The following is a 112,238-nucleotide window of genomic DNA, read 5'->3' as shown; positions in this document are numbered from 1 at the left end:
GTTATTATAGCAAAAGACCTTTCAGAAAACACAAAAAGATATATATTAAATAAATTTAAAGGTGATATTTACCAGTACAAAACAAAAAAAGATTTAGGTAGGTTGTTTGGAAAAAACGAAGTAGGAGTTATAATTTTACCTAAAAACGAACTTAATCTAAAAATAAAAGAAATTTTTAAGAAGCTGCAGGAGGTTTTTTAATTGAAAGTAAAAGATTTAGCTATCCAGTTAAATATAGACCCTCAAGAACTAAAGAAAATTTTAAATGAGGAGTTTGGTTTAAACATAAAAAAGATAACTGATAAAGTAGATAAAGACGTTATTGACGTTATTAAAGACAGATTTACACAGAAAGAAGAAACCGTAGAGAAAAAAGAAAAAAAGGAAGGAGAAGGAATAAAAGCTTTTGACCTGTACCATAAATTAGGTATTACGTTATCAGAATTAGAGCAAAAACTTAGAGAGTTAGGTTATACAAAAGAAGTCTCTAATCTTTCTATAATTCCTTTTGAATTAGCTAAGAATGTAGAAGAAAAAGTGAAAGAAGAAAAAAGGAAAATAGAAGAAGAATTGAGAAGACAAGAAGAGGAAAAAAGAAGAAAATTAGAAGAACAAAAGAAACTTGAAGAAGAGAAAATTAAACAGCAGCCTGAAGTAGTAGAAGAAAAAGTTGAAGAAAAGCCAAAAGAGGAAATAAAAGAAAAAAAAGTAGAATCTCTCCCAAAACAGCCAGAAGTTATAGAAGGTGTAGTACCTGAGGAAGAGAGAAAAAAAGTTTATAGAAGAGAAGAGAAAAAACCTTTTGAGAAAAGAGAAAGGTTTGAAAAAAAGGAAAAATTTGAAAAGAGAGAGGAAAGAAAACCTTTTGAAAAAAGAGAAAGATTTGAGAAAAAAGAAGAGAAAAAGCCTTTTGAAAGGAAAGAAAAGTTTGAAAGAAAGGAAAAATTCGAAAGAAAAGACGAAAAGCAACCAGTAAAAGCACAAGAATTCGAAAGGAAAGAAGAAAAACCTTTAAGAAAACCTGAGGAAAGACCAACTTTAGCCTTTACTCCCGAATCTATAAAAGAAGAGAAAAAACCAGAGAAAAAAGAGACAAAAGAAGAAAGGATTGCTCGTATAGCTAAAGAAGAAAAGGAAGAGATGGAAGCTCTCAGAAAACTTATGGAAGGGCATCCTAAGAAGAAAAAACCTAAAAAAGAAGAAAAGAAAAGAGAAGTTGAAGAATCTAAAGAAGAAGAGATTAAAATCATTCAAATACCAGAAGTTATAACCGTAAGAGAGTTAGCAGACCTTTTAGATATACCCGTTAATCAGATACTCATGGACTTATTACAAAAGAAAATACTTGCAACCGTAAACCAGACTATAGACCCTAAAATTGCATTAGAAATAGCAGAAAAACACGGATTCTTAGCAGAGTTGAAAGTAGAAGGTGAAGAGCCTGAAGAAGAAATAAAAGAAGAGGTAGAGGTTAGAGAAGAAGAAATAGGACAGTTAGAAGAAAGACCACCAGTCGTAACTGTAATGGGACACGTTGACCATGGAAAAACAACGTTACTTGATACTATTAGAAAAACTGATGTAGCAGCAAGAGAACACGGTGGTATAACACAGCATATAGGTGCTTACAAAATAAAACTTCCAAATGGAAAAGAGATAACTTTCTTAGATACACCAGGACACGAAGCATTTACAACCTTAAGAGCGAGAGGTTCAAAAGTAGCAGATATAGCTGTACTTGTAGTAGCTGCAGATGATGGAGTAAAACCTCAAACTGTAGAAGCAATAAACCACGCTAAAAACGCAAAAGTTCCTATAATAGTAGCTGTAAACAAGATAGACAAACCCGGTGCAGATCCAATGAGAGTAAGGCAAGAACTAACCCAGTACGGACTTATACCAGAAGAGTGGGGTGGAGATACGATATTTGTAGATATCTCAGCAAAAACAGGTAAAAACGTTGAAGAGCTTCTTGAAATGATACTTTTAGTAGCAGAAATGCTTGAACTTAAAGCCAACCCTAATAAACTTGCTGTTGGAACAGTTATAGAATCAAAGTTAGATCCTAAAAAAGGACCAGTTGCTACAGTTTTAATAGAAGATGGAACCCTACACGTTGGAGATTACTTTGTAGCAGGATATACGTGGGGAAAAGTTAAAGCTTTATTCAATGAAAGAGGAGAAAGATTAAAAGAGGCAAAACCGGGAACACCTGTTGAGGTACTGGGTTTTGATGAGGTTCCCCAAGCTGGAGATAAATTTATAGCAAAAGCAACAGAAAGAGAGGCAAAACAGTTAGCGGAAGTAAGAAAACAAAGAAGAGAGGAAGAGTTATTAGCTAAGAAAACCAGAATTAGCCTTGAAAATTTAGGTGAGGCAAAAGAGATAAACATAATTATAAAAGCTGATGTTCAAGGTTCTTTAGAAGCTTTAAAGAAATCTATTGAAGATTTATCTGAAAAGTTTGAAGAAGTAAAGATAAATATAATCCATGCAGCTGTAGGTGGTATAACAGAAAGTGATGTTATGCTTGCAGCTGCTTCAAACGCTATCATCATAGGATTTAATGTAAGACCAGATGCAGCAGCAAGGAAAGCAGCAGAGCAAGAAAATGTAGACATAAGACTTTATAACATTATATACCAAGCTATTGAAGACCTTGAAAAAGCAATGAAAGGAATGTTAAAACCAACCTTTAGGGAAGTATTACTTGGAACAGCTGAAGTAAGGGCTACATTCAAGGCAAAGTCTATAGGTACAATAGCTGGATGTTATGTAACAGAAGGAGTTATAAGAAGAAACGCAAAAGCAAGGCTAGTAAGAAACGGAGTAGTTATATACGATGGAGAAATAGCCTCTCTAAAAAGATTCAAAGAAGATGTTAAAGAGGTTCAAAAAGGATTTGAGTGTGGCTTAACTTTAAAGGATTATAATGATATAAAAGTTGGTGATATTATAGAAGCCTATGAGATTGTTGAAGAAAAACCTGTATAAAGAAACTTTTAAAGTTGTTGAAATATTTAGAACAGTTGAAGGAGAAGGTAGATGGGTTGGCCTTCCCGTTGTTTTTATAAGACTTGAAGGATGTAATCTAAGATGTAGCTGGTGTGATACAACATACTCTTACGATGGAAAAACCTATACAGTAAAGACATTAGAAGAAATATTAAAAGAAGTTAGTACCTATAACCTCAAAAGGGTATGTATAACAGGTGGAGAGCCTTTCTTAACATCGAATTTAGATATTTTAGTAAAATCACTACTTGATGAGGATTACTACGTTTTTATTGAAACAAACGGAACTCTATGGAATGAAAGATTTAAAGATTTAAATTTAGATAGACTATACATTACCTGCTCTCCAAAACCACCATTTTACTTTGTAAACAAAGATTTAATCCCTTACATAAAAGAGCTAAAATTCGTTGTAGATGAAAACCTATCTTTAAACCACATAATAAAACCAGATTTTATAGATATAATAAAAAGTGATATAATCGTTTTACAACCTGAAAGTAATAAACCAGAAATGGTAAAAAAAGCTTTAAACTTACAAGACCAGCTACTACAACTTGGTATTGAAAGTAGAATCATCCCTCAATGTCACAAAGTTTTAGGACTTCCTTAATCTGCAAAATTACTTAGTATTTTAGCTAATTCTCTTTGTCTATCTCCAACATACTTTGCAATCTCATTCTGAACAATTGGTCTTGCTTGTGTAATTTTACACCCATACCTATAAGTATTATCTGGTCTTTCAATTTTGTATAAAGGTTTAAATATTATTGGGAAAGTCTTACTATTTACGTTTAATCTACCCTCATACTCTTTGTCTATCTCAAATGTAGCACTTTTAGGAAGTTTGAAACTAAATCCTTCTTCAGATATATCCCTTAAATTAACACACAACTCAGAATCTATTTCCAAATTTACAGGATGTTTAGCTGGACATTTGACTCTTACAAAATTTCTTTTTATCTTTGGTTCTATTGCAAAAGAAGGAAAGGACGTAATAAGTACTTCCCTGTTCCACATTAAAGCTTTTAAGACTAAAATATCATCATTTACTCTTGCATATAACTCCTTTTCCTGACTAATCATAACTTCTATTTTAGGATTTATTTCAAACTCAATCTGCTTTTTCAAAAAATTTATCTCAAATACATTTAGTATTACCTTTATAGGAACTTCTTCATAAAATATAAAAAACTCTCCCTTTTTCTTTTTTTCTAAATCTTCTAACAATCTATTTATTGTTCCTTCCATTAATGATTTACCTCAATTTGTTATAATAGTATTTTAACAAGAAAATCATGGATTTTAAAGATGGAAGAGATATTATCTTGTTTAGAGTTGTACTTTATAAAAGGTTTGGGAAATGTATCTATTAAAAAGTTAATTGAACATTACTCTACTGCAACTAGCGTTTTAAATGCAGACTTTAATGACTTAAAAGAAAACTTTGGAGAAAATATAGCAAAGTTAATAACAAACAGAGATACATCTTTAAAAGAAAAGGCTTTAAAAGAGTATGAAAAAGCAGAAAAATTAGGTGTAAAAATAGTTCCCCTCTCTTATCAAGATTACCCTTTTTTGTTAAAAAATATTCCGGACCCGCCACCAGTTATCTACATTAAAGGCATTTTCCCCATTCCAGAAAATACCGTTGCAGTAGTAGGCAGTAGAAAACATTCAAGCTACGGTGTTTATGTTGTAAACAGTATAGTTAGAGAACTTGCTAAATCAGGTGTAAATATAGTCTCCGGAATGGCTTTAGGGATAGACACTATAGCCCACAAAGTTGCATTGGAAGAGGGAAGTTTTACAACGGCAGTTTTAGGAAGTGGCATTGATGTAGTTTACCCTTTTGAGAACAGAAAACTTTACGATAAGATAACTGAAAATGGCTGTGTTATATCAGAGTTTCCAATTGGAACTAAACCTTCTTCTTACACATTTCCTCAAAGAAATAGGTCAATAGCAGGACTATCTTATGGTGTTTTTATTATTGAAGCTCCAGATAAATCTGGAAGTTTGATAACAGCAAACTATGGAAACGAATACGGAAGGCTTGTCTTTACAGTTCCTGCAAACATAAATCTATCTACAGCTAAGGGTAATAACTCTCTTATAAAAGAAGGAGCTATAGCTATAACAGAGTTTAAAGATTTAAAAGAGTTTTTACCATTTTTAAAATCCAGTGTAAACATTGACTATCTATCTGACCTAACAGAGCAGGAAAAAGAAGTTTTAATGTTTTTAGACAGTAAAAAGTACTACGATGAGATATTAGAAAAGTTTTCAAATAAGTATCCAGATATAGATTCTATACTGTTTAATCTGCAACTGAAAAATCTAATACAGTCAGATAGCATGTTTTACTACCGCGTTGTGTAAATGAGATACATTTTCACAAATCCAGAGTAATCTCCTTTCTCTGCTTTTGCAACATTCTTTAGAAAGATGGCAAACCTTGACTCGCTATTAGGATAAAGATAACCACTCCAAAGAACTTTTCCGTTTATTTTATTTAAAGTGTTTTCTTCCACCAATGCAACCATATAGTTATGACTTTGCCAGTACTGAACTATCTGACCTTCTGAGTAATCTCTTAAAACTTTTCTTTTGGCGTAAAAAGGCATATTATGGAAAAATCTATTTTGAATAATCAAAGGCACAGACCTATCAGGAACGTTGTAGTTTATAATCTCTCCAATCTCTTTGTAAGGTCTATATTTTTCTACCTTTACAAGTAGAGATACTGTCAAAATAAAAAATGTTATCATCGTAGATAAAAAAGGAATCAACTTGTAATCTCTATATCTTAAAAGAAAAATGAACGGAGATAAAATTATAAAGTAGTAAAAGTAGTCTAAATTAAATGTAGAGACCATATAACCATTTAAAACAGTAATAACAACAGTAGGAATAACAAAAGAAGCTCCCCATAAAACCTTTTTAAATCCAGAAGGATTATGATTAACAAGATAATATCCAACTAAAACAGACAAAGCAGGATGAGCTTGAATAAAGTAAGTAGGTATCTTTCCTTTTGCTACTGTAAACACTACAAACATTACAAAAATCCAGCTGAATATAAAAGAAAAATCCTTTAACAACCTTTTAAAACTATCTACAAAAGAGTAGTAAAACGCCAGAGAGTAAGGCAAAAATCCCCAAAGAATAACTATTAGATAAAAGAATAAATCACTAATCCTTGATTCTTCCCCAAAAGCCCTTTTTACTGTCTCTTCATTATAAACACTCCAGAATGTATCCCCAAACTTTAGACTCATATAAACAATCCAGCTAAGCCCTATAACCAAGGAAATAGGAACGCCTATATAGATTTTTATATCAATTAACTTCTTGAAAAACTCTTTTAAATTAAAATTACTTTCAATCAAAAGATAAAAACCCACGATACCACCTAAAACAAAAAAGTAAGGATACCCCTTAGTAAGAACAGTTAAACCAAGGGATACGTAAGAAAGGAAAATATACAAAAGGTTCTTTTTTTTATAACCTTTTAAAAATAAATACAAAGTAAGTGTAAAAAAGAAAAGAAGAGGGACTTCGGGAGATGCATATCTTGAGTTTATAACAAACTGAAAACTAAAAGCCATCACAAAGAAAGAAAAAATACCAACATACCTACCGTAAAGAAGCTCTCCTATCTTATAAGTTAAAAATAAAGACCCAACAGCCATCAAAACAATAGGAAGTCTTATGGCAAACTCGTTTAAACCAAATATTAAAGAAGATAAAGCTATAACCCAGTAAGTAAGGGGAGGTTTATTAAACCTTGGTTCATAGTTGTAGTAAATATCAAGAAAGTTTTTAGATTCAAACATCTCTCTTACAGCTTCAGCATAAAAACTCTCGTTAGGTATCCATACATCGTTATACCAAAAGTTCCAGAAAAATATAAATACTGTTATAAAAGCAAAAAGGTAAAACTTTAAATTTTCTCTACTATCCATCCTAAGAATCTAAAAGACTTTTATGGTAGAATTATTCTACCATGAAAAACATATACTTAGTAGGCTTTATGGGAAGTGGAAAGTCAACGGTAGGAAAATTACTAGCAGATAAAACTTCTAGAGATTTTGTTGACGTAGACAAACTTATAGAAGAAAGAGAAAAAATGAAAATTAAAGATATTTTTGAAAAAAAAGGAGAACTTTACTTTAGAGAACTAGAAAAAAAATACCTTCAAGAATTACTAAACACACAAAACCTTGTAGTATCAACAGGAGGAGGATTAGGAGCTGACGCTGAAAACATGAACCAAATGAAAAAAAACGGTATAGTTATATGGTTAGATTTGAATCTTAACACTATATTAGAAAGAATAAAAAATGATGAAAACAGACCTCTTTTAAACCAACCCCTAGATAAAATTAAAAAGCTCTTCGATGAAAGAAAAAAAGTGTACGGACTTGCAACCTACAGGATAAATGCAGAAAATAAAACACCCTTCCAGATAGTAGAAGAAATCTTAAACAAGATAAAAACAAAATGAAAATATACACAGGCATAGACATAGTAGAAAACAGTAGAATAGAAAAAGCTTACAGTAGATTCAAAGAAAAATTTTTAAAAAAAGTGTACACACAAAGAGAAATTGAGTACTGCCTGAAAAAAAATGATTTTATTCCCTGTTTAGCTGCAAGATTTGCTGCCAAAGAGGCAACCATAAAAGCTTACTATCAATTATCATGTAAAACCCTCCGGTATAAAGATATAGAAGTAGTAGGTAAAAAAGGAGCTCCTGCAGAAATTTTACTGCACAATGATATCTATCATACCAAAAACCTTAATATATCTATTTCAATCTCTCACGAAAAAAACTATTCTGTTGCAGTAGTTATCATCTATACTGCATAACTTTGTTTGCATCCATAATTTGTAAATACTAATTAAATAAACGATTAACAATTGGCATAAATCTTGCTTAAAACAACATTAATAATAGTGGGAGGTGGCAATATGCAGGTACAAACAGTAAATAAAAACGAAATAATAATAGAGTATCTACCAAAAATAAAGTATATTGTAAAAGCATTAAAACACGAAAATTTACCACCAATAGTTGATGAAGAAGATTTAATTCAAGTAGGGGTTTTAGGTCTATACGATGCTCTAGAAAAGTATGACCCATCAAAAGGTATAAAGTTATCAACATACGCAGAGATAAGAATCAGAGGATACATAATAGACCATTTAAGACAACTTGACTGGGTTCCAAGGTCTGTAAGGTCTAAAATAAAAAACCTTGAAAATAAAATAGCTCAACTTGAAGCTCAGCTTGGAAGACAGGCAAAAACAGAAGAAATAGCAAACTATCTTGGTATGACTGTAGAAGAGTATATGACTTACGCTGAAGTTTTAGCAAACAAAGTATTAATTTCCCTTGACTCAGACGTAAGTAAAGATGATGATGAAAGTTTGCATCTATGGGAAGTTATATCCTCTAACGATGATACACCAGATAAAGTAGTTGAAGAAAAACAGTTAAAAGAAATACTTTCTGATATAATATTAAATCATCTTGATGAAAGAGAGAGACTTTTGATAAGCTTATACTACTATGAAGAGTTAAATATGAAAGAAATAGCTGACATACTCGGTATAACCGAATCAAGGGTTTCACAGCTCCATACTAAGATAATGCTTAAACTTAAAAATTTAGTAATGAAATACTTAGAGTAAAGAATTATGAAAAAAGAACAACTTGAGATTTTAATTTTTGATACGGAAACATTTGTTTATTTCCAGCAAAAAAAGATAGACAAATTAATAAAAGAAAAAGATATTTTATCTGTTGATGAATCTTCTTTTATATTTAAAAATTTCTCAGAAAGTTTATATAAACTATCGGAACTTCTTTACAAAGCTGTGGAGATAGATAACTTATCTACAATAAAAAATATATACGATTTAACACTTCATACCCTTGGATGGATTATATTTACGCTACCATCTTTAGAAATACACACTCCTTTATTTCCAGAAAACTTTAAGATACACAATAAAGACATAGTAGACTTTTTAGCCCAAAGTATGATTGAGTTAGAAAACATTTCAGAAGATATAAAATCTTCAAAATACTACTCAGAAGACATTGCAAACAACCTTAAAGATGCGTCAATGTTTTTTGGATACTTATCAAAAGTATCACAAAAAGGAAGCCGATACAGTTAACGGCCTCCTCTGACTAGTGATAATCCTCCATCTACAATAATGGTTTGTCCTTGTATCCATCTTGCATCTGGAGTACACAGAAATCCAACAACTCCTGCTATATCTTCAGGTTGTCCCATTCTTCCAAGTGGTGTAAGTTTTATAGTTCCTTCTTTTACTTCTTCGTAGTTGGGAAACAGTTGAATAGCTTCTGTGTCTATAGGACCTCCAGATACACAGTTTACGTTTATACCCATAGGACCTACTTCTACAGCTAAATATCTAACTAAAGTTTCTAAAGCTGCCTTTGCAGAACCGTGTATAGCATAGTTTGGCATGTAGTCCCTTGTTCCTGTAGAAGAGATTGCAATTATTTTACCTTCTCTACCTTCCATCAATTTTACAGCTCTTTGAGAAGACCAGATAAAACCAAAAGTGGTTATGTTGTATATTCTTAAAGTTCCTTTTTCTTTTAATCTTAAAAACGGTGCAAATCCACCAACAACTTCTCTTCCTGAAGCTACTGCATTACTTACAAAAATATCTAAATATCCAAACTTCTCAGTTATCTCATCAAATACCCTATCAATATCTTCTTTTACCCCAAAATCCCCCTGTATTGCATACCCTTTTCTACCCATTGATTCTATCTCCTTTACAACTTCTTCTGCTTTTTCTTTACTTTTGTAGTAGTTTACTATTACATCACATCCCATAGAAGCAAGTTTTAAGGCTATAGCTCTCCCTATTCCTCTACTTGCTCCTGTAATAAATGCTAACTTCTCCTCTAAAACCATAAAATCCTCCTTTTATGATAAGTTTCTAAGTTTTTCTAAAACTTCGTAAGCCTTTTTAGAGTATATAGACTCCTTTGCCAGTTCTATACCTTCTTTAATACTACTAACTACACCTGCAACCTTTAAAGCAAATCCGCTGTTTAAAGCTACAAAATCAGTTTTAGGACTGTAGTCTTTCCCTGTTAGTATGTTAAGAGCTATCTCTTTATTTTCTATTATATCTCCACCTTTTAAATCTTCTATAGATACTCTTTTTAAACCAAAATCTTCTGGCTTTACTGTGTAAACTTTAATATCTTCTCCATCTACCTGAGCCACTAAAGTCTCTGCTGTTAGAGAGACCTCATCTAAACCTTCCAGTCCATGAACAACAAATGCTCTCTTTATTCCTAAATTTACCAAAACCTTTGCTATAGGCTCAACTAAATCTTTATCATACACTCCCATCAACTGGTAAGGTGCATCAGCTGGATTTGAAAGAGGACCTAAAATGTTAAAAATAGTTCTTACACCAATTTCCCTTCTCTGTCTTACAACATTTTTCATAGCAGGATGAAAAATAGGAGCAAACAAGAATCCAAGACCTACTTCATCTATACATCTTTCAACTTTTTCTGGAGGCATATCTATTTTAACGCCTAAACTTTCCATAAGGTCTGCACTACCACATTTGGAAGATACAGACCTGTTTCCGTGTTTTGCAACTTTTGCACCACTTGCCGCAACTACAAAAGCTGATATTGTTGAGACATTAAAAGTACCTATATTATCACCACCTGTTCCACAAGTATCTACCAACTTAGATTTATCTTTAACGTTTACTTTAATAGCTTTATCTCTCATTACAGTAGCAGCTGCAGATATCTCATTTACCGTTTCTCCTTTCATTTTAAGGCCAATAAGAACAGCTCCCAGTTGAGCGTCTGTAAGTTTTCTATCCATTATCTCTTGGAATAGGAATAAGACTTCTTCTTTAGATAGATTCTTCTTTTCCGTAATCTTTTTTATAAGTTCTTTTATCATATCTAAAATAACCTATAAGATTTTCTATGAATTGGAGTTATTCCGTACATTTTTATCTCTTGATAATGTTGCTTCGTAGGATAACCTTTATGTTTGTCAAAAGAAAAGTTAGGGTAAATTTTTGAGTAATCTTCCATAATTCTGTCTCTTGTTATTTTTGATAAGATACTTGCAGCTGCAACCGTATGAGATACTTCATCTGCTTTTGGTATAGATATACTGTCAAAATCAAGGTCAATATTTATAAAATCTAAAATTGCATAATCTGGTTTTATGTAAAGCTTTTCTATAGCTTTGTAAATACCTTCTTTTAATGCAGAAGAAATCCCTAAAGAGTCAATTTTTTCATTATCTACTACAACTATACTGTAATCTAAAGCGTTTTCAAGTATCTCGTTGTAAAGACTATCTCTTTCTTTGGGAGATAACTTTTTAGAATCTGCATATACAAAAGGTTTTTGGTTATATTTAAAAATAACAGCTGAAATAACAAGAGGACCAGCAATAGGCCCTCTTCCGGCTTCATCTATTCCTACTATGTATTTATAACCGTTTTTATAAATCTTTTTTTCAAGGCTATCCATTATTTTCTTTAGCAGCTTGAGATTCCTGAGATCTTTTCTTAATTTCCCACTCTTTAAGCTCTCTAATTCTTGCAGATTTACCTTTGAGATTTCTGATGTAGTAAAGTTTAGCTCTTCTGACAATACCTCTTTTAACTATTTCTATTTTTTGAATAGACGGACATGCTATAGGGAATATCCTTTCCATACCAACTCCGTAAGAAACTTTTCTAACTGTAAATGTTTTACCTAATCCACTTCCTCTAACTCTGATAACAAGCCCTTCGAAAATCTGTGTTCTTTCTTTTTCTCCTTCTTTTACTTTTAAATGTACTCTTACAGTATCTCCCGGCCTAAACTGTGGAATATCCTTAGGAAGATACCTTTCTTCAATCTCTCTTATTAATTGATGCATATCTTTCATCCTCCGGTTAAATTTTTGAAAGGAATATTATACCACAATACACTTAAGTTAAAAAGTTTTATACCTTCTTAAACAAAAAATATGGAAATTATCCTTTTGTTAATGCTATAATAAAACATCGTTTTATTTATTATTAGGAGGATAAAGATGCTTAGCTATGACGTTTTAATAGTGGGAGCAGGCGGTGCCGGATTAATGGCTGCCCTTGAAGCAAGTAAAGCTAAAGATGTAAAAGTTGCCGTTATCTCTAAAGTTTATCCTACAAGATCCCACACAGGAGCTGCTCAGGGTGGTATAAACGCAGCTCTCGCAAACGTAGACCCTTCAGATAATCCAGAAGTTCATACCTTTGATACTGTAAAAGGTAGTGACTACCTTGGTGACCAAGACGCTATAGAGTTTATGTGTTATGAGGCTCCAAAGAGAATATACGAGCTTGAGCATCTTGGAGTTCCATTTTCAAGACTACCTGACGGTAGAATAGCCCAAAGACCTTTTGGTGGAGCAGGATTCCCAAGGACTTGTTATGCAGCTGACAAAACAGGACACGTTATATTACATACATTATACGAACAATGTTTAAAAAACGACGTGGAATTTTTAAACGAATGGTTTGTTTTTGAGTTAATAATTGATAACAATGAAGCAAAAGGTGTTATCGCTATCGACATAAGAAGTGGAGAAGTTCACGCAATAAAAGCAAAAGCCATAATCTTTGCAACAGGTGGTTATGCAAGGGTTTACTGGGTTAGAAACACAAACGCAATAGGTTCAACAGGAGATGGAATGGCAATATGCTACAGAGCAGGAATTCCACTTAAAGATATGGAGTTTGTTCAATTCCACCCAACTGGTTTAAGGTCAACAGGAATACTTGTCACTGAAGGAGCAAGAGGTGAAGGTGGATACCTTATAAACAACAGAGGAGAAAGATTTATGGAAAGATACGCTCCTCAAAAGATGGAGCTCGCACCAAGGGACTTAGTTGCAAGGTCTATAGAAACGGAGATACTAGAAGGAAGAGGATGGGGAGAAGGTATGATGGCTTATGTCCATCTTGACCTTAGACACCTTGGAGCTGAAAAGATAAAATCAAGACTTCCTCAGATAAGACAACTTTGTATAGACTTTGAAGGTGTAGACCCAATTGAAGAGCCTATACCAGTAAGACCTACAGCCCACTACTCTATGGGTGGAATAGATGTTAGAGATTACAAAACAAGTATGACAGGGGTAAACGGTGTATTTGCAGTAGGTGAATGTGCTTGTGTATCGGTCCACGGAGCAAACAGATTAGGTGGAAACTCATTATTAGACTTAGTAGTATTTGGAAAACCAGCAGGAGCTGCTGCGGTTGAGTATGCGAGAAATAAACCTGATGATAACTTTAACTTAAAATCAGAAGAAGAAAGGGCAAGAAGAGAGATAGAAAATCTACTTAAAAAAGAAAGTAAAGAAAATATAAACGATATAAGAATTGAAATGGCTCAAACAATGTGGGATAAAGTAGGAATATTTAGAGAAGAAAAACCTATGCTCGAGGCAATAGAAAAAATTAAAGAGTTAAAAGAAAGGTACAAAAACCTTGCACCTGGAGATAGTGGTAAAATATTCAACACTGCACTTATAAATTACATTGAACTTGGATTTTTACTTGACCTTGCAGAAGCAATTGCTACAACAGCAGTTTTAAGAAAAGAAAGTAGAGGAGCTCACGCAAGAAGAGATTATCCAAACAGAGACGATGAAAACTTCTTAAAACACAGTTTGGCTTACTACACACCAGAAGGTCCTAAAGTAGAATACTGTGAAGTTAGAATAACGAAGTACCAACCACAAGAAAGAAAATACTAAAAACAAAAGGGGTGTTAAATGCACCCCTTTTTACAAAGATATACAAAAAATTTATTTTCAATAAAAGATAGTCTTACATTCTTCTGAGTGATAATTGAGAATTTTCTTTTTATACTCACATTTTCTATATTTATAGATTTAATAAAACCTTCACTTAAAGATTTTAAAGCAACAAGCTTTGACACAAAGGCTAAAAAATCTGTATTCTCTACTATATTAACGATGGCTTTAGAACTTGACACTTCCATAACTGTATTTAAATCTGTTCCGAGAGCTTCTTCAACCACATTCCTCGTTCCTGACCCTACTTCCCTTGACACAAATTTAAACTTTTTTAAATCATCTATTTTTAGAACTTCAGGTACATTGTTTTTTGCAGAAGCTATCAAAATAATCTCATCGATACAAAATGGTCTTATATCAAACTTATTTGACTCAATGTTATCTTCAACAAGACCTATATTAAAAACTTTAGATAAAACACCATCTGCCACTTCTTTTGAGTTTCCAACAAATAGGTTGACCTTTATATCTGGATTTTCTTTATAAAAATCCGACAAAATCTCTGGTAAATAGTATTCACCTATTGTAGAGCTTGCACCGATAAACAAAAATGATTTAGATAAAGAAAGCAATGAAGATATCTCGTTTTCAAGTTGAGTATAGTCATCTAATATTTTAGATGCATAACGATAAAGTATCTTTCCTTCTTCTGTAAGTTCAAGTTGATTCTTTTTTCTTTGAAAGAGGGTAACACCTAAATAGTTTTCAATCTTCTTTATTTGAAGTGTGACTGTAGGCTGAGATAAAAAAAGTATCTCAGCTGCTTTTGAAAAACTCTTTAAGTCAGCTACTGTTTTGAATATTTTAAGTTTATGGTAATCAAGAACTTCCATATTTTTCGGCTATCAATAATGAGTATTTTTCAACGTACTTAATAAATTCTAAGAGGTCTTGAATACTATTTATCTTGTCATTTTTTACACTTTCTATAACTTCTATAACTATTTTGTATATATCTAAAAACTTTATCTTACCTTGTAAGTAAAGGTTTACAGCAACTTCATCTGCCATTGTTAGAGCTGTTGGATACACACCTGCCTTCTTCCCACACTCTATAGCTACTTTTAAAAGTGGAAACTTCTTATAATCAGGAGTTAAAAAATTTAGACTTTTTAATTTTGTGAAATCTAAATAATTGTTATTTATATACTTTCTTTCAGGATAAAAGATGGCGTAAGATATAGGAATTCTCATATCAGGGTTAGACATGTTAGCTACAACAGTTCCGTCTATGTACTCTACCATACCGTGAATTATACTCTCAGGATGTATTACCACATCTATTTTTTCGTAAGGTATGTTAAAGAGGTAGTGAGCTTCTATAACTTCAAATCCTTTGTTTATCAATGTAGCACTATCTACAGATATCTTTTTTCCCATACTCCATCTTGGATGGTTAAGGGTTTGGTCTATAGTAACATTTTCAAGTTCTTTTAAAGGTAGATTTAAAAAAGGTCCACCTGAAGCTGTTAGTATTATTCTTCTTACATCATCTAATGGTTTTCTATCTATTATCTGGAATATGGCAGAATGTTCACTGTCTATCGGTATTATGTTTTTATACTTATCTTTTTCTAACTCTCCTAAACATATTATAGCTTCTTTGTTAGCCGTAGCAACCTTTTTATTACTTTCAAGTAGTATATAAGTAGGTTTTATTCCTTTCACTCCGGCTATGGCTATTATAAAAAGGTCTAAATCTAAATCTCTTAAAAAATCAAGACTATTTTCACCAACAAACACTTTTGTATTTTTAAAATTTAGGAGCTCTCCACTTTCAATGTACACATAACGTGGATTAAACTCTTTTATCTGGGATAAAAGTTTCTCAGATGGTTTTGAAGCTCCTAAGAGTTTTACTTTTATTTTATCTTTATTTTTTCTTACAATATCTAAAACCTGAGTACCTACGGAACCAGTAGAACCAAGCAGTCCAATTTCTATCAACTTTCACACTTCTCCTAAAGCTTTGACTATATATCCAAAAAACTCATTGTCATCTCTAGCACCAACAAACTCTACCTTATCGTTTATAACTATTTTTGGAACAGCCGATACATTATACTTCATAGCCAATTCAGGAAAAGAATAACAATCTATTATACTAACTTTGATATTTGGATTAACGACAGAAAAACTTACAGCTTTTAAAATGGCAGGATGACACCATCCACAAGAGTTTGTAGTAAAAACTTTAATATCTACAGGTTTATCTATCTCCTGAGCAAACTCTAAAATTCTACTTGATATATGATACTCATTATTTGCTACTATTTTTATGCTGTCTAAAAACGATTTAACTTCTCCACCTGAAACTTTTCCCAAAAATTTGATAGATATTTTATCTTTTTCAATTAAAAATATAGGTTTCTCACCTAAAAAAGTATCTTTTTGTAATTTTATAGAACTGTTTTCTTGAGAAATCTCTTTTAAAAATTTCTCAAAATCATCTTCTTCAAATGTATTGTACCTTATATTAACTTTTTCTTTTAAATTACTTAGCTCCTTTTTTAAATTTTCAAGCATTTTTTAACCTTATTTATTTATTTTTCTTTTTATTATTTTATCATTTTATATTTAGTTAAATAAATAATAAATAATAAGAATAATAGATGGCGAAAATTGTTGATAACTTTTACGAGAATATCTATATATCAGTAATTTAAAGTGTAAAATTGTCTGTTGATAACTTGTTGATAACTTTTTAATTATTTTTCAACGACTTAACTTAATATGTTTTTACAAGTATTTGAAATTTTATTAAAAATTTTTATAGGTTTTTTGTTGATAACTTGTTGATAACTTTAGAAATTAATTAGTATAACCGGCAGTTATTAACAAGTTGTCGACAGGTTATCAACAGGTTGTCAACAGGTTGTCGACAACTTATCAACAAGTTATGAACAGGTTATAAACATTCTATCAACAGGTTGTAAACAGTTTATTGACAGTGGAAGTTGTAATAGAGAATGCTTAAAGAGGAAAATCAGGGCAGTAAAACTGCCCTGATAGAGATTTAGAACATTCCGGGTGGTTTACCTTTTGATACTATTAGTCTTTCTACTGGTTGACCTTCTATTATGTGTTTTTGAATGATTTCTTCAACATCTGCAGGGGTTACATTGCCGTACCATATAGCATCCGGGTAAACAACGACGTTTGGACCGAACATACAAGGACCTAAACATCCAGTTGCAGTAACAGCCATCTTGTTAAAAAGTCCTTTTGTCATGAGAGCTTCTTGGAATTTCATAAAAATTTGATCTGAACCTTTATCACCACAAGAAGGCATTCCCGGTGGTTTTCTCTGCATACATACAAAAACGTGTCTAAACTCTGCCATCTTACAGCTCCTCCTAAAAAGATTTTTGATTATTTTAGATGTTTGTTTTTTAATAATAAATGATTTTTGTTAGAAATGATATATAATTTTCGTTTGTTAGTTTATCAAGGAGAAAAAACAGTGCCACAAGTTAGTGTAATTATTCCTGTCTACAACGGAGAAAAGTATATAAAAGAGTCTATAAACAGTGTTTTGAATCAAACATTTAAAGATTTAGAGATAGTTGTTGTAAACGATGCGTCTACAGACAGTACGGAAAAGGTTATTTTTGAAAATTTTAGAAATGAAATTAAGTCAAAGAAAATTATCTACTATAAAAATCCTAAAAATATGGAAAGGTCTTACAGTAGAAATAAAGGCTATAGTATATCTTCTGGAAAGTATATATTTTTTTTAGATTACGATGATGAATGGGATAAGGACTATATAAGTGAAAGTGTCAAATATTTAACCGATAACGACATAGTTTACAGCTTTCCACGAACATTTATAGATTCAAATGGAAATATCAAAAGGGTGTCATCTAAAAAACTTCCAGAAGATGTTGGAAAAATTATTTTTTCAGGGAACATTGGTTATCCTTCTGCATCAGGGTTTAATAGGAACAGCTTTTTAATGTACGATGAGAATTTAAGTTATAGAGAAGATTGGGAGTTGTTTGTAAGAAGTTTTCTATTGGGCTTTAAGATTAAAGTTTTGGATAACAACAAAGTAAAGATAAGAGAACATTCAGGTAGAACAAGTAAAAAAAACTTGGATATGCTTTTAAATACTGTTTTGATTTATAAAAAGTATAAAAATTTAATTCCTGACAAGTATATTAACTATATAAAGTTTCATCTTGGCGATATGTACTTAAGGTATGGAGATTTACCTAAAGGTTGGAAGTATATATTGCAAAGTTTTAAAGAAAAAGATTTATTAACATTTAAAAATATAATAACTCTTCTTAAAAGAGGCTTTAGAATAGACAAGTATTTATCTTATTACTCACTAAAACGGATGGTCTTGTAGGTGTATACTTCTAACAGTCCTGTTTTCCAAAAATCTGGTGGTAATCCTGCCTTTAAGCATAGATGGGATAAAAACAACTCTTTTTCTGGGATTTCTTCCCATACATCTGGTAAAAATGTAGCACTGTGATTTTTATACTTTATTATCACTCCATCTTCAAATGGTTTTAATTTTTCAAGTAAATCTTTCCAGTCTTTATAAATAAGTGGTTTTGGATATGTCAGCACAGATACCTTTATTTTAACGTTAGGAAGTTCCTCTAACGTTAAAGGTGGAAATCTTGGGTCTGATACTGCAGCTGATACCGCGTTATGTACCACATCTTCGTATAATGGTCTATATGGAATTATTGAACCTATACAACCTCTTAAATTTCCATACTTGGTTTCTATAGTTACAAAAGAAGCTCCTTTTCTTTTTAAATTATCAAATGGTATATCTCTTTCATCAATAGGCAAAATAGACCTATAGGTTAAATAATACTCTATAGATTTTCTCGCTAATTTAAGTAAAAATTTGCCTTCTTCTTCACTTATAAAAGATATAACTTCCATATCCAACGACACTACTATAATCTCCTCCTGTATCTCCAGATGTTTTATAATCTAACATCTTTGCTTTTAATCCATTTTCTTTTGCATACTTTATCATCGCTTCTATTCCTATTTTTCCACAAGCTTCACAGTTTTCAAGGTATGTTTCATTTAATCTTTCAACTGCTATATGACAGTTTTTATCAATCTCCCTTGCAATACTATCTGGATAGTAATGGCTCAAATCGGAGCTGATTATTACAACCGTATTTTCATCTTTAAAGAAATCTATGACTTTTTTAACGTAAATACTATCTATATCTCCATAGACAACAGGAATTATATCAAAGTTTTTCATAATTACCTGTAAAAAAGGTACTTGAACCTCTAAAGAGTGTTCCTTTTGATGGGGTAAAGTGTTTAAGGTGATAGGGAAATTTGGATAAGATTTAATAAAAGCTTCTATCTTTTCCTTTGCTACCTTTACGTTTCCAAGGGGTGTTTGCCAAAAGTCGTAGTATCCAAAAGAGATACCTTGTAAATAAACGTAATGAGAAGGTCCAATAAGTAAAAATGTGTAATGTTTATCTAAATCTAAATTTAAAAGTTGTTTATAAGAAACACCTGCAACTATACCACTGTACATATAGCCGGCATGGGGAGATATTAAACCTTCTGGTTTATAAGGGTAGAGGGGAGCTTTTTCAATATAACTCTTTACTGTGTAGTAAAGTCTTTCTTTATCTCCTGTATAAAATAGATTTGCAACAGCTGGTTTTCTTACTGTTAACATCTTTAAACCTTTTTATTTTATTTTTTCAGTAAATAAATATAGGCTTTACTCTGATTTTTTCCAGACAAATCTTAAAATACCGCTAAAAAGTAAAATTAAGACTAAAAGATAAACAAAGGATATAAAGGTATTTTTCTCTATAACTCTTATAAATAGGTAGTTTATGACCATGTAAAGTATAGAAATTGAGATAACTAAAGATAAAAGAGTTTCTTTAGATTTTGAGAAATTCAATCCAAGTAAAAAACCAATAAAACCTATAAAGATAAACGGAATTGGGAAAAATATTCTATCAATCAGTACAGAGTAAGCTTTTTGGTAATCTTTTTCTTTTGAAAAGAACACGTTGATAAGCTGAGATGTTTTGTAATCTTCAAGAGGAATCTCTTTTACATAAGAAGTATCTAAACTGAAGCTGTATTTTTCATACTTTATAACGCTGAATGACTTTTCTGAAGGAATGTGAATGTATCCATCTTTTAGCACAACTTTATCTTGGAAGAATATTCCTTCTTTTGCTGTTATTAGGTATTTATTTGATTTGTTATATATTATAATTTTGTGTAAGGTGCTATTTTCTTTACTTTCAGTGTAAACTGATATATTTTCATTTATTTTTGAGAAGTTTTTAGGCTGGATGCTTTCTAAAATGTAATTTTTTACTTTTAAAGTTAAAAACTTTGATCTTTCTTGATTTGCATAAGGTATAAGTGTGATTGATACTATTAGTGCTAAAGCTGTAAAAAGTGTAGTTGTTATAAAAACTGGTTTTAAAAGCTCTTTTTGAGATACTCCTAATGAGTATACAGCGTATATCTCATTATTTTCTCTTATACTTACTCCTACTAAGAGCCAAGCGATAAAAAATCCAAACAAAATTTGGTACTTTAGGAAAGATATATCTATCATAACAAGGAGCTGTAAAAAGTCTATTAAATTCATACTGTAGGCAAAGTTTGGAAGGTGAAGGAGCTGAGATGAAGTTATCACAATAGAAAAAAGTCCTATTAAGATTATAAACTTTTTAAAAAAGTTTTTTAGGATGTACCTGTGTAGTATTTTCATCTACAGGCTAAACCATCCTTCAGGAGGTGTTATGATTATCTTTTTGTTTTCAACATCAACGGTTTTTACAAACTGGTTTATAAAAGGTAAATACCTAATTTTATCGTCTTTACATTTTATAATTAGATAGACTTGTGGAAGTCTGTCATCGACTTTTTCAACTTTCCCAACTATTTTGTCTTTAAATACAATCTCACAACCTTCTATCTGGAATATGTAGTACTCATCTTTATTTAGCTTTGGCAGGTTCTCTTGGGGTATGTATATAAGTTTTTGGGATATCTCTTTTGCTTTTTCTGGGGTATCGTATCCTTTAAACTTTATAAGTTTTTTTACTCTGTCTATAAATTCTATCTCTAATGGAACTAACTTTTTTGTTTCTTCGTCTTCTACATAAACTATGTTTGGGAGTCTTATTTTTTCGTGAAAAAGCTCTAACTTTAGATTTCCTTTTACTCCATGAGTTGAATGTAATTTTCCTGCTACTACCATATCTTCCCTTTTCATCTTCCTACCTTAAACACTTTGGTAAATTCTTTAGTTTTTCTTTTACAGTTGCTTTTATATCTTCATTATTATAATCCAGTAGTGGTGTAAGTAGGCAAGATGCTTCTTTCCTTTTTTCTGCTTTTATTAAAATGTCAGCTGCTTTTAATCTTGCTTGGGCTGTTGTATTGTTTAGTTGGGGGTTTGTGTATATAGCGTTTAAGTATACGTTTAAAGCTTTATTTAAATCTTTCTTACTGTTGTATATCTCTCCAATTAGAAAGTAGCTTTCTGATGCAACTGTGTAGTTTTGAGACTTTATTGATACTTCTAAGTAGTTTAAAGCTTCGTCGTTTAATCCTTGTAGAAACTTTATCTTACCTATATAAAAAGATATTTCAGTAGACTTTTCTGGGTACTTGTCTAAAAGTTCTTTTAGGTAATTAAGGGCTTCGTTGTACCTTCCTGCTTGAATAAGGACTGTAGAAAGTTTAAATTTAACGTCATCGTTGTCTGATATACTTTGATAAATTTGTATTGCTTGGTCAAGGTTTGATTCTTTTTCGTATATCTGAGCTAAAAGTAGACTGCTTTTAAATCTTATATCTTGGTCTTGTGAGTTTATAATATTAAGTAGTATCTCTTTTGCTTTGTCGTTTTGACCTGATTTTTCATAAATTTCAGCAAGCTTATACTTGGCAAGTAGAGAGTCTTTATCGTTAGAATTTGACAGTTGCTGGTATATTTTAATGGCTTTTTCTATCTCTCCTTTTTCTTCGTAGATAGATGCAAGTTGAAGTTTTAATGTGTTTACAAGTGGATAATCTGGATATTTAGAGATGAAGTCTTCAATAATTTTATCCTTTTCTTGATTTTCTCCTTTTGTTTCAAGTAGAACTAAGTTGTAAGCTGCATCTACAGCTTCTTTTCTATCTTTATATTTTTCTATGAACTCTTTGTATATACTTCTTGCAAGGTCTTTTTCTCCCAAGTTATAGTAGCTGTCTGCTATTCTTAAAAGTGCTTTTTGGTTGTATACATCATCTTCTTTAAAGGTGTTTCTAAAGTTTTCAAACTCTTTTATAGCTTGCTGGAAATTTCCTTCTGAGAAGTAAAGGTATGCGTAAAGGTACATAGCTTTTTTTGCCAGTTCATCGTTGTACTGCTGTGCTATCTCTTTTAGTTTAGACCTTGCAGATTCTAAATCTCCTTGTTTTATATCTATGTAAGCTGACAGAAATAAAGATTTTCTGTCATTTCTTCCATTGATCAACTCTTTTGCTTTTTGAACGTCTCCGTAGTTAAATAAAGAGACTGCTTTCATATAAGGGTCTTTAAAGGATTTGTAGGCGTTTAGATAGTCTTTATTTTTAAAGAAGTACCATCCAAGGTAGTTGTATGCAAGGTCTTCATCTATGTCTTTAAGTAAAGAGACTATGTTTATATAGTTTTCTTCATCATCTGTTATGTAGTAAATTTCTGCTAGGTATGTTAAAGCTGTTTTTTTCCTTTCTAAATCCTTACTTTCTATAATATTAAATAAACATTCTTGGGCTTTTTTGTAGAGTTTTGCTGCATAAGCCGAAAGTCCACAGTAAAAATATGTTTCTTCATCATTTTTTTCTTTTGCTAAATCGTTGAATATGTTAAGGGCATACTCGTAATTTTTCATGTTGTAAAGTGCTACTGCCAATGCTAATCTTAAGTTATCTTTATTTCTATCTGTTAAGTTTAAAACTTTCTGTATGTGTATGAAAGTATCAAGCCAGTTGTTTGACGATGCATAGTTGTTTATAACCTTTAAATAAAGGTAGTAGCTTAGGTAAGTGTCTCTCGTCTCTAAAATTTGAGCGTAATCTTTTGATTTGCTTGTATCTACTAAATCAAGTCCAAAGTAGGCTAAGTTTGTTAGAATATCGTTAGAAAGGTTTTTACTTAAAAATTTTTCAAAGGTGTATTTTGTTTTTGTGTAATCTTTTAAAAAGTAGTAGTTAAAGCCATCTAAAATTGTGGAGATTTTTTGAAGATTTTTGTCTTCTCCTTTATAAGTATAGTCTAAAGAGTCTTTATACTTATCTACTAAGAATAGAGTATGTTTTAAAAAGTATTTACAGTAGCTAATACTTCCTACATCTAAATCATCACAGTTTATTTTTTGTGTGTTTTGTTGATTAGATTTTAGGGTTTGTACCACTATTTTATAAAATTTTACATCTTGGTCTTGGTTTATGCTGTCTAATACTTCTTTTGCTTTGTCTAAATTGTTGTTTATAATAAGTGTAATTGCGTAAGATAGGCAGTTTTCTTTAAGGGGGTTTAAAGTACAACTTTTTTCTAAATTTTCCATACTCTCTTGAAAATTTTTAAACTCAAAGTTTATATACCCAAGTAAGTAGTAAGCGTAAAATAGGTATTTGTGGTCTTTGTATTTTTCTACAAACTTTTTTAAGTTTTCTTGGGCAAATATAAAGTCTCCTCTTTGGAAGTAGTCTATACTGTCTGCAAGTAGGGCGTTAGAGGGTGGTATTCCTAAGTATGCTGTAGGTTTTTCTATAGTTAGGACTGGTAGTTTTACAGAGTAAGGTTTTTGTATTGGTAGATACTGTTTTATCTGTAAGATATCGTAAAGTGGTTGAAATTCTATCTTATTTGGTGGTGGTAATGGTTTTTTCTCTTCTAATATCTGGGACACTATCTCAATAGGGAATACTACTTCTGGAAGTTTTACCTGATTTGCAAATGAGTAATGTGATAAAAAGAGTAAAATTATTATACTAAACCACTTTTTCAACTTCTAAAACCTCTTTTGCTTTTTGTATATCTAATTTTATCTGATTTTTTAAGTCTTCTACAGATTCAAATTTTTTTTCTTCTCTTAGATACTCTATAAAGTAAACTTTTACGTAATCTTCTTCAGTTTTTAGGTCAACTTTATCTTCTATAAGATGAACTTCTATAAAGGTTTTTTTTCCGTCTAAGGTTGGTCTGTTTCCGTAATTTATAACTGCTTTGTATACTTTTTCATCTTTTTCTAAGTATCCTACGTAAACTCCTTTTTTTAAACATAGGTCATCATCAGGTTTAAGGTTTATAGTAGGAAATCCTATCTCTCTGCCTTTTCCATCTCCTTTAACAACCTTTTCTATTAAAAAGTATCTTCTCCCAAGAAGTTTTTCTACTTTTTTTAACTCTCCTTTTGATAAAAGTTCTCTTATCAAACTACTACTTATTCTACTACTGTTTGATTTTATATCTTCAATCGGAATAACTTTTATTCCAATGGAGCTTCCTACCTTCTTTGCGTACTGTATATCTCCCTCTTGTTTGAAACCAAACTTCCAGTCTTTTCCTACTATCAAGACTTTACATTTAAGGGCATTTTTTAAAAAATTTAAAAACTCAAATGCTGACTTTTGGTAAAAATCTTTATTAAACTCTACGATAAGTAAATAATCTATGTTTTCTTTTTTAAATAGGTATATTTTCGTTTCCAAGTTTACTATACTACATTTGTACTTTTTTGGATTTAGTATTTTTCTTGGATGGGGATGGAAAGTTATTACTAAAGATTTTAAATTTTCTTTTTTTGCTATATCTTTTACTTTTTTAATTATTTCTTTATGGCCTAAGTGTAAGCCGTCAAAGTTTCCTACAGTACAAACAGTGCTCTCTGTTATAGGAAGGTCTTTTAAGTGTAGGATTTTAGTCATTCTTCCTCTTTAAGGGTTATTTCAATGGCTTTTTTAATAACACTGTATCTAAATCCTCTGTTCTTAAGAAATTTTACCATATTCTCAAAAGTTTTTTCTTTTTTAAAGGATTTTTTTAAAAGATTTAAAGCTGACTTAAGTTCTTCTTCTTCAGAAAGGTCTATTTCTGTAATGCCTTTTCTGAAAAGGCTGTTTTTTAATTTTGCAAAACTTTTACCTTTGTTTATGTAAATCTCTTTGTATCTTTCTTTCAGTTTTTCATCGTTTAAAAGTCCTTGATTTTCTAAATGTTTTATAACTTCGTCTACTTTTTCCTCTTCGAAACCTTTCCTCAAAAGTTTGTTTCTTAGCTCTTCTTTAAAGTAGTCTCTTCTTGATAAAAGTTTGTAAGCATATTTTTTGACATTAGAATCCATAGGTTCCAAAATCTGTTTCTTCTTCTCCTGTTGTTATTCCTTTTATTTTTAATTCTACATCTGAAGGGTTTGTAGCGTAGAGTAATGCATCTTCATAAGATATTAAACCTTTTTCGTAAAGCTCAACAACTGCCTGATCAAAAGTTTGCATTCCGTACTGCTTTTTACCTTTTTCCATTAAGTCTTGAATCATAAACAGTTTATCTGGATTTTGTATAGCATCTGTTATTGCTCCTGTGTTTATTAGTATCTCAACAGCAGGCACTACCCCGTTTCCGTCTTTTCTTGGTATAAGTCTTTGGGATATGATGGCTTTTAGCACAGCAGCAAGGAGTATCCTAAGATGATTTTGTTCTTCTGCGGGAAACATGTTTATTATCCTGCTGATTGTGTCTTTTGCGTCTTGTGTATGAAGTGTTGATAAAACAAAGTGTCCAGTTTCAGCTGCCCTTAGTGCAGTTTGGATCGTTTCCAAATCCCTCATCTCACCAACCATTATAACATCAGGGTCTTCACGAAGTGCAGCTCTTAATCCTGTGTAAAAATCCTTTGTATCTAAATCAACTTCTCTTTGAACTATATAAGCTTTTTTATCTCTAAATATGTATTCTATGGGATCTTCGATAGTTATGATAGTTTCTTCAAAAATTTCGTTTCTATAATCAAGCATTGATGCAAGGGTTGTAGATTTACCTGAACCTGTTGGTCCTGTAACTAATACTAAACCTCTTGGCTCTTCTGCTATTTTTTTGATAACTTCTGGAAGCATTAAAGACTCAAGAGAAGGTATAACAGTTTTAAGTACTCTTAGGGCTATTGCATACGTACCCCTCTGCTTGTATATGTTAACTCTGAATCTACTTAACCCGTGTATTGAGTAAGATATATCAACCTCACCACTTTTGACAAGTTCTGCTTTTTTGTTTTCTGACTTTTCAAGGATTTTATTAACAAAACCAACCATATCTTGAGGTGTTATAGTATCAAATCCGGGAATATCTCTTAAAATAGTATTCACTCTCATTTTAGGTTTAGAACCTATCTTTAGATGTATGTCAGAAGCTCCTGATTTTACTGCTTCTGTTAAAACAGCATCAAGTTCCATTTAATAACCTCCCTTTTATGAGGTTTTCTATTTTTTGGGTAACATCTGGGTTTTGCTTTAAAAACTCTCTTGCTTTTTCTCTACCTTGTCCAAGTTTTATCTCTTCTTTTGTGTCTTCATCTTTGTAAGAGTACCAAGATCCACTTTTCTTTATAACACCAATCTCTTCTCCTAAGTCCAATATCTCCCCTTCTTTTGATATGCCTTCTCCGTATATAACGTCAAACTCAGCTTCTTTAAAAGGTGGTGCAAGTTTATTTTTTACAACTTTTACTTTAACTCTACTTCCTACCTTTTCTCCGTCTGTTTTTAAATCACTCTTTCTTACCTCCATTCTCATATCTGCAAAAAACTTTATAGCTCTACCACCTGTTGTTGTTTCTGGGTTTCCAAACATAACTCCTACTTTTTCTCTTATCTGGTTTATAAGAATTAAGGCGGTATTACTTTTATTAACTGCACCTTTCAACACTCTCATTGCCTTAGACATAAGTCTTGCATGAAGTCCTACGTTTGAGTCTTCTATATCTCCCTCTAACTCTGCCTTTGGAACTAAAGCTGCCACAGAGTCTATGACTATAACATCAATAGCATTACTTCTTACTAATGTCTCTGCTATCTCTATTGCTTGTTCTCCGTAATCTGGTTGGGAGATGATTAAGTCATCAAGATTTACACCGATTGCTTTTGCATACTTAGGGTCAAAGGCGTGTTCTGCATCTATGAAAACTGCTTTACCACCTTTTTTCTGAGCTTCTGCTATTATGTGTAAAGTTAACGTTGTTTTCCCTGATGATTCAGGACCGTATATCTCAATCACTCTACCTTTTGGTATTCCACCTATACCAGTTGCTATATCCAGTGATATAGACCCAGATGGTATTACCTCAACAGATTTTACACCTTCTGAAGATAGTGTCATTAAAGACCCTTTCCCGTACCTTTTCTCTATCTGTAAGATAGCACTTTCTAAAGCTTTCTTCTTTGCTTCTAAATCTTTTTCTTCAGTCATTTAAAAAACCTCCTTTTACTGTCCTACAACTCTTGGGACTATGAAAAATCCACCTTCTTTTTGTGGTGCGTTAGATAGAGCTTCTTCGTTTGATATGGACTGGTGAGGTTCATCTTCTCTGTAAATGCCTTCTTCTAAGTTTAGCTCGTAAAATGGTGGCACACCTTCCGTGTCAACTTCTTTTAACTTTTCTACAAATGATATAATGTCGTTAAACTGTTTAGAAAATAAATTCACCTCATTTTCGTTTAACTTCAACTTAGAAAGTTGTGCAACTTTTACAACTGTGTCTTTGTCTATCATGCATTCACCTCGTATATGATGATTATCATTTTAAATATATTCGCATTATAATATATTTTAATTACTTAATCTCGCATCCCCCTCCCTCCCCCTCCATACCTGGCTGGGAGCTATCCCAGCCCCTTTTTTATTTCTTAAATCTTTTTAACTTACTTGCTATAAACTTTAGAGCTTCTGCTGGTTTTTCTATCAAATCTTCCCTTCCATACTTTATTAAAACATTTTTTTGTTTTTCTGACAACTGATAATTTTTCAGTGCTTCTTTTTTTGCTTTATTTATCCATTTTGTTAGTAGTTTTTTGTCTGAAAGCTCTTTTTCTGTAAGGGGTAGCCCTGTTTTTTCTGATAGTGATTTGGCGTAAGTTATCTGTTTTTCTGATGGTTTTTTATCTGCGTGATCGTTTATAAACTCTTTTAACTTTTGTGGGTCATCTAATATAGCGTCTATATCTTTTCCATGTTTTTTTGCTAAATCTTTTGCGTAGTCTAACATCTTTTTAGATACTTTTGATCTTGTTGTTGAGACGGATTTTTGATGGAGATGCTTTACAAACTCTTTCCAATCTTTTTTATTTTCTTCTACCTTGTCTAAAAACTCTTCCATCTTTTTGGTAAAGTTGTAATCAATAACCCAGTTGTACTTTTGGTTTAGATAGTCAACAAGATGAAAAGCTAAATCTGTTGGTTTTAGACTTGATCCTTCTTTTACTACGTACCCTCTTTCTTTTATGGTTTTTATTATGGTTGCGTACGTTGAAGGTCTTCCTATTCCTAACTCTTCTAACTTTTTTACAAGGCTTCCTTCTGTGTACCTTGCGGGTGGTTTTGTAAACTTTTCTTCTAAGTTTATAGATTGTATGTTTATTAGCTGATTTTTTTCTATCTTAGGTAGTGATTGACTTTCTTCATCATCTTCTTCTAAGTCGTAAACGGCTTTGTATCCTTTGAATTTTAGTATGCTACCACTTGCTTTAAATGTGTGGTTCTTTATCTTTAACGTTATGTTTGTTCTTTCAAAAACGGCATCTTCCATCTGGCAAGCTACAGTTCTCTCGTAGATAAGTTTAAGGAGTTTAAAGTGGTCTTCAGACAGTCCTTTTTCTTTTACAAGTGCTTCTTGGTCTTTTAAAGGGACAAAGTTAGTTATCCTGATTGCTTCGTGGGCGTCTGCTTGTGTGTTTTTTGACTTATACACTCTTGGATTTTTTGGTAAATACTCTTTACCAAACTCTTTTTCTATCAGTTTTCTTATACCTGTTATTGCTTGGTCTGATAGTCTTGTGCTGTCTGTTCTATGGTAAGTAATAAGTCCACTTTCAAATAGGTCTTGTGCCAGCATCATAGTCTTTTCTGGTGGGAATCTGTAAACAGAGTTTGCGGATTGTTGCAAAGTAGAAGTGGTAAAAGGTGGTTTTGGACTTTGTTTTATTTGCTTTTTCTCTACTTTTTCTACAGCCGCAGTTTTTTCATCTTTTATATCTTGGTATATCTTTTCAGCTTCTTGTTTGTCTTCTATCTTTTGTTTTTCGTATAAGGCAGTAAACTTTATACCATCTTTTTCAAGTAAAGCAGTTAATACGTAGTATGGAGTGGGTTTAAAGTTAAGTATCTCCCTTTCCCTTTCAACTATGAGACGGACAGCCGGAGATTGGACTCTTCCTACACTAAATCTTCCTCCTATCTCTCTTGAGGCTATTGGGGACAGTGTATAACCTACTATCCTATCTCCTACTCTTCTGCCTAAAAATGCGTTGAAAAGTCCAAAGTTTGTCTTTTCAAAGTCTACAGCTTCTTTTATCTTTTCTACTATGTGGTCTTTTGTTATTTCATGGAACTCTGCTCTTTTTACTGTTTTTGCTTTTTTCTTTAGCTCTTCCCACATAAAGTAGCCTATAGCGTACCCTTCTCTGTCCGGGTCTGTTGCTATGTATACCTCTGCGTCTTGAGATAGTTTTTTTATCTCTGAGAGTATCTTTTTATGGTTAGATGACTTTATAACGAACTTTGGTTGGTAAGTTTGTAAATCTACTCCCATCTCGTCTTCTGGAAGGTCTTTAAAGTGTCCTACAGTTGCTTTTACTATAAAGTCTTTTCCTAAGTAATGGGATATCTCTTTTGCTTTTTTTGGGGACTCTACTATTAAAACTTTCTTCAATCTTAATCCTCTTTTATAGATTTTAGAGCTTCTTCTCTCTGTCTACAGGTTGCACACTCTCCACAAGGTGGGTTTGTTCCTTTGTAGCAGGAGTAAGTTTTTTCAAAAGGAACTCCTAACTTGTATCCTAACTTTGCTATATCTACCTTACTCATTCCTAAAAACGGGGTGTATATTTTAATTCTGTTTTTTTTGTTTGCAACCATTACAGAGCTTGCGTTTATAGCTGCCTCAGCTGCGGAAGCAAACTCTGCTCTACAGTCTGGATAGGGAGAGTCTAAAGAGTGTATTCCTATTCCTATGTTTTCTATCTCGTAAACGTCTGCGAAGGCAGCTGCGATGGATAGAAACGTTAGATTTCTCATCGGTACTGTTGTAATTGGTGGTTGGTCTGTGTAATCCTGTGAAGGAACTTCTAAACTTGGGTCTGTAAGTGCACTTTTGCCAAGTTGTTTTAAATGGGGCAGTTCAACTATAAAATGCTGTTTTACGTCAGCTATTTTGGCAAGTTCTTTTGCGTACTCTATCTCTATACTGTGTTTTTGTCCGTATATAAAAGAGATTGCGTAAACTTCTTCAAAGTTTTGTTTTGCAAGCCAAAGTAAAGTGGCACTATCCATACCACCTGACAGTAAAACTATTATATTTTTTTCCTTAATCATTTTTTTCTTTTGCCTTCCATTTAAGGTAGCTTTCTATAAATCCGTCTATATCACCATCCATAACAGCTTCTACATTTCCTACTTCGTATCCTGTTCTAAGGTCTTTTACCATCTGATAAGGCTGGAATACGTAAGACCTTATTTGGTTACCCCAAGTGATGTCTTTTTTCTCGCCTTCTAACTCTTTCTGTTTTTCTTTCTGTTTTTGTAGCTCAAGTTGATAAAGCTTTGCTTTTAGCATATTTAAAGCTTTTAGTTTATTTTGGAGTTGAGACCTTTCACTTTGACACGCTACTACTATACCTGTTGGTATATGGGTTATCCTTACAGCTGAATCTGTTTTGTTTACGTGCTGTCCTCCAGCTCCACTAGCTCTAAATGTGTCTATTCTAAGGTCTTCTTCATTTATCTCTACTTTAATTTCTTCGTCTATTTCTGGAATTACTGATACAGCTGCAAATGAAGTATGTCTTCTTTTATTTGCGTCAAAAGGAGATATCCTAACTAACCTGTGGACTCCTTGCTCACCTTTTAAATAACCGTAAGCAAACGGACCTTTTATTATTATCGTTGCACTTTTAATGCCTGCTACATCATCTGGTTGATAGTCTACTATCTCAACTTGAAAACCTTTACCTTCTGCCCATCTTAGATACATTCTCATAAGCATCTGAGTCCAATCACAAGCCTCTACACCTCCAGAGCCTGCTTGAAGGGTGAGTATTGCGTTTTTAGAGTCCATCTCGTCTGATAAAAGACTGCTTATCTCAAGTCTTTCTAACTCTTTTTCCAGATGATTTATCTCTTTTTCAACTTCAGTGTATAAACTTTCATCTTTTTCCATCTCAAGAAGTTGAATGTAATCTTGAAGGTCTTTAACTTTTTTATCTATTTTTAAGATTTCTTCTAACTTTTCTCCAAGGTAGTTTCTTTTTGATGATATCTCTTGGGCTTTTTTAGGGTCGTTCCAAAAATTAGGGTCTGCCATTTGACTGTCTAACACTTTTATCTCTTCCTGAAGTTTTTCAGGTTTTAAAATGTCTTTTAAATTGTTCCATTTTTCTATAATTTCTTCTTGTTTAGTCTTTATCTCTTCTAAAATCATCTTTCTCCAGTTTTATTTATTTTTATAAATAATAAATTTTAGCCTAACTTAAAAAATTTTCAAATAATCAGCTATCCTAATGATAGTCTCTTTTCTCGGCTTTCTGAAAGTATTTCTAAAATCTTTTTTTCGTCCTCTTCTTTTATCGCATCTTTTAGTTTTTCAAGGGAGTTTAAGAATACATCTATTGTGTGAAGGATATTTTCTTTGTTTTCTAAGAATATATCTTTCCAGATAGTTGGGGAACTGGCAGCGATTCTTGTAAAGTCTTTAAACCCTCCACCTGGGTATTTAAAAAGGTCTATACCTGTCTCTTTTGATAGAGTAATTAGACTATCTACAAGGGCAAAGGCTATAGCGTGGGGTAGGTGAGACACACTTGCAAATACAAAGTCGTGTAAGTGTGGGTCCATAACTTCTGTTTTTGAACCTATATCCTTCCATAACTTTTCTACTTTTTCTATTTTCTCTTTATCTTCTCCTAAAGGTGTTAGTATAAGTCTTGCATTTTTAAATAGGTCTGCTACTGCGTTTTCTATTCCCTCTTTCTCTGTTCCAGCTATTGGATGGACTCCTACAAAAACGTGAGGTTTTAAAATTTCATACAGTTTTACAACAAGGTCTCCTTTTACACTTCCAACATCACTTACCACTGTATCATCTTTCAAGAAAGGTTTTATTTTATTTGCTATGTCTGCAAAGGTTTTTACAGGTGTAGATAGAATCACTAAATCTATATCATTCCAAGGTACATTTTCTAATCTGTTAAAACCTTCATCAATTGCATTTAACTCTAACGCTTTCTTTATTCTACTTTCATTAAGGTCGTATCCGTATATTTTTCCTTTGTATCCTTCTTTTTTTAAAGAAAGGGCTAAAGACCCTCCTATCAGTCCAAGACCAATTATAAGAATACCTTTAAATCCTCCAAAGTCTCTTTCCATCTTTACCTCTACTTAACAAGTAAAACTGGGATAGGAGATTTTGATGTTATGTAGTTTGTAGTACTTCCAAGTATAAGTTCTCTAACGGGGCTTTCTCCGTACGCACCCATAATAACAAGGTCTAAGCTATCTTTGTTAGAATTTATAAACTCTTCTATCATCTCTTCTGGTTCTCCGTACTTATCTACAAACTCAAAGTTCACCTCTAAAAGATTTTTTAACCTACTTTCAAACTCTTGTTTCTTTTCAGAGTCTTTTACTTTATCTTCAAATACTGAGATAACTTTTACAGAGTTAACATTTAGATGTTTTGATAGATAGTTTACATATGCAGCTCCATGGACTGACTTTTCTCTGCCGTCAAAAGCAAATAAAATATTTTTAATCTCTTTAAAGTTATCAGCTGTAATCATAACAGGACAGTTAGACTTTCTTGCAACTGCCTCTGCAGTGGAGCCAAGTAGTAGAGGCATAAAACCTTGGTGCTGACCTTTTTTACCTACTATTATAATGTCTTCTGGGTCTGCCATATTTACAAGCTCGTTTACCACTATACCGTAAGCTTCAGCTATTGAACAGTCTCCACCTTTCTCTCTACACTCTACTGCGAACTCATCAAGTATAGCCTCTGCTTTTGCTTCTAAGACTTCTTTTATTTTTGGTAAAATGTCAGCATAGGTAGAAAATCCAAGTCCTCCAGATATGTCTGCTAAAAATGGTCCTTCAAGTAGTCTTATGTCTATAATGTGAACGCCTACAACAGGTCTTTTTAAGTTTTTTGATAAGTATATTCCATATTCTCCTGCAACTTTTGAACTTTTAGACCCATCTAACCCTACTAAAATTCTTCCTATCATGATTTTCCCTCTTTATTAATAAATTCTTTCCAAGATTTTATCACTTCCTGCAATGCATCTTCAATTTTTTGTTTCTCTGTTTCCCAAACCATTATACTTGACCTTGAAAGTGAAAACCTTATGCCAAAGTCAAGGGGATGGTTTTTAGATACTATTACGTCTGCCCGTGAGTTTTCAATTATTTTGCTTTTATTATCTGAAAGTTTTATAGGTGGATTTCTTACTATTTCAAAGTCTTTAGTTATGTCAAAAACAGTCATGTAAGTGGCTGTTTCAAAATCTTTAATGTTTCCTTCTTTGTCTGTTAAGAATGCAACTCTTAAACCTTCCTGTCTTGCAGGCTCGTAATGAATAATAACAGAGTCTATGTTAGGTATTTTTTCTTTTATCTGCTGGGCTATTTCGTCTACTATTCTGTGTGCCTCTCTAAGGGAGAGATTGTGCATAAGAAGCTCTATTTCTAAAAATTTATAACTTCCTGCCGACCTTCCTTTTATACTTTTTATGTCTACTATTGCAGGGTGCTTTAGAACTATGTTTTTTATTTTTTGTAGCTCTTCTTTTTCAAGGGTAAAGTCTAATAGAACTTTTATTGAGTCTTTCATAATCTCAAAACCGCTGTGGAATATAAATAAAGATACTACAGCAGCTGCGTATTTATCTATGTTGTACCCAAAGTAAACTCCAATTAAACCAATTAAAACAATCACAGAAGATAAAAAGTCTGCCCAGATATGTTCTGCATCTGCAATTAAGGTAGGTGAGTTTAACTTTTTTCCGGCTTGTTTTTCAAATCTTGAGTAAAAAAATGTCAAAATCATGGCAACAGCCATAACGATTATGGCATACTCGGGGTTAGAGACTTGTCTTTCTTCGTGATGGAAAAAGGCCTCTTTGATTATCTCATACCCAGCAAGGAATAGGAAAAGCGATATTATTAAAGCTGCGATGTTTTCTATTTTGTAAAGTCCGTAAGGAAAGTCTTCAGACTTTTTTGCTGATAGTTTTACACCGATAAATGAGATAACAGATGCAACTAAATCAGAGAAAGAGTGAATAGCCTCTGCTATAAGTCCTAAACTGTTTGTGATAAGTCCAAAGACTAACTTTAAAACGGATAAAAAAAGGTTAAGTAAGAGAGAACCAAGTATCCATCTCTCTTTTAGTTTTTGATTCATTACTTTTTACACTCTTTTATAAGGTTGTAAAACTCATCAAATATGTAAAATGAGTCGTGGGGACCAGGTGCAGCTTCTGGGTGGTGTTGTATTGAAAATACAGGGTAGTTTTTATGTCTCATTCCTTCAACGGTGCTATCGTTTAGGTTTATATGGGTTATCTCTACGTCGGCTGGCAATTTAGACTCATCTGTTGCGTAGTTGTGGTTTTGTGCTGTTATCTCTACTCTTCCTGTTTTTAGGTTTTTTACAGGATGATTTCCCCCATGATGCCCAAACTCTAACTTATAAGTCCTACTTCCAAAAGCCCAAGATAGAAGCTGATGTCCAAGACATATTCCAAATATAGGTTTTTCAGATGCTATTAACTTTTTTATCTGTTGTATCTGGTAAGTTAAAACAGCTGGGTCTCCGGGACCGTTAGATAAGAATATACCATCAGGGTTGATAGATAAGACTTCTTCAGCTGATGCATTGTATGGAAAACATACAAGCTCTAAGTTTCTATCTGCAAGGAGTCTTAATATATCTCTCTTTACTCCATAGTCTAAAACTGCAACTTTGTAATGAAACTCTGTCTGGTCTTGGTATCCATCTGGCCATTTCCAGCTCTTTTGAGTCCACTTATAGATTTGTGGCTTTGATACTTCAGCAACTAAGTTTAGCTCTGATATATCAGGGATACTCCTTGCCTTTCTTACAGCTTCTGCAGGAGATATATCTCCAACTCCTATATAACCTTTCATTACACCTTTTGTTCTTAAAATTCTAACAATTGCTCTCGTATCAACACCAAAAATTCCTAGGACATTATTTTTTTCTAAATACTCTTTTAAACTTTGGGTTGCCCTGTAGTTTGAATATAAGTTTGGAACGTCTTTAACAACAAAACCGTTTACCCAAACTCTGTCAGATTGGTCATCTTCCGGATTTATACCGTAATTTCCTATCTCTGCAGCTGTCATAACGACAATCTGTCCTTTGTAGGAAGGGTCTGTAAGGATTTCTTGGTAGCCAGTTATAGATGTGTTAAATATTACTTCTCCTCCAGTCTCTTTAACAGGAGAAGAAAATGACCATCCATAGAAAAAATGACCATCTTCTAAAGCAAGAATCACCTTTTCCATAAAAAACCTCAGAAAGTTATTATCATAAGATATTTTACCATTTTGGTGTTTACTGTGTCTTTAACTTTTTTAAAAAATTATTATAATACTTAACATACTCCGGCTGAGAAATTAAAAAAGCCCATATTCTCTTAAAAAACCTTTAAGGGCTGGGAGCTGTTATAATAACTCCCAAAACCCTTTAGAGGAGTAAAAAAATGAAGAAGCTGCCAATAGGAATATCAACTTTAGAATTTATAAGAAGAGACAATTACTACTATGTGGATAAAACTCCTTTTGTTAAAAAGCTTGTAGATAACGGTAAATACTACTTCCTAAGCAGACCAAGAAGATTTGGAAAGTCCCTATTTGTTGACACACTAAAACAGGCTTTCTTGGGAAATTTACATTTGTTTGAAGGGACATATTTAGAGAACAACTGGAACTGGGAGAAAAAATATCCTGTAATTCATTTAGATTTAAGTAAAACAGTTAACGATAATGTAGAAAACTTTAAAGGGTCTTTAGACTGTATTTTACAGGATATAGGGGAAGATTACTCCATAGCTTTAGAAAAGCCATACCCAAATCTAAAATTTGAAGAACTGATAAAAAAACTTTATAAAAAATACAACTTAGAAGTTGTAGTCCTTGTAGACGAGTACGATAAGCCGATACTTGATAATATAGAAAACATAGAAAAAGCTTTAGAAATAAGAGAAGTTTTAAGAGAGTTTTACAGTATTTTAAAAGCTTCTGACCAGTATTTAAAGTTTGTATTTTTAACAGGTGTATCACGATTTTCAAAAGTATCCATATTTAGCGGTTTAAATCAGCTTCAAGATATTACCCTTTCTCCCACCTTTGCAACTATATGCGGATATACTCAATCAGAGCTTGAAACAGTGTTTAAAGATAGATTAGAAGGAGTAAACTTAGAAGAACTAAAATACTGGTATAACGGCTATAATTGGCTTGGTGAAAAGGTTTACAATCCTTTTGATGTTTTATTGTTTTTAAGTGAGAAAATATTTAGACCTTACTGGTTTGAGACTGGAACTCCTACATTTTTGATGAAGCTTATTTTAAATAACAAAGTATTTTTACCAAAACTTGAAGAAATAAAAGCAAACGATGAGATACTTGCCAACCTTGATGTAGACTTTTTGAAGATTGAGAATTTACTCTTTCAAACAGGATATCTAACCATAAGAGAAACTAAAAAATTAGGATTAAGGACTATCTACATCCTCACTTATCCAAACTTTGAAGTAAAATCAAGTTTTAACAACTTTTTCCTATCAGATATACTTCCATCAGTATCAGACAAGGAAGATGCTCAAAACAGTATAGTAGAAGCTATAGAAGAGAACGATTTAGAAAAGATAAAAACAGCCCTACACAGCTTCTTTGCAAGTATACCAAACGATTGGTATAGGAAGAATGATTTAGACAGCTATGAGGGATTTTACGCATCTGTGGTATATGCACTATTTACCGGAAGTGGGTTAAACACAAAAGCAGAAGATACAACAAACATAGGAAAGATAGATTTAACAGTATTTTATCAAGATAGAGCTTACATCATAGAGTTTAAGGTAGTAGAGAAAGATAGTGAAGGAAAGGCTTTAAACCAGATAAAAGAGAAGAAGTATTATGAAAAGTATATAGGCAGCTGCAAAGAGATTTATTTAGTAGGGATAGAGTTTAGTAAAGAAAAGAGGAATATAGTTTATTTTGAGTATGAAAGGCTTTAAAATTTAAATTTTACAGAAGCTGAAACCCTTCTAAAGGTAGTTTTTAATTTAGGTTTGTTATGGAAAAAAGATCTATTGTAGAAAATCAACATAAATTATTTAAGTGATACTTAACATGAAAGAAATTAACACAAAATTTATTGAGTTAGCTATAAAAGAAGCTGAGAAAGCTCTAAAAAAGGGAGAAGTTCCGGTAGGAGCTGTTTTAGTAAAAGATGATAAGGTTGTATCCAAGGGTTATAACTTAAGAATCTCTAAAAAAAATGCTTTGTACCATGCTGAAATTGTTGCAATAGAAAGAGCCTGTAAAAAACTTAAAAGCTGGAGATTAGATGATACTGTTTTATATACGACCTTAGAGCCTTGTCTTATGTGTGCCGGTGCGATTATGCAAGCTCGTATTAAAAAGGTTGTATTTCTTGCAAAAGATGAAAAAGGTGGAGCTGTTTTAAGTAATTACACTGTATTTGATGATAAAAAACTACCTTTTAAAGTAGAGTATTCTTACATTCCAGACGAGAGAGCAGAAAAACTGTTAAAAGATTTTTTTAAAATATTAAGAGAAGCTAAACACCACGATAAAGTCTAAGAGCGAATAACTGTGGTAGATTGGCATTTAGTAGGTATAGAAAAACCAGGTTTTAAGTTCCAAATGTATTCAAATAACCTGATTTTTCCATCCACCCTGCAGAGAATTTTACTCCCTGCCTACTACTCCCTATCCGTAAGGACTCAGGAGATACTTTGTAAAACAAATCAATCAACTTAAGCTTTACAGGATTGCAAAGCTTTATAAAGAAAGTTTTAAGATTTTCGTAAAATCTAAGTCTCAGGAGCTTGGCTCCTACTCTAATAATATTTACTGCTCCCACTAAATCTGCGTGAAATACTTTATTTAAAACTTTATCTTTAAATATATCTCCATCCCTTTTTCCTTGACATACTTCTTTATTTTTTGTCTCTTTTACTTCAAATATATTAGCTAACGGTGATGTTTTAGATGTATAACTCTCATCAACCTCTATAACTTCCATCCCATACTCATAAGCTTTGTATTCTATTAACTTTATCAACCTTCTAAAAGGAATAGATACAAACTCTTGATTAGTTTTCTTTCCTAAGTCTATACCGTTTTTACTTTCAATTGCATTTTTTCCTATGTAGATGGTTTTATGTCCTGTTTCATGGAGTAAATCAACCAGTTTCCTTGCTATTTTGTGAAAGTTGTTATCAAGCCACCTCTTTCTGTGGGAAGATAGAGATTTCATCTTTAATTCTAATTCATAAATCTTCTTAGTAGCAACTTGGTTTTCAATAAAACCTCTCTTGACAGAGTTTTTTAAGTTGTTTATTTCAGCTCTAAGTTTTGACATTTCTTTGTTAAACCACTGATTGAAAGCTTTTATTTCTTTTCCTGATACTATAAAACTTTTTAACTCTACATTTTCACTTACAACAGATATCATTTCATCAAGTCCAATATCTATTCCTGCTTTATATTCTCCTACAGGATTTTTTAATTCTACTTCTTGCTCATAAACAGCATCTACATAAAGGTCATCTCCAAAGAGTTTTATTCTTAGTGAAGAAATTTTATAAGGGAAATCTTTAGGTAATTTAACTTTAAGATACTTATTGTTTTTGAGCCTGATTATTATTTTATCTCCTTCTTGCTTAAAGGTGTTAACATTTCCTTCTACAGAAAAGTTCATAAGATATTTAAGTTTTTTAGCTTTAGGTGGTCTTGGTATTTCTTTAAATTTTTCAGGATTGGTTTTAAAGCTTTCAAGAGATTTGAAAAAGTTTTTAAAGTCTTTTATAGTCTGACGGATGATGTATTGGATGTAGTGAGGATTATCTACTTTCTCTTTCTGATTTTTAAGTTTTATAAGTAGGTCTGCTAATTCAGGATTACTTTCTATATTTTTTAAGACCTTTTCAAACTCTTCTTTGTATTTACCTGTATAGTTTTTTGCAACAAGACCATAGAGAATAGATTGGTTTAGTAAATGTTCTTTATAAAGGGTATAATATTTTGTGATAAGGATTGTAAGTATGTTTCTAAAGTGAGCAAGGTCTAAAAGTAGAGTTCTTACTTTTCTTTTTCTTTCTTTTCCCCCTACTCTTATGGTAAGAACTCTTTTTATTTTTTCTTGTGGTTTCATACGATTAAAGTAATCATTTGACTGCATTTTGTCAAGAGTTGCTAAAAAATTTTAGTTATATCCTTTGCAGCTTTTTCTATATCATACTTCCAGGGATACAAGGCTCATCGTGGGTCAAGACCATTTCATCGTCTTCGTAATCTTTTTCTAAAGATCTCAAAAACTCTTTATGTTTATCTTCTAAAACTTCTGAGTTATAAAAAGCTGCTTTTAGTGTGTAAGGGTTATGCATATCTATAGGCTCAGCATTCGACACTAAAGTGTCATGATTGCCTCGTAAAGATAAATCACAGTTCTCTTTTACCCATTCTACAACTTCTACAGGATTTGCCCCATAACCTACAATATCTCCAAGACATATAATTTTATCTACACTTCTTTTTTTTAAATCTTTTTTTAAAGCTTCCACAGCGTATATATTACTGTGTAGATCTGATATAAAAACTATCCTCATATCCTTTAAACAACTCCCTTACTACTCTTCCAAGAATTCCGTTTACAAACTTTACGGATTTTTTAGATCCTGTATAACATTCTACTAAATCTAACGTATCTAATATTATTCGTTTTATCATAAAATTTTCTTCTCTTCCTTTTTCTTTTAACTTGAGAAAATCAGTTATAGCTATTTTCAATAATGCTTTCTCTATATATCCTAACCTTTCAAACCTCCATTTTTCCAGATGTGATTTTATCATTTCATCTACCTTATCTTTCTTTTCATTGAAGAAGGAAATTATCTCTTTAGCATAGTTTATAACTTCAGGACTTATTTCTTTTAAATTTGTATACTCTTTTAAAATATCTTCTAAAGGTTCACCTTTTTGGTCAAATGTGTAAAAAACTTTAAGTAGTAGTTCTCTTGCTTGTCTTTGTATGTTTTTTATACTTTGTTTCATCAATTTATCCTATCTGTTTTATTATGTTTACCATTTCTATAGCTGTTAGAGCTGCGTCAAAGCCTTTATTTCCCATTTTTGTTCCGGCTCTTTCTATTGCTTGCTCTATTGTGTCTGTTGTTAAAATGCCGTAAGATATAGGAACTTCTGTTTCTAAGGAAACTTGAGCTATTCCTTTTGTTACTTCATTTGCAACATAATCAAAATGAGGCGTAGACCCTCTTATTACAGCTCCAAGACATATAACAGCGTCGTATTTCCCAGATTTAGCTAACTTCTTTGCAATTAAAGGAATCTCAAAGGAACCCGGTACTCTTACAACATCTATATTTTCCTTGTTGCCACCGTGTCTTAGTATACAATCAATCGCACCCTCTAAGAGTCTCTCTGTAATAAAGCTGTTAAACCTTCCAAGTACAATACCAAACTTTAAACCTTCAGCTGCCAGATTCCCTTCTATTATTTTCATAGACTACCTCCATTAATCATCCCATTTGTTGTGCTTTTTCCACTCTTTTTCTTCGCGTTTTCTCTCTTTTTCTAACTCTTTAAAGAATTTTCTTTCCTCATTTCTTTCATGAACTTGCATTTTTCTTAACTGACCTGGGGGTATTGCAATTGGTGGTTCTCCTCTTAAGATTATCCAAGGACCTTCGTATCTTTCAGCTACGTACCAAACACCACCTCTATACCAGTACCATTTATTTTTGTATTTATAAACCTCAACTCTATCATCGTCTATTACATATACATCATATCTCGGTACGTAGATAACTCTTGGATTTACAACAATTTTATTGGGAGTATCTACTATAACAGCTGTACCACCAGGCCTTGCAACTACAACACAGGAGGTAGCTATAGACCCAAAAATTAATGCAAATAAAAATTTTTTCATTTTTCTATATCTCTTTGACAACTTTTTTGACCGTATCAACAATATATTCAACTTCATTTTCTGTTAAAGAAGCATGAATTGGAATTGCAAACAGCTCTCTACTACACTTTTCTCCAAAATCACAAGGTAAATGTTCTACGTTTCTTAGCTCATGTAATGTGTACTCATAGTAAACCCTTGCACCTATACCGTTTTCTATAAGTTTTTCTACTATTTTGTTTCTCTCTGGATGTCTTAAAGCGTATATGTGATAAACGTGTTTTCTATCTGGAAGTTCTTGTGGAAGTATTAAACCCGGTAAATCTTTAAACTCTTCATTATATACTTTAGCTATCTTTCTTCTTTTTTCGTTTGTCTCCTCTAACCTTTTTAACTGCCAGTATCCTATACCTGCTTGAAATTCTGTAATTCTTAGATTTAAGGCTGGATGGTCTCCAAACTCAATCCAGTTTGTAATCTTTTCATCAATGTAAGGAGAGCTTGTAAGGATAGCTCCACCTTCTCCCATTGCGACGTTTTTAGATGCGTAAAAGCTAAAAGCAGATAAATCTCCTAAACTTCCTGCTTTTTTACCTTTATACTCAGCTCCGTGTGCCTGTGCTGCATCTTCAAAAATTATTATATTTTTTTCTTGACATAAAGATTTTATTCTGTCCATGTCTGCAGTTTGACCAAACAGATGTACTGGTATGATTGCTTTTGGATTGTACTTTTTAATAGCATCTTCTAACTGGTTTACATCCATTGTATAACTTTCATCAACATCAATAACAACAGGCGTCCCACCTGCCATTATAACAGCATCTATAGTTGCCATAAAACTTAAAGATGGAACTATAACCACATCTTCTTTTTTACTTATGCCTATTGCCTTTAAACCTATGTAAAGTGCAGCTGTACCACTACAAACTGTATGACAAAATGCAACTCCTATGTAATCTTTAAAACTCTCTCTAAACTTTAAAGTCCATTTTCCTCTTGTAATCTGTCCACTTCTCATAATTTCTAAAACTGTTTCTTCCTCTTCTTTTCCAAAAAAAGGTTTAATAATCGGAATCATAACATCTCCTTTATATGTTAATTTTTTCTATCTCTTTTAAAATGTTTAAAGCTCTTAAGGAGCTTTCGTAAGATGGATTTTTTATAAATTTTTCTATCATCATCTTTAACTTATCAATGTTATCCTTCTCTACAACTTCTCCTGATGGGTAGATTATTTTGTCCTCTACAAAGTCTAACAAAGTTTCTTCACTACCTGATTTTAAATGCCAGCTTCTTTTTAAGAAAGGGTTAAGCCATGCAACTTGAAGGTTAAACTCTGTGTTATCTGAGTTTGCGTTTACGTAAACGTTATTTCCTTCTATACTAACTTTTTTTATGGAAAAGTTTCCAAAGAGATAGTTAAATATATAAAGGTCATGCCACGCAAGGTCAAAAAAAGGATTTATATATCCCTTTCCTAAGTTTAACCTATAACCTTCAACATTCTCGACTTTACCATTTATCTTTAAATTTCTAACGCTACTTGAGTTAAGCTCAATTTCTGACACAGCTAAGATAACGTTGTTTTTATATGCGAAATCTAAGATATCTTCAAAATCTCTTCTTGAAAGGGCAGGGGGTTTTTCTACCATTACGTTTATGTTTCTCTCGATAGCTTTTCTTGCTATAGGTATATGGGAGGTTGGAGAGGTTGCAACAAATAAAAAGTTTATATTCTCTTTTTCAAGAGCTTCTTCTAAATCTGTGTATTTTGGCACATCTTCTGGATACTTCTCAAACTGAGACTGGTTAGAGTCTATGAGAACATAGTCTAAATTTAACTCTCTAAACTTATTTACATATTTACTTCCCATATTTCCTATGCCAACTATTCCTACCTTCAAAACACACTCCAACGCTTTTTCCAAAAATTAAGCAAAAATTATACCAAAATAAACTTTTTAAAAATAAATTAAAATCTTATAGTATTTTTTTGAAAATTTGCAAAATTAAGAAATCAGCCCGTGCTTCTTTAGAACATCTTTTAACTTCTCTTCGTTTTTTGAGTTCATATAGTAAAGTGGAAGTCTTAACTCTCCACTGTCTATAAGTCCCATAAGGTATGCAGCTGTTTTTACAGGTATAGGGTTTGTTTCTATAAACAGGACTTTAAACAAGTCCCAATATTTGTTGTGAATTTTTAGAGCTTCGTCAAACTTGCCTTCTAAGGCCAGCTTACACATCTGAGATATCTCTTTTGGAATTATATTGTTTGCAACTGAGATAACTCCCTTTGCACCGACAGCCATCATAGGAAGGGTTAAAGCATCATCTCCAGATAGTATTAAAACCTCTTCGTTTGTAAGGGATATAGTTTCTGAAACTCTTGCAACGTTTCCAGTTGCTTCTTTTATCCCAATTACGTTAGGAAAATCAGAGTAAAGTCTTGCAAAAGTCTCTGGTAGCATATCAACACCTGTTCTTGATGGAATGTTGTAAAGGATAAGTGGTATGTTGGTTTCTTCTGCTATAGCTTTAAAGTGCTGGTATATCCCTTCCTGAGTAGGTTTATTGTAGTAAGGTACAACCTGTAAAGAAGCATCAGCTCCTACTTTTTCTGCAAACTTGGTAAGGAGTATAGCCTCATGGGTAGAGTTTGCTCCTGTTCCTGCTATTATAGGTATTCTCTTATGGGCATACTCAACAGCAAGCTCAATTAAAAGCTCATGTTCTTCATAGGTTAAAGTAGGAGACTCTCCCGTTGTTCCTGCTACAACGATTGCATCTGTTTGATTTTCTATATGAAACTCTATTAATTTTTTTAGAGATTTTCTGTCTAAGGAACCATCTTTAAATGGCGTTATAAGAGCAACAACAGAGCCGTAAAACATAACTGCCTCCGGTTTTAAAATGATAGAATAATTATAGATGTTTTTTAATAAACTTACAAGGTTGTATATCAAATGGAAGAGAAAGTTTTAGTAAAAAATTTAAAAGAGTTGGAAAGCTTTACACAAGATTTTTCAAAAAGATTAAAAGGAAACGAAGTTATCTTACTTGAAGGAGACTTAGGAGCTGGAAAGACAACTTTTACAAAGTATTTACTAAAAGCTTTAGGGGTTGAAGAGGAAGTAACATCTCCTACCTTTGGAATAATGAATCAGTATGAAGGGAAAAACTTTGATATATATCATCTGGATATGTATAGAATAAACAGCTTTGACATATCAGACTTTATTGGGAAAGGATTAGTTATCATTGAGTGGCCAAAGGAAAACATTGATTATAAAAATGTTTACAAGATAACCATAAACCAGTTAGAAGATGATAGTAGATTGTTTATAATAGAAGGGGGATAACCCCCTTCCAAAAATTATTCTAATATTTCTAAAACTGCTTTCTTATTGGCTTTTCTTGAAACAGCTGCCAGAATAGTTCTCATAGCTCTTGCTGTTCTACCTTGCTTTCCGATTACTTTTCCTAAGTCTTCTGGAGCTACTTTAAGCTCAACAACAGTTGTTTTTTCTCCCTCAATCTCTTTAACTTCAACTTTCTCAGGGTGGTCTACGATAGCTTTTGCCATCTGTTCTACAATTTCTGTAAGCTTGCTCATCACCATTCCTCCTTTCAAGTAGTTAGTTTTCTAATCCGAAAGATTTCAATATTTTAAGCGCCCTTTCAGTAGGTTGAGCTCCTTTACTGATCCATTCTTTTGCCTTTTCTACATTTACATTCCCAGTTTTTAATATTGGGTCATAAGTTCCTAAATACTCTATAGCCTTTCCTTCTCTTGGTTTTTTACTATCTATAACTACCATTCTAAAAACTGGATGCTTCTTTCTTCCTGCTCTTGCAAGTCTTATCTTAACCAAAAGGTTAACCTCCTTCACAAAGTTTTTGAATAAGATATTATAGCAAAAAAATTTAATAAATGCTATAATTTTTACATCCTTAAAATAAAAGGGGTTTTCAGCATGATTTTATGTAAGGTTCCTGTTTTTGATGATAAAAAAAATCTCTATGCCTATGAAATAAAATACGAAAGAGAAGAATCTAATCTAAACCAAATGATAAAAGATTTATACTACACCATATCTCAATTAGATATAAAAAAATTTTTAAGTGGAAAGAATGCCTTTATAAAGGTTCACCCGGATGTAATAATTTTCACAGATTTTTTAAATCTGATAAACAAGGAAGTATTTATTTTAGAAGTAGAGTCAAAATATTTAAAATCTAAAATTTTATTAGATAAGTTAAAATCCTTAAAGGAAGAAGGATTTACCTTCTCTTTAGAAGTCTCTGAAGGAGAGTTTAACCCAGACACATACCTACCTGCCGTAAGTATATTTGAGTATTTATCTGTAAGTTTAAAAAACTTTAACTCAGATAAAGAAAAATTTATAAGTCTTATTCATGAGCTACCTTTTATGCTAAAAGCAGAAGATGTCGATAGTAATGAAGACTTTAACAAAGCATTAAATCTTGGATTTAAACTCTTTGAAGGAGAATTTTTTACAAAACCAGAGCAGTTAACTACGAAAGAAGAAAGTTTTAATAAGTTAGAGGTTTTAAAATTAATTAGATATGTAACTGAAGAAGATGATCTAAACGATATTGCAGAAGCGATAAAAGCGAATCCTGATATAAGTGTAGCACTACTTAAGTATGTAAACTCATCATTCTTTTACTTAGCAAATCCTATTACATCAATAAATAGAGCTGTTATTTATCTGGGGAGAAAGAACATTTTAAGTTGGCTGCTTTTAATTTCTATGATTTCTGTAGCTAAAAATGATATGGATATAGAAGCTGTTAAAATGGAACTGTTTAGAGGTAAATTTATGGAATTGTTGAGCTTAAAAATAAACCCTGATCAAAATATAGCAGATACTGCTTTTTTAGTCGGTGTTTTGTCTTTAGCAGAAAAGATATTTAAAGTTGATATAAAGACAATTTTAAATGATTTAAAACTATCCCAAGAATTTGAAAAGGTTTTAGTAGAGAGATCTGGATACTTTGGAGAGTTGTTAAATTTTGTGATAAACATTGAGAAAAACAATTTAAAAGAAGTAAAGAAGTTTAAAGAAAATTATGGTTTATCAGACAAAGAAATAGGGGACATTACTGTTGAAACTTATAAATGGATAGATACCATTTTTGAGATAGTGAGGTAATGTTATGGTTATAACAGAAGAAAAAATTGATGTAATTTTTTCTAGACTTTTGACATACGTTGAAAAAAAATTTAAATCTTTTTTATGTAAAGAAAGTCTATTCCAAATAAAAGATTTACTTACTCAAACATTAAAAGATAAAAATAAGGTTAAATCTTTTGAAGAAATAGGATTATTTTTTGCAGAAAGCGATGTTATTTTTGTTGAAGCTGTATCTCTTTTTGACTTTTTGAGAAAAAATTTCATAGCCCACTTACCTAACAATGTAGATTTAAGAGAAGCTAAGAGGGTAGAGAGACTTTTTGAAGATATAGTAAACTCCTTTTCAAAAGGATATGTTGAAAGTTATACTAAAAGAGAAATAAACAACTTAACATTTTTAGAAAACCATATAATACCAAGTGAGATGATTTATCAGCTCTCTAGACCTTTAAAATCACATATTGAGTATCTTAGAAACTTTCTATACTCAATCATTACTGATAGAGATTTTGATAGTGTAGACTACAAATCCTGTGAGTTTAGAATCTGGTTAAAGGAAGAAGGAAAACAGCTTATAGAAGAAGAGATAATATTCAAAAACATTAAATTCTTACATAAAAACTTCCATAATTTAATAGAAATAGCTCAAAGCTATAAAAATCAAGGATTTTATAAAGAATTATTCTTCATCTTAAATGAAATAGAAAATATTCTACTTCAGAATATAAATAACTTTTCTTACCTAAACACTAAACTTTTAGCACTTGAATTTGCTAAAGATCCATTAACAGGAGTTTCGACAAGAAGAGGATTTAACGTAATTTTACAAAAGCACTTTGAAATTTCTGAGCTTACAAGACTTCCTATATCAATCATAATTGCAGATATTGACTTTTTTAAAAAGATAAATGATACTTACGGTCATTTAGCTGGAGATGAAGCTTTAAAACATTTCGTTAAAATAATAAAGCAAAACTTGAGAAAATCTGACTATATATTCAGATTTGGTGGTGAGGAGTTTATAATTCTCCTTCCAAACACAACTTTAGAAGAAGCTATTGTAATAGCTGAAAAAATAAGAGAAACTTTAGAAAAAACACCTTTGATATACAACGGAAAAGAGATTAAGATAACAGCAAGTTTTGGAGTTAAAGAAGTACATCCAGGAGAACCTGTAGATAGGATAATAGAAGATGTAGATAAAAAACTATACAAGGCTAAAGAATCTGGAAGGAACAAGGTTATTTATTAAATATAGCCTAAACTTCTTAACCTTAATTTTGCATCACTTTCCCATCCTCTTTTTCCATCAGTTAAATTGAGAGCTGTCTTTAAGTTTTCAATTGCAAGATTTTTATCTCCGTATTCTTGGTAAGCCACACCTAAAAAGTAGTAAAGGTCTGGATTAGTATCTATGAGTTTTTTAGCATCTTCTAATACAATTATAGCTTCTTTATACTGGTTCATCTTTACCAAAGAAGCTCCTAAAATCAGTCTTGGGAGGAAGTAGTTTTTATCTAAATTGTAAGCTTTTACCGAGTCTAAATAAGCTTTTTGGTAGTCTTTTAAACTATAGTAAACTAAAGCTCTGTAAGTGTAAGCAGCATTATTGTTAGGAAATAGGGAAATAGCTTTGTTAAGGTTTGATAATGCTGCAGAGAAGTTTTTATTTTTTATGTTTTCCTTTGCATCTTCTACAAGTTGAAAACTTTCATTGGTTTTTAAAAGTTTTTGCTTTACGATTTTAAACTCTTCACTGTCTTTTTTCAAAAGTAATTTATCAGGATACTTTGTTTCTATCAAGATAGATACATTTTTTATTCTATCTTCAGGTAAAGGGTGGGTTAAAAGCCACTTAGGTGCGTTTACTTTTTCCATAGATTTGAATTTTTCAAAAGTGGATATCAAACCTCTTGGGTCGTATCCAGCTTCATAGGTAAACCTAACTCCAAGGGCATCCGCTTCATTTTCTTGGTCTCGGCTGTACTTTAACTGTAAAAGTCCTGCTGATACCTGTGCCAGCTGCATTATAAGCTGTTGATACTGAGAGTTTGAGGTGGCAATAGCTAAAATGTTTAAAAGTATGTTTATTCCGTAAGTCTTTTCTAAAAATTTTGCGTGGTGTCTTGCTGTGATGTGTCCTACCTCGTGGGCTATTACACCTGCAAGTTCAGACTCATTGTCTAATATAAGGACAAGTCCTCTGTTTACAAAAACTGGTCCTCCAGGGAGAGCAAAGGCGTTTACTTCTTTTGAATTAACTAAGAAAAATTGGTAATCAACTTGTCTTGGAGATTTTGATGCTACTTTATATCCTATTTTTCTTATGTAGTTTTGAACTTCTTCATCAGGATAAAGTCCATTGTTTTCATTTATTGCTTGAGGGATTACTTTTTTCCCTATGGCTATCTCTTGTTCTGGTGGTAATAATGTAAAAGTAGGTTTACCAGTTAAAGGGTCTTGAACTGTAGCACAAGACAAAACCAAAAATAATAAAAATAAACTAAAGATACCTAACTTTCTAACCATACAAAAACTCCGTATCAAACAGTACTACTCTAATTTTATCATCTTTTTTTAACGATTCAACACCTACTTCTACTATACCTAAGCCATTGGCGTTAACCATTCCTGTTAATATGTTGGAACCTTGCTTTCCGAATGGTGTTGCGTAGAAATTTCCATTTTTATATTCAACATTGACTCTTATAAACTCAAGTCTATCAGCTGATTTCCTGCTAAAATCTTGAGTTAAGATAGCATCTACAGTAAGACTGTGTATTTTTTCATATCCCATCATTTTACTTAAAGCAGGTTTTACAAAAACTTCAAAAACAACCATAGATGCAACCGGATTACCCGGAATACCAAAAAATAGTTTACTGTTATCTTCTCCCCAAGTTCCAAAAACAAGAGGTTTACCCGGTTTTATAGCAACTTTCCAAAAATGAATATTAACATTTAAAACTTCTTTTACAAAATCCTTAACCAAATCGTACTCTCCTACAGACACTCCACCTGTTGTAAGAACTATATCAAAGTTTTTAGCGTATTTTAACTTTTCTCTTATATCTTCTGGGTTATCCTTTGCAAATCCTATAACTGTAGGATAAGCACCTACTTGTAATACTTGGGCGTAAAGAGAGTACGTATTTGATGTTCTTATTTGGGACTCTTTTGTTATAGGCTCTGCTAAGTCTAAAATCTCATCTCCTGTTGTGATTATTGCTACTCTAGGTTTTTGGTAAACGTATACTGTAGGTTTGTTTACTGAAGAAAGTATTCCTATTTCAGGTGGTCTTAGGGTTTTTCCAGATTTTATTAAAACATCTCCTTTTTTATAATCTCCAGCTTTTGGTCTTATGTTAGAACCTTTTTTTAACTCTTTGTATATGTATACTTTTCCATCTTCAACCTTTGTAAACTCTTTTTGAATTACTGTGTCAGCTCCTTGGGGAATGAGAGCACCAGTGTATATAGGTATAGCATAGCCTTTTTCTAATACTGGTGGAATGTCTCCAGCTTTACTTTCTCCGAATATTTTTAAAACTGCTGGATTTGTCTGGCTTGCACCTACTATATCTTCATACCTTACTGCAAAACCATCCATACCACTGTTATCAGCAGGTGGATTATCTCTGTCTGCCACTATGTCTTCTGCTAAAACTCTGTTTAGAGCATCATTTAAAAAAACTTTTTCTTTTCCTAAGATTTTTGTATTTTCAAGTATTACACTTAATGCTTCTTGATACGTTAACATTACTTAGCCTCCATATCTTGTAATGCAATGACGTTTAAACCTTTTTCCTTGTAAGACTTTATTGCCATAACTGCAGCAGAAGCTCCTCTTACAGTGGTAAAGTAAGGTGTTTTTGTAGCTACAGCCGCTCTTCTTATGTAGTATGCGTCTGACCTTTCTCTTTTTCCAGATGGAGTATTTATAATCATAGCTATCTCACTATTTTTTATCCTATCTACTATATTTGGTCTTTCTTCAGATAACTTGTTTACAAGAGTTGCATTAATACCGTTTTGTTGTAAAAATCTATAGGTTCCAGAAGTGGCGTATATCTTAAATCCAAGGTCTAAAAGTTGTTTTGCTATATCTATTATTTGTGGTTTATCTTTATCTGCTACTGAGATAAAGACGTTTCCTGATTGAGGTAGTATTTGTCCGGCTCCTGCTTGAGCTTTCCAGTAAGCAAGTCCAAAGTCCTTGTCTATTCCCATAACTTCTCCCGTACTCTTCATCTCAGGTCCAAGTATAGGGTCTACCTCTGGAAACCTGTTCCAAGGAAATACTACTTCCTTAACTGCGTAGTAAGGAAAGTCAACTGATAAAAAGTCAGAAGCTGGATGAACATCTTTTATTTGGAAAACTTGAGGAACTATTTCTTTTAACTTTTTACCTACCATAACTTTTGATGCAATTTTAGCTAAAGGATAACCGATAGCTTTACTTACAAATGGAACTGTTCTTGATGCTCTTGGATTTGCTTCTATTACGTATATCTCACCGTCTTTTATTGCATACTGTATGTTTATAAGTCCTATTGTGTTTAAAGCTTTTGCAAGTTTTTTAGATTGCTGTTTTATTTTTACTACTATCTCATCATCAAGAGTGTAGTGAGGAATACAGGTTGCACTGTCTCCTGAGTGAATTCCTGCCTCTTCAATATGCTCCATCACAGCTCCAACCAAAACATCATCACCATCACATACACAGTCAACATCAACCTCAATACTTCCATCTAAAAACTTATCTATTAAAATTGGTTTATCTTCTGTTACAGTTACAGCTTCTTCTATATACTGAAGTAGCTCTGATGTATCGTAAACTAGTCTCATCGCCCTTCCACCTAAAACGTAGGAAGGTCTTACTAAAACTGGGTATCCTATCTCTTCAGCAATTTTTAGAGCTTCCTCTTTTGACCTTGCTATACCACTTTCAGGTTGTTTTAAACCTAAACTTATAATTAGGTCTCTAAATCTTTCTCTATCTTCTGCTATATCTATACTTTCTGGAGATGTTCCCAAAATAGGGACATTTAACTTTTCAAGGGGTTTTGCAAGTTTTAAAGGTGTTTGACCTCCAAACTGAACAACAACACCATCAGGTTTTTCCCTTTCTATTATGTTGAAAACATCCTCTAAAACTATAGGTTCAAAAAAGAGTTTATCTGAAGTGTCGTAGTCTGTAGAGACTGTTTCAGGGTTGCAGTTTACCATTATTGCTTGGTATCCTTCTTCTCTTAATGACCAAACACAGTGAACACAAGCGTAATCAAACTCAACACCTTGTCCTATTCTGTTAGGACCACTTCCTAAAATTATTACTTTCTTCATTTTGCCTCCAAGATTTTTTTAAAATCTTCTATCAACTCTTTCATATGGGTAAAACGGTGATTACCGCCGGGATACATTACAACGTGAAAACCTTTAAAGTATTCTGCCGTCTTTTTACTATCTAAAAGTTCATCTTCTTCATCTAAATAAACGTAAACTAAATCTTTTAAAGAGTTTAAGTCTTTAATATAGTAATTTTTTAGCTTTTCAAGATGATCTTGAGTGAATATGTACTCTTCGTCTGTTTTAAAGTTTTTTTGGGGTCCAACTTGTTTTTGTAATGAAGTGTAAGGGTCTATAGAAGGATTTATTAGTACACTAGGAACTTTAAATCTCTCTGTTAAGTAAAGAGCGTAAAACCCTCCTAAAGATGTGCCAAATATATAAAGCTTATCTTTTTCTTTTATTGCTTTTACCAAAAACTCAAGTTGAGATACAGCTTCTTCCGGGTCGTAATGTAAAGTTGGAGATATTACATTTCTTGGTTTAAATGCCTCCCTTAAATAGTTAATCTTATCACCGTAGCCAGCTGAGTTAAATCCGTGAATGTAAAGTATTTTCATAGTACTACTCCTGTTTTTCTTTTAGGATACTTATAAATTCTTCAATACTGTTAACCTTTACAGCTCTTTTTCTTAAATCTTTTAATACTGTTAAATCATTGATAGACTTTACTTTGTTTTTTAAATCTTCAGAAACAAAATCAAACTTGGCTTCTAATATCTCAATGATAGAATCTTGAGCATCTAAGATTTGACCTTGTTGTAGACCTTGTTGTAGGCCTTGTTGTAGTCCTTGTTGTAGGCCTTGTTGTAGTCCTTCTTCCATACCTTTCTTTAGTCCTTCCATCTTCCATTTTTCTGTTAGAGTCATCATCTTCTCTTCACCTCCTATCTCTTCTAATATTTTCTCTATTGTTTCTAAATCTTTTTTAACTATTACTGTATAGTCGATAATAATATAAAGGCAGTCTTTCACATCATCAAGGATAAGTTTTTCCAATACAGGTCTTAGGTATTTTAGGTCTTTGAAAATATTTTTTAAAGTAAACACTCCAGAAATTAAGCAAGCATTCAAATAAATCTTTTCTATCAAGAAACTCTCATCTACTTTAGATACATCGAAAAGTATATAACTTAAAGAGTGTAAGTACTTTTCCAAATTACCTAAAGTATTAAACTGTTGAGGTATGTCTGTGGGTATGTTCCAACTTTTTTCTCCGTGATAAAAAACTATTGGTATAACAGGTCTATACGGTCTTGATAGTCTCTCATCTTCTTCCATCATAACTGATTTATAAAATGAGATTTGGGATGGAGTATGTTTATCTGGGTAAGATTTATGCTCAAAAACTATGTATATCTGTCCATCGATTGTGTTTCCTTCCTTATCCTTAAGTTTACAATCAAATGCTAAATCAAGGAAAAATTTTTTATACTTTTTAGAAAATTTCTCTGTATCAGAAAGTTTTAAAGAGTTTGGAATAATGCATTCATAAAGTTGAGGTAAAAATATCTCTAAGAAAGATTCTACATTCTGTTTTTGACTAAATATCATCTTAAAAAACCAGTCATGAGGAGATTTTTCAATAGACAACTGTTTTACCTCGTTTATAAGAATAATCTTATTCCTGCTACTCCATAGACACCAGTTTTAAGTATTTCTTCAACATTGGAATTGTTAATACCTCCAAGGGCATAAACAGGAATCTTAGCAACTTCTAAAACCTTTTTTAATCCTTCTATACCAATTGGTTTTCCTTTCCCCTCTACTTCAAAAATAGGAGATATGAAAACGTAGTCAGCTCCCTCATCCTCAGCATTTAAAACATCTTCTACACTATGGCAAGATTTACCAACTATTAAATCAGGAAATTTTCGTTTAACAACACTTACAGGAACGCTTCTTGAGGTAAGATGAACACCGTCTAACCCTAACATATAAGCTATGTCAACCCTTGAATTTATAAAAATTTTAGCATCATAACCTTTTGATATCTCTAAAACACTTTCTGCTAACTTGTATAGTTCATCATCAGGTAAGTCCTTTTCCCTTATTTGAATAAGTCTTACACCTTTTTCTAAAACTTCTTTTACAGTATCTAAAAAAGGTTTTTTAAACTTTTTTCTATCTGTTATAAAGTAAAACCTATGCATCACTCTTTATCTCTGTCTAAATAAACGAAAATCCCGAAAATAACAAAAGTGAATATAACCATTCCTAAGATTATGATGGGAAACCAAGTACCTACGTCCATAGTCTCACCTCCGATATGATATAATTATATCCTATTTTAAATAACATCGGAGTGAAAATGAGCCTAAAAGACAAAATTGCTTTATTTTTAGCTACATCCTTCTACTTAGGAAAGTTTCCAATAGCTCCTGGTACTGTAGGAACGTTAGGTGCAATACCTTTTTTTTACCTATACTGGGACAAAGGTTTAATGGCTCAAATATCTATAACGTTGTCTGTTATTTTTATAGGTATATGGGCTTCTTACGAAGTTAGCAGGATTTACAATGATAAAGACCCTTCCTTTGTAAGTATAGATGAGGTAGCTGGGTATATGATTACAATGTTGGGTATAGACCCTTCTAAAATACAGTTAAATCAAGCATTAACTTACTTTATCTTGGGTTTTATAATTTTTAGGATAGTAGATATAGTAAAACCTCCTCCAATAAAAGCTCTTGAAAAGTATCCTATGGGTGTGGGAATAGTTGTAGATGATGTTATGGCAGGGATTTACAGCTGGATGACTTTACACTCTTTAATCTGGATTTTTAAATTTTAAAGAAGGGGTAGAAGATGCTGACTTACAAAGATGCTGGAGTTGACATAGAAAAAGCTGATAAGTTTGTAGAAGAAATTAAAGGATACGCTAAAAAGACTTTTACAAAAAATGTAATAACACCGATTGGTGGTTTTGCTTCAGCATATCTTTTAGATATCTTAAAGTACAAAAACCCTGTTATAACCTCTTCAACTGATGGAGTGGGCACAAAACTTAAAATAGCTCAAATCCTTGATAAACACGACACAATAGGAATAGACCTTGTGGCAATGTGTGTTAACGATTTAATCACTACAACGTCAAAACCTTTATTTTTCCTTGATTACTTTGCAACAGGAAAACTAAAACCACAAACAGCTGTAGAAGTTATAAAAGGTATTGCAAAAGGATGTGAATTAGCAGGATGTTCTTTGGTAGGTGGAGAAACCGCAGAAATGCCTGGAATGTACGATGAAGGAGAGTACGACCTTGCAGGTTTTGCAGTAGGGATAGTAGAAAAAGACAAGATGTTAGATGGAAGTAAAACAGAAAAAGGAAATATTTTAATCGGTCTTACATCTTCAGGTATTCACAGTAATGGCTACTCTTTAGTTAGAAAGATTGTAGAGATAAAGGGATATGACTATAAAGATTACTTTGAAGAGTTTTGTAAAACCTTAGGAGAAGAGCTTTTAACACCAACTAAGATATACGTTAACACTGTTTTAACTCTGGCAGAAAAGATAGATATAAAATCCATTGCCCATATAACAGGTGGAGGAATTCCCGGAAACTTAATAAGAGTTATAAAAGATGGTCTTAAAGCAGTTATAGAAGAAGGTTCATGGGAAGTTTTACCTATATTTAAATGGATACAAAAAGAAGGAAATGTACCAAAAGAAGAGATGTATAAAACATTTAATATGGGAATAGGTTTGATTATAGCTATAGATAAAAAAGATGAAAAAGAAACTATCAAAATACTTGAAGATTTAGGAGAAAAACCTTTCATAATAGGATATATAGAAGAAGGAGAAAAATCAGTTAATATCGTATAGGGAGATACTTTGAAAAACTTAGTAGTACTTATATCTGGAAGAGGTTCTAACCTAAAAGCCATAATAAATGCTATCGAAAGTAGAAAGATAAATGCAAAAATATCTTTAGTCTTATCTAACAAAAAAGAGGCTAAAGGTTTAGAGATAGCAAAAAATCATGGAATAAAAACCAAGTTTATAGACCCCTCCTTTTTCTCTTCAAGGGAAGGATACGACATATACATTGCAGAACTTATTAAAAAAGAAAAGCCAGACCTAATAGTTTTAGCAGGTTATATGAGGATATTAAGTGATGAGTTTATTGATGCTTTTGAAGGAAAAATTGTAAACATACATCCTTCTTTAATTCCTGCTTTTCAAGGTAAAAATGCACAAAAACAAGCCTTAGAGTTTGGCTCTCTTATTACAGGTTGTTCTGTTCATTTTGTTACTAAAGATTTAGACAGTGGTCCTGTTATCATTCAAGCAGCTGTCCCAGTTTTACCAGAAGATACAGAAGAGACTTTATCAGAAAGGATTCTTTCTTATGAACATAGGATATATCCACAGGCAATAAAATGGATATTGGAAGGTAGAGTTAAAGTTGAAGGGAGAAAAGTGATAGTTAAAGATGCAAAGTATGGAACTATACCTGTAAATCCATCTCTTGAAGATTTTTAGAAAAAGAGTATAATAGTTAGTGAATATTAACTGGAGGTGTGGTTATGTCAACAACAGTGGCACAAGGACAAAGTTGTCCACAACCAAGCTTTTTTGAAAAAAATAAGTTTACAATTCTTAGAAACATAGCGTATTTAACGGTTATATTTTTACTCATAGTCCTTCCTACATTTAACATTGTAAAAATAGATATAGCAAGAAACCAATCTTTCATTTTTGGTAAACCTGTTTCTTTAGCTGAAGGACTTGCTCCAGTAATATTTGCCGCAGGTATATTTGCCATACTTGTTATAGTTTTAAACCTTATACTTGGAAGAGTTTTCTGTGGATGGATATGCCCAGGTGGTTGGTTTGCAGAACTACAAGAAAAATTTAGAAGAATGTGGTGGACTCCAAAATCAAAAGCAGGAGAGAAGATTACTTATATAGTATTCACCCTAATCACATCAGTACTTTTTTCGCTTTTATTTTTAAACTGGGTTACAGATTTAAGAGTTTTCTTCTATAAAACAAATCCTTCTTTTATACCTATGTGGCTTGTATTTTTAGGTATGACTGGAATGTTTTACTTTGAACTTTTCATAGGTAAAAGATGGTGTAGAGTTTTCTGCCCTACAGGAATTTACCAAAAAATAACACCTTATCACCATCTTTACAAACCAACATTAGTAAATGTAGATGCTTGTACTGACTGTAGAGAATGTGTGAAAAACTGTCCTATGGCGCTAGACCCAAGAAGGATGGCTTACATAAATGACTTTTATAAAGGAATAGCTGCTTGTATAGAGTGTTATAACTGTATAGACTCATGTACAAAAGCTCAATCAGAAAAATGTTTACCAGTTGCTATGGGTATTGTTAAAGAATTACCTCCAAGAGACCCTGACTTTATATCTGGAAAATCTCTGCAAAAACATTAACTTTATATTTATCCCCCCTCCCAAATCCCCTCCCCTGGCTTCCCGTCAAAGGGAAGCCCTTTTTTATTTTTTTTATTTTATAATATTAATAAACACTGGAGGTAGCACTTTGCTGACAATAAAAAAACAGTTAATACAACAGATAAAAAAACAAGCAGAAGAAGGATATCCATACGAAATATGTGGCTTTTTAATCGGTAAACAAGATTACGAAAAAAACTCAAGGGAAGTATTTGAGATAATTCAGGTAGAAAATCAAAATAAAGAAAGGGCTAACGATAGATTTGATATCTCACCAAAAGATTATATGAGAGTAGAAAATTACGCTGATAGTAAAGGTTTACAGATAGTAGGGATATACCATTCCCATCCAGACCATCCAGACAGACCATCTCAAACAGACCTGCTTTACGCTCTTGAAGATATGTCATATATTATAGTAAGTGTTCAAAATGCAAGAGCAGTGTCTTATAGGAGCTTTTTTTTAGAAGAAGGAAAATTTGAGGAAGAGGTAGTTGTAGAGAATGATTAACTTAAAAAATCTTAACTTTAAAGAGCTGGAAAATTTTGTAGTAGAAAACGGATGGCCAAAATTTAGAGCAAAACAGATTGCAAAGTGGCTTTACAATAAAAAAGTTGAATCTTTTGACCAGATGACAGACCTATCAAAAGAGATAAGGCAGACTTTGAAAGAAAAATGTGAAATAAACTCATTAAAGCTACTTACTTACCAACAGTCCAAAATTGATGGTAGTATCAAGTTTTTATGGCAGCTGAAAGATGGAAACACTATAGAAACAGTTTTAATAAACGAAAAAAACCATAAAACTCTATGCGTATCTACTCAAGTAGGTTGTGCGGTAGGGTGTAAGTTTTGCTACACAACAAAAGATGGTCTTATAAGAAATCTTGAAACAGCGGAGATAGTAGACCAATATATAAACGTTCAAAGATTTTTGGGAGATGAAGAAGAAAACAGAATATCTAACATTGTCTACATGGGAATGGGAGAGCCACTTGCAAATTATGACAACGTTAAAAAATCTGTTCAAATATTTACCCATCCTGATATGTGTAAACTTTCCCATAGAAAGATAACCATATCATCAAGTGGAATACTACACCAAATCAAGAGAATGTTTGAAGATAAAGACTTTCCACAGGTAAAACTTGCTGTATCGCTAAACGCATCTCATCAAAGTCAAAGGTCTTACCTTATGCCTATATCCCAAACAAACACATTAGAAGACCTTATGGATTTACTTAGAAAACTACCCTTAAAACCTGGTTGGAGAATAACCCTTGAATATGTTCTTATAAAGAATGTAAATGATACAGTTGAAGATGCTAAAAGGTTAGTAAACCTTATTAAAAAAGACAAACACAGATTTAAAGTAAACCTTATTCCATTTAACCCTTATCCAGGTTCTGATTTTGAAAGACCAGAAGAAAGTAGAGTTTTAGCCTTTGAAAAAGTACTATGGGATAACAATATAGCAACCTTCATAAGATGGAGTAAAGGAAGAGATATAGACGCAGCCTGTGGTCAACTTAGAAAAAAGGAGATGCTATTTTTAAATGCTTGAGTTTATAAAAGGAAAGATTGTAAAAGTAGATAAAAATAAAATTATTGTTGAAAAAGATGGTTTTGGAATAAAGATTAATGTCCCAGACAGTGAAAAATTCTCAGACGAAGATACAGTATACACAATTTTAAAAGTAAAAGAAGAAGAAATCCGTGTCATAGGTTTTAAAACACAAGAAGAAAAAGAGTTGTTTAATAAACTTACCCAGATACATGGAGTGGGAGAAAAACATGCACTGGCTATACTTGGACACTTCTCAATAGATGAGTTTATAGACATATTAGACCAATCAGATGTAGACAGTTTAACAAAAGTCCAAGGTATAGGTAAAAAAACAGCCCAAAGAATAATAGTTGAGTTAAAAGGTAAAGTAGATTTTTCTGAAAACTCCTTAATACAAGATTTTGTCAAAACACTAACAAATTTAGGTTTTGATAAAGAGCAATCTTACAAAGTTGTTAGAAAACTGTTAAAAGAAGATAACAACGTAGAAAACATCTTAAAAAAAGCTATATCTACTCTCTCTTCCCATACTTGATAAATTTTGCTATCTCTAAAATAAATCTGTTAGTAATATCTTCAAACTCTGAATTTACAAGATTGTATAAAAACTCTCTATCTACTTCTTTTGTAGGGTCTGCCAAAGTGTCCCTTAAAGAAGAAATAGTTGACAACTTCTGGGCAATATCTTGAGATATAACGTTATTTCCTCCTAAACCTTTAAAACAGTCTTTACTTGGCTTTAAACCTATCTGCCTTGATACGTGTCTACATATCCACAATGCACTATCTATTGCAACTACCAAAAAATAACGGCTTCTATCAATTGCAAAACTACTTTTTAAAAACTCTTCTTTTGACATTTTCTTAAAAGGTTCAAGTCTCTTTATCTCACCTTTTATTACAGATGCATGATGGTTTAGTTTAACTAAGTTAACAGGAATTGCAAGCTTTGGCTGTTTTTCCTTCAACTGTTTGACTACTTGTGATAATTCCTTTAAAAATAAAGAATTTAAAGTATCTACAATCTCTTTTGACAGATAGTAGAGCTCCCTTTCTGAGTAGTTAAAACCACTTTCAAATAGATTTACCTTAAACTTTGTAAAGTCTTGAAGTAATCTATTTAACTTCTCTGAAAATACACCTTCTTGGGATAGTCTTTCTAAACAGTTTTCTTTTATCTTTTCGTTATGTATGTTAGATAAAATATGACAGGCTATAGCTTCAAGCTCATCGTAAAGTATTATAAGATAGTACTTTACTCTATCAGGATACATGGGAGTTTTTAAAAACGCATCTTCTCCCATCTCAAGTATTTTAGATACTTTTTTTAAGGCACTGTTTACCTTTGTGGCTTTTTCGTTTAAAAACTCTATATTAAGCATTTTCTCACCTTTTGGAAAATTTGCAAAACTGCAAAACACTCTACTACAATATAATAGCATTTTTAAGAAAATAGCTTGGGCATAAATTTTGCCTACACTGTTTTGAAAATCATAGTAGGAGATTAATATGATTTGCCAATTTCAAAGAACGATAAAAAAACCTGTTGTAATAGAAGGAGTAGGATTACATACAGGAAAGAAAGTAAAAGTGAAACTTTATCCAGCTAAAAAGAATGAAGGAATTAACTTCATAAGAAAAAATACACTTATACCTGCAAAAATAGAATTTGCCCACAGTTTTGAGTACTCTACTTCATTAATGAAAAGCGGTGTTGTAATCAGAACAGTTGAACATCTTATGGCAGCTCTCTATTTTACGGCAATAGATAATATCTATGTAGAGGTAGATGAAGAAGAACTTCCTATATTAGATGGAAGTAGTAAAGAGTTTGTAGACGCAATTAAAAGTGCAGGTATACAGACTTTAAACGAAGAAAAGTTTTACGCAGTTTTAGAAAATCCTGTTTATATAAACCAAGGAGATAAATACATAGAAGGAAGACCTTCAAATATAATGAAATTTACTTACAAAGCTGATTACAATAACACAATCATAGGTAAAAGATCCTTTACTTACATGCCAAACGATAAAGAGTCTTACAAAGGTCTATTTTCAGCAAGGACTTACTGCTTTTTAGAAGAGGTAGAGTATCTAAAAAATATGGGTCTTGCAAAAGGTGGCTCTTTAAAAAATGCTATCGTTTTTCACAACAACACAGTGTTAAACCAAGAAGGTTTAAGGTTTGAAGATGAACCTGTTAGACACAAAGTTTTAGATTTAGTAGGAGATTTATACTTACTTGGATATCCAATAATAGGAGAAATCTACTCATTTAAAGGTGGACACAGGTTAAACGCTGAGTTTGTTAAAGCTTTATTACACACAGACTCAATCTCTATAAAACCAGCATCAGAAATAAAGGAGTTTGTGGAAGGAGCTACTTTTGTAAAGGTAGTTTAGTTTTTTCTTTATCCTTTTCTATCAGCTATCACATTGTCATCTATCCTTTCTGTTCTGATATCATAAATTAGTTAAAATAACTTTTTAAAAGGTGGAAAAATATGGAGTGTAGAAAAGAAGGAGAAAATTTTCAAAAATTAGTTGATATAGTGGAAAGATTAAGAAGAGAATGTCCATGGGATAGACAGCAGACAAATCAATCAATAAAGAATAACCTGATAGAAGAAGCTTACGAACTGTTAGAAGCAATAGAAGAAAACGATAACGAAAAAATGATTGAAGAACTTGGAGATGTTTTACTTCAGGTTGTATTTCACAGCCAGATAAAAAAAGATGAAAACTCCTTCGATATTAACACAGTAATAGAAAATCTCATAGAAAAACTCATAAGAAGACATCCACACGTTTTTGGAGATACTCAAGTGAAAACTGAAGAAGAAGTGTTAGACCAGTGGCATAAAATAAAACAGAAAGAGAAAAAGTCTATATTAGATGGAATCCCAAAAAGAATGCCTGCTTTAACCAGAGCTGTTAAAGTTCAAAACAGAGCTGCAAAGGTAGGTTTTGAGTGGGAAAACATAGACCAAGTTTGGAAAAAAGTAGAAGAGGAACTCCAAGAGTTAAAAGAAGCAAAAACTCAAGAAGAAAAAGTACATGAAATCGGAGACCTTTTAATTGCTATTACAAACTTAGCAAGGTTTATGAAAATAGACCCTGAAGAAGCTCTCCATCTATCAGTAGACAGAATGATAAAAAGGTTTAACTACATAGAAGAAAAGGCAAAACAGATGGGAAAATCTTTAGATGATATGAGTTTACAAGAGATGGATGACCTGTGGAATGAAGCTAAAAAAATGGGGTATTAAAAAATAAAATGCTGTTTGATTTTATATGAAAATATGTTTAAATATAGTAGAGTAAATTTTTTTAAGAGGTGAAGTAGTATGGAGTTTTTCAATCTAAAAGTCTTTAGATATGACCCTACAAAAGACAGTGAGCCTTACTACAAAACTTACAAACTTCCAGTAGAAAAGGGAATGACGGTACTGGCAGCACTTTTTAAAGCAAAGGAAGAGCAAGACCCATCCATATCATTCCGTTATAACTGTAGGGCTGCTATCTGTGGTTCATGTGCTATGAGAATTAACGGCCATGCAACTTTGGCCTGTAAGGTTCAGGTGACTTACATTTTAAATAAATATCAAACGGATACGATAGTTGTAGAACCAGTTGGAAATATAAAACCGTTAAAAGATTTAATATACGATATGGACTGGGTTGTTGATAAACTCAAAAGAATTAAACCTTGGTTTATACCAAAAGAACCTCCTCCTGCTGATGGTAAAGAGTATAGACAAGACCCATTTGACCATCAAAAGATAGACTACGCATCTGACTGTATTTTATGTAACAGCTGTATGTCAGACTGTAACGCTCTAAAAGTTAACAAAGACTTCTTAGGACCTATGGTTATATCAAAAGCTTACAGATTTATAGCAGATTCAAGGGACGGAGCTAAAAGAGAAAGATTAGAGGAAGTCTTAAAAGAGTTCAACTTAGAGTGGTGTGTAAGATGTATGGAGTGTACAACAAGATGTCCTAAAGAAGTCCAACCTTACGAAAACATCATAAGAACAAGAATAATAGCCGCAGAAGAAGGTTTTAAATCTCCAGGAGAGATACACGCAGAGATATTTGAAAAAGATATCTACAACAGAGGTCTTTTAAATGAGATGCTACTTCCTATGAGACAGGAAGGACTACTTGGAGCTGCAAAGAGAGCACCTTTTGGAATAAGAATGTTCTTTAAAGGAAAGGTAAACATAGCAGATTTCTTTGGAGGACACAAAGTAAAAAGACACGAAGAAGTACAAAAAATAATGGATAAAGCAAGACAGGTCAAAGACAAAGTTAAAATAAAGATTATTCCAGACGTCCAAACTGTATACGAAGACAAGAGAAAATCAAAAAAACTTAAAGAGCAAAAGGCCTAAAAGGAGGTAAAAAAAGATGTTAAAGTATGCTTTTTATACAGGATGTTCAGCAAAAGGAGTTGCACCAGAGCTGTATGACTCAACAAAACTTGTAGCGGAAAAATTAGGAATGGAACTTATAGAACTTGAAGCTGCAACATGCTGTGGAGCCGGAGCAGTCCAAGAAAAAGACGAGTTTATGTCCCTTGTTATAAACGCAAGAAACCTTGCACTGGCAGAAGAGCTTGGACTGGACATGCTTACAATCTGTAATACCTGTACATTAATGCTAAGAGAAGCAAAGTTTAAGTTAGACAAAAATCCAGAAGTAAGACAGGCAGTAAACGAAGTTTTAAAAGAGGTAGGTTTAGAGTATAAAGGAACTATTGAAGTGACCCATTTTCTATGGGAAGTTATAGATGCGGTAGGTTTAGATAAATTAAAATCTATGGTAGTAAGACCTTTGAAAGAGTTTAACATAGCACCGTTTTACGGTTGCCACATCATAAGACCACCTTACTTGATAGGATACGAAGACCCTGACAATCCAAAATCTATTGAGATGCTAATAGAAGCTCTAGGAGGAAACCCTGTAGACCACGAAGCAAGACTAGCTTGTTGTGGTTTCCACTCATTCTGGTCAGCTGAGGATAAAGTAACCCTAAGACTTACAGCTATGGATACACAGGCAGCAAAAAAACAAAAAGCAGACTTTATGGTAACACCTTGTCCTCTTTGCCATACACAACTTGATGCTATGCAACCAGAGGCAGAAGAAAAGATAGGTGTAAATATAGGTATGCCTGTTTTACACTTACCACAGCTTATAGGTCTTGCAATAGGCTTAAAACCAAAAGAGTTAGGTCTCCACAAACACGTAATATCTACGAAGTCAATCATAGAAAAAGTAGCATAACCCTCTACAAGGCAGGCTTAAACCTGCCTTATTGCTTTTATAAAAAAATATAATTATAATATATTCTAATATCCTTAATATATCCTTAATAAGTAGGTGTAACATGCTTAAAGACCAAGACATTATAGAAAATGAAAAATGGCAAGATGAACAGTTTTTAGAAGATACAGCCGAACTTTTAAAAGCTTTAGCCCATCCAGCCAGATTAAAGATAATAGGATACCTTGCAAGTGGTAAAAAGTGTGTAAAACATATATGGGAAGCTCTTGACCTTCCTCAACCAAACGTATCTCAACACCTTTCAATACTTAGAAACAGAGGAATCTTAGGATACAAGCGAGAAGGTTCAATTGTGTGTTATTATATTAAGGACAAGAGAGTTTTAGATTTATACAAAAATTTAATACAGGAGGATTAGTATGGCAGGCAAAGTAATATCAGTTAACGAATCAAACTTCGAACAAGAAGTTTTGAATTCTGATGTACCAGTTTTAGTTGACTTTTGGGCACCTTGGTGTGGACCTTGCAGACTAATAGCACCAATAGTTGAAGAGATAGCAGAAGAAATGGAAGGAAGAGCAAAAGTAGTTAAAGTAAACACAGACGAAAATCCAAACCTTGCAATGAAGTATGGAATAAGAGCAATACCTACAATAATGGTATTCAAAAACGGAAGAGTTGTTGATACAAGAGTAGGAGTTCAACCAAAAGAAGTTTTAAAAGCCCTCTTAGCGTAAAGGAGCTTTATGGTAGAGATACATCCATCAGCAATAGTAAGTAAAAAAGCAAAATTAGGGGTCAACGTTAAAGTTGGCCCTTTTTCTATTATTGAAGATGAAGTTGAGATAGGGGATAACACAGTTATTCACTCATCAGTAAAGATAAAAAACTACACAAAAATAGGTTCAAACTGTCAGATATACGAAGGTACAGTAATAGGAAACATTCCTCAACACCTTGGCTTTAAAGGAGAAATCTCTTACGTAGAGATAGGGAACAACACAGTCTTAAGAGAGTACTGTACAGTTCACAGAGGAACATCTTTTGATGATGGAATAACAAAGATAGGTGATAACTGTTATCTTATGGCTTACGTTCACATTGCCCACGACTGTAAAGTAGGACACGATACAATTTTAGCAAACTGTGTAACACTGGCAGGACATGTTAAAATAGGAAACTATGTCTTTGTAGGAGGACTAACTCCAATCCACCAGTTTTGTAGAATTGGGGATTATGCAATGGTTGGTGGAGCTTCCGCAGTAGATAAAGATATACCACCCTATACAAGAGCCTCAAAAAATCATGCTCTACTTTACGGACTTAACTTAGTTGGACTAAAGAGAAGAGGATTTTCCCAAGACCAGATTAAAATAATAAAAGAAGCCTATAGAATCTTGTTTAGAACCTCTCCCACAATAACAGAAGGTATAAAGATAGTAGAAGAAAAGCTTCCAAAAACTCCAGAAGTAGAAAACCTTTTAAACTTTGTAAAAACAACAAAAAGAGGAATAGCTCCAGACGCATCAAAAAGAAAATTACTACTTGCAGATGAAGAGTGATAAAATCGGACTTATCGCAGGCTGGGGAGACTTACCACTAACCTTTGCAAAATCAGCTTTTGAAAAAAATCAAGACTTAACTATAATAGCCATAAAATCCTCTGCAAGTAAAGAGTTAGAAAAGTATGGAAAAACATACTGGTTTTCTTTCACAGAAGCACAAAAAATAATAGACACTCTAAAAAAAGAAAAAGTTAAAAATTTAGTAATGCTTGGGAAGATAGAACATAAATCTATACTTTTTCACCTTCATAAGTTTGATGAAAGGGCAAAGAATTTTTTATTTTCACTAAAAGACAAAAGAGCAAAATCAATTCTTCATTCCATAATAAACGAACTTGAAAAAGAAGGATTTGAGTTTATAGACCCTACTCCTTTCTTATCTTCCCTTTTAGTAGAGGAAGGATTTTTGGTAAATCCCATAGAAGATGAGAATATAAAAAAAGATATAGTATTTGGAATGAAGATAGCAAAAGAAGTTGCAGACCTTGATATTGGACAGACTGTTATTGTAAAGGACGGTGTTGTGATAGCAGTTGAAGGGGTAGAAGGAACAGATAAGTGTATACTAAGAGGTGGAGAGTTAGGTGGAGAAGGAACTGTTGTGTGTAAAGCAGCACGTAAAAATCAAGATATGAGATACGATGTACCTGTTGTAGGTGTTAAAACCTTAGAAAGTATGAAAAAAGCAAAAGCAAAAGTTTTAGCTGTAGAATCCGGAAAAACTTACCTATTAAACAAAGATGAGTTTATAAAAAAAGCAAAAGAGTATAAAATATCAGTCTTAGGAGTCAAACTTTGAATGAGATTATAAAGCAGATGCAGTTTACAGGAATGGTTTTACACCAACTTAGACTTGTTTCATCTCATGGTGGAAATTTAAGTGTAAGAGATGGAGATTACATTTACATAACTAAAACTGGAAGAATGGCAGGCTTTTTAAAAGAAGAAGATATAATAAAACTACCTATTTTTCAAGAAACACCACAAGATAAAGAAGCTTCTATAGAGCTTATAGTTCATAGAGAAATCTACAAAAAAAATCCTGAAATATCAGCAATAGTTCACGCCCATCCAATAACAGCTACCACACTGGCTTATTTTTTAGATGAGTTTGAGCCTATAGACATAGAAGGACAACTCTTTATAAAAAAAGTTCCTACATGTATAGTTAGTAAACCCTCTGCATCGATGGAGCTGGCAGAAAGTTTGGCAGAAATATTTAAAAAAGGTTATGTTGTATCTGTGGTTAGGTCTCATGGCAGTTTTGCAGTTGGAAAAAGTCTAAATGAAGCGTTAAAATATACATCAACCTTGGAAAACTCGGCGGAGATTTTTTACAGATGGAAAACGATAAGTTTGATGAAATAGTCAGTATATACTTAAGTATTGTAGGTAAAGACCCGTTAAGTCTTTCTGCATCAGAGTCTCAAGTTTTAGAAGTATTAATAAATGAGCATGGATACGAAAAAGTAAAGCTATTTTTAGAACGCTTTAAAGAACTCTATCCCTTAAAAAAATCAAAAAGACCTCAAGCCTTACTTGTATCTATTGCAAAAGAAGTAGAGCAAAGTGAAGAAAAACAACCACTTAAAGCCTACGAAAACTCTATAACACTCGAACACCCTGAAGATGATTTAGATATAATTACAAGAAAGTTTAGATTGAAAGTTGATAAAGAAATACTAAACATTTTAGATAAAAACTTAAGGAAGTTTTACATCTCAGAAGAGATTTATAAAAAAATATGGCAAAACCTTTCAGAAGAAGAGAAAAAACTCTATACAAAAAAAGCCATCTCAGATATAAAAAACTTAAAAATTGTAGATAGAAAAAAGTTAAAAGAAGCTATTTACTATAGGAGAAAGTATCTTATAAAAAAAGACTACAACATACTATTTTAATTTTTTTTCTTCGAATAATGGCTGACCTGTAGTTCCTCTAAAACCTTTAGGGTTTCATAGTAAGTTTTAAAAAGTTCAACTCTCTTTTGAGAGTCAACCGACTCTATAGCAACTATAAAATCTTTTGTTATCAAATCTATTTTACTAATTAAATCTTTAACTGCCATAACATCTACCTCCCAAAATAAATTGAGATTTATTCTCAAATAAAACAATCAAAATTAAAATGATTTTTATCATAATTGCAATCTTTACAAAATAGACTTATACTTTTAAAAGGGGTGGTTTTATGATTGAAAAGATTATAAAAAGAGACGGAAGAGTTGTAGATTTTGATATTTCAAAAATAGCAAATGCAATATGGAAAGCTATGCAAGCAGTAGGAGAAAAAGATAAAAGTTTGTCAGAATCTTTAGCTAAGAAAGTTGTAGAAAAACTGGAAAGTAAACTCTCTTCTAATCAAATTCCAACTGTTGAACAAGTACAAGACATTGTTGAAGAAACATTAATAGAAGCAGGACTTTCAAAAGTAGCAAAAGCATACATTCTTTATAGAGAAAAAAGAGCTCAGATAAGAAAAGAAAAAATGCAAATTTTAAATAAAGATTATATAGATGAAGTAGATAAAGCTTTTGATATTAACGCTTTAAGAGTCTTAGTTTCAAGGTATCTAAACAAAGATGAGTCGGGAAGAGTTGTTGAAAGCCCTAAACAACTTTTTCAAAGAGTTGCAATCCATGTAACTTTACCTTCTCTTTTATACGATGAAAGAGTATTTTCTAAAAAATCTTCCTTACAAAAAGAAAGTAAGATAAAAATACAGGACTACCTTGGAAAAGCAAGGATTGGAAAATACTTTTTGAACATATACCACTTAGAAGCCCTTGAAAGACTTCATAAAAGAATGAACAAAGAAAAATTAATGAAGAAAGACTTTTCAGAAATACTTAATATGTTAACAAAGGATGAGTTTAAAGATTACGAAAAAGAGGTAGATGAATACTATAACCTCATGGTAAGTCGTAAATTTATGCCAAACACACCAGCCCTTGTCAATTTTGGTAATCCTCTTGGAATGGGTATGGCTTGCTTTGTTTTAGGTATGGAAGACTCTCTTTTATCTATAATGGAAACTTTAAAAAACGCAGCTATAATATTCCAATCAGGAGGAGGATGCGGTTATAACTTTTCTACATTAAGACCTGAAGGTGATTTTGTAAGATCAACACATGGAGTTAGCTCTGGACCTATAGCTTTTATGACTCTCTTTGACAAAATGACAGATGTAATAAAACAAGGTGGTGTTAGACGCGGTGCAAATATGGGTATTCTAAACAGTGATCATCCAGATATAGAAAAATTTGTAGTTGCAAAAAAAGGCAACTTACAGCTTACAAACTTTAACATATCTGTTTTCTTAAAAGAGGATTTTTGGGAGTACTACAAAGAAAATAAACCTTACCCTCTTATAAATCCAAGGAACAAACAAATAGTAAAATACATAAACCCGAAAAATTTTTTTGATTTGATTGTATATCAAGGTTGGGAATCGGCAGAACCAGGGCTACTTTTTGATGACAACATAAACAGATACAATCCTTTTTTAAAAGCGTTAGGAAAAATAGAATCTACAAACCCTTGTGGAGAAGTCCTCTTATATCCAAACGAGTCTTGTGATTTAGGTTCGATAAATCTATGGGCATTTGTTGAGGAGGAGTACGACGGAGAAAAGAGAGTTGTAAAGATTAACTGGGAAGATTTAGAAAAAACGGTAAGATTAGCTGTGAGATTTTTAGATAACATTTTAGATATAAACAAGTATCCTCTTAAAAAAATAGAAGAAAGAACACTAAAAACAAGAAAGATAGGTTTAGGTGTAATGGGACTTGCTGATACTCTTTTTGAGCTGGAACTACCTTACGATAGTAAAGAAGGCCTTGACTTTATGGAAAGGATAATGGAGTTTATAAACTACTACTCAAAATTAGAATCAATAGAAATAGCTAAAAAGAGAGGCTCTTTTCCATACTTTAACAAAAGTTTTTATAAAAATGGAAATTTACCATTTAGAGGATTTTACGAGAAAGAATCTTGGCATTTTGATTGGGAAAAGGTTTCTCAGGATATAAAAAATCATGGACTAAGAAATGCATACACTACTGTAATAGCACCGACAGGGTCTATAAGTATGATAGCAGGATGTTCTGCTGGTATAGAACCTGTTTACAGCCTAGTTTATGAGAAGAAAGTTACAATCGGTTCTTTTTATTACGTAAATCCTGTCTTTGAAAAATTTATGGAAAGAGAAGGTTTATTTGATGATAACCTAATAAAAGATGTTGTTAGAAACAATGGAAGTATAAAAAATATACCTTACATACCTCAAAGGTACAAAAATGTTTTTAAAACAGCAAAAGATATTTCTGGAAAAGACCACGTAAAAGCTTTAGCATCAATACAAAAATGGGTAGATTCTTCGGTATCTAAGACAATAAATTTTCCAGAAGATGTTAGTATAGAAGAGATGAAAGAAACTTACCTTTTAGCCCATGAACTTGGATGTAAAGGTCTCACAGTTTATAGAGAAAAATCTATAGCTGGAGTTTATACAGTACCACAAGAACAAAAAGAAGAAAGAAAAGTTATGACATCTTTAAAAGATGAAAAAGTAAAAGGTCCTACTATCTACAAAGAGATAACACCTTCTTTTTATACTCAGGAAGATTATATAACAGCATCTGAAAAATGTCCCCAATGTGGAACTCCTCTTATAGTTAAAGAAGGTTGTAAAATCTGTCCTAACTGTGGATGGAGTGCGTGTAGCTTATGATATACATTTTTACAGGAAACGGTAAAGGAAAAACTACAGCAGCAATAGGCACAGCCATAAGAGCTTTGGGAAATGGTGAGAAAGTTCTTTTTATCCAATTTATGAAAGATGAAACTATCACTTCAGAAACAAAGATTTTAAGAAAATTAGAAAACATTACTCTAAAAAGCTTCGGTAGAAAAGGGTTTTATTTACCAAAGGATATGCTTGAAAAAAATCCCGATTTAGTCAAATACGGAGTAAAACCTCTTGAAGAGATTGATAAAAAGCTTGCTTACGAAGGTCTTGAATTTGTAAGAGAAAACATAGAAAATAGCGATTTAATAGTTCTTGATGAAGTTTGTATAGCCATTTATTTTAGACTTTTAAAAGTTGAAGATGTAATAGATTTATTAAAAAAATTTCCCCACAAAGATTTTATAATTACAGGTAGAAACTGTCCACAAGAGTTGTTAGATATAGCTGATTTAATAACAGAGATGAAAGAAGTTAAACACCCATACCAAAAAGGCATAAAGGCCAAAAAAGGATTAGATTATTAAAACCTGATTAATCTGTACAATAAAAAGAGAAACGTTAAGAAAGACAGATACATTAAAATCTTAGAAGTCTTAAAATCTCCTGCCATTGAAAATAAACCAGAAGATATTAAAAATGCCGCAAAAATTATAGATAATGCTATCTTTGAAACTTGACTTTTGTAAAAGTTCTGTAGCTCCTCTAAATCTTTAAACAGAATTCTAAGGGTTAGTCTTTCTATGTTTAAAAGTTTAATTATCCTATCTAACTTAAAGGCTAAGTTGTAGTAGAAGTCAAAAATCTTTAATATTTCATTAAATTTTTCTCTTGTATACTCTACTACTGACTTAGTTAAAAACTTGGATAGTCTTTCAGTTGGATTAAAGGATGGGTCAAGGTTTCTTATCACTCCATCAAGACCTATTGCTGATTTTCCAAGGTATGCTAAAGAGGTAGGCAGTTTTAAATTACATTCTCTCATGAGGTCAATAATCTCTAAAACCATCTCTTTTAGATTTATGTTTGATAAGGTCTTATTGTAATACTTTTCTATAAATGTTTCTACAAAACTTTCAAGTTTGTCTAAATCTGTTTTAGGAGTTATCATTCCCATTCCTTCGTAAAAGTTCATAGCCAGTTCTGTGTTTTTGTTTACCACTGCAAATATATGTTCGTAAAGGAGCTTCCTTTTTTCTCCTGATATATTACCAACCATTCCGTAATCAAGTAAAACAACTGTTCCATCAGATTTAATGATAAAGTTTCCAGGATGAGGGTCTGCGTGGTAAAACCCATCTTTAAACACCATTTTGTAGTAAGCATCTGTAATAACTTCAGCTAAATGTTTCCTAGAGATATTAATTTGGTCTAACTGAGATAGTTTATAACCTTCTATAAACTCTAAAACAAGTAAGTTTTTTGTAGAGTACTGTGGGTAGTACTTAGGAATGTAAAAATTCTTATTGTAGTTCTCAAAGTTTTTTCTAAAAGTTCTTATGTTAGATGCTTCTATCTCAAAGTTAGCTTCCCTTAGTGTTGTGTATTTGTACTGGTATATTACAGACTTTAAATCAAGGTCTTTTACTGTTTTTGAGTGTTTTTCTAAAAATGAGATTATTTTTAAAAATATCTCTGCATCAAGAGATATTAAATCTTCTAAACCCGGTCTTTTTACCTTTACAGCAACTTTTTCTCCGGATTTTAAAACACCATAGTAAACCTGTGCTATAGAAGCTGACCCTATCGGATTTGGGTCTATATACTGGAAAACTTCTTCTAAGGGTTTGTTAATCTCATTTTCTATAATCGGTTTTATTTGGTCAAATGGTATTGGTTGTACTTTATCTTGAAGTTTAATAAGTTCAATTATCACAGACTGAGGTATTAAATCTGGTCTTATACTGAGTATCTGACCAAGTTTTATAAAGGAAGGTCCTAAATACTCAAGGGTTTGGCGTATCTTTTGAGGTTTTAAAGAAGGGTCAACCTCTATACCAAATAAAACTTTAAAATACTCGTAAATGTTGTATATTCCAAGTTTTGAAAGTTGTAGAGTTATCTCTTTAAATCTACTGTAGAATTTTAACTTTTTAGAAAGCACCTTGTTCTTCCAAAAGCTGTTGCATCTTGTATGCTAAACTCCTTATCTCCCACTGGGCGTGGGGAGTATTTCTTTTTTGTATGAAGTCTCTTATCCAGCTCAACGTTCCAGATACCACTATAGTAGTTCTTCTTCCGTTTGGTAGGAAAAATCTTGCATCTTCTCTTTTTATTTTAAAGTAATGGACAAAAAGGTCGTATATAAGCTGTGATAATTCATCATAAACTAATGCCATTTCATGAGCAGTCATAGTTTTTGATAGTCTTATATTGTTTACTCTTTTGTCTAAAATCTCAATACTGTCTTTTACTGTTTGACTTGTATTGTCTACAGATTTTTTTATTATGTCTAAAATCTCGTCAAACAAGTCTTTTATATTCTCTACAGTTTTTAAATCTACAGTTTTATCGTTCTCTTTTACTGATGGGGGAATGATACAGTAATTTTCTTCTTCCCTTACATACCTTTGACTTCTTTGAGAAAAGTTTAGAGCTGTATGTCTGACTAACTGATGGGTTAGAGTTCTGCTTACGTTGTCTATAAAAAACACGGCGTAGCCGTCATACTCTGTTATAAGACCTATTAAAGAAACATTTTCTACAGTTCCAAGTGGGTTTATAGGTACATCAAACTCTGCTATCTTCTCAAAAGCTTTTAAATACTGCTGTGGGTCTATTTCCAACAGCTCCTCGAGGTAGTGTCTGAGACTTACTCCTATAACATCTGGATATTTGGGGTTGTAGTGAGATTTAAATTTTGTTGCAGCTATCTTTAAAGCGTTTAACTCTCCGACTTTTTTGTATACAAAAGAATGGGAGAAAACAGAAAAGTGTTTATAGTTTCCAAGTTTTGACAAAAAGTTAGCCCTTGTCTGTTTATCTACAACCCTTGGGTCGTTTAACAAAGACTGTAAATCTCCATCGTTATAACAAACCCTTGCCCCAAGTGCAGTAAAAGGTATGGTCTTACTAAAATCTTCTAAAGAGAAAAAATCTGTTATCTTCACTTAACAACTCCAAAAAAGATGGTTTAATTAGATAATTTTAGCAGAAAATATAAAAAAAAATAGATAGCAAATTTCTAACAATGCAATTAATCTAAATCTACATTCCTGGGAGTCTTGGGATTTTTCCTAATTTAGAGAGTTTGTAGTATAGTCCCCAGCCTTTCTTCATCCAATGCCCTATTATAGGAAGTGGTAATAGTAGAGCCCTTTTATTGTCTCTGTAGGCAAGACCTCCACCATTCCCCATATCCATAAGACATAGGATGTTAATATGTTCTATGTAAGTTTTTGGATTACCTTTTTCTAATCCTTCTTTTAAGGCTATGTTGTACGCTGTATTCCTTGCCATTACTTCTGCTAAATGACCTTGTTTTGCCTTCCAGTCAGGACCTTCAAGACTACAGCTGTCTCCTACAGCGTAGACGTTTTCAACACCTTTTACTTGGTTTGTAAGCTCTACTACTATAAATCCTGCTTCTGTTTGAGGAAGGTTGCCAGATTTTACAGCAGGATGACCATCACCAGCAGGCACAAAACAAGTTAAATCAGACTCTATCTTTGTTCCATCTTCTAATAATATACCGTCTTGGGTAAACTCTGTTATCTTTTTTCCTGTGTAAGATTTTATATTTAACTTTTTAAACATCATATCCATCATTTTTAAAGCATTTTCTCCTAATCTTTCTCCTGGTTTTGGCATAGGAGCAAAGAATATAAGCTCAAAGTTTTCTCTTATTTTTAATTTTCTAAGATAGTAGTCAACGTTAAATAGAAGCTCAAAAACAGGACCACCTCTAACAGCTTCTTTTGCTTTTGGATTACCACCAAAGCCAAAGGCAAGTTTTCCATGTCCTTTTTTAACAAGTTGGTCTAACTTCTCTGCATATTTAAGAGTTTCATTGGGATTTCCACATATAGAGTAAGTGTACTCAATACCCTTGTGTTTTAACTTATCCTGACCTAAGGCAACTACCAAATAATCAAAGTCTTTTCTCTCACCAGCTTTCTCTAAAGTAAAACTATCTCTATCTACTTTTAAAACCTTGTCTTGAGTGAATTTAAATCCATGCGCATTTGCAAGGTCTTTTATAGGTATGATAACATCTTGAAACTTCTTTTCTTTTGTGGGAATCCAGATTGATATTGGATAGATGTAAAAGTAATCTCTATCAGAGATAACCTCTACATCAAATTTATACTTTCTTAAAAAGATAGCAGCTTCAATACCTCCTATCCCACCACCAAGAACTACTACTTTTTTCATCGTTATCCCTCTTACTTTTTATCTACATGTGGCATAAGCATAAAATCTATAGGTTGAAACTCTCTTAGTTTCCCTTCTAAAAACTGATTAATCACTTCTTTGTAAGGTACATTTTTAGATTCTGTGTAATAAGGTTTTATTCCACAATTTATCATATGCTGGTAAGCTCCACCACCTAAGTGGTTTGTTATCACTATTTCAACCTTTTCTTTTGAGAGAATGTTTACAACATCCCTTCCACTTAAATGCTCGTTTTCTACTATTTTAACATCTTGAGACTGTGTATCGTAGATAAGAAAGAACTTTGCTTTTCCAAAAGCTGGTGATACTAAATACTCATCTTTTTGTGGTTTTATAGGTAAGGCTATTTTCATCTTTTTCCTCCACTTTTCATTGAACAAAATTATACCATAAGGTTAGTATATACTAACCTAAGATTTTTTCAAGGGATTGATTTAAAGCTTTAGCTAAATCAATATCTGCTTGGGTAATACCTCCATGACTATGGGTTGTAGTTGAGATTGTAATGGTTTTTGTTGCGGTGTGGAAAATAATATCTGGATGATGGTTTGTTTTTTCTATTGCGTTTGCTACTTCCTTTAAGAATGCTGTTATTTTAGCCCAGTCCTCTATATAAAACCTTCTTGTAATACATTTAAACTCTAACTGCCAACCTTCTAAATCCTCTAACGCTTTTAGAACTTCTTCTCTTGTTAAAGCTGTTTTGTTTTCCATAACACTCCTCCTGCATAGATTTAAAAATAAATTTAAAATCAATTTAATAAGAAGTATATGAGATAAAATATAGTCTTTAAAAAATTTAGAAGTATAATTAATAATGATTACTAATAAGGAGGTTTTGATATGTTTAAAAAATTTGCTTCTGTTGTGTTGCTTTTGGTAGGATTGTCTTTTGCCAATCCTCAAGACTTAATAGGTAAAAAATTTGTTGACTTTTATGGAAAAGATGAAAGTGGCAAGGTAGTTAAGGCGTCTGAGTATATTGGAAAGGGTAAGCCAGCTGTAATAGTATACTGGGCTATAGGAGATGTAGACACGTATAAAGTATTACCAAAAATAAATCAGTTGTATAAAAAGTATAAAGATAAGGTTATTTTTATAGCTCCTTTACTTAGTGTCTCTAATCCAAAGGAAGTCCAAGAAGCAAAAAAATTTATTCCTATTGATATGCCTGTATGGCTTGCTGGTAGTGATTCTATAAAAGGATACTCTATTGAAAAAGTAGACGTTCCATATCTGGTATTTATTGACAAAAACGGTAATATTGTAGACATAATGACTACAGCAAGAGATATTAAGAAGATAGAAGAAAATATTAAAAAATTACTATAATGGAAACAACAGTAGTAGCTATTGCTGGAAGCTTTTTAGCAGGTTTAGCTACAGTTTTAGGTGTTTTACCTGTATTTTTAGGTAAGAAGGTATCTCCTGTTATGCAGGATATTCTTTTAGGGTTTAGTGGTGGGATTATGCTGTCTGCTTCATTTTTTTCTCTACTTGCTCCAGCTATAGAGATGGCAAACAGTATATTTGAAAAACATTTAGCAATTTTTATAGTTTCTATTGGATTACTTACAGGTGCAGTTGTATTTTTAATTGCTGATAGATTTATTCCAGAAGATTACTTTATAAGGATATATCAAAACTCTGACAGTAAAACCTTAAAAAAGATGTGGCTTTTTGTACTTGCAATTACAATCCACAACTTTCCAGAAGGAATGTCATCATCTCTTGGATTTTTAACAGGAGATTTAGGGAAAGGTATATCCCTTGCAACGGGTATTGGTATTCAAAACATTCCAGAAGGATTAGCTGTAGCTTTGGCTTTATATTTAAACAACTTTTCAAAGAAAGATATATTTTTAATAACTTTTTTAACTGCAGTAGTAGAGCCTATAGGTGGAGTTGTTGCGGTTTTACTTTTTTCTATATCCCATTATATCCTACCAATAGGACTTTCTTTTGCAGCTGGGGCTATGCTTTTTGTTGTTAGTAAAGAGATGATTCCTCAAACTCATAAAAAAGGTTTTGAAACACAGGCTACTTTTGGACTGATGCTTGGTTTTGTTGTAATGATGATTTTAGATAATTTATTTGGTTAAATGGAGGTTTTGTTATGGATATTTTAACTTACTTGGTTTTAGGCATTATAGTTGCTTGGTCAGGGTACTACATTTTTAAGAAGGTAAAAAGTGATATAAACAAAGGTAAATGTGGTGCTTGTAATTTAGGTTCTGCTTGCGGTAAAGAAAAGTGAAAAGGAAGTTGTCCTTAACTGTTGCAATTGTTTTATATGTTGTATTTGTTGTAGAAGCAATAACGGGCTACTGGATTGAAAAACCAAGGATTATTGGAAATATGTTTTTTAACATTTTAGATAGAAGAGATGCTTATTTTACTCACGTTTACATCTTTCCCATGTTACTTTACGGACTTATACTTTTTCATACAACTTTAACCTTAAAAAGATTTTTCAATTTTTATATAGTTTTAGGATTAAACGTATTGATTGTTTTGTTTTTACTGATACTACACTTTATCTGAGGTTTTAAACATGAAAAGGAGAAATTTTTTAAAATTTATCAGTTTATCCTTAATCTTTCATAATATCTCATTTGCTGGATTGTTAGACTACTTTAAAAAGTCAAAAGAAGAACTTCCTCCAGAAGGGAAATATACACCTGAAGATAAACTGTTTATAGTTGACATAAAAGGTGTACCTTCTGAAGTAAAAAATTTAAACTTAAAAGAGTATAAATTAAAAGTTTTTGGAAAGGTTAAAAATAACACTTATCTATCTCTAGATGAAATTAAGTCTTTAAAATCTGTTGAAAGGGAAGTTATTTTGGAATGTGTATCTAACGTAAGAGGAGATAAAATAGGAAAAATAAAAGTTAAAGGAGTTTTACTACAGGATATATTACAGATAGCAAATCCAGATAAAACAGCTAAGGAAGTAGTATTTAGGTCTTTTGATGGCTATCATACAAGTATAGAGTTAGATTATATAAAAAACTACCACCCTTTAATAGTTTACGGTATAAACAAAGATGAAAACGGTAAAGTTATAAAAGATTTATCAATAGACCACGGTTATCCTTTGAGAGTTATCTGTCCAGAAAAATGGGGTTATAAATCTGCAAAATGGTTAAAAGAGATAGAAATTGTAGATTATGACTACAAAGGTTATTGGGAAAAAACTGGTTGGAGTGATAGAGCTCTAAGAAGAGTAGATTACTTTGATGTTAAATAAAGGGAGCTTTTAAGCTCCTTTTTTGCCTTATATTCTTGGTTTTGGTGTTTTTGGAGAAGATGGTGGTAATACTGGCATTTTTAATGCATCTTCTGGGATTTTACCAGTTGTAGAGTCTAAGAATGCAACAATCTTATCTATTTCATCATCAGTTAACGTTATTCCAAGTTGAGTTTCTCCCATTATCTTAACAGCTTCTCTTATATCCCATACCTTTCCATCGTGGAAGTAAGGATATGTTCTTGTTACGTTTCTTAAAGAAGGCACTTTGTAAACATACTTATCAGCTTCGTTTTTAGTTACGTTGTACCTTCCTAAATCGTTAGTGTCTTGGTATGGATAAGGTTTAACTACACCGAATTTTTGGAACATAGTTCCACCTATAGCCACTCCATTATGACAAGAAGCACATCCCTTTTCCATGAAAAGTTTTAAACCTTCTTTCTCTTTTTGAGTTAAAGCCTTTGTATTACCTTTTAAAAATTCATCAAATCTTGAAGGTGTTACTAAGGTTCTTTCGAAAGCAGCTATTGCTTTTGCTACGTTATCATAGTTAACAGGGTCTTTTTCATTAGGAAATGCCTTTTTAAACTCTGCTACATAACCTTCTATAGTTTTTAATCTCTCTATCACAAGGTTAGGGTCCGGCATTGACATCTCAACAGGATTGAGTACTGGTCCTTTTGCTTGGTCTTCGAGAGTCTTAGCTCTTCCATCCCAGAATTGAGCTATATGGAAGCCTGCATTTAAAACTGTTGGAGCGTTTTTACCACCTGTTTGGAACTTATGTCCTAAAGATGTCTCAACTCCATCAACTCCGTAAGTTGCTAAGTTGTGGCAAGTATTACAGCTGATAACACCACTTAAAGATAGTCTTGGGTCGTAGTAGAGCATTTTACCAAGCTGAACTTTTTCTTTAGTTGTAGGGTTGTCAGAAGGAGCTGGAATTTCTTTAGGTAGTGGTTGGAAGTAGTTTTTTGCTTGGTTTAAAAGGTCTTTGTCGTTAATTTTCTGCTGTGCTACGGTGTATCCTGCTATTGAACCAACAGCTACTAAGGCAGACAAAGCCATTATGGACAACTTCTTCATTTTAGAACCTCCTTATTAGTAATTATTATTAATAATTATAAATCTCAAACTTTGACTTGTCAAATTTAAAAACCACCTTTAATTATTATTGTAAAATATTCTTACCACATCCGGAGGACAAAAATGCCTTTAGCTATACCGGTAGAGCTATATGAGAAACTTGCAGAGAAGTTAGGTAAAGAAACTGCTTTAGAGGTAGTTAAAGTCTTTGAAGAAGCACAGAAGCAACTTGAAGACAAAGTAGTAGAAGAAACCAAAAAGAGAAAAATCGAACTCAGAGACGAACTTAGAAAAGAACTTGCTACTAAAGAAGATATTCTATTAGTCAGGCAAGAAATTGAAACTGTTAGGCAAGAGCTGAAAGGTGAGATTGAGGCCTTAAGGCAGGAAGTGAAAGGAGAAATAAAAGTATTAAAGATGTGGATAATTATTTTAGGAATTTTGATGGTTGCGTTAAACCAAAACTCTCTCGAACTACTTATGAGAATAATATTTGGAAACATTAAATAGAGGTGCTTACATGCCTTTAGCTATACCAGTAGAGCTATATGAGAAACTTGCAGAGAAGTTAGGTAAAGAAACTGCTTTAGAGGTAGTTAAAGTCTTTGAAGAAGCACAGAAGCAACTTGAAGATAAAGTAGTAGAAGAAACCAAAAAGAGAAAAATCGAACTCAGAGATGAACTTAGAAAAGAGTTAGCTACCAAAGAAGATATATTACTAACCAGACAAGAGATTGAAATAGTCAGACAAGAGATTGAGACAGTCAGGCAAGAAATTGAAACTGTTAGGCAAGAGCTGAAAGGTGAGATTGAGGCCTTAAGGCAGGAAGTGAAAGGAGAAATAAAAGTATTAAAGATGTGGATAATTATTTTAGGAATTTTGATGGTTGCGTTAAACCAAAACTCTCTCGAACTACTTATGAGAATAATATTTGGAAACATTAAATAGAGGTGCTTACATGCCTTTAGCTATACCAGTAGAGCTATATGAGAAACTTGCAGAGAAGTTAGGTAAAGAAACTGCTTTAGAAGTAGTTAAAGTCTTTGAAGAAGCACAGAAGCAACTTGAAGATAAAGTTGTAGAAGAAACCAAAAAGAGAAAAATCGAACTCAGAGACGAACTTAGAAAAGAGTTAGCTACCAAAGAAGATATATTACTAACCAGACAAGAGATTGAAATAGTCAGACAAGAGATTGAAACTGTTAGACAAGAAATTGAAACGGTTAATCAAAAATTAGAAGGTAAAATTGAAGCCTTAAGACAAGAAGTTAAAGGAGAAATCAACGCTTTAAGGCAAGAGGTAAAAGGAGAAATTAAAGTATTAAAAATATGGATAATTGTTTTAGGTATTTTAATAGTTGCATTAAACCAAAACTCACTTGAGCTACTTATGAGAATAATATTTGGAGCTGTTAGATAATGATAGTTATTTTTGATGTTGATGGTGTTTTGATTGATGTTAGCAAGTCCTACCATTACTCTATAAAAGATACAGTTGATTTTTTTTCTAAAAAAGACCACAACATAGAAGACCTTCTTGATATAAAGTTGTCTTTTGGAATTAATAACGACTGGGATGCTTCTTTGGCAGGTATTTTATACGCTTTATCCAATAAAGATTTACAAACATTTAAAAATATCTTTAAGCCATACAGTACAAAACTTGAAGATTTCTATAGATTTGCAAAAGAGTATGATATAAAACTTCCTGATTACAAAGAGCTTGTTGAGTACTTTGAAAACAAGTACAGACAACACAGAGATAAAGAAAGTCTCATAATTCCCCATGAAATTTTAGCAGCTGTTAGAGAAAAATCTGATGTTATGGGAGTGATAACAGGAAGACCATTTTTAGATTTAGACTACACTTTTAAACTGTTTGATTTATACAAATACTTTGACCTGATAATTACAGAAGATGATATACCCCAGCCCCACCTTAGAAAACCATCTTCTTACCCTATGAAGCTATTTTTTAAAAAGTTTGAGTATAAAAACCCTACATACTATATAGGAGATACATTAGCAGACTACCTTATGGTTTATAACTACAACAAAGAAGAAGGAAAAAATGTAGAGTTTATACTTCTTGAAAACAATCACAACTCAAATCTCCCATCAAAAATTAAAGTAAAAGACCCACAAAAACTGTTAGAGGTGATTAGATGATAATAGCAATAGATGGTCCTGCAGGTAGTGGCAAAAGTACAATAGCAAAATTACTTGCAAAAAAGTTAGGTTTCACATATATAGATACAGGAGCTATGTATAGAGCTTTAGCACTTAAAGTTATAAATCTATCATTAGACCCAAACAACGAAGAAGAAGTATTAAAGGTCTTAGAAAACACAAAGATAGATTTAGTGGACGATAAAGTTTTTCTTGATGGACAAGATGTATCAGCTCATATAAGGACAGAAGAAGTTGGCAATGTAGCCTCAATTGTAGCAAGGTATAAAAAGGTAAGAGAAGAAATGGTAAATAAACAACGACAGATAGGAATAAACGCTAAAAATGCAGTTATAGAAGGTAGAGATGCAGGCACTAAAATTTTTCCTGATGCAGACCTAAAAATATTTATGACAGCTTCTCCTGAAGTTAGAGCACAAAGGAGAGTGCAGCAACTAAAAGAAAAAGGCTTTTTAGTAGATTACAATCATATACTCCAAAAGATAATAGAAAGAGATAAAATGGATTACGAAAGAAAAGAATCTCCATTAAGACCAACACAAGACTACATTATAATAGATACAACTGATAAAACCATAGAAGAAGTTATTAGCTACATAGAAAATCTGATAAAAAAATGAGAAGAACAGTTGCACTTCTAACAGATTTTGGATTGAAAGATGGTTTTGTGGGAGCTGTAAAAGGAGTTTTACTGTCTATAAACCCTGATTTAAACATTGTGGATATATCCCACGAGATAACTTCTTTTGATATATTAGAAGCTGCTATAGTTTTAAACACAACCTATAAATACTTTCCACAAAACACCATATTTATGTGTGTAGTTGACCCGGGAGTAGGAACAAGTAGAAAACCTATCGCAGTAAAGACAAAAGATTACTACTTTGTAGCACCTGACAACGGACTTTTAACCCTTGCACTAAAAAACCAACAAATAGAAAAAATAGTACATATAAAAAACTACCACTTAAAATCAGATACAAACACTTTTCATGGCAGAGATATATTCGCACCTGCCTGTGGATACCTATCAAAAGGAGTAAGTATTGAAGATTTAGGAGAAGTTATCCAAGAGTATAAAAAATTACCGAACATTGACCCAATAGAAAAAGACCATAAAATAATAGGTAAAATACTTATGTTTGATAAATTTGGAAACGCAATAACTAACCTGTCTTATCTTCCACAAAACTTTAAACTTTACTACAAAGATTATGTAATAACAGAAGTTAAAAATAACTTTTTAGAGGGAGAGAAGGACAAGCCAAACCTTATAAAAGGAAGTTTTGGATTTTACGAGCTTTTTATACCTATGGGAAGTTTCAAAGAAAAGTTTAACGCCAACATTGGAGATGAAATTTTGATAGAATATTAATTTCAATAAAAAAGAGGTAGCTATGGAAAAAATCTTACAGCTTTTAAACCAGGTAGCCCAAGATAACAACTATCCAATTTTTTACCATGACAAAACAAGAGAAATATGGATAACAGGATACAGAGAAAATAAAAAGTTTGATTTATTTGTAAAACTACTAAAAGATGGTAGTTATAAACTTATATACGAAATTCCACAAGAGAGAAAAGTTGCACTTTTTTTAAATGAAGATAGTTTATTGGTCCGTTTAAATAAAATCTTTGGTAAAGAGGTGGTAGAAGATAGATGAAGATGAATGTAGGAATAGTAGGACTTCCAAACGTAGGAAAATCTACAATATTTAACGCACTTACAGAAACAGCAAAAGCTTCCGTTGCAAACTATCCTTTTTGTACGATAGACCCAAATGTAGGAATAGTAAACGTTCCAGATGAAAGACTTTACAAGTTAGCAGAAATTGAAAAAAGTAAAAACATAGTCCCAGCAACTATAGAGTTTGTTGATATAGCAGGACTTGTAAGAGGAGCAAGTAAAGGAGAGGGACTTGGAAATCAGTTTTTAGCAAATATTAGACAAGTCTCAGCCATAGCACACGTAGTAAGATGTTTTGATGACCCAGACATAATACACGTAGAAGGGTCTGTAAACCCTGTAAGAGATGCCGAGATAATAGAAACAGAGCTTATTCTTGCAGACTTACAGTCTATAGAAAAAAGATTGGAAAAATCAACAAAAGCAGCAAAAACAGGCAGTAAAGAAGCAAAGTTTGAAGTTGAAGTGTTAGAAAAAGCAAAAGCAATTTTAGAAGATTTAAAACCTCTTAGAACAAACACAGACAAATTTGAAAAAGAAGAGTTAGAATGGTTAAATAAAACTCTTTTTCCTATAACTATAAAACCATTAATGTATGTAGCAAACATACCGGAAGAAGACCTTCCAGACGGTAAAAATAACCCTTACTTACAACAACTAAAAGAAAAAGCAGAGAAAGAAGGATCTCCTGTAGTTGTACTATGTGGTAAAGTAGAACAGGAATTAATAGAACTTCCAAAAGAAGAGAGAAAAGAGTTTTTAAACGCTCTTGGCTTAGAAGAACCGGGACTTAACAAAATGATAAAAACCGGATACTCTTTACTTGGACTTATTACCTACTTTACAGCAGGAGAAAAAGAAGCAAGAGCTTGGACTATTAAAAAAGGCACAAAAGCCCCTCAAGCAGCAGGAGAAATCCACTCAGACATAGAAAGAGGATTTATAGCAGCTGAAATCATAAACTACGAAGACCTAATAAAAATAGGCTCAATACAAAAAGCAAAAGAGCTTGGATTAGTAAGAATAGAAGGAAAAGATTACGAAGTAAAAGACGGAGATGTAATATACTTTAGATTTAACGTGTAAAGATGAAAAAACTACCAATAGGAATACAAAGCTTTAAAAGTATTAGAGAAGATAACTACTACTATGTAGACAAAACTCCTTTTGTTAAAAAGTTAGTAGATAATGGAAAGTATTTCTTCCTAAGCAGACCAAGGAGATTTGGAAAGTCTCTCTTTGTTGATACTCTAAAACAGGCTTTTTTAGGTAATAAACAGCTGTTTGAAGGATTATACTTAGAGAATAACTGGGATTGGAGTAAAAAATATCCCGTTATACATATAGATTTTGGCGGTGGTGTAATCAAAGACTCCCAAGACCTAAAAGAGTGGATAATAAGACAGTTAAAACGTCATACATTAACCTATAACATCTTAGTAGAAGATACAGACAATGTAAGATTTATGTTTACAGACATTATATTTAATCTATACAATACATATGAAAATCCTGTTGTAGTATTAGTTGACGAATACGACAAACCGATATTAGACAAAATAGAAGAACAGCAAAAAGTAATTGAAATAAGAGAAGTCTTAAAAGACTTCTACAGCGTATTAAAGACAGCGGAGCCTTATCTAAAGTTTGTATTTTTAACAGGCGTGTCAAGATTTTCAAAGGTATCTATATTCAGCGGTTTAAATCAATTAAATGATATTACTATAGATTTAAGATTTTCTACTATTTGCGGATATACTCAGTCAGAGCTTGAAACTGTATTTGCTGACAGATTGGAAGGGATAGACTTAGAAAAACTAAAATACTGGTATAACGGCTATAATTGGCTTGGAGATAAAGTTTATAATCCTTTTGATATCTTACTATTTTTTGATAAGAAAGAATTTAGACCATACTGGTTTGAAACTGGAACTCCAACCTTTTTAGTTAAATTGTTTTACAAAAATAGGTATTATCTACCAAACTTAGAAAACTTGGAAGCTGATGAAGGAATTATTTCTAATCTTGACGTGGATAATGTAAAAGTTGAAAATATCTTATTCCAAAGTGGATATTTGACTATAAAAGATACTTACACTCTTGGAGATGAGATGTATTATCTTTTGAGTTATCCTAATTTTGAGGTAAGAACAAGTTTTAACAAGGCATTTTTAAACTACATTGATAGAGTTGGACTAAGCTACAGACCAGAGTCTCAAATTTACAGAAGTATACAAGAAAACAATTTAGACAAATTAAAAGACACTCTATACAGCTTCTTTGTAAGCATACCAAACGACTGGTATAGGAAGAATGATTTAGACAGTTATGAAGGGTTTTACGCATCAGTGGTATATGCACTATTTACAGGAAGTGGTTTAAACACAAAAGCAGAAGATACAACAAATATAGGGAAGATAGATTTAACAGTATTTTATCAAGATAAAGCTTATATTATAGAGTTTAAAGTGGTAGAGAAAGAAGCTGAAAGCAAGGCTTTAAATCAGATAAAAGAGAAGAAGTATTATGAAAAGTATACAGGCAGCTGCAAAGAGATTTATTTAGTTGGGATAGAGTTTAGTAAGGAAAAAAGGAATATAGTTTATTTTGAATATGAGAAGTTAAAATAAGGAATAATATATCACATATCCGATGTTAACCAGTTGAGAGAATTACATAGAAAAGTTTTTCTTGCAAATAGTTTAAGTGATATAGTTTAGTTAGTCAAATATTTACAAGCTAATAGAAAGCAAGATAATTATAAGTTAAGTTTTAGTGTTTAAAAAATAAAAAGGCAGGGCTGTTAACCCTGCCTTAAAAAGTGGTTTATATCTTAGAATAAGAATCCTAACTCAACAGCTCCAGTTGTTCTGCTATCTTTAGGGTTTCCTTTATCATTTACAAAAATATTTTTATCAGAATTTACATAAGAAACTTCTGCTCTTATGAATGTGTTTTTAGTTGGGTTGTAAGTTGGAGTTATTGTAAATGTCCATACAGAGTTACCGTTTATAGTATCAGCTATTGTAGGTATTAATTGAGACTTCTTAGCGTCAGCATACTCTATCCTTACAGGTATTTGAATACCTGCCATTGGTTTTACGTTAGCACAGAGAGCTGCACCCCATGCAGAATCACTATTTCCTTGAGCAGCTTTTAATACTTTATCAGCTTTAAAGTAGTTAACTTCTAATCCGAGAGATACTATTCCAAGGTCTCCACCAGCAGTTAAAGCATAGATATCTCTTCCACCAGCTTCGTTGTAAGTGTGTAAGCCTACATCAACAGGTAATCCAACTTGTTTTAAGTTTCCTGTAATACCTGCTTCTATATAAGTTTTAGGTATAACTATTAAGAAGTTTTCATAGAAAGGTTTCATTAATTGAGCCCCAACTTTACCAGTACCTACGTAAACTTTAGCAATTCCTGCATCGTAAGAAGCTCTTGCACCTGCCATTACAACTGGGTTAGCTGTAAATAATACACCTCTTGTGATATGAGGGTTTAGGATTGTAACTGGTCTTTCACCGAAGTTAGCCCAAAGTAAACCTGCATCAACTGATAAACCTGCAACCGGTTTGTAAGTAACAAACGCAAGCCATGGTTTGAATTCTGTAGTTTTGCCGTGGCCTATTAAATTTAAACCTATAAATCTTCCATTCACAACATCAGAACTTGCAACTACAGTTGGAGCTTCCCAAGAACCAAATGCAGCTGTAAAGCCTATTCCACCATCTTGAGCCGGTTTTGTTAATCCAACTATCACGTTGTTAACAGAGAAGCCGTCTTTAGAAAAACCTCCAAGTGATAATACGTGATCATTGTCTTGAGCGTTGTAAGCTGCAGATACACCACCAAAGAGTGTGATGTCTGGAATTTACATAAGAAACTTCTGCTCTTATGAATGTGTTTTTAGTTGGGTTGTAAGTTGGAGTTATTGTAAATGTCCATACAGAGTTACCGTTTATAGTATCAGCTATTGTAGGTATTAATTGAGACTTCTTAGCGTCAGCATACTCTATCCTTACAGGTATTTGAATACCTGCCATTGGTTTTACGTTAGCACAGAGAGCTGCACCCCATGCAGAATCACTATTTCCTTGAGCAGCTTTTAATACTTTATCAGCTTTAAAGTAGTTAACTTCTAATCCGAGAGATACTATTCCAAGGTCTCCACCAGCAGTTAAAGCATAGATATCTCTTCCACCAGCTTCGTTGTAAGTGTGTAAGCCTACATCAACAGGTAATCCAACTTGTTTTAAGTTTCCTGTAATACCTGCTTCTATATAAGTTTTAGGTATAACTATTAAGAAGTTTTCATAGAAAGGTTTCATTAATTGAGCCCCAACTTTACCAGTACCTACGTAAACTTTAGCAATTCCTGCATCGTAAGAAGCTCTTGCACCTGCCATTACAACTGGGTTAGCTGTAAATAATACACCTCTTGTGATATGAGGGTTTAGGATTGTAACTGGTCTTTCACCGAAGTTAGCCCAAAGTAAACCTGCATCAACTGATAAACCTGCAACCGGTTTGTAAGTAACAAACGCAAGCCATGGTTTGAATTCTGTAGTTTTGCCGTGGCCTATTAAATTTAAACCTATAAATCTTCCATTCACAACATCAGAACTTGCAACTACAGTTGGAGCTTCCCAAGAACCAAATGCAGCTGTAAAGCCTATTCCACCATCTTGAGCCGGTTTTGTTAATCCAACTATCACGTTGTTAACAGAGAAGCCGTCTTTAGAAAAACCTCCAAGTGATAATACGTGATCATTGTCTTGAGCGTTGTAAGCTGCAGATACACCACCAAAGAGTGTGATGTCTGTGTTTGCTACTGTGATTTGTCCTGCGTTTGCTGCAGTTGTAGCGAGTAATCCCGCTGCTGCTAATCCTAATACTTTCTTCATAGTAAACCTCCTTAAAAAAATTTTTTTAAATTTTCTTAACAAAAAAGTTAACACATTTTAACCGTTTTGTCAATACCTATGATTAAAATCATAATTCCTATTCGGTTTTTACCAAAAAAACTTTAACTTATTCTTTTTTCAAAAAGTATATTATCAAAATCCGTGCCAAAAATCAGAAAATTAAAAAATATTAAAAAATCAACCATTTAAGTTTATAAACTTACACAGCTTCATCTTTTGCTTTTTTGCAAATTTGCAAAAAAATTTTTCAAGTTTCAATTTTTTTAATCCAAAACCGTAATTCACTCTATTTCTAAGTATAAAGTTAAAGGTTCATCTACTTTGCTAGGTATAGAAAAACCAGATTTTAAGTTCCAAATGTATTCAAATAACCTGATTTTTCCATCCACCCTGCAGGGAATGATGCTCCCCACCTACTACTCCCTATCCGTAAGGACTCAGGAGATACTTTGTAAAACAAATCAATCAACTTAAGCTTTACAGGATTGCAAAGCTTTATAAAGAAAGTTTTAAGATTTTCGTAAAACCTAAGTCTCAGGAGCTTGGCTCCTACTCTAATAATATTCACTGCTCCTACTAAGTCTGCGTGAAATACTTTATTTAAAACTTTATCTTTAAATATATCTCCATCCCTTTTTCCTTGACATACTTCTTTATTTTTTGTCTCTTTTACTTCAAATATATTAGCTAACGGTGATGTTTTAGATGTATAACTCTCATCAACCTCTATAACTTCCATCCCATACTCATAAGCTTTGTATTCTATTAACTTTATCAACCTTCTAAAAGGAATAGATACAAACTCTTGATTAGTTTTCTTTCCTAAGTCTATACCGTTTTTACTTTCAATTGCATTTTTTCCTATGTAGATGGTTTTATGTCCTGTTTCATGGAGTAAATCAACCAGTTTCCTTGCTATTTTGTGAAAGTTATTGTCAAGCCATCTCTTCCTGTGGGAAGATAGAGATTTCATCTTTAATTCTAATTCATAAATCTTCTTAGTAGCAACTTGGTTTTCAATAAAACCTCTCTTGACAGAGTTTTTTAAGTTGTTTATTTCAGCTCTAAGTTTTGACATTTCTTTGTTAAACCACTGATTGAAAGCTTTTATTTCTTTTCCTGATACTATGAAACTTTTTAACTCTACATTTTCACTTACAACAGATATCATTTCATCAAGTCCAATATCTATTCCTGCTTTATATTCTCCTACAGGATTTTTTAATTCTACTTCTTGCTCATAAACAGCATCTACATAAAGGTCATCTCCAAAGAGTTTTATTCTTAGTGAAGAAATTTTATAAGGGAAATCTTTAGGTAATTTAACTTTAAGATACTTATTGTTTTTGAGCCTGATTATTATTTTATCTCCTTCTTGCTTAAAGGTGTTAACATTTCCTTCTACAGAAAAGTTTATAAGGTATTTAAGTTTTTTAGCTTTAGGTGGTCTTGGTATTTCTTTAAATTTTTCAGGATTGGTTTTAAAGCTTTCAAGAGATTTGAAAAAGTTTTTAAAGTCTTTTATAGTCTGACGGATGATGTATTGGATGTAGTGAGGATTATCTACTTTCTCTTTCTGATTTTTAAGTTTTATAAGTAGGTCTGCTAATTCAGGATTATTTTCTATATTTTTTAAGACCTTTTCAAACTCTTCTTTGTATTTACCTGTATAGTTTTTTGCAACAAGACCATAGAGAATAGATTGGTTTAGTAAATGTTCTTTATAAAGGGTATAATATTTTGTGATAAGGATTGTAAGTATGTTTCTAAAGTGAGCAAGGTCTAAAAGTAGAGTTCTTACTTTTCTTTTTCTTTCTTTTCCGCCTACTCTTATGGTAAAAACTCTTTTTATTTTTTCTTGTGGTTTCATACGATTAAAGTAATCATTTGACTGCATTTTGTCAAGAGTTGCTAAAAAATTTTAGCTATATTTTGATAATTCTATTGTTCTAATCATAGCTCCTCTAACTTTATCTTACCTTCGTATATTGCTTTACCTACAACTACACCAAAAACACCGTAATCTTTTAACTTATATAAATTTATAACATCTTGTAGCGACCCAACGCCTCCGGATGCAATAACAAAGTGTTTTAGATTTTCTGCCAAATATTTAGTCCCTTCAAGGTTAGGACCTACCATTGCACCGTCTCTGTTTACATCTGTGTATAAAAATCCAAATATATCTAAATCATCATACTTTTTTGCAAACTCTAAAGGTGTGTAGTCTGTCTTTTCAACCCAGCCTTTTATTGCAACTTTGCCATCTTTTGCATCTATGCCAACAATTACTTTATTTTTAAAGTCTTCAACTATCCTTAAAAACTCCTCTTGATTTTCATAAGCAAGACTACCTATTACCACTCTATCAACGCCAATCTCAAACATACTCTTAACAGCTTCGTAGCTTCTAAGACCCCCTCCAAACTCTACTAAAATATCAACAGATTTAACTATACTCTCTACAACCTTATAGTTTTTAGGTTTACCTTCAAGAGCCCCGTCTAAGTCTACAACGTGAATATGCACAGCTCCACAGTCTTGAAAATACTTTGCCATATCAACAGGATTATCTTTATAAACTTTTACTTTATCAAACTCACCTTTATAAAGTCTTACCACTTTACCATCTTTTAAATCTATTGCCGGAATTATAAACTCTTTCAAACTCATCTTCTCAACCTTTTAAAAGTTTTTTGAAAATTTTAACATAATGTTTACACATCACCATCACTAACAGTGATATAATTTTCTAAAATCTTATATGGGAGTTTAGAATGAGTATAACAGATATAATACTAAAACTGGCTTTGGTGGGTGGTGATCCTGTCCTTTACATCCTTTTGATTATGAGTATTATCACAATAGCCATAATCATAGAAAGGTTTATGGCTTACAAAGTGATAGAGCAAAACTTAGACAAGTACGACCCTCTGGAGCTGCGACTCCAACTTGAAAAAAGACTTGGAATACTTGCCACTTTTGGAAACAACGCTCCATTTATAGGACTTTTTGGCACTGTTTTAGGTGTTATAAAAGCATTCCACCACTTAGGGACTTCTTCAGAGTTTGGAGTTAGAGTTGTTATGACAGGTATATCAGAAGCTCTTGTTGCTACTGCTATGGGACTGTTTGTAGCAATCCCTGCCGTTATAGGTTATAACTACTTTGTAAGAAAGATGAAGTTTTTACTGATGATATACGAGAGTAAAAAATGATAACTACACAGTAGCAATTACCAAAAAACCAGAAGTTATAGAAAGTATGATTTTAGAAACAGGAGGTAAAGAAGAGATGATGTTGTTAACAGATAAATGGAAATTAGAGGGTTTACAGGAAGGTTTAAAAAAGGGTTACATAAAAAGCATACTAAACTTAATAAACTTAAAGTTTCAACCAAACCCTGAAGAACTCCAAACCATAGAAAACAAGCTCTCATCTTTTGAAGATGAACAAAAATTTGAAGAGGTGTTGAGAATAGTAGCTACAGCTGATAGTTTTGAAGAGGTTAAAAACAAAATACTGTGAGGTAAAGGATAGATGAAGATTACCGACGAAAACGACAGAGAAATATCAGAAATAAATATGATTCCACTTGTTGATATAGTCCTTGTTATACTTATTATATTTATGGCTACTGCTACATTTATGGTTGAAGGTAAAATACCCCTTGACCTTCCAAAAGCAAAAACCGGAGAACCATCAAAGCAGCTCCAAAAAAGAATAGAGATAACCATAAAAAAAGATGGAGTATACTTCCAAGATAAAAAAGTAGACTTAGACCAGCTAAAATCTATACTTGAGACAGAAAAACAGAATGTAGAAAACCAAGTTGTTGCGTTAAGGTCTGAAAGAGATGTGCCTTTTCAAGATGTAGTGAGTGTTATCGACGTTTGTAGACAGGTAGGATTGGAAAAGTACGTAATTGAAACAAGAAAAGAGTGCTGTAATAAAAGCCCTTGAAGCATTAAAAAAATCTCCATACGATATAGATCTGTACACTGATTCAAACTATGTAATAAACGGAATAAACTCTTGGCTTGAAAAGTGGATTAAAAACAATTGGAAGACTTCTTCTGGAAAACCCGTTGAAAACCAAGATTTATGGCAAAGATTGTATGAATTATTGAAAAAACACAGAGTAAAGGCTCATTGGATAAAAGGACACAGTGGTCATCCTGAGAATGAGTACTGTGATAAAATAGCTAAACAAGAAGCTTTGAAAGTGAAAGATGAAAAAAAGTAAAACAAAAACAACTTACGTATGTAATGAATGTGGTGCAACCTTTCCTACTTGGGTAGGAAGATGTTCTGTATGTGGTGCTTACAACTCTGTTTCTGAAGAGATATTAGATTTTAAAAAAGAAAAAAGCTTTATACCAAAAAATGTTTTTCCTAAACCTATAACAGAAATAAGCTTTGATTTAAATTTATCAAGGACAAAATCCGGGTTTGATAACTTTGATACTGCCATAGGTGGTGGATTTGTTCCCGGTCAAGTAGTTTTAGTCTCAGGAGAGCCGGGAATAGGAAAGTCCACTTTACTTCTTCAAATATCTTCAAACCTTGCAAAAAGTAAAAAAGTTCTCTACATATCAGCTGAAGAGTCCTCTTATCAGATCTATCTAAGAGCCCAAAGAGTAGGAGCTCTGGAAAAAAATCTATACATACTTTCTGATACAAATTTAGAGAGTATAGTTTCAGCTATAGAAAATATAAATCCAGATTTGATAGTTTTAGACTCTGTTCAAACTGTTTACTCAGAAAACCTTGAATCACCGGCAGGGTCTGTATCACAGGTTAAGTATGTAAGTAGTAAAATTACAGAAATCTCAAAGTCAAAAGGTGTTATCTCTTTAATCGTAGGTCAGGTAAACAAAGAAGGAAGTATAGCCGGACCAAAGGTTTTAGAGCATCTTGTAGATACGGTAGCCCAGTTTGAAGGAGAAAAAGGTTATGCCTACAGGATACTGAGAGTCTTAAAAAATAGGTTTGGAAGCTCCGGAGAGATGGCTGTTTTTAATATGACAGATAAAGGAATGGAACAGGTTTTAGACCCATCTCTGTTTTTTATATCCCAAAGGCCACAAAACCAACCGGGAAGTGTAATATTTCCTTACACAGAAGGCTCAAAACCTATACTGGTAGAAGTTCAAGCACTTGTATCAAAAACTTTTTATCCTGTTCCCCAAAGAAGAAGTCAAGGCATAGACTTAAATAAAATATCAATCATAACAGCTGTTATGGAAAACCATCTAAAGATAAATCTTAAAGATAAAGATATATTTGTTAATGTTGTAGGAGGAATAAAGGTAGACGAGCCGGCGGTAGATTTAGCAGTTGCTACAGCTATTTTTTCAGCCTACAAAAATATCCCAATTCCAAACGATATGGCAGTCTTTGGAGAAATTGGTTTAACTGGAGAAGTAAGGTCTGTTCATTTTGAGGATATAAGGATAAGGGAGTGTAAAAGTAAAGGCTTAAATCAAGTACTTGCACCGACAAGTTATAAAGAAAGTGATATACAAGTAAAAAATATAAGAAGGTTAAAAGAAATGTTAGATATTTTTAGCTAAAAATCAAATAAAAATCATACCAAAAAGTTTTTTAGATTTATAATATTTTTTTAACTTTAAAAATTAGGAGTACAGCGATGGAAAAGAAAAGAGGAGCTGATATAGTTGTAGATGTATTACTACATGAAGGAGTTGATACTATATTTGGTCTTCCCGGTGGTGCAATAATGGAAGTTTACGATGCCCTTTTTGATGCACCATTTAAAAATGTTTTAACAAGGCATGAACAAGCAGCTTGTCATATGGCAGATGGTTATGCAAGAGCAACAGGGAAAGTAGGAGTAGTAATTGCAACATCGGGACCGGGAGCTACAAACTTAGTAACAGGACTTGCAACAGCGTATATGGACTCTATTCCACTGGTTGCAATAACAGGTCAAGTTCCAAGACATTACATAGGAACGGACGCATTTCAAGAAGCTGATGTTATTGGAATAACAAGACCAATAACAAAACATAACTTTTTAGTAACCGACATAAAAGACCTTCCACTTATTTTAAGACAAGCTTTTTACATTGCAAGAACAGGAAGACCAGGACCAGTTTTAGTTGATATTCCAAAAGATATCACACAGCAAGTCTCAGAGTACTACATACCATCAGATGAAGAAGTAAAAGAATCTTTACCGGGATACAATCCCCACGTAGAAGGCAACCCTGTCCAAATAAAAAAAGCTGCAGAGTTGATAAGAAAAGCAACAAGACCAGTTTTATACGTTGGTGGTGGAGCTATACTTGCAGATGCTGCAGAAGAAGTAACAAAACTGGCAAGGTTAACGAAGATACCAGTTACCACAACAAATATGGGAAAAGGTGCTTTTCCTGAAACAGACCCTCTTTCTTTACATATGCTTGGTATGCACGGAACATACTACGCTAATATGGCTGTCTATCACAGTGATTTACTTATAGCAGTAGGAGCAAGGTTTGATGATAGAGTTACAGGTAAGATATCAGAATTTGCACCTGAGGCAAAAATCATACATATAGACATAGACCCAGCTTCAATAAGTAAAACGATAACCGTTGATGTTCCTATAGTTGGAGATGTAAAAAATGTTCTTCAAAAACTTATAAAAGAGTTAGAAGAAAAACCGGTAGAGTGGGTAGCTGCAAGGGAAAACTGGCTAAAGCAGATACAAGAGTGGAAAGAAAAACATCCCCTATCTTACAGAAAGTCAGATAAAATAATAAAGCCTCAGTATGTAATAGAAGAGATTTACAACATAACAAACGGAGATGCCATTATATCAGCTGGTGTAGGGCAACACCAAATGTGGGCCGCAATGTTTTATAAATACAGTTACCCAAGACAGTTTTTAAACTCAGGTGGTCTTGGAACTATGGGATTTGGTTTCCCTGCAGCTGTTGGAGCTAAAATAGGAAGACCTGATAAAACTGTATTTGCAATAGAAGGAGATGGATCTTTTATAATGAATGTACAAGATTTAGCAACGGCAGTCCAGTACAGAGTACCTGTAAAAATTGCTATAATAAATAACGGATTTTTAGGAATGGTAAGACAGTGGCAGCAGTTTTTCTATGATAGTAGGTATGCGAGTGTTTGCCTATCAGTTCAGCCGGACTTTGTTAAGTTGGCAGAAAGTTTTGGAGCTGTAGGATTAAGGGCAACCAAGCCTTCAGAGGTTAAAGAAGTTTTAGCAAAAGCTATGGAGATAAACGATAGACCAGTGTTGATAGATTTTGTTGTAGATAGAGAAGAAAACGTTTTACCTATGGTTCCAGCAGGAAAAAGTTATAGAGAGATGATTTTAACGCCAAAGCAAAAAGGTGAAGCAGAAACTATGTACTTAGTGGGGTAAAATGAATGAGTGAGATAAAAGTAATTAAAGAAAGACCACAGCCAGAGAAAAAGATAGGAAGACACGTAATAACAGTTAAAGTTCAGCATAACTTTGGTGTTTTAGCAAGGATTACTGGACTTTTTGCAGGAAGAGGCTATAACATAGAAAGCCTTACAGTAGGAAGAACCCACGAACCCCATATAGCAAGAATAACAATAGTTGTAGAAGGGGACGAAAGAGTTATAGAACAGATTATAAAACAACTAAGGAAACTGATAGAAACTTTAAGGGTAAGAGATATAACAGATATACCTCACATAGAAAGAGAACTTGCCCTTATAAAAATCCATACAGAAAATGACAGAACAAGAGATGAGATAATGAGACTTGTAAATATATTTAGAGCAAAGGTTGTAGACGTTTCAACAGATACCTACACAGTAGAGATAACTGGTGATGAAGATAAGATAGAGGCTTTTATAAGTCTTATTAAACCTTTTGGTATTAAAGAAATGGCAAGAACAGGAACGTTAGCGATGGTAAGAGAATCAGCAACAAGTAAAATTTTACCGGGGGAAAGGTTTGATTAAAAAGTTGTTTATTACCCTATCTTTTGCATCTCTTTCTACTTACGCTCAAGAAGTAGCAATAGCAAAAGCATCTGTAGAAAGCTTACCAGATAGTTATTCAGACTATCTAACAGAATTTTTAGTAAATAATGTATCAGGAGCTTCTTTACTTACAAAAGGCAAAGAACCTTTATACGTGGTATATCCATCTTTAATATGGGAAGGAAAGGCTTACAATCTCTGTATAAAAACGTATAAAGCAAACAACCCTTACTCATCTTCTTGTATAACAGTTAACTACGCTGAAGATATTTACTCAAGATTAAAAACATTACAAAACAACGAATTTTTTAAACTAAAAGATATACCTGAGAAAAAAATAAACATAAAACTACAGCTTAACACTAACCCCCAGTACAACAAAGTTAAGTTAGTATCCCAAAAAGGGGATAACCTAACAAGGTATGTAGATATTACAAAAGATATAGATGGTGTAAAAGTAGGAAAAGGCTTTGTAAATCTAAATGTTATAACGTTAGATGATGAGGCAGCTGGTAAAGTTTTTAAACTTTTAATTGAAAATAACAAAATAGAGAAAGTTGTAGTAGAATAATTAAAAAATTAATTCAATCAGGAGGATGAAATGGCAAACATCTATTACGATGAAGATGCTTCTTTAGATTACTTAAAGGACAAAACTGTAGCTATTATAGGATACGGTAGTCAAGGACATGCCCACGCATTAAACTTAAGAGACAGTGGAATAAAAGTAATAGTAGGTTTACTTGCAGGAAGTAGGTCTATAGAAAAAGCAAAAGCGGAAGGTTTTGAGGTTTACACTCCCGACGAAGCTGCTAAAAGAGCAGATGTTGTAATGATACTTACTCCTGATACAGTTCAACCACAACTTTTTTACTCTGCTATACTTCCAAACTTAGATGAAGGAAATGCTTTAGCCTTCGCCCATGGATTTAACATACATTTTGGACAGATAGTACCACCTGCTTACGTAGATGTTTTCTTAGTAGCACCAAAAGGACCAGGACACTTAGTTAGATGGATGTACGAAGAAGGAAAGGGTGTTCCAGGATTGTTTGCAGTTTACCAAGACTTTACAGGTAATGCTAGAGAAGTAGCAATGGCTTACGCAAAAGGAATAGGTTGTACAAGAGCAGGACTTATAGAAACAACCTTCAAAGAAGAAACAGAAACAGACCTTTTTGGAGAGCAGGCTGTCTTGTGTGGTGGAGCAACTGCCTTAATAAAAGCAGGATTTGAAACACTTATAGAAGCTGGATACCAGCCTGAAGTTGCATACTTTGAGTGTTTACACGAATTAAAACTCATTGTAGACCTTATATATCAGTACGGTATATCTGGAATGAGATACTCAATATCTGACACTGCAAGATATGGAGACGTTACAAGAGGAAAAAGAGTTTACGAAGCTGTTAAACCAATCTACAAAAAGATACTAGAAGAGATACAAGAAGGTGAGTTTGCAAAAGAATGGATACTGGAAAATGTAGCAAACAGACCTCACTTTAACGCACTTGTTAAAAAAGATGAAGAACATCCTGTTGAAAAAGTAGGAAAAGAGTTAAGAAAAATGATGCCATGGCTTGGTGGTAAAAGTTTATAAAAAAGGGTTGTTATGAATTTAACATCAAAAAGAAAAAGCATTAAAAAGGTGTACGAGCCTGTAGGGGTTCTCCTTGCGAGAACCCGTATAACTCCAAACATAATAACGGTAATATCTGTTATAATCGGTATTTTAGCAGCTGTATCCTTTTACAAAGAGAAGCCTTTAATAGGTGCAGCCTTAGTTTTTATCAGTGGTTTTTTTGACCTACTTGATGGGGTTGTTGCAAGGGAAAAAGAAAGAGCATCAAAGTTCGGTGCAGTGTTTGACTGGCTTGCAGATAAATTTGTCGATGGATTTTTACTTTTCTTTATAGGAATTACATACTCTACTCCTTACCTTACAGCTTTAGCAATAACTGCAAGTATGCTTCACACTTTTATAAAACCTGTTGCTTACGCTGAAATAGGGTTTTCAAATAGACAGAAAGGAAAGATAGATGACCCACTTGAAGGTATAGGGTTTTTCGGAAGACCAGAAACACTTTTAACAATAATTGTGTTTGCTATTTTTGAACATTTTAAAATTTTAGGTGGTCTTGAGTTTGGATTTGTTATAATAACAGCGTTAACAACGTTGTCTTTACTTCAAAGGATTGTATATCTTTACATAAAGTACAATAAAGATTACGATTAAGAGGACGTTATGAAAAGACCTTACACGATAATAATTTCGGAAGTTACTGTCGATGGAAAACTAACACTTGCAAAAGGTGTTTCTTCAAAAGAAATAATGAAATTTATGGATGAAGAGGCAAATAGGTATCTTCACGAGACAAGAGCAAAGGTAGATGGGATAATGGTAGGAGCAGAAACTATAAGAACAGACAACCCATATCTAACAGTAAGATACGTAAAAGGAAAAAATCCTACCAGAATTATACCAACCTCTACGGCTGATATTCCACTGGATGCAAACGTTTTGAAAAAAGATGCACCTACTATAATAATAACAACTGAAAAAGCTCCCGAAGAGAAAATTAAAGCGTTATCAGAAAAAGTAGAAGTTGTGAAGATAGGAGATGAAAAAGTTGACCTAATAAAGATGATGGATTTTCTCTACAACAGAGGAATACGTACATTAATGGTTGAAGGTGGTTCTACTCTTAACTGGAATCTTTTAAATTTAGGTCTTGTTGATGAGATAAGAATAATACATATGCCATTTATAGTAGGTGGAACAGACACCCCTACATTAGTTGGAGGAGAAGGTTTTAAAAATTTAGATGAAGTGATAAGATTAAAGTTAAGAGCTCACTTTATGAGAGGGTCTCATCTAATTACAGAGTGGGAAGTCAAGTATGAAAGTTGAGGTTTTGTACTTTTCTCAGGTAAAAGATAAAGTAGGAAAAAGTAGTGAGATAGTTGATTTTAATGGTAATACCGTAGAAGATTTAATCAACTATTTAACAAAGATTTATCCAAACATTAGAGACATACTACAAAAGTCTATGATTGCAGTTAATGAAAACTATGCAGAAAAAGACAGTATTTTAAATGAAAATGATAAAGTTGCTATAATACCACCTGTAAGTGGGGGATAGTTTTCAAAACAAGGAACCTAAAATGAGATTTTTAAAAATTTTTTACTTAATAGGGCTTTTGTTAATCATTTTATCCTGCACCAAAACAGAAGAAAAACCAGATTTAGTCGTAGATATAAAAGTGTCAAAAAATGGATACGAGCCAAATGTTATAACCGTTGAAAGGAACAAAGTAGTGCTTTTTAGAATTACAGCTGTAGATGAAGGGATAGAACAAGAGCCAAACTCAAAATACTACGGACACTGCTTTTACATACTTCCACCTTACGATGTTATGGTAGAAAATATAAAAAACGGAGAAACAAGAGAAGTAAAAGTAAAGATGATATACCCAGGACATCACATATTTACCTGTCCATACTGCGTTGATTTTTTCCCAACAAAAGGTGATATTTACGTTAAGTAGAAAATCTTTTAGAGTACAAAAATATAAAAAAACCTAAAATCGGAAAAACACTCATAAGCATTGCTGACAACCTATAGTTATCCTGTGTTATGAAAAGCAACGTTCCCCAGATAAACAATCCAGTTGTTGAAGCAAGTCTTTCTGTTAAAGATAAAAAAGACATCCTTGTAGATACTTCTTCTTGGGGAAATTTTGAGATGATATAAACCCTTGATACTGTCCAAAGATGTGCTAAAGAAAATCCAGCAACAAATCCAGCTACTAAGATTAAATCCCCATGAACAACAGGTAAAACTATTAAAAAACCTGCCCATAAGAAAAATCCTAGTGGAAATACCTTATCACTTGAAAATTTATCTAAAACCTTACCCCAGAAAATACCACCCACTATACCACCTACAGCTGAAAGACCGATTACCTTATAAATCTGGCTATCTTCCAAAGCAAACACATTTTTTAGGTATATACTCATCATAGCTATTAATGTATTTGCTACCTCTGTTAAGGATAAGATTGATACTATAGTAAGGATAAACTTTTTATCTTTAAACACCTCTTTTAGACTTACATTATGTTTTAAAGATGGATTTTCTAAAAAGAAAAAAGAAGGAAGAGCAAACAAGAAGAAAATCAAACCTGTTATAAAGTAAACATTTGGGATAGACAAAACCTTTGCAAAAAAGATAAGAGCAATAGCTGAACCAATGTACCCAAAACTTACACCAAGTCCCGATGCTAAGCCTTTTGTTTCAAAGTTTAAAAGTAAAGAGTTATAAAAAACAAAACTTTGCTGATGAGCTATAGACATAAGAGAAAAAACAATTAGAGATAAAATTGGCATACTTTCTAAAAATCCTAAAGAAAAACAAAGAATAGTCGTCAAAGTAGCAAAAACGATAAATCCTTCTTTCCTTTTTCCAGTTCTATCAACATACTTACCCAGCTGTAGTGCAAACAAGAAAGATAGTAAAAATGTAAAACTGTAAACATAACTATAGATTTTAGGGTCTACGTACTTTGTTATATAAAGGGGAAAGAATACAGAGTAAACCATAGCTCCCAGTATGGTTTCTCCTGTATCAAATAGAGAGAAAGACAGAATTTTTTTCATTAATCTAGTTTAACAAGACTCTTTAATTTTCTTATCTCTTCTTCTGTTAAAGGACGGTAATCTCCAGGTTGAAGGTTTTCATCAAGCTTTAGATTACCCATCCTTACTCTTTTTAAATATTTAACAGGATGACCTAAAGATTCCATTATTTTTTTTACTATATGGTATTTTCCTTCTGAAACAGTTATTAAAACTTTAGACTCTTCTTCTAAGGCTGATAAAACTTTTACTTTAAAAGGCTTTGTTTTATACTTATCTTTTTTTAGGTAAATACCTTCTTTTTCAAAAGGTGAAAAATCAATTTTAGATACGTCCCCTTCTACGATGGCGTAGTATTCTTTTTCTATGTTCCATTTTGGATGGGCTAATCTGTGTGCTAATTGACCATCTGTAGTTAGTATCAAAAGTCCTTCTGTATCTAAGTCTAATCTGCCTATTGGAAAAAGTTTGTCTTTTACAGTTTCATCATCCAGCAAACTTATTACTGTTGGAAAATTTTCATCGTAAGTAGCAGTTATATATCCTAAAGGTTTGTTTAACATAAAGTAAAAATTTTCTTGATAGTTAACATCTTCATCTTCTACGCTAACTTTATCTTTCAATGGGTCTATATGAATAGAAGGGTCTTTAACTTCTTTATCGTTTACTTTTACAAACCCTTTTTTTATAAGTTTTTGAACCTCAGACCTACTTCCAAAACCTTGATTTGCTAAAAATCTATCTAGTCTAATATTGAGCTCCTTTTTACAAGGGGGCTCTTAAACCCCCTTTTTTTAATTTACTTATTTACAGCTTCTTTTAAGGCTTTAGCAGCTGTAAATGCTACTACTTTTCTTGCAGGGATTTTAATTTCTTTTCCTGTTCTTGGGTTTCTACCTTTTCTTTCCTTTCTTTCTCTTATGTTAAAAATTCCAAATCCAGGAATAGCTACTCTTTCTCCTTTAGAGATTGCCTCTACTACTGTTTCTATAGCTGCGTTTACTGCTTTTTCTGCAGCAGCTTTTTTTAAACCAGCTTTCTGTGCAACAGCTGAGATAAGTTCTTTCTTTGTCATATCACACCCTCCTACAACGTGTTTTTTAACAAAAATTAAATTTACCTAAAAAATTTTGTATGAGTTCTATACATCGTGAACACCTTCACCTAAAAATTTTATCATACTCCATAAACAATGTCTGCTGGTCTTTTGTATCCTAAAGAATGATGTGGCCTTATAAAATTGTACTTCCTTACATACTTCCTTAACTTCTTATTCATCTCCTCTAATGTGTAATCTAATCCCTCTATCAACCATAACTCCTCTTCTATTGTCCTTATCAATCTTTCTACAACACCATTAGTCTTTGGACTCCTTGGATAGCTAAAGTAATGCTCCACTCCTATATCCGTTAAATACTTGTTAAACTCCCCTAAAAACTCACTCCCGTTATCTGTTTGTACCCTCTTTATCTCAAATTCAAAATACTCATTTAACTCAATATAAAATTCTTTTGTTTTCTTTGAATTTTTACTTTCATATACCCGTGCAAAACAAAATCTGCTATACTTATCTATAGCTGTGAATTGGTAATATGTTGCACCTGCGATGTTCAGGTGTTTTACGTCTATTTGTACTACATCCCCTGGGGCTTGTGCTTGCAAGCCTCTTTTTGTCCTTTTCTTCTTTATACTCTTTTTTCTTTTGTTTTGTATTTTAATTGATTTTGTTCTCTCTATTAATCCTTCTTCTTTTAATACTTTATACACTGTAGATGGTGATACTTTTATGTTTTTTTCTTCTTGTAGATATGCCGATATTTTTTCTTTGCTCCAAGTTGGGTTTTGTTTCCTGACTTTTATTATTTGTTCTCTGTACTGATTTCTTATAGTTGGTTTTCTTGTGTTTTTTGGTGTTTTAGGTCTATCAAGAAGTCCTTCAAGTCCGTCTTTTTTGTATCTTTCAAACCATTTATAGAAGGTAGTTCTTGATATTCCGAAGTATCTGCAGGTTTTGGATATATTTTTTGTATCTTGGTAGTGCTGTATCCATTTTAGTCTTTTTTTGGCTTCTTTTGTTAAAGGAATGTCTTTAATCTTGTTTGATAGTTTTTTAGGAAAGAGTGTTGTCATATACATAGGGGTTCCTATAATACCTTTCATATAACCTACCTCCTGTTTTTGTTGAAATTATTTTAAAGGGGTAGGTGTTCACTGTGTATTGAAACTTATACAAATTTTTATTTGTCAATATATTTTTTCTAAATCCTCGTTCTCTCTTGTTTTCCACCTTTTGTGAACCCATAGGTACTGGTCAGGATGTTTTCTTACATACTCTTCTATCTTTTTCGTGTAAGCTTGTGTGATATTAAAAGCTGTTTCTTCTTCTGCAGTGCCTTGTTGATACTCTAATCTTTCTACCGTAATGTAATACTTTTTATCTTCTTCATTAAAGTAAATGTACGAGACCAAAATAGGGACTTTATATTTTGCAACTAACTTAGCAGGAAAGTTTACCGTTGAAGCTTTAAGCCCGAAAAAATCAACAAAGTAGCCTCTATGTTTTAAAGCGTTTTGGTCTACTAAGAAGCTTATTACTTCCCTGTTTTTTAAAGCGTTTATAAAGTACTTTAAAGGTTGGTCGTGATAGATTATTTTTATTCCTGACTGTTCTCTTATCTGGGTTATTATCTTGTTAATTTTTTCATTTTTTTGTCTGTAAGCAAGGCTCGTAAGACCGTTTAAGTAGTAGGATAGGCCTGTTCCACACATTTCCCAGCTTGATATATGACCTGATACTATTATTCCTCCTGATTTTTTTATTTCTTCTAAAAGATTTAAACCTTTTTCTATTTTAACGATATCTTTTATCTCTCTGGACTTTACATAATAAGGTTGCCTTGGAAATTCAACAAGAACTCTTCCTATGTTTTGTAAAGATTTTTTTCTTATAAAATCTTTCCAGTTTTGGTCTTTATCTGGAAAAGCTATACTTAGATTTTTTTCAATAACATCCTTACGGTAGTTGATAAAGTATAAAAAATTTCCAATCTGATTTGCTTTTCTTAGTGCTTTTTCTCTGTCTAAACTTTTAAAATAATTGAAGGTAAAGTCTATAAGTTTATCAAGCATTAACTTTTGAGAGCTGTTTTAACTTTTTAACTGCCAAAGAGAATATTTTTTTATCTTTGTCAAAGGATAGTTTTTCCTCTACTTGATTTATAGGAACCCACTCTGCAGATTCTATCTCTTCTTTTTGGGGGTTTAACTCTCCACCTACGTATTTCATAAGGTAGTAGTAAACAAACTTGTGAATTGTATCAACACCTGACCTGTACCAGTACTCTACATTTCCTAAGTAATCAAGGACTTCTGCATCTACTCCTGTTTCTTCTTTAACTTCTCTTACAGCTGCATCCTCTCTCTTTTCAGTTCTTTCTATATTTCCTTTTGGAAAACCGTACCTATCTTTATTTTTAATTAGTAGAATATAAATTTGGTCTTGGTCTTCTTTAAATACAACTCCACCTGCAGAAAATTCCCACTTTACACTCATATTCCACTCCTGTCTAATTTTGGTTAAAAATTTTTAAAAAAATATTATATCATCTCTAACATATTTTTTAGTATTTCTTCCCAAACAGGAAGGACTTTTTTCTTCACACTTTCATCCATTTTAGCAACTTCTGGCCAATCTCTTAGGTAGCCTTCTTCTTTCCATTTCGTAGTAGCATCTATTCCCATTTTTCCACCAAAACCAACGTAGTTTGTTGAGTGGTCTAAAACGTCTATAACTCCTTTTTGTATTATTACATCCCTTGATGGATCAACGTTGTTTCCCCATATCCATAATACTTCATTTATATCTTGAACGTTTACCCAGTCATCAAATACAACTATATTTTTTTCAAACATGAGTTGTCCCAGTCCCCAAAGTGCGTTTATTACTTTAAAGGCATGACCCGGATATCTTTTCTTGATAGAAACAAAGGCAAAGTTATGGAAACATCCAGCAATAGGTAGGTTGTAATCAACAATTTCTGGTAGATTAAACTGAACCATTGGAAGGAATATTCTTTCTGTGGCTTTTCCAAGCCAGCCGTCTTCCATAGGTGGTTTTCCTACTATCGTTGTTTGATAGATAGGATCTTTCCTGTGGGTTATACATGTTATATGCATTAAAGGATACTTATCTACTGGTGTGTAGAATCCTGTGTGGTCTCCAAATGGTCCTTCATCGTGTAAAGGTTCTGATGGGTCTATGTAGCCCTCTATAACAATCTCTGCATCGGCAGGGACTTCCAACGGAACTGTTTCACACTTTACTAATTTAATACCTTTTTCTCTTATTATCCCAGCAAATAGAAACTCGTCAACATCTTCTGGAAGTGGAGCTGAGGCACAGTAAGTTATTACAGGGTCTGCACCTATAACTATCGCTACAGGTATTTTTTGTCCTAACTTTTTGGCTTTCCAGTAGTGGTGTGAACCACCTTTGTGTATCTGCCAGTGAACTGTTACTTTGTTTTTATCTATCAGTTGGATTCTATACATTCCTATGTTTCTTATACCGTTTTCAGGGTCTTTTGATATTACTATCGGAAGCGTTATAAACCTTCCCCCGTCTTTTGGCCAGCATTTCAAAACAGGAAATTCAAATACGTTAACATCATTTCCTTTTTTTATTACCTCTTTACATTTTCCATCTTTTACTACAACTGGTAGAGCATCGTTGAGTTTTTTTAGCTCTGGGAGTTTTTTTATCTTTTCTAAAAATGTGTTAGGTATTTCTGGCTTTACTATCTTGTAGAGCTTCCATCCTATATCTTCAAAATTTTTAACTCCTAATGCCATCTTCATTCGTTTTTCACTACCGAAGGCGTTTATAAGGACAGGTATACCTTCGTAACCTTCAACATTCTCAAACAGTAGTGCTTTTCCACCGTTGGGCATCTTCATCATTCTGTCTGCTATCTCTGTGATTTCAAGGATAGGACTTACCTTTGATTTTACTTTGATAAGTTCATTGTTTTTTTCTAAATCTCTTATAAACTCTCTAAGGTCTTCGTAAGGCATACTACTCTCCGTTTGCAGAGACTTCTCCTGCTGGGACTTGGTTGTCTTTAAGTAATTTTATATGTTTTTTTATTACAAGTCCACCTGATACAATGGTCCTCATTGCTTCTTCAACGGTTAAATCTGTTATTATAATGTCCTGTTTTTTTACCATAATGGCAAACCCAGAAGTTGGGTTGATTGCAGCTGGGACAAAAACTATGTAGTAATCTTCGTCACATATTTTTAACTGATTAGCTATAAACCCAATAGCGTATGTATCCTGATGGGGAAACCTAACAAGGGCAACTTTTGAAAAGTTTTCTTTCTTTGAGAAAAGTGTTTCCATCGTCTGTTTTGTAGCATTGTAAACAGAACCTGCAACGGGAATTTTTGATATTAAGGATTCTACGTACGCTAAGAACTTTTTACCGAAGTAGTTTTGGGCAAGAAGTCCAAGCAGGAATATTATAGAAAGTGTTACTATTATACCAAGTCCCGGAATGTGAGGTGTTGGAATTCCTATCTCTTCTAAATATGGAAGTATTAAGTTGTTTACTACGGAGAGAAGGGTCTTTATAACCCATACAGTTACAATTATAGGTATTAAGACAAATAATCCTGTTATAAATATGTTTTTAAAGTTTATACTTTTCATTACTTTTTAACTGCCTCTGGTCTTCTTACTGGTTCTGGTAGGTACTGAACTGCAGGTATACCTGTAGGTTGAGGATATAAGTCCATTAGTGCGTAAACCTCTTCTGGCATATCTGTAGATACGTTTAATCCAAGTTGTTTTAAATGTTCTACAGTAATAGGAAAGTCGTGGGTGTACTTTCCTTGAGAGAGTTCTTCTGCTATTATCTGTGCTTTTTCTAAAGGATGACCTTTTTTAACTAAAAGATTTACTACTGTGTCGTACATCTGTTTTAATGCTTTTTTACTCATGTCTATCTTCACCAAAGTTTGGTCATCTATGTCTTTAGGATCTTTTAGTTTTTCTATGGCTACTAAAGAAGCTGCTGGTTCTGCTCCAAGTTGTGGGTCTACAGGTCCTAAAACTGCATGATTATCCATTAATATCTCGTCAGCTGCTAAGGCTATTAAAGTTCCTCCTGACATTGCAAAGTGAGGTACAATTACTCTTACTTTCGCAGGATGGTCTGCTAATGCTTTTGCTATCTGAGTAGCTGCCAGTGCAATTCCTCCTGGGGTATGAATAATAAAGTCTATTGGTTTGTCTTTAGGTGTCATTCTTATTGCCCTTAAAACAGCTTCTGAGTCTTCTATGGTTATCATCCTCATCATAAAAAAGCCAAACAAAGACCTTGTTTCTTGTCTGTGAATAAGAGTTATGACTTTGCTACCGTATTTATCTTCTATAGCTTTTAATATTCTCTCTCTGCTCCATTGAAGCATTTGAGCTTGTAGTATAGGCATTATAATCATAAAAAGGAATATCAGCCAAAATAACTGGCTTATGAAAAAAAATCCTGTATTTTCCATGTTCTACACTCCTATTTTAGTAAATTCTTCTCTTATTTTAGTTTCCAGCTGGTTCATGTCATTAATCTCTTTTATTAATTTTATCAAATATTTATTATCTTCCAATCCGTTAATCACTTTCTTGTAATCTCCAGATTTGTATCCCATCTCCTGTCTAATGTGGTTTAATATGTTTTTACCCATGTAAAGTAAATAAAGCCTATCAAAACCCATTAACCTTTTTGTGATTAATCCGAAAAAGAATAGTACACCGTTTAGATCTTGTTTTAAAGCTTTTTCTGCTATTCTTTCAAGTAAAAATATATACTCTTTATACTTATCAGCGTTGTTTTGGTATATATCTGCTAAGTAGTGATTTATATAATCTCCTTCTATACCTTTAAGATTGGTAAAATCCTCATTTAAACCTTTGTAAAGGTAGGTTAAATCTGGCTTGTTTTCCATAAGAATGAGAGATAGAATAAAGTGGAAGATATCAGCAAGTTCTATCTCGAGATTTTCTAAATCCGGTTCTACTTTTTTCCACCACTTCCAAGGAAGGCTTTCTACAGCTTCTGCACATTCAAGCCATATAGCCCTGTAAAAGTCTTCCTTTTTTCTTATCTGTTTCCAGTTTTCGTTTATCTTCTTGTTAAGGGTGTCTTGTAAGTCTAAACACTGTTTTATCTTTTCATCCAACTTTAACTCCTTTATAAAATATCTGAGAATATTGAATTTTTTTCTTTTAACTTGGTTAAGTAACCAAAATCTATTATATTTGTATCTAACATCTCTTTCAACCTGTAAAAGTTGCCTATATGCTCTTTAAGTCTGTTTGTTGCATACTGTTTTGCTGTTTGTGTAGTTATTAAAAAAGTCCAATCGCTACTTTGGGCTAAAAGAAGCTCTCTTTCCATCTGTTTTATTATATCATTACTTTCGTATACTTTCTTTACTTTCACAAGGTCTTCTTCCATTTGGTGAAGGTATTTGTAAACCCAATGATTTTCTGGATTTAACCAAACTTCGTAATATCCTTTATCTCCCCAAGATGAAGGAGAAGGTCTAACTACCTGATTTTCAGGGTAAAGGTCTAAATACTCAGAAGGAGTTATTGGTTTAAACTGTTTGTAAGTATCTATCATCTTAAATACGTTATATAAAAAGTCAGGACCTTCAAACCACCAATGTCCAAAAAGTTCTGCGTCGTACGGACTTACTACTAGAGGAAGTCTATCCATATACTTTGATAGATGTTCCATCTGTTTTTCTCTTGATATGTGAAAGTGTCCTGCATGTACTTTCGTCATCTCATAAGCTTTATCCGGGTCGTAAGGTTTTTTCTGTGATAAATCTACATCTCCTGTAATTTTATAGTACTTTATTCCGGTATAAACCCTTACTCCATCTGGACTTATAAAATCTTTGATGTACTCAAAGTCAAGGTCAAAACCTATATCCCTGTAAAAATCTCTGTAGTTTGGGTCTCCGGGATAGCCTTCTTTTGCACTCCATACCTGTTTTGATGATTCTGGGTCTCTTGCAAAAACTGCTACTTTTGAAGGTGTATAAACAGGAGCAAAAACGCCGTACCTTGGAAAAGGTTTTCCAAATATAACACCGTGGGAATCTAGAAAAAAGTACTCAATACCATACTTTGAAAGTATCTTATCAAGTCCATCGTAGTATGCACATTCAGCAAGCCATATACCTTTTGGTTTTTTTCCAAAGAATCTCTCATGGGATTTTACGGCTAAATCTATCTGTCTTTCTATGGCCGTGATGTTTGGAGATAGCAGAGGTAAAAATCCATGGGTAGCATTACAGGTAATTATCTCTAAATTTTTACTCTCTTCAAAGTATCTATATCCGTTTAAGACGTTTCTACCTAAAAATCCGTAGTAAAAATCTTTTATCTTTAAAAATCTTTCATTGTAAAACCTTGCAAGCTTGTTAAATGTAGGACTTGCTTTTGTTCTGTTTATCTCTTTTTCTGTAAGGAGTATCATTTTATCTAAGTACTTTTCATACTTAGACATTAAATGTTTATCTGTTAGCATACTTAGTAGTGGTGGAGTTAAAGAAGTTGTGAGTCTAAAGTCAACATTTTCATCTTTAAGTTGTTTAAAAGTCATTAAAAGTGGAATGTAAGTTTCGGTGATTGCTTCAAAGAGCCAGTGTTCTTCCAAAAAGTACTCATACTCTGGATGTTTTACAAATGGTAAGTGGGAATGTAAAACAAGCATCCAATAACCTTTCATATTATTCTCCCCCTTGGGATTTTATAGGTATATTATATATTGAATTTAGTTAAGATTTTTTGAATAAAAGATTAAGAAAGAATGATAGATAGAAGGGGGATTGTATCCCCCTTTATTGATGAATTACTTTTGTTCAGCTGGTTTTTGTTCTCCTGCTGGTTGTTGTTCAGCTGGTGCAGCTTGTTGTTGCTCTTGACCTGCTGGTTGTTGTTCAGCTGGTGCTGGAGCTGGTGCTGCTTGTTGCTCAGCCGGTGCTGGAGCTTGTTGCTCAGCTGGTTGTTCTTCTTTCTTTTGGCAGCTGAAAAGTAAAGATGCTGATAATACAGCTGCTACTGATCCAAGTACTAATTTTTTCATCACAAATACCTCCTCAAAAAAATTTTGGAAAGATTATAACATAAAAATCTATATTTTTTCAAATTTTTATTTTGACTGTTTTACCTTGGTAATTTTTAAACTCATAAAACCCATTCTTTTTACTTATTAAATACTCTGGGAGTAAAGGTACTTTACCTAACCCGTTTACAAGGTCTACCGCAAAGGTAGGATTGCCTAAACCTGAAACCCTTCCCCTTAGATGTTCCATTATTTCAAGACCTTTCTCTATTCCGGTTTTAAAGTGGTAAACACCTTTTGTTGGGTCACAGTGGAATAAGTAGTATGGTTTTATTTTTACTTTTAAAAGTGACCTCATTAAATTTTCCATTGTATATTTATCATCGTTTATACCTTTTAGTAAAACTGTTTGATTTAATACAGGTGTTCCTGTAGACAAGATGTTTTTAACTGCCTTCTTTGTTTCAGAAGTTATTTCGTTTGGATGATTAAAGTGGGTAACTATCCATACTTTATCGTACTTTTCAAAAATCTCCAGTAGCTCCTCATCGTAAAATCTAAAAGGGTTTGATACAAGCTCTCTTGAGCCTATTCTTATTATATCTACATGGTCTATTTCATAAAGATTTTTAATTATGTACTCAATTTTTTGATTGGGAAGTGTAAGAGGGTCTCCACCTGATACTAAAACTTCTTTTATAGCTTTATTTGACTTTATGTATTCAAACATAACATCGTACTCTTGTTTTGTCCTTGCTCTTTCATCTTCTAAAAACATTCTTTTTCTCATACAATGTCTACAGTAAACACTACAAAAATTTGTTGCTCTAAATAAAACCCTATCAGGATATCTATGGGTGAGTCCGAGTACTGGAGATTTTTCATCTTCTAAAAATGGGTCTAAAAAAGCCCCTTCTTGGTATTTTTCGTCTATCTCTTTTTCATCTGGTAGTATCTGTTTTAAAATTGGGTCTTCTAAGTTAGTTCTATCAGCTAAAAAAATGTAGTAAGGTGTTGTTCCAAAGTGGTAAATCTGGGAAACTTTTTTAAATACATCTTCGTTTACGTTAGGCAGTATTTTCTTTATATCTTCTAACGTCTTTAAACGGTTTTTTATCTGCCACTTCCAATCTTTCCACTGGTATTGTGATATTTCACTGTAAAGTGGTATCTCTTTCCAGTACTCTCCCTCTAATACTCTCAATCTTTACCTCTGCTTAAACTTGAAGCTTAACAAACTTTCTTTTGCCAGCTTGTATTATATGCTCTTTTGTTAAGTCTACTTTATATAAAAAATCATCAACTTTCTCTCCGTCTATTTTTACTCCTCCTTGCTTTATAAGTCTTTTCGCTTCTGCTTTAGATGGTGCAAGGTTTAGTAGGTAAATGAGTTCAAAAAGCTCTATTTCTTTATCTTCAATATTTAAATCTTTAACATTTATAACAGGTATATCGTCAGGAATCTCTTTTTTAGAGTGGACTTTTTCAAAATGTTCTTTTGCCTTAATAGCAGAGTCTTTATCGTGAAATCTTTCTACTATGTACATAGCAAGTTGTTTTTTTACTTCCATTGGGTGGAGTACTCCACTTTCTACGTCTTTTTTCATTTTATCAATCTCTTCCACTGTAAGGTCTGTAAGGAGCTCCCAATACTGCCACATAAGTTCATCTGATATAGACATTACCTTTCCAAACATATCTTCTGGTGGTTCTGTTATTCCTATGTAGTTTCCGTATGATTTACTCATCTTTTTAACGCCGTCTGTACCAACTAAGAGAGGTAGTAAAATCGCAACCTGTGGTTTTTCTATACCGTACTCTTTTTGTATATCCCTTCCTATAAGTAGGTTAAATCTTTGGTCTGACCCTCCAAGCTCTACATCAGCTTTTATTGCAACAGAGTCGTAAGCTTGTAAAAGAGGATATATAAACTCGTGGATTGATATTGGAATGTTCTCTTTGAATCTTTTCTTAAAGTCTTCTCTTTCTAACATTCTTGCAACAGTGTATTTGGCAGTCAACTTTATTAAATCTTCTGCTTTCATCTCTCCAAGCCAAGAGCTGTTAAACACTACTACTGTTTTTTCCGGGTCTAAAACTTTAAAAACTTGTTCTTTGTAAGTTTTTGCATTTTCTAAGACTTGCTGTTTTGTAAGAGGTGGTCTTGTCTGGTCTCTACCAGAAGGGTCTCCTATCATTGCTGTAAAATCACCGATTATAAAGTAAACTGTGTGTCCAAGTTGTTGAAAAGTCCTTAATTTTTGAAGTAAAACTGTATGTCCAAGGTGTAAATCCGGAGCTGTAGGATCAAACCCAGCTTTTACTATTAAAGGTCTCCCTTCTTTTAATTTATCTAACAGCTCTTCTTCTGATATTATCTCCAAGGTTCCTTTTTTTATCAACTTAAGCTGCTCTTCA

130 protein-coding genes (2 of these 130 cut by a window edge) are annotated in these 112,238 nt (G+C 32.7%); 61 read left to right on the top strand and 69 right to left on the bottom strand.

The features are described from left to right. The 3 genes in view from SULAZ_RS00935 to SULAZ_RS00925 are tightly spaced (each overlapping or abutting the next) and all read left to right on the top strand, a layout consistent with a single transcriptional unit that may run on beyond the window. A protein-coding gene (locus SULAZ_RS00935) for a 50S ribosomal protein L7ae (protein ID WP_012673968.1) crosses the window boundary here: on the top strand, positions 1–201 show its 3' portion. The gene continues 102 nt to the left of window position 1, outside the view; the window shows 201 of its 303 coding nt (coding positions 103–303); its start codon lies beyond the left edge, outside the window; its stop codon occupies positions 199–201. Beyond that, complete coding sequence (gene infB / locus SULAZ_RS00930) at positions 202–2,994, top strand: translation initiation factor IF-2 (RefSeq protein WP_012674196.1); 2,793 nt, start codon at positions 202–204, stop codon at positions 2,992–2,994. It begins immediately after the preceding gene. After that, the gene (locus SULAZ_RS00925) at positions 2,966–3,628 is read left to right on the top strand and encodes a 7-carboxy-7-deazaguanine synthase QueE (protein ID WP_049751962.1); all 663 of its coding nucleotides are present in this window, start codon (positions 2,966–2,968) and stop codon (positions 3,626–3,628) included. The genes infB and SULAZ_RS00925 overlap by 29 nt, the downstream gene beginning before the upstream one ends. Here the strand turns inward: SULAZ_RS00925 and SULAZ_RS00920 are convergent. Then, positions 3,625–4,266, bottom strand: coding sequence for a PilZ domain-containing protein (locus SULAZ_RS00920; protein ID WP_012674939.1), 642 nt, complete (start codon positions 4,264–4,266; stop codon positions 3,625–3,627). The two genes, SULAZ_RS00925 and SULAZ_RS00920, sit on opposite strands and share 4 nt — an antisense overlap. 60 nt (positions 4,267–4,326) lie before the next feature. On the opposite strand from SULAZ_RS00920, the gene dprA reads away from it, so the two are divergent. Then, a complete protein-coding gene (dprA, locus tag SULAZ_RS00915) occupies positions 4,327–5,397 on the top strand; it encodes a DNA-processing protein DprA (protein WP_012673574.1) in 1,071 nt (356 codons plus the stop codon). Here dprA and SULAZ_RS00910 read toward each other — a convergent pair. Beyond that, a complete protein-coding gene (locus tag SULAZ_RS00910) occupies positions 5,382–6,983 on the bottom strand; it encodes an ArnT family glycosyltransferase (protein WP_012674113.1) in 1,602 nt (533 codons plus the stop codon). The genes dprA and SULAZ_RS00910 overlap by 16 nt on opposite strands. Positions 6,984–7,024: 41 nt before the next feature. Between SULAZ_RS00910 and SULAZ_RS00905 the strand changes: the two genes are divergently transcribed. The 4 genes from SULAZ_RS00905 to SULAZ_RS00890 all read left to right on the top strand — a co-directional run bounded on the left by SULAZ_RS00905 (position 7,025) and on the right by SULAZ_RS00890 (position 9,207). Then, positions 7,025–7,525, top strand: coding sequence for a shikimate kinase (locus SULAZ_RS00905; RefSeq protein WP_012674291.1), 501 nt, complete (start codon positions 7,025–7,027; stop codon positions 7,523–7,525). Continuing rightward, positions 7,522–7,890, top strand: a complete 369-nt coding sequence (acpS, locus tag SULAZ_RS00900) for a holo-ACP synthase (RefSeq protein ID WP_012673805.1) — start codon at positions 7,522–7,524, stop codon at positions 7,888–7,890. The genes SULAZ_RS00905 and acpS overlap by 4 nt, the downstream gene beginning before the upstream one ends. 102 nt (positions 7,891–7,992) lie before the next feature. Further along, positions 7,993–8,715 (top strand): sigma-70 family RNA polymerase sigma factor, encoded by a 723-nt coding sequence (locus SULAZ_RS00895; protein WP_012674614.1) that lies wholly within the window; start codon positions 7,993–7,995, stop codon positions 8,713–8,715. A 6-nt stretch (positions 8,716–8,721) separates the two neighbouring features. Continuing rightward, positions 8,722–9,207 (top strand): hypothetical protein, encoded by a 486-nt coding sequence (locus SULAZ_RS00890; RefSeq protein WP_012674448.1) that lies wholly within the window; start codon positions 8,722–8,724, stop codon positions 9,205–9,207. Here SULAZ_RS00890 and SULAZ_RS00885 read toward each other — a convergent pair. Genes SULAZ_RS00885 through rplS form a run of 4 tightly spaced genes read right to left on the bottom strand, consistent with a single transcriptional unit; the run spans position 9,204 to position 11,984 of the window. Continuing rightward, entirely contained in the window at positions 9,204–9,983 is a 780-nt protein-coding gene (locus SULAZ_RS00885; RefSeq protein ID WP_012673497.1) for an SDR family oxidoreductase, read from the bottom strand. The genes SULAZ_RS00890 and SULAZ_RS00885 overlap by 4 nt on opposite strands. A 12-nt stretch (positions 9,984–9,995) precedes the next feature. Then, complete coding sequence (gene trpD / locus SULAZ_RS00880) at positions 9,996–11,006, bottom strand: anthranilate phosphoribosyltransferase (protein WP_012674011.1); 1,011 nt, start codon at positions 11,004–11,006, stop codon at positions 9,996–9,998. Positions 11,007–11,008: 2 nt separating this feature from the next. Next, positions 11,009–11,590, bottom strand: a complete 582-nt coding sequence (locus SULAZ_RS00875; protein ID WP_012674695.1) for a ribonuclease HII — start codon at positions 11,588–11,590, stop codon at positions 11,009–11,011. Further along, positions 11,583–11,984: a 50S ribosomal protein L19 gene (gene rplS / locus SULAZ_RS00870; protein WP_012674218.1), complete on the bottom strand. Its 402-nt coding sequence runs from the start codon at positions 11,982–11,984 to the stop codon at positions 11,583–11,585. Before rplS ends, SULAZ_RS00875 begins: the two co-directional genes overlap by 8 nt. Before the next feature lie 156 nt (positions 11,985–12,140). On the opposite strand from rplS, the gene sdhA reads away from it, so the two are divergent. Continuing rightward, the gene (gene sdhA / locus SULAZ_RS00865) at positions 12,141–13,847 is read left to right on the top strand and encodes a succinate dehydrogenase flavoprotein subunit (RefSeq protein WP_012674239.1); all 1,707 of its coding nucleotides are present in this window, start codon (positions 12,141–12,143) and stop codon (positions 13,845–13,847) included. A 14-nt stretch (positions 13,848–13,861) separates the two neighbouring features. Here the strand turns inward: sdhA and SULAZ_RS00860 are convergent, their stop codons facing one another. The 4 genes from SULAZ_RS00860 to SULAZ_RS00845 all read right to left on the bottom strand — a co-directional run bounded on the left by SULAZ_RS00860 (position 13,862) and on the right by SULAZ_RS00845 (position 17,253). Next, a complete protein-coding gene (locus tag SULAZ_RS00860) occupies positions 13,862–14,743 on the bottom strand; it encodes a LysR family transcriptional regulator (protein WP_012674304.1) in 882 nt (293 codons plus the stop codon). Next, a complete protein-coding gene (gene dxr, locus SULAZ_RS00855; protein WP_012673775.1) occupies positions 14,730–15,857 on the bottom strand; it encodes a 1-deoxy-D-xylulose-5-phosphate reductoisomerase in 1,128 nt (375 codons plus the stop codon). Before dxr ends, SULAZ_RS00860 begins: the two co-directional genes overlap by 14 nt. Positions 15,858–15,860: 3 nt before the next feature. Further along, positions 15,861–16,436, bottom strand: coding sequence for a thioredoxin family protein (locus tag SULAZ_RS00850; protein ID WP_012674476.1), 576 nt, complete (start codon positions 16,434–16,436; stop codon positions 15,861–15,863). A gap of 490 nt (positions 16,437–16,926) precedes the next feature. After that, a complete protein-coding gene (locus SULAZ_RS00845) occupies positions 16,927–17,253 on the bottom strand; it encodes a (2Fe-2S) ferredoxin domain-containing protein (protein ID WP_012674852.1) in 327 nt (108 codons plus the stop codon). Positions 17,254–17,346: 93 nt separating this feature from the next. On the opposite strand from SULAZ_RS00845, the gene SULAZ_RS00840 reads away from it, so the two are divergent. Further along, positions 17,347–18,267, top strand: a complete 921-nt coding sequence (locus SULAZ_RS00840) for a glycosyltransferase family 2 protein (protein ID WP_228357451.1) — start codon at positions 17,347–17,349, stop codon at positions 18,265–18,267. Here the strand turns inward: SULAZ_RS00840 and amrA are convergent. The 17 genes from amrA to carA form a co-directional block, all read right to left on the bottom strand. Continuing rightward, positions 18,240–18,833: an AmmeMemoRadiSam system protein A gene (gene amrA / locus SULAZ_RS00835; RefSeq protein WP_012674723.1), complete on the bottom strand. Its 594-nt coding sequence runs from the start codon at positions 18,831–18,833 to the stop codon at positions 18,240–18,242. The two genes, SULAZ_RS00840 and amrA, sit on opposite strands and share 28 nt — an antisense overlap. Next, positions 18,796–19,593, bottom strand: a complete 798-nt coding sequence (amrB, locus tag SULAZ_RS00830) for an AmmeMemoRadiSam system protein B (protein WP_012674092.1) — start codon at positions 19,591–19,593, stop codon at positions 18,796–18,798. Before amrB ends, amrA begins: the two co-directional genes overlap by 38 nt. 45 nt (positions 19,594–19,638) lie before the next feature. Continuing rightward, complete coding sequence (locus tag SULAZ_RS00825; RefSeq protein ID WP_012674456.1) at positions 19,639–20,658, bottom strand: LptF/LptG family permease; 1,020 nt, start codon at positions 20,656–20,658, stop codon at positions 19,639–19,641. Beyond that, positions 20,659–21,165, bottom strand: a complete 507-nt coding sequence (gene rimM / locus SULAZ_RS00820; protein ID WP_012673561.1) for a ribosome maturation factor RimM — start codon at positions 21,163–21,165, stop codon at positions 20,659–20,661. Positions 21,166–21,169: 4 nt separating this feature from the next. Then, positions 21,170–23,935 carry a tetratricopeptide repeat protein gene (locus SULAZ_RS00815; RefSeq protein ID WP_012674769.1) on the bottom strand — a complete coding sequence of 922 codons (2,766 nt, stop codon included), beginning with the start codon at positions 23,933–23,935 and terminating at the stop codon, positions 21,170–21,172. Then, positions 23,919–24,854, bottom strand: a complete 936-nt coding sequence (locus SULAZ_RS00810) for a bifunctional riboflavin kinase/FAD synthetase (protein WP_012673990.1) — start codon at positions 24,852–24,854, stop codon at positions 23,919–23,921. Before SULAZ_RS00810 ends, SULAZ_RS00815 begins: the two co-directional genes overlap by 17 nt. Then, positions 24,851–25,270, bottom strand: a complete 420-nt coding sequence (locus SULAZ_RS00805; protein ID WP_012673672.1) for a regulatory protein RecX — start codon at positions 25,268–25,270, stop codon at positions 24,851–24,853. Before SULAZ_RS00805 ends, SULAZ_RS00810 begins: the two co-directional genes overlap by 4 nt. Then, positions 25,260–26,375 carry a type IV pilus twitching motility protein PilT gene (locus tag SULAZ_RS00800; RefSeq protein ID WP_012674626.1) on the bottom strand — a complete coding sequence of 372 codons (1,116 nt, stop codon included), beginning with the start codon at positions 26,373–26,375 and terminating at the stop codon, positions 25,260–25,262. Before SULAZ_RS00800 ends, SULAZ_RS00805 begins: the two co-directional genes overlap by 11 nt. Further along, on the bottom strand, positions 26,365–27,387 hold the full coding sequence (recA, locus tag SULAZ_RS00795) for a recombinase RecA (protein WP_012674242.1): 1,023 nt from the start codon (positions 27,385–27,387) through the stop codon (positions 26,365–26,367). The genes SULAZ_RS00800 and recA overlap by 11 nt, the downstream gene beginning before the upstream one ends. 15 nt (positions 27,388–27,402) lie before the next feature. Further along, on the bottom strand, positions 27,403–27,690 hold the full coding sequence (gene gatC, locus SULAZ_RS00790; protein WP_012674358.1) for an Asp-tRNA(Asn)/Glu-tRNA(Gln) amidotransferase subunit GatC: 288 nt from the start codon (positions 27,688–27,690) through the stop codon (positions 27,403–27,405). Between the two features lie 127 nt (positions 27,691–27,817). Continuing rightward, the gene (gene topA, locus SULAZ_RS00785) at positions 27,818–29,845 is read right to left on the bottom strand and encodes a type I DNA topoisomerase (protein WP_012674102.1); all 2,028 of its coding nucleotides are present in this window, start codon (positions 29,843–29,845) and stop codon (positions 27,818–27,820) included. A gap of 2 nt (positions 29,846–29,847) precedes the next feature. Beyond that, complete coding sequence (gene queC / locus SULAZ_RS00780; protein ID WP_012675050.1) at positions 29,848–30,507, bottom strand: 7-cyano-7-deazaguanine synthase QueC; 660 nt, start codon at positions 30,505–30,507, stop codon at positions 29,848–29,850. Beyond that, on the bottom strand, positions 30,500–31,612 hold the full coding sequence (gene prfB, locus SULAZ_RS00775; RefSeq protein ID WP_012674642.1) for a peptide chain release factor 2: 1,113 nt from the start codon (positions 31,610–31,612) through the stop codon (positions 30,500–30,502). The genes queC and prfB overlap by 8 nt, the downstream gene beginning before the upstream one ends. Positions 31,613–31,683: 71 nt before the next feature. Beyond that, a complete protein-coding gene (locus SULAZ_RS00770) occupies positions 31,684–32,556 on the bottom strand; it encodes a prephenate dehydrogenase (protein WP_012674747.1) in 873 nt (290 codons plus the stop codon). Positions 32,557–32,564: 8 nt separating this feature from the next. Then, complete coding sequence (locus SULAZ_RS00765) at positions 32,565–33,413, bottom strand: universal stress protein (protein ID WP_012674150.1); 849 nt, start codon at positions 33,411–33,413, stop codon at positions 32,565–32,567. Further along, on the bottom strand, positions 33,410–34,591 hold the full coding sequence (locus tag SULAZ_RS00760) for a cation diffusion facilitator family transporter (RefSeq protein WP_012675096.1): 1,182 nt from the start codon (positions 34,589–34,591) through the stop codon (positions 33,410–33,412). The genes SULAZ_RS00765 and SULAZ_RS00760 overlap by 4 nt, the downstream gene beginning before the upstream one ends. Then, the gene (gene carA, locus SULAZ_RS00755; protein WP_012674008.1) at positions 34,591–35,718 is read right to left on the bottom strand and encodes a glutamine-hydrolyzing carbamoyl-phosphate synthase small subunit; all 1,128 of its coding nucleotides are present in this window, start codon (positions 35,716–35,718) and stop codon (positions 34,591–34,593) included. Before carA ends, SULAZ_RS00760 begins: the two co-directional genes overlap by 1 nt. A 197-nt stretch (positions 35,719–35,915) precedes the next feature. Between carA and SULAZ_RS00750 the strand changes: the two genes are divergently transcribed. After that, positions 35,916–37,454 (top strand): ATP-binding protein, encoded by a 1,539-nt coding sequence (locus SULAZ_RS00750; protein WP_012674905.1) that lies wholly within the window; start codon positions 35,916–35,918, stop codon positions 37,452–37,454. Between the two features lie 115 nt (positions 37,455–37,569). Then, positions 37,570–38,043, top strand: coding sequence for a nucleoside deaminase (locus SULAZ_RS00745; RefSeq protein WP_012674170.1), 474 nt, complete (start codon positions 37,570–37,572; stop codon positions 38,041–38,043). Between the two features lie 52 nt (positions 38,044–38,095). Here SULAZ_RS00745 and SULAZ_RS00740 read toward each other — a convergent pair whose 3' ends face one another. The 8 genes from SULAZ_RS00740 to dapA all read right to left on the bottom strand — a co-directional run bounded on the left by SULAZ_RS00740 (position 38,096) and on the right by dapA (position 44,289). Further along, positions 38,096–39,619: an RNA-guided endonuclease InsQ/TnpB family protein gene (locus tag SULAZ_RS00740; RefSeq protein WP_012675123.1), complete on the bottom strand. Its 1,524-nt coding sequence runs from the start codon at positions 39,617–39,619 to the stop codon at positions 38,096–38,098. A gap of 76 nt (positions 39,620–39,695) precedes the next feature. Next, positions 39,696–40,073: a metallophosphoesterase family protein gene (locus SULAZ_RS00735; RefSeq protein ID WP_012673640.1), complete on the bottom strand. Its 378-nt coding sequence runs from the start codon at positions 40,071–40,073 to the stop codon at positions 39,696–39,698. Further along, positions 40,039–40,518, bottom strand: coding sequence for a transcription antitermination factor NusB (gene nusB, locus SULAZ_RS00730; protein ID WP_012674439.1), 480 nt, complete (start codon positions 40,516–40,518; stop codon positions 40,039–40,041). Before nusB ends, SULAZ_RS00735 begins: the two co-directional genes overlap by 35 nt. 4 nt (positions 40,519–40,522) lie before the next feature. Beyond that, a complete protein-coding gene (gene ribH, locus SULAZ_RS00725; protein ID WP_012673659.1) occupies positions 40,523–40,987 on the bottom strand; it encodes a 6,7-dimethyl-8-ribityllumazine synthase in 465 nt (154 codons plus the stop codon). A 12-nt stretch (positions 40,988–40,999) separates the two neighbouring features. Beyond that, entirely contained in the window at positions 41,000–41,416 is a 417-nt protein-coding gene (locus SULAZ_RS00720) for a hypothetical protein (RefSeq protein WP_012674664.1), read from the bottom strand. A gap of 4 nt (positions 41,417–41,420) precedes the next feature. Next, on the bottom strand, positions 41,421–42,476 hold the full coding sequence (locus SULAZ_RS00715; protein ID WP_012673886.1) for a DegT/DnrJ/EryC1/StrS family aminotransferase: 1,056 nt from the start codon (positions 42,474–42,476) through the stop codon (positions 41,421–41,423). A 10-nt stretch (positions 42,477–42,486) separates the two neighbouring features. Continuing rightward, positions 42,487–43,326, bottom strand: coding sequence for a Gfo/Idh/MocA family protein (locus SULAZ_RS00710; protein ID WP_228357449.1), 840 nt, complete (start codon positions 43,324–43,326; stop codon positions 42,487–42,489). A gap of 81 nt (positions 43,327–43,407) precedes the next feature. Further along, positions 43,408–44,289: a 4-hydroxy-tetrahydrodipicolinate synthase gene (gene dapA, locus SULAZ_RS00705; RefSeq protein WP_012674530.1), complete on the bottom strand. Its 882-nt coding sequence runs from the start codon at positions 44,287–44,289 to the stop codon at positions 43,408–43,410. 72 nt (positions 44,290–44,361) lie between these two features. Between dapA and tsaE the strand changes: the two genes are divergently transcribed. Then, positions 44,362–44,757, top strand: a complete 396-nt coding sequence (gene tsaE, locus SULAZ_RS00700) for a tRNA (adenosine(37)-N6)-threonylcarbamoyltransferase complex ATPase subunit type 1 TsaE (protein ID WP_012673815.1) — start codon at positions 44,362–44,364, stop codon at positions 44,755–44,757. Positions 44,758–44,771: 14 nt separating this feature from the next. Here tsaE and SULAZ_RS00695 read toward each other — a convergent pair whose 3' ends face one another. Together SULAZ_RS00695 and rpsP are read right to left on the bottom strand one after the other, a co-directional pair. Continuing rightward, on the bottom strand, positions 44,772–45,011 hold the full coding sequence (locus SULAZ_RS00695; protein WP_012674417.1) for a KH domain-containing protein: 240 nt from the start codon (positions 45,009–45,011) through the stop codon (positions 44,772–44,774). A 22-nt stretch (positions 45,012–45,033) separates the two neighbouring features. Continuing rightward, positions 45,034–45,270 (bottom strand): 30S ribosomal protein S16, encoded by a 237-nt coding sequence (gene rpsP, locus SULAZ_RS00690; RefSeq protein WP_012674126.1) that lies wholly within the window; start codon positions 45,268–45,270, stop codon positions 45,034–45,036. Between the two features lie 102 nt (positions 45,271–45,372). Between rpsP and SULAZ_RS00685 the strand changes: the two genes are divergently transcribed. Together SULAZ_RS00685 and SULAZ_RS00680 are read left to right on the top strand one after the other, a co-directional pair. Next, positions 45,373–46,575: an EAL and HDOD domain-containing protein gene (locus SULAZ_RS00685; protein ID WP_012675108.1), complete on the top strand. Its 1,203-nt coding sequence runs from the start codon at positions 45,373–45,375 to the stop codon at positions 46,573–46,575. 4 nt (positions 46,576–46,579) lie between these two features. Then, a complete protein-coding gene (locus SULAZ_RS00680) occupies positions 46,580–47,809 on the top strand; it encodes a sensor domain-containing diguanylate cyclase (RefSeq protein WP_012674920.1) in 1,230 nt (409 codons plus the stop codon). Here SULAZ_RS00680 and SULAZ_RS00675 read toward each other — a convergent pair. From SULAZ_RS00675 to SULAZ_RS00650, 6 genes are read right to left on the bottom strand one after another with little or no spacing between them, the layout of a single operon-like run. Further along, on the bottom strand, positions 47,806–49,086 hold the full coding sequence (locus tag SULAZ_RS00675; protein ID WP_012674187.1) for a beta-barrel assembly-enhancing protease: 1,281 nt from the start codon (positions 49,084–49,086) through the stop codon (positions 47,806–47,808). The genes SULAZ_RS00680 and SULAZ_RS00675 overlap by 4 nt on opposite strands. Then, positions 49,079–50,317: a molybdopterin molybdotransferase MoeA gene (locus SULAZ_RS00670; protein WP_012674591.1), complete on the bottom strand. Its 1,239-nt coding sequence runs from the start codon at positions 50,315–50,317 to the stop codon at positions 49,079–49,081. Before SULAZ_RS00670 ends, SULAZ_RS00675 begins: the two co-directional genes overlap by 8 nt. Further along, on the bottom strand, positions 50,317–51,903 hold the full coding sequence (gene carB, locus SULAZ_RS00665) for a carbamoyl-phosphate synthase large subunit (protein WP_012674887.1): 1,587 nt from the start codon (positions 51,901–51,903) through the stop codon (positions 50,317–50,319). The genes SULAZ_RS00670 and carB overlap by 1 nt, the downstream gene beginning before the upstream one ends. After that, positions 51,900–52,466: a YqiA/YcfP family alpha/beta fold hydrolase gene (locus SULAZ_RS00660; RefSeq protein WP_012673958.1), complete on the bottom strand. Its 567-nt coding sequence runs from the start codon at positions 52,464–52,466 to the stop codon at positions 51,900–51,902. Before SULAZ_RS00660 ends, carB begins: the two co-directional genes overlap by 4 nt. Positions 52,467–52,470: 4 nt before the next feature. Next, positions 52,471–53,499 carry an Rpn family recombination-promoting nuclease/putative transposase gene (locus SULAZ_RS00655; RefSeq protein ID WP_012674967.1) on the bottom strand — a complete coding sequence of 343 codons (1,029 nt, stop codon included), beginning with the start codon at positions 53,497–53,499 and terminating at the stop codon, positions 52,471–52,473. 14 nt (positions 53,500–53,513) lie between these two features. Continuing rightward, positions 53,514–54,059 carry a thiamine phosphate synthase gene (locus tag SULAZ_RS00650; RefSeq protein ID WP_012674185.1) on the bottom strand — a complete coding sequence of 182 codons (546 nt, stop codon included), beginning with the start codon at positions 54,057–54,059 and terminating at the stop codon, positions 53,514–53,516. A gap of 158 nt (positions 54,060–54,217) precedes the next feature. Here SULAZ_RS00650 and SULAZ_RS00645 point away from each other — a divergent pair, with 158 nt between their 5' ends. The 7 genes from SULAZ_RS00645 (at position 54,218) to ruvA (ending at position 59,441) form a co-directional block, all read left to right on the top strand. Further along, positions 54,218–54,700, top strand: a complete 483-nt coding sequence (locus tag SULAZ_RS00645; RefSeq protein WP_012674917.1) for a phosphatidylglycerophosphatase A family protein — start codon at positions 54,218–54,220, stop codon at positions 54,698–54,700. Positions 54,701–54,714: 14 nt separating this feature from the next. Further along, positions 54,715–55,737, top strand: a complete 1,023-nt coding sequence (gene purM, locus SULAZ_RS00640; RefSeq protein WP_012673933.1) for a phosphoribosylformylglycinamidine cyclo-ligase — start codon at positions 54,715–54,717, stop codon at positions 55,735–55,737. 9 nt (positions 55,738–55,746) lie between these two features. Continuing rightward, positions 55,747–56,397, top strand: a complete 651-nt coding sequence (gene purN, locus SULAZ_RS00635) for a phosphoribosylglycinamide formyltransferase (protein WP_012673863.1) — start codon at positions 55,747–55,749, stop codon at positions 56,395–56,397. 44 nt (positions 56,398–56,441) lie between these two features. Continuing rightward, positions 56,442–57,317 (top strand): 4Fe-4S binding protein, encoded by an 876-nt coding sequence (locus SULAZ_RS00630; protein WP_012674393.1) that lies wholly within the window; start codon positions 56,442–56,444, stop codon positions 57,315–57,317. A gap of 109 nt (positions 57,318–57,426) precedes the next feature. Continuing rightward, positions 57,427–57,849: a M67 family metallopeptidase gene (locus tag SULAZ_RS00625; protein ID WP_012673484.1), complete on the top strand. Its 423-nt coding sequence runs from the start codon at positions 57,427–57,429 to the stop codon at positions 57,847–57,849. Next, on the top strand, positions 57,842–58,903 hold the full coding sequence (rlmN, locus tag SULAZ_RS00620; RefSeq protein ID WP_012674378.1) for a dual-specificity RNA methyltransferase RlmN: 1,062 nt from the start codon (positions 57,842–57,844) through the stop codon (positions 58,901–58,903). The genes SULAZ_RS00625 and rlmN overlap by 8 nt, the downstream gene beginning before the upstream one ends. Next, entirely contained in the window at positions 58,896–59,441 is a 546-nt protein-coding gene (gene ruvA, locus SULAZ_RS00615) for a Holliday junction branch migration protein RuvA (RefSeq protein WP_012674842.1), read from the top strand. The genes rlmN and ruvA overlap by 8 nt, the downstream gene beginning before the upstream one ends. Here ruvA and SULAZ_RS00610 read toward each other — a convergent pair. Then, a complete protein-coding gene (locus tag SULAZ_RS00610) occupies positions 59,419–60,288 on the bottom strand; it encodes a DUF86 domain-containing protein (protein ID WP_012673871.1) in 870 nt (289 codons plus the stop codon). The genes ruvA and SULAZ_RS00610 overlap by 23 nt on opposite strands. A gap of 127 nt (positions 60,289–60,415) precedes the next feature. Between SULAZ_RS00610 and lpxC the strand changes: the two genes are divergently transcribed. The 10 genes from lpxC (at position 60,416) to SULAZ_RS00560 (ending at position 67,664) form a co-directional block, all read left to right on the top strand. Continuing rightward, a complete protein-coding gene (gene lpxC / locus SULAZ_RS00605) occupies positions 60,416–61,309 on the top strand; it encodes a UDP-3-O-acyl-N-acetylglucosamine deacetylase (protein ID WP_012674103.1) in 894 nt (297 codons plus the stop codon). 101 nt (positions 61,310–61,410) lie between these two features. Then, complete coding sequence (gene mazG / locus SULAZ_RS00600; protein WP_012675113.1) at positions 61,411–62,175, top strand: nucleoside triphosphate pyrophosphohydrolase; 765 nt, start codon at positions 61,411–61,413, stop codon at positions 62,173–62,175. 78 nt (positions 62,176–62,253) lie between these two features. Next, positions 62,254–63,303 carry a succinate dehydrogenase/fumarate reductase iron-sulfur subunit gene (locus SULAZ_RS00595; RefSeq protein ID WP_012674404.1) on the top strand — a complete coding sequence of 350 codons (1,050 nt, stop codon included), beginning with the start codon at positions 62,254–62,256 and terminating at the stop codon, positions 63,301–63,303. A gap of 16 nt (positions 63,304–63,319) precedes the next feature. Then, complete coding sequence (locus SULAZ_RS00590) at positions 63,320–64,198, top strand: CoB--CoM heterodisulfide reductase iron-sulfur subunit B family protein (RefSeq protein ID WP_012674095.1); 879 nt, start codon at positions 63,320–63,322, stop codon at positions 64,196–64,198. Positions 64,199–64,301: 103 nt separating this feature from the next. Continuing rightward, entirely contained in the window at positions 64,302–64,616 is a 315-nt protein-coding gene (locus SULAZ_RS00585) for an ArsR/SmtB family transcription factor (RefSeq protein ID WP_012674636.1), read from the top strand. Between the two features lies 1 nt (position 64,617). Further along, positions 64,618–64,935, top strand: a complete 318-nt coding sequence (gene trxA / locus SULAZ_RS00580) for a thioredoxin (RefSeq protein WP_012673462.1) — start codon at positions 64,618–64,620, stop codon at positions 64,933–64,935. Between the two features lie 9 nt (positions 64,936–64,944). Next, the gene (gene lpxA / locus SULAZ_RS00575; RefSeq protein ID WP_012673512.1) at positions 64,945–65,760 is read left to right on the top strand and encodes an acyl-ACP--UDP-N-acetylglucosamine O-acyltransferase; all 816 of its coding nucleotides are present in this window, start codon (positions 64,945–64,947) and stop codon (positions 65,758–65,760) included. After that, positions 65,750–66,562 (top strand): LpxI family protein, encoded by an 813-nt coding sequence (locus SULAZ_RS00570; RefSeq protein ID WP_012674549.1) that lies wholly within the window; start codon positions 65,750–65,752, stop codon positions 66,560–66,562. The genes lpxA and SULAZ_RS00570 overlap by 11 nt, the downstream gene beginning before the upstream one ends. Then, entirely contained in the window at positions 66,559–67,131 is a 573-nt protein-coding gene (locus tag SULAZ_RS00565) for a class II aldolase/adducin family protein (RefSeq protein ID WP_012674748.1), read from the top strand. Before SULAZ_RS00570 ends, SULAZ_RS00565 begins: the two co-directional genes overlap by 4 nt. Continuing rightward, positions 67,104–67,664, top strand: coding sequence for a hypothetical protein (locus SULAZ_RS00560; RefSeq protein WP_012674760.1), 561 nt, complete (start codon positions 67,104–67,106; stop codon positions 67,662–67,664). Before SULAZ_RS00565 ends, SULAZ_RS00560 begins: the two co-directional genes overlap by 28 nt. Here the strand turns inward: SULAZ_RS00560 and SULAZ_RS08975 are convergent. Further along, complete coding sequence (locus SULAZ_RS08975; RefSeq protein WP_012674155.1) at positions 67,661–67,831, bottom strand: hypothetical protein; 171 nt, start codon at positions 67,829–67,831, stop codon at positions 67,661–67,663. The genes SULAZ_RS00560 and SULAZ_RS08975 overlap by 4 nt on opposite strands. Positions 67,832–67,953: 122 nt before the next feature. Between SULAZ_RS08975 and SULAZ_RS00555 the strand changes: the two genes are divergently transcribed. Both SULAZ_RS00555 and SULAZ_RS00550 read left to right on the top strand, forming a co-directional pair. Next, positions 67,954–70,494, top strand: coding sequence for an adenosylcobalamin-dependent ribonucleoside-diphosphate reductase (locus SULAZ_RS00555; protein WP_012673984.1), 2,541 nt, complete (start codon positions 67,954–67,956; stop codon positions 70,492–70,494). Further along, the gene (locus tag SULAZ_RS00550) at positions 70,491–71,036 is read left to right on the top strand and encodes a cob(I)yrinic acid a,c-diamide adenosyltransferase (RefSeq protein ID WP_012673862.1); all 546 of its coding nucleotides are present in this window, start codon (positions 70,491–70,493) and stop codon (positions 71,034–71,036) included. The genes SULAZ_RS00555 and SULAZ_RS00550 overlap by 4 nt, the downstream gene beginning before the upstream one ends. Here the strand turns inward: SULAZ_RS00550 and SULAZ_RS00545 are convergent. The 5 genes from SULAZ_RS00545 to SULAZ_RS00525 all read right to left on the bottom strand — a co-directional run bounded on the left by SULAZ_RS00545 (position 71,033) and on the right by SULAZ_RS00525 (position 75,618). Next, a complete protein-coding gene (locus SULAZ_RS00545) occupies positions 71,033–72,613 on the bottom strand; it encodes an ABC1 kinase family protein (protein WP_012674584.1) in 1,581 nt (526 codons plus the stop codon). The two genes, SULAZ_RS00550 and SULAZ_RS00545, sit on opposite strands and share 4 nt — an antisense overlap. Further along, positions 72,603–73,619, bottom strand: coding sequence for an FAD-dependent thymidylate synthase (gene thyX / locus SULAZ_RS00540; RefSeq protein ID WP_012674360.1), 1,017 nt, complete (start codon positions 73,617–73,619; stop codon positions 72,603–72,605). Before thyX ends, SULAZ_RS00545 begins: the two co-directional genes overlap by 11 nt. A gap of 97 nt (positions 73,620–73,716) precedes the next feature. Beyond that, positions 73,717–74,883, bottom strand: coding sequence for an NAD(P)/FAD-dependent oxidoreductase (locus tag SULAZ_RS00535; RefSeq protein WP_012673430.1), 1,167 nt, complete (start codon positions 74,881–74,883; stop codon positions 73,717–73,719). An 11-nt stretch (positions 74,884–74,894) separates the two neighbouring features. Continuing rightward, positions 74,895–75,257 (bottom strand): NifB/NifX family molybdenum-iron cluster-binding protein, encoded by a 363-nt coding sequence (locus SULAZ_RS00530; RefSeq protein WP_012674061.1) that lies wholly within the window; start codon positions 75,255–75,257, stop codon positions 74,895–74,897. A gap of 52 nt (positions 75,258–75,309) precedes the next feature. Continuing rightward, positions 75,310–75,618, bottom strand: a complete 309-nt coding sequence (locus tag SULAZ_RS00525; RefSeq protein ID WP_012674945.1) for a 4a-hydroxytetrahydrobiopterin dehydratase — start codon at positions 75,616–75,618, stop codon at positions 75,310–75,312. A 129-nt stretch (positions 75,619–75,747) separates the two neighbouring features. Here SULAZ_RS00525 and SULAZ_RS00520 point away from each other — a divergent pair, with 129 nt between their 5' ends. Genes SULAZ_RS00520 through SULAZ_RS00505 form a run of 5 tightly spaced genes read left to right on the top strand, consistent with a single transcriptional unit; the run spans position 75,748 to position 78,157 of the window. Further along, entirely contained in the window at positions 75,748–76,236 is a 489-nt protein-coding gene (locus SULAZ_RS00520; protein WP_012673715.1) for a TlpA family protein disulfide reductase, read from the top strand. After that, positions 76,236–77,006, top strand: a complete 771-nt coding sequence (locus SULAZ_RS00515) for a ZIP family metal transporter (RefSeq protein WP_012674638.1) — start codon at positions 76,236–76,238, stop codon at positions 77,004–77,006. The genes SULAZ_RS00520 and SULAZ_RS00515 overlap by 1 nt, the downstream gene beginning before the upstream one ends. Before the next feature lie 14 nt (positions 77,007–77,020). After that, entirely contained in the window at positions 77,021–77,161 is a 141-nt protein-coding gene (locus tag SULAZ_RS08970) for a hypothetical protein (RefSeq protein ID WP_012673486.1), read from the top strand. A gap of 8 nt (positions 77,162–77,169) precedes the next feature. Then, positions 77,170–77,448 (top strand): hypothetical protein, encoded by a 279-nt coding sequence (locus SULAZ_RS00510; RefSeq protein WP_228357448.1) that lies wholly within the window; start codon positions 77,170–77,172, stop codon positions 77,446–77,448. A gap of 10 nt (positions 77,449–77,458) precedes the next feature. Then, a complete protein-coding gene (locus SULAZ_RS00505; RefSeq protein WP_012674161.1) occupies positions 77,459–78,157 on the top strand; it encodes a molybdopterin-dependent oxidoreductase in 699 nt (232 codons plus the stop codon). A gap of 27 nt (positions 78,158–78,184) precedes the next feature. Here the strand turns inward: SULAZ_RS00505 and SULAZ_RS00500 are convergent, their stop codons facing one another. Continuing rightward, a complete protein-coding gene (locus tag SULAZ_RS00500; RefSeq protein ID WP_012675059.1) occupies positions 78,185–79,246 on the bottom strand; it encodes a cytochrome-c peroxidase in 1,062 nt (353 codons plus the stop codon). A 123-nt stretch (positions 79,247–79,369) separates the two neighbouring features. On the opposite strand from SULAZ_RS00500, the gene SULAZ_RS00495 reads away from it, so the two are divergent. From SULAZ_RS00495 to SULAZ_RS00455, 9 genes are read left to right on the top strand one after another with little or no spacing between them, the layout of a single operon-like run. Next, the gene (locus SULAZ_RS00495; RefSeq protein ID WP_012673867.1) at positions 79,370–79,756 is read left to right on the top strand and encodes a hypothetical protein; all 387 of its coding nucleotides are present in this window, start codon (positions 79,370–79,372) and stop codon (positions 79,754–79,756) included. 10 nt (positions 79,757–79,766) lie between these two features. Further along, a complete protein-coding gene (locus SULAZ_RS00490; protein ID WP_012674823.1) occupies positions 79,767–80,195 on the top strand; it encodes a coiled-coil domain-containing protein in 429 nt (142 codons plus the stop codon). Between the two features lie 10 nt (positions 80,196–80,205). After that, positions 80,206–80,667 carry a CCDC90 family protein gene (locus SULAZ_RS00485; protein ID WP_012674042.1) on the top strand — a complete coding sequence of 154 codons (462 nt, stop codon included), beginning with the start codon at positions 80,206–80,208 and terminating at the stop codon, positions 80,665–80,667. Beyond that, positions 80,667–81,416, top strand: a complete 750-nt coding sequence (locus SULAZ_RS00480; RefSeq protein ID WP_012675067.1) for an HAD family hydrolase — start codon at positions 80,667–80,669, stop codon at positions 81,414–81,416. Before SULAZ_RS00485 ends, SULAZ_RS00480 begins: the two co-directional genes overlap by 1 nt. Continuing rightward, positions 81,413–82,057, top strand: coding sequence for a (d)CMP kinase (cmk, locus tag SULAZ_RS00475; protein WP_012673522.1), 645 nt, complete (start codon positions 81,413–81,415; stop codon positions 82,055–82,057). The genes SULAZ_RS00480 and cmk overlap by 4 nt, the downstream gene beginning before the upstream one ends. Further along, positions 82,054–82,812 (top strand): SAM hydrolase/SAM-dependent halogenase family protein, encoded by a 759-nt coding sequence (locus SULAZ_RS00470; protein ID WP_012675076.1) that lies wholly within the window; start codon positions 82,054–82,056, stop codon positions 82,810–82,812. Before cmk ends, SULAZ_RS00470 begins: the two co-directional genes overlap by 4 nt. A 22-nt stretch (positions 82,813–82,834) precedes the next feature. Continuing rightward, positions 82,835–83,101 carry a hypothetical protein gene (locus tag SULAZ_RS00465; RefSeq protein ID WP_012674800.1) on the top strand — a complete coding sequence of 89 codons (267 nt, stop codon included), beginning with the start codon at positions 82,835–82,837 and terminating at the stop codon, positions 83,099–83,101. After that, positions 83,098–84,210, top strand: a complete 1,113-nt coding sequence (gene ychF, locus SULAZ_RS00460; protein WP_012674007.1) for a redox-regulated ATPase YchF — start codon at positions 83,098–83,100, stop codon at positions 84,208–84,210. Before SULAZ_RS00465 ends, ychF begins: the two co-directional genes overlap by 4 nt. 2 nt (positions 84,211–84,212) lie before the next feature. Next, positions 84,213–85,754 carry an ATP-binding protein gene (locus SULAZ_RS00455; RefSeq protein ID WP_012673665.1) on the top strand — a complete coding sequence of 514 codons (1,542 nt, stop codon included), beginning with the start codon at positions 84,213–84,215 and terminating at the stop codon, positions 85,752–85,754. 203 nt (positions 85,755–85,957) lie between these two features. Here SULAZ_RS00455 and SULAZ_RS00450 read toward each other — a convergent pair whose 3' ends face one another. From SULAZ_RS00450 to hisA, 4 genes are all read right to left on the bottom strand, one after another. Further along, the gene (locus tag SULAZ_RS00450) at positions 85,958–86,992 is read right to left on the bottom strand and encodes an outer membrane beta-barrel protein (protein ID WP_228357480.1); all 1,035 of its coding nucleotides are present in this window, start codon (positions 86,990–86,992) and stop codon (positions 85,958–85,960) included. Then, on the bottom strand, positions 86,943–88,034 hold the full coding sequence (locus SULAZ_RS00445) for an outer membrane beta-barrel protein (protein ID WP_012674667.1): 1,092 nt from the start codon (positions 88,032–88,034) through the stop codon (positions 86,943–86,945). The genes SULAZ_RS00450 and SULAZ_RS00445 overlap by 50 nt, the downstream gene beginning before the upstream one ends. 367 nt (positions 88,035–88,401) lie before the next feature. Beyond that, positions 88,402–89,925 carry an RNA-guided endonuclease InsQ/TnpB family protein gene (locus tag SULAZ_RS00440; protein WP_012673651.1) on the bottom strand — a complete coding sequence of 508 codons (1,524 nt, stop codon included), beginning with the start codon at positions 89,923–89,925 and terminating at the stop codon, positions 88,402–88,404. A gap of 83 nt (positions 89,926–90,008) precedes the next feature. After that, the gene (gene hisA / locus SULAZ_RS00435) at positions 90,009–90,728 is read right to left on the bottom strand and encodes a 1-(5-phosphoribosyl)-5-[(5-phosphoribosylamino)methylideneamino]imidazole-4-carboxamide isomerase (RefSeq protein WP_012675024.1); all 720 of its coding nucleotides are present in this window, start codon (positions 90,726–90,728) and stop codon (positions 90,009–90,011) included. 104 nt (positions 90,729–90,832) lie between these two features. Here hisA and SULAZ_RS00430 point away from each other — a divergent pair, with 104 nt between their 5' ends. From SULAZ_RS00430 to SULAZ_RS00370, 13 genes are all read left to right on the top strand, one after another. Further along, on the top strand, positions 90,833–91,273 hold the full coding sequence (locus SULAZ_RS00430; RefSeq protein WP_012674093.1) for a MotA/TolQ/ExbB proton channel family protein: 441 nt from the start codon (positions 90,833–90,835) through the stop codon (positions 91,271–91,273). 46 nt (positions 91,274–91,319) lie between these two features. Beyond that, a complete protein-coding gene (locus tag SULAZ_RS00425; RefSeq protein ID WP_012674478.1) occupies positions 91,320–91,583 on the top strand; it encodes a hypothetical protein in 264 nt (87 codons plus the stop codon). Positions 91,584–91,595: 12 nt separating this feature from the next. Continuing rightward, on the top strand, positions 91,596–92,018 hold the full coding sequence (locus SULAZ_RS00420) for an ExbD/TolR family protein (protein WP_012673759.1): 423 nt from the start codon (positions 91,596–91,598) through the stop codon (positions 92,016–92,018). After that, on the top strand, positions 91,981–92,301 hold the full coding sequence (locus tag SULAZ_RS00415; protein WP_012674641.1) for an RNase H family protein: 321 nt from the start codon (positions 91,981–91,983) through the stop codon (positions 92,299–92,301). The genes SULAZ_RS00420 and SULAZ_RS00415 overlap by 38 nt, the downstream gene beginning before the upstream one ends. Continuing rightward, on the top strand, positions 92,288–93,631 hold the full coding sequence (gene radA / locus SULAZ_RS00410; protein ID WP_012673688.1) for a DNA repair protein RadA: 1,344 nt from the start codon (positions 92,288–92,290) through the stop codon (positions 93,629–93,631). Before SULAZ_RS00415 ends, radA begins: the two co-directional genes overlap by 14 nt. A gap of 77 nt (positions 93,632–93,708) precedes the next feature. Continuing rightward, complete coding sequence (gene ilvB / locus SULAZ_RS00405; RefSeq protein ID WP_012673975.1) at positions 93,709–95,454, top strand: biosynthetic-type acetolactate synthase large subunit; 1,746 nt, start codon at positions 93,709–93,711, stop codon at positions 95,452–95,454. 5 nt (positions 95,455–95,459) lie between these two features. Next, positions 95,460–96,026, top strand: a complete 567-nt coding sequence (ilvN, locus tag SULAZ_RS00400) for an acetolactate synthase small subunit (RefSeq protein ID WP_012674812.1) — start codon at positions 95,460–95,462, stop codon at positions 96,024–96,026. After that, positions 96,019–96,618, top strand: coding sequence for a hypothetical protein (locus tag SULAZ_RS00395; RefSeq protein ID WP_012674198.1), 600 nt, complete (start codon positions 96,019–96,021; stop codon positions 96,616–96,618). Before ilvN ends, SULAZ_RS00395 begins: the two co-directional genes overlap by 8 nt. Positions 96,619–96,648: 30 nt before the next feature. Continuing rightward, the gene (gene ilvC / locus SULAZ_RS00390) at positions 96,649–97,647 is read left to right on the top strand and encodes a ketol-acid reductoisomerase (RefSeq protein ID WP_012674932.1); all 999 of its coding nucleotides are present in this window, start codon (positions 96,649–96,651) and stop codon (positions 97,645–97,647) included. 12 nt (positions 97,648–97,659) lie between these two features. Continuing rightward, complete coding sequence (locus SULAZ_RS00385) at positions 97,660–98,283, top strand: CDP-alcohol phosphatidyltransferase family protein (RefSeq protein WP_012674277.1); 624 nt, start codon at positions 97,660–97,662, stop codon at positions 98,281–98,283. 9 nt (positions 98,284–98,292) lie between these two features. Beyond that, complete coding sequence (locus SULAZ_RS00380) at positions 98,293–98,958, top strand: 2,5-diamino-6-(ribosylamino)-4(3H)-pyrimidinone 5'-phosphate reductase (RefSeq protein WP_012674982.1); 666 nt, start codon at positions 98,293–98,295, stop codon at positions 98,956–98,958. After that, on the top strand, positions 98,948–99,190 hold the full coding sequence (moaD, locus tag SULAZ_RS00375) for a molybdopterin converting factor subunit 1 (RefSeq protein WP_012674372.1): 243 nt from the start codon (positions 98,948–98,950) through the stop codon (positions 99,188–99,190). Before SULAZ_RS00380 ends, moaD begins: the two co-directional genes overlap by 11 nt. A 58-nt stretch (positions 99,191–99,248) precedes the next feature. Continuing rightward, a complete protein-coding gene (locus SULAZ_RS00370; protein WP_266105190.1) occupies positions 99,249–99,596 on the top strand; it encodes a cupredoxin domain-containing protein in 348 nt (115 codons plus the stop codon). Here SULAZ_RS00370 and SULAZ_RS00365 read toward each other — a convergent pair. The 14 genes from SULAZ_RS00365 to tyrS all read right to left on the bottom strand — a co-directional run. Next, complete coding sequence (locus tag SULAZ_RS00365; protein ID WP_012673649.1) at positions 99,589–100,707, bottom strand: MFS transporter; 1,119 nt, start codon at positions 100,705–100,707, stop codon at positions 99,589–99,591. The genes SULAZ_RS00370 and SULAZ_RS00365 overlap by 8 nt on opposite strands. After that, positions 100,707–101,438 carry a pseudouridine synthase gene (locus tag SULAZ_RS00360; protein WP_041675747.1) on the bottom strand — a complete coding sequence of 244 codons (732 nt, stop codon included), beginning with the start codon at positions 101,436–101,438 and terminating at the stop codon, positions 100,707–100,709. The genes SULAZ_RS00365 and SULAZ_RS00360 overlap by 1 nt, the downstream gene beginning before the upstream one ends. Before the next feature lie 47 nt (positions 101,439–101,485). Further along, positions 101,486–101,761 (bottom strand): HU family DNA-binding protein, encoded by a 276-nt coding sequence (locus tag SULAZ_RS00355; RefSeq protein ID WP_012673798.1) that lies wholly within the window; start codon positions 101,759–101,761, stop codon positions 101,486–101,488. A 101-nt stretch (positions 101,762–101,862) separates the two neighbouring features. Then, a complete protein-coding gene (locus SULAZ_RS00350; protein WP_012673450.1) occupies positions 101,863–102,846 on the bottom strand; it encodes an IS481 family transposase in 984 nt (327 codons plus the stop codon). Positions 102,847–102,930: 84 nt separating this feature from the next. Next, positions 102,931–103,815, bottom strand: a complete 885-nt coding sequence (locus SULAZ_RS00345; RefSeq protein ID WP_012673998.1) for a lysophospholipid acyltransferase family protein — start codon at positions 103,813–103,815, stop codon at positions 102,931–102,933. Then, positions 103,808–104,239 carry an NUDIX hydrolase gene (locus SULAZ_RS00340; RefSeq protein ID WP_012674133.1) on the bottom strand — a complete coding sequence of 144 codons (432 nt, stop codon included), beginning with the start codon at positions 104,237–104,239 and terminating at the stop codon, positions 103,808–103,810. Before SULAZ_RS00340 ends, SULAZ_RS00345 begins: the two co-directional genes overlap by 8 nt. A 44-nt stretch (positions 104,240–104,283) precedes the next feature. After that, complete coding sequence (locus tag SULAZ_RS00335; RefSeq protein WP_012673523.1) at positions 104,284–105,759, bottom strand: menaquinone biosynthesis decarboxylase; 1,476 nt, start codon at positions 105,757–105,759, stop codon at positions 104,284–104,286. A gap of 1 nt (position 105,760) precedes the next feature. Further along, on the bottom strand, positions 105,761–106,396 hold the full coding sequence (locus tag SULAZ_RS00330; protein ID WP_012674467.1) for a DUF502 domain-containing protein: 636 nt from the start codon (positions 106,394–106,396) through the stop codon (positions 105,761–105,763). After that, positions 106,396–107,244, bottom strand: coding sequence for an SDH family Clp fold serine proteinase (locus SULAZ_RS00325; protein WP_012674526.1), 849 nt, complete (start codon positions 107,242–107,244; stop codon positions 106,396–106,398). Before SULAZ_RS00325 ends, SULAZ_RS00330 begins: the two co-directional genes overlap by 1 nt. Positions 107,245–107,247: 3 nt before the next feature. Beyond that, positions 107,248–107,922: a dUTP diphosphatase gene (locus SULAZ_RS00320; RefSeq protein ID WP_012674893.1), complete on the bottom strand. Its 675-nt coding sequence runs from the start codon at positions 107,920–107,922 to the stop codon at positions 107,248–107,250. A gap of 11 nt (positions 107,923–107,933) precedes the next feature. Then, a complete protein-coding gene (locus tag SULAZ_RS00315) occupies positions 107,934–109,484 on the bottom strand; it encodes a glycoside hydrolase family 57 protein (protein ID WP_012673890.1) in 1,551 nt (516 codons plus the stop codon). Positions 109,485–109,607: 123 nt separating this feature from the next. Next, the gene (locus SULAZ_RS00310; protein ID WP_012675087.1) at positions 109,608–109,841 is read right to left on the bottom strand and encodes a hypothetical protein; all 234 of its coding nucleotides are present in this window, start codon (positions 109,839–109,841) and stop codon (positions 109,608–109,610) included. A 58-nt stretch (positions 109,842–109,899) separates the two neighbouring features. After that, positions 109,900–111,024, bottom strand: a complete 1,125-nt coding sequence (locus SULAZ_RS00305) for a KamA family radical SAM protein (protein ID WP_012674143.1) — start codon at positions 111,022–111,024, stop codon at positions 109,900–109,902. A 13-nt stretch (positions 111,025–111,037) separates the two neighbouring features. Beyond that, positions 111,038–112,238, bottom strand: the 3' portion of a protein-coding gene (tyrS, locus tag SULAZ_RS00300; protein ID WP_012673632.1) for a tyrosine--tRNA ligase. It continues 11 nt past the right edge of the window; only the last 1,201 of its 1,212 coding nucleotides appear in the window; its start codon lies off the right edge, out of view; its stop codon occupies positions 111,038–111,040.

This window comes from Sulfurihydrogenibium azorense Az-Fu1 (genome assembly GCF_000021545.1).
Lineage (GTDB): Bacteria > Aquificota > Aquificia > Aquificales > Hydrogenothermaceae > Sulfurihydrogenibium > Sulfurihydrogenibium azorense.
This window is presented reverse-complemented; position numbering and strand designations above follow the sequence as displayed.

Excerpts from the sequence above, each read along its gene's own strand:
- SULAZ_RS00925 (WP_049751962.1), top strand. The coding sequence starts at position 2,966 with ATGAGATTGTTGAAGAAAAACCTGTATAAAGAAACTTTTAAAGTTGTT.
- SULAZ_RS00920 (WP_012674939.1), bottom strand. The coding sequence starts at position 4,266 with ATGGAAGGAACAATAAATAGATTGTTAGAAGATTTAGAAAAAAAGAAA.
- dprA (WP_012673574.1), top strand. The coding sequence starts at position 4,327 with ATGGAAGAGATATTATCTTGTTTAGAGTTGTACTTTATAAAAGGTTTG.
- SULAZ_RS00910 (WP_012674113.1), bottom strand. The coding sequence starts at position 6,983 with ATGGATAGTAGAGAAAATTTAAAGTTTTACCTTTTTGCTTTTATAACA.
- SULAZ_RS00905 (WP_012674291.1), top strand. The coding sequence starts at position 7,025 with ATGAAAAACATATACTTAGTAGGCTTTATGGGAAGTGGAAAGTCAACG.
- acpS (WP_012673805.1), top strand. The coding sequence starts at position 7,522 with ATGAAAATATACACAGGCATAGACATAGTAGAAAACAGTAGAATAGAA.
- SULAZ_RS00895 (WP_012674614.1), top strand. The coding sequence starts at position 7,993 with ATGCAGGTACAAACAGTAAATAAAAACGAAATAATAATAGAGTATCTA.
- SULAZ_RS00890 (WP_012674448.1), top strand. The coding sequence starts at position 8,722 with ATGAAAAAAGAACAACTTGAGATTTTAATTTTTGATACGGAAACATTT.
- SULAZ_RS00885 (WP_012673497.1), bottom strand. The coding sequence starts at position 9,983 with ATGGTTTTAGAGGAGAAGTTAGCATTTATTACAGGAGCAAGTAGAGGA.
- trpD (WP_012674011.1), bottom strand. The coding sequence starts at position 11,006 with ATGATAAAAGAACTTATAAAAAAGATTACGGAAAAGAAGAATCTATCT.
- SULAZ_RS00875 (WP_012674695.1), bottom strand. The coding sequence starts at position 11,590 with ATGGATAGCCTTGAAAAAAAGATTTATAAAAACGGTTATAAATACATA.
- rplS (WP_012674218.1), bottom strand. The coding sequence starts at position 11,984 with ATGCATCAATTAATAAGAGAGATTGAAGAAAGGTATCTTCCTAAGGAT.
- sdhA (WP_012674239.1), top strand. The coding sequence starts at position 12,141 with ATGCTTAGCTATGACGTTTTAATAGTGGGAGCAGGCGGTGCCGGATTA.
- SULAZ_RS00860 (WP_012674304.1), bottom strand. The coding sequence starts at position 14,743 with ATGGAAGTTCTTGATTACCATAAACTTAAAATATTCAAAACAGTAGCT.
- SULAZ_RS00850 (WP_012674476.1), bottom strand. The coding sequence starts at position 16,436 with ATGCTTGAAAATTTAAAAAAGGAGCTAAGTAATTTAAAAGAAAAAGTT.
- SULAZ_RS00845 (WP_012674852.1), bottom strand. The coding sequence starts at position 17,253 with ATGGCAGAGTTTAGACACGTTTTTGTATGTATGCAGAGAAAACCACCG.
- amrB (WP_012674092.1), bottom strand. The coding sequence starts at position 19,593 with ATGTTAACAGTAAGAAAACCAGCTGTTGCAAATCTATTTTATACAGGA.
- SULAZ_RS00825 (WP_012674456.1), bottom strand. The coding sequence starts at position 20,658 with ATGAAAATACTACACAGGTACATCCTAAAAAACTTTTTTAAAAAGTTT.
- rimM (WP_012673561.1), bottom strand. The coding sequence starts at position 21,165 with ATGAAAAGGGAAGATATGGTAGTAGCAGGAAAATTACATTCAACTCAT.
- SULAZ_RS00810 (WP_012673990.1), bottom strand. The coding sequence starts at position 24,854 with ATGACTAAAATCCTACACTTAAAAGACCTTCCTATAACAGAGAGCACT.
- SULAZ_RS00805 (WP_012673672.1), bottom strand. The coding sequence starts at position 25,270 with ATGGATTCTAATGTCAAAAAATATGCTTACAAACTTTTATCAAGAAGA.
- SULAZ_RS00800 (WP_012674626.1), bottom strand. The coding sequence starts at position 26,375 with ATGGAACTTGATGCTGTTTTAACAGAAGCAGTAAAATCAGGAGCTTCT.
- recA (WP_012674242.1), bottom strand. The coding sequence starts at position 27,387 with ATGACTGAAGAAAAAGATTTAGAAGCAAAGAAGAAAGCTTTAGAAAGT.
- gatC (WP_012674358.1), bottom strand. The coding sequence starts at position 27,690 with ATGATAGACAAAGACACAGTTGTAAAAGTTGCACAACTTTCTAAGTTG.
- queC (WP_012675050.1), bottom strand. The coding sequence starts at position 30,507 with ATGATTAAGGAAAAAAATATAATAGTTTTACTGTCAGGTGGTATGGAT.
- prfB (WP_012674642.1), bottom strand. The coding sequence starts at position 31,612 with ATGATTTTAGAAGAGATAAAGACTAAACAAGAAGAAATTATAGAAAAA.
- SULAZ_RS00770 (WP_012674747.1), bottom strand. The coding sequence starts at position 32,556 with ATGGAAAGAGACTTTGGAGGATTTAAAGGTATTCTTATAATTGGTCTT.
- SULAZ_RS00765 (WP_012674150.1), bottom strand. The coding sequence starts at position 33,413 with ATGATAGGAAGAATTTTAGTAGGGTTAGATGGGTCTAAAAGTTCAAAA.
- SULAZ_RS00760 (WP_012675096.1), bottom strand. The coding sequence starts at position 34,591 with ATGAATCAAAAACTAAAAGAGAGATGGATACTTGGTTCTCTCTTACTT.
- carA (WP_012674008.1), bottom strand. The coding sequence starts at position 35,718 with ATGGAAAAGGTGATTCTTGCTTTAGAAGATGGTCATTTTTTCTATGGA.
- SULAZ_RS00750 (WP_012674905.1), top strand. The coding sequence starts at position 35,916 with ATGAAGAAGCTGCCAATAGGAATATCAACTTTAGAATTTATAAGAAGA.
- SULAZ_RS00745 (WP_012674170.1), top strand. The coding sequence starts at position 37,570 with ATGAAAGAAATTAACACAAAATTTATTGAGTTAGCTATAAAAGAAGCT.
- SULAZ_RS00740 (WP_012675123.1), bottom strand. The coding sequence starts at position 39,619 with ATGAAACCACAAGAAAAAATAAAAAGAGTTCTTACCATAAGAGTAGGG.
- SULAZ_RS00735 (WP_012673640.1), bottom strand. The coding sequence starts at position 40,073 with ATGAGGATAGTTTTTATATCAGATCTACACAGTAATATATACGCTGTG.
- nusB (WP_012674439.1), bottom strand. The coding sequence starts at position 40,518 with ATGAAACAAAGTATAAAAAACATACAAAGACAAGCAAGAGAACTACTA.
- ribH (WP_012673659.1), bottom strand. The coding sequence starts at position 40,987 with ATGAAAATAATAGAAGGGAATCTGGCAGCTGAAGGTTTAAAGTTTGGT.
- SULAZ_RS00720 (WP_012674664.1), bottom strand. The coding sequence starts at position 41,416 with ATGAAAAAATTTTTATTTGCATTAATTTTTGGGTCTATAGCTACCTCC.
- SULAZ_RS00715 (WP_012673886.1), bottom strand. The coding sequence starts at position 42,476 with ATGATTCCGATTATTAAACCTTTTTTTGGAAAAGAAGAGGAAGAAACA.
- dapA (WP_012674530.1), bottom strand. The coding sequence starts at position 44,289 with ATGTTTTACGGCTCTGTTGTTGCTCTTATAACGCCATTTAAAGATGGT.
- tsaE (WP_012673815.1), top strand. The coding sequence starts at position 44,362 with ATGGAAGAGAAAGTTTTAGTAAAAAATTTAAAAGAGTTGGAAAGCTTT.
- SULAZ_RS00695 (WP_012674417.1), bottom strand. The coding sequence starts at position 45,011 with ATGAGCAAGCTTACAGAAATTGTAGAACAGATGGCAAAAGCTATCGTA.
- SULAZ_RS00685 (WP_012675108.1), top strand. The coding sequence starts at position 45,373 with ATGATTTTATGTAAGGTTCCTGTTTTTGATGATAAAAAAAATCTCTAT.
- SULAZ_RS00680 (WP_012674920.1), top strand. The coding sequence starts at position 46,580 with ATGGTTATAACAGAAGAAAAAATTGATGTAATTTTTTCTAGACTTTTG.
- SULAZ_RS00675 (WP_012674187.1), bottom strand. The coding sequence starts at position 49,086 with ATGGTTAGAAAGTTAGGTATCTTTAGTTTATTTTTATTATTTTTGGTT.
- SULAZ_RS00670 (WP_012674591.1), bottom strand. The coding sequence starts at position 50,317 with ATGTTAACGTATCAAGAAGCATTAAGTGTAATACTTGAAAATACAAAA.
- carB (WP_012674887.1), bottom strand. The coding sequence starts at position 51,903 with ATGAAGAAAGTAATAATTTTAGGAAGTGGTCCTAACAGAATAGGACAA.
- SULAZ_RS00660 (WP_012673958.1), bottom strand. The coding sequence starts at position 52,466 with ATGAAAATACTTTACATTCACGGATTTAACTCAGCTGGCTACGGTGAT.
- SULAZ_RS00650 (WP_012674185.1), bottom strand. The coding sequence starts at position 54,059 with ATGCATAGGTTTTACTTTATAACAGATAGAAAAAAGTTTAAAAAACCT.
- SULAZ_RS00645 (WP_012674917.1), top strand. The coding sequence starts at position 54,218 with ATGAGCCTAAAAGACAAAATTGCTTTATTTTTAGCTACATCCTTCTAC.
- purM (WP_012673933.1), top strand. The coding sequence starts at position 54,715 with ATGCTGACTTACAAAGATGCTGGAGTTGACATAGAAAAAGCTGATAAG.
- SULAZ_RS00630 (WP_012674393.1), top strand. The coding sequence starts at position 56,442 with ATGTCAACAACAGTGGCACAAGGACAAAGTTGTCCACAACCAAGCTTT.
- rlmN (WP_012674378.1), top strand. The coding sequence starts at position 57,842 with ATGATTAACTTAAAAAATCTTAACTTTAAAGAGCTGGAAAATTTTGTA.
- ruvA (WP_012674842.1), top strand. The coding sequence starts at position 58,896 with ATGCTTGAGTTTATAAAAGGAAAGATTGTAAAAGTAGATAAAAATAAA.
- SULAZ_RS00610 (WP_012673871.1), bottom strand. The coding sequence starts at position 60,288 with ATGCTTAATATAGAGTTTTTAAACGAAAAAGCCACAAAGGTAAACAGT.
- lpxC (WP_012674103.1), top strand. The coding sequence starts at position 60,416 with ATGATTTGCCAATTTCAAAGAACGATAAAAAAACCTGTTGTAATAGAA.
- mazG (WP_012675113.1), top strand. The coding sequence starts at position 61,411 with ATGGAGTGTAGAAAAGAAGGAGAAAATTTTCAAAAATTAGTTGATATA.
- SULAZ_RS00595 (WP_012674404.1), top strand. The coding sequence starts at position 62,254 with ATGGAGTTTTTCAATCTAAAAGTCTTTAGATATGACCCTACAAAAGAC.
- SULAZ_RS00590 (WP_012674095.1), top strand. The coding sequence starts at position 63,320 with ATGTTAAAGTATGCTTTTTATACAGGATGTTCAGCAAAAGGAGTTGCA.
- SULAZ_RS00585 (WP_012674636.1), top strand. The coding sequence starts at position 64,302 with ATGCTTAAAGACCAAGACATTATAGAAAATGAAAAATGGCAAGATGAA.
- trxA (WP_012673462.1), top strand. The coding sequence starts at position 64,618 with ATGGCAGGCAAAGTAATATCAGTTAACGAATCAAACTTCGAACAAGAA.
- lpxA (WP_012673512.1), top strand. The coding sequence starts at position 64,945 with ATGGTAGAGATACATCCATCAGCAATAGTAAGTAAAAAAGCAAAATTA.
- SULAZ_RS00570 (WP_012674549.1), top strand. The coding sequence starts at position 65,750 with ATGAAGAGTGATAAAATCGGACTTATCGCAGGCTGGGGAGACTTACCA.
- SULAZ_RS00560 (WP_012674760.1), top strand. The coding sequence starts at position 67,104 with ATGGAAAACGATAAGTTTGATGAAATAGTCAGTATATACTTAAGTATT.
- SULAZ_RS08975 (WP_012674155.1), bottom strand. The coding sequence starts at position 67,831 with ATGGCAGTTAAAGATTTAATTAGTAAAATAGATTTGATAACAAAAGAT.
- SULAZ_RS00555 (WP_012673984.1), top strand. The coding sequence starts at position 67,954 with ATGATTGAAAAGATTATAAAAAGAGACGGAAGAGTTGTAGATTTTGAT.
- SULAZ_RS00550 (WP_012673862.1), top strand. The coding sequence starts at position 70,491 with ATGATATACATTTTTACAGGAAACGGTAAAGGAAAAACTACAGCAGCA.
- SULAZ_RS00535 (WP_012673430.1), bottom strand. The coding sequence starts at position 74,883 with ATGAAAAAAGTAGTAGTTCTTGGTGGTGGGATAGGAGGTATTGAAGCT.
- SULAZ_RS00530 (WP_012674061.1), bottom strand. The coding sequence starts at position 75,257 with ATGAAAATAGCCTTACCTATAAAACCACAAAAAGATGAGTATTTAGTA.
- SULAZ_RS00525 (WP_012674945.1), bottom strand. The coding sequence starts at position 75,618 with ATGGAAAACAAAACAGCTTTAACAAGAGAAGAAGTTCTAAAAGCGTTA.
- SULAZ_RS00520 (WP_012673715.1), top strand. The coding sequence starts at position 75,748 with ATGTTTAAAAAATTTGCTTCTGTTGTGTTGCTTTTGGTAGGATTGTCT.
- SULAZ_RS00515 (WP_012674638.1), top strand. The coding sequence starts at position 76,236 with ATGGAAACAACAGTAGTAGCTATTGCTGGAAGCTTTTTAGCAGGTTTA.
- SULAZ_RS08970 (WP_012673486.1), top strand. The coding sequence starts at position 77,021 with ATGGATATTTTAACTTACTTGGTTTTAGGCATTATAGTTGCTTGGTCA.
- SULAZ_RS00505 (WP_012674161.1), top strand. The coding sequence starts at position 77,459 with ATGAAAAGGAGAAATTTTTTAAAATTTATCAGTTTATCCTTAATCTTT.
- SULAZ_RS00500 (WP_012675059.1), bottom strand. The coding sequence starts at position 79,246 with ATGAAGAAGTTGTCCATAATGGCTTTGTCTGCCTTAGTAGCTGTTGGT.
- SULAZ_RS00495 (WP_012673867.1), top strand. The coding sequence starts at position 79,370 with ATGCCTTTAGCTATACCGGTAGAGCTATATGAGAAACTTGCAGAGAAG.
- SULAZ_RS00490 (WP_012674823.1), top strand. The coding sequence starts at position 79,767 with ATGCCTTTAGCTATACCAGTAGAGCTATATGAGAAACTTGCAGAGAAG.
- SULAZ_RS00485 (WP_012674042.1), top strand. The coding sequence starts at position 80,206 with ATGCCTTTAGCTATACCAGTAGAGCTATATGAGAAACTTGCAGAGAAG.
- SULAZ_RS00480 (WP_012675067.1), top strand. The coding sequence starts at position 80,667 with ATGATAGTTATTTTTGATGTTGATGGTGTTTTGATTGATGTTAGCAAG.
- cmk (WP_012673522.1), top strand. The coding sequence starts at position 81,413 with ATGATAATAGCAATAGATGGTCCTGCAGGTAGTGGCAAAAGTACAATA.
- SULAZ_RS00470 (WP_012675076.1), top strand. The coding sequence starts at position 82,054 with ATGAGAAGAACAGTTGCACTTCTAACAGATTTTGGATTGAAAGATGGT.
- SULAZ_RS00465 (WP_012674800.1), top strand. The coding sequence starts at position 82,835 with ATGGAAAAAATCTTACAGCTTTTAAACCAGGTAGCCCAAGATAACAAC.
- ychF (WP_012674007.1), top strand. The coding sequence starts at position 83,098 with ATGAAGATGAATGTAGGAATAGTAGGACTTCCAAACGTAGGAAAATCT.
- SULAZ_RS00455 (WP_012673665.1), top strand. The coding sequence starts at position 84,213 with ATGAAAAAACTACCAATAGGAATACAAAGCTTTAAAAGTATTAGAGAA.
- SULAZ_RS00445 (WP_012674667.1), bottom strand. The coding sequence starts at position 88,034 with ATGAAGAAAGTATTAGGATTAGCAGCAGCGGGATTACTCGCTACAACT.
- SULAZ_RS00440 (WP_012673651.1), bottom strand. The coding sequence starts at position 89,925 with ATGAAACCACAAGAAAAAATAAAAAGAGTTTTTACCATAAGAGTAGGC.
- hisA (WP_012675024.1), bottom strand. The coding sequence starts at position 90,728 with ATGAGTTTGAAAGAGTTTATAATTCCGGCAATAGATTTAAAAGATGGT.
- SULAZ_RS00430 (WP_012674093.1), top strand. The coding sequence starts at position 90,833 with ATGAGTATAACAGATATAATACTAAAACTGGCTTTGGTGGGTGGTGAT.
- SULAZ_RS00425 (WP_012674478.1), top strand. The coding sequence starts at position 91,320 with ATGATTTTAGAAACAGGAGGTAAAGAAGAGATGATGTTGTTAACAGAT.
- SULAZ_RS00420 (WP_012673759.1), top strand. The coding sequence starts at position 91,596 with ATGAAGATTACCGACGAAAACGACAGAGAAATATCAGAAATAAATATG.
- radA (WP_012673688.1), top strand. The coding sequence starts at position 92,288 with ATGAAAAAAAGTAAAACAAAAACAACTTACGTATGTAATGAATGTGGT.
- ilvB (WP_012673975.1), top strand. The coding sequence starts at position 93,709 with ATGGAAAAGAAAAGAGGAGCTGATATAGTTGTAGATGTATTACTACAT.
- ilvN (WP_012674812.1), top strand. The coding sequence starts at position 95,460 with ATGAGTGAGATAAAAGTAATTAAAGAAAGACCACAGCCAGAGAAAAAG.
- ilvC (WP_012674932.1), top strand. The coding sequence starts at position 96,649 with ATGGCAAACATCTATTACGATGAAGATGCTTCTTTAGATTACTTAAAG.
- SULAZ_RS00385 (WP_012674277.1), top strand. The coding sequence starts at position 97,660 with ATGAATTTAACATCAAAAAGAAAAAGCATTAAAAAGGTGTACGAGCCT.
- SULAZ_RS00380 (WP_012674982.1), top strand. The coding sequence starts at position 98,293 with ATGAAAAGACCTTACACGATAATAATTTCGGAAGTTACTGTCGATGGA.
- moaD (WP_012674372.1), top strand. The coding sequence starts at position 98,948 with ATGAAAGTTGAGGTTTTGTACTTTTCTCAGGTAAAAGATAAAGTAGGA.
- SULAZ_RS00365 (WP_012673649.1), bottom strand. The coding sequence starts at position 100,707 with ATGAAAAAAATTCTGTCTTTCTCTCTATTTGATACAGGAGAAACCATA.
- SULAZ_RS00355 (WP_012673798.1), bottom strand. The coding sequence starts at position 101,761 with ATGACAAAGAAAGAACTTATCTCAGCTGTTGCACAGAAAGCTGGTTTA.
- SULAZ_RS00350 (WP_012673450.1), bottom strand. The coding sequence starts at position 102,846 with ATGAAAGGTATTATAGGAACCCCTATGTATATGACAACACTCTTTCCT.
- SULAZ_RS00345 (WP_012673998.1), bottom strand. The coding sequence starts at position 103,815 with ATGCTTGATAAACTTATAGACTTTACCTTCAATTATTTTAAAAGTTTA.
- SULAZ_RS00340 (WP_012674133.1), bottom strand. The coding sequence starts at position 104,239 with ATGAGTGTAAAGTGGGAATTTTCTGCAGGTGGAGTTGTATTTAAAGAA.
- SULAZ_RS00335 (WP_012673523.1), bottom strand. The coding sequence starts at position 105,759 with ATGCCTTACGAAGACCTTAGAGAGTTTATAAGAGATTTAGAAAAAAAC.
- SULAZ_RS00330 (WP_012674467.1), bottom strand. The coding sequence starts at position 106,396 with ATGAAAAGTATAAACTTTAAAAACATATTTATAACAGGATTATTTGTC.
- SULAZ_RS00325 (WP_012674526.1), bottom strand. The coding sequence starts at position 107,244 with ATGGAAAATACAGGATTTTTTTTCATAAGCCAGTTATTTTGGCTGATA.
- SULAZ_RS00315 (WP_012673890.1), bottom strand. The coding sequence starts at position 109,484 with ATGAAAGGTTATTGGATGCTTGTTTTACATTCCCACTTACCATTTGTA.
- SULAZ_RS00310 (WP_012675087.1), bottom strand. The coding sequence starts at position 109,841 with ATGAAAAAATTAGTACTTGGATCAGTAGCAGCTGTATTATCAGCATCT.